At 72.2% G+C, this 94,790-nt stretch carries 86 protein-coding genes and 2 pseudogenes; 51 read left to right on the forward strand and 37 right to left on the reverse strand.

Annotated elements, in window-relative coordinates; genetic code table 11:
• Window positions 1-95 precede the first annotated feature (95 nt).
• From IG90_RS40925 to IG90_RS0133070, 4 genes are all read right to left on the reverse strand, one after another.
• Window positions 96-515, reverse strand: a complete 420-nt coding sequence (locus IG90_RS40925; RefSeq protein WP_051860364.1) for a hypothetical protein — start codon at window positions 513-515, stop codon at window positions 96-98.
• A 165-nt stretch (window positions 516-680) separates the two neighbouring features.
• Entirely contained in the window at window positions 681-1,607 is a 927-nt protein-coding gene (locus tag IG90_RS0133060; RefSeq protein ID WP_030593060.1) for a 1-phosphofructokinase family hexose kinase, read from the reverse strand.
• 158 nt (window positions 1,608-1,765) lie between these two features.
• The gene (gene nagA / locus IG90_RS0133065; protein WP_030593064.1) at window positions 1,766-2,923 is read right to left on the reverse strand and encodes an N-acetylglucosamine-6-phosphate deacetylase; all 1,158 of its coding nucleotides are present in this window, start codon (window positions 2,921-2,923) and stop codon (window positions 1,766-1,768) included.
• Window positions 2,923-3,813, reverse strand: coding sequence for an ROK family protein (locus IG90_RS0133070; RefSeq protein ID WP_233436153.1), 891 nt, complete (start codon window positions 3,811-3,813; stop codon window positions 2,923-2,925). Before IG90_RS0133070 ends, nagA begins: the two co-directional genes overlap by 1 nt.
• A 431-nt stretch (window positions 3,814-4,244) precedes the next feature.
• On the opposite strand from IG90_RS0133070, the gene IG90_RS0133075 reads away from it, so the two are divergent.
• Window positions 4,245-5,522: an ABC transporter substrate-binding protein gene (locus IG90_RS0133075; protein WP_030593069.1), complete on the forward strand. Its 1,278-nt coding sequence runs from the start codon at window positions 4,245-4,247 to the stop codon at window positions 5,520-5,522.
• Window positions 5,523-5,573: 51 nt separating this feature from the next.
• Window positions 5,574-5,894: a DUF3263 domain-containing protein gene (locus IG90_RS0133080; RefSeq protein ID WP_030593072.1), complete on the forward strand. Its 321-nt coding sequence runs from the start codon at window positions 5,574-5,576 to the stop codon at window positions 5,892-5,894.
• 63 nt (window positions 5,895-5,957) lie between these two features.
• Here IG90_RS0133080 and IG90_RS0133085 read toward each other — a convergent pair whose 3' ends face one another.
• Window positions 5,958-6,638 carry a phosphotransferase gene (locus tag IG90_RS0133085; RefSeq protein WP_030593075.1) on the reverse strand — a complete coding sequence of 227 codons (681 nt, stop codon included), beginning with the start codon at window positions 6,636-6,638 and terminating at the stop codon, window positions 5,958-5,960.
• Window positions 6,639-6,823: 185 nt separating this feature from the next.
• Here IG90_RS0133085 and IG90_RS0133090 point away from each other — a divergent pair, with 185 nt between their 5' ends.
• Both IG90_RS0133090 and IG90_RS0133095 read left to right on the forward strand, forming a co-directional pair.
• Window positions 6,824-8,191, forward strand: coding sequence for an alpha-lytic protease prodomain-containing protein (locus IG90_RS0133090; RefSeq protein ID WP_030593078.1), 1,368 nt, complete (start codon window positions 6,824-6,826; stop codon window positions 8,189-8,191).
• A gap of 133 nt (window positions 8,192-8,324) precedes the next feature.
• Window positions 8,325-9,200 (forward strand): carbohydrate-binding protein, encoded by an 876-nt coding sequence (locus IG90_RS0133095; RefSeq protein WP_030593081.1) that lies wholly within the window; start codon window positions 8,325-8,327, stop codon window positions 9,198-9,200.
• Window positions 9,201-9,417: 217 nt separating this feature from the next.
• On the opposite strand, the gene IG90_RS0133100 is transcribed toward IG90_RS0133095, so the two are convergent.
• Complete coding sequence (locus tag IG90_RS0133100) at window positions 9,418-11,094, reverse strand: bifunctional 3'-5' exonuclease/DNA polymerase (protein WP_030593084.1); 1,677 nt, start codon at window positions 11,092-11,094, stop codon at window positions 9,418-9,420.
• 87 nt (window positions 11,095-11,181) lie between these two features.
• On the opposite strand from IG90_RS0133100, the gene IG90_RS0133105 reads away from it, so the two are divergent.
• Genes IG90_RS0133105 through IG90_RS0133115 form a run of 3 tightly spaced genes read left to right on the forward strand, consistent with a single transcriptional unit; the run spans window position 11,182 to window position 15,492 of the window.
• Entirely contained in the window at window positions 11,182-12,093 is a 912-nt protein-coding gene (locus IG90_RS0133105; RefSeq protein ID WP_030593087.1) for an NADP-dependent oxidoreductase, read from the forward strand.
• Window positions 12,094-12,142: 49 nt separating this feature from the next.
• On the forward strand, window positions 12,143-13,315 hold the full coding sequence (locus IG90_RS0133110) for a DUF2786 domain-containing protein (RefSeq protein WP_030593090.1): 1,173 nt from the start codon (window positions 12,143-12,145) through the stop codon (window positions 13,313-13,315).
• Between the two features lie 50 nt (window positions 13,316-13,365).
• Window positions 13,366-15,492, forward strand: coding sequence for an FUSC family protein (locus tag IG90_RS0133115; protein WP_030593093.1), 2,127 nt, complete (start codon window positions 13,366-13,368; stop codon window positions 15,490-15,492).
• A 27-nt stretch (window positions 15,493-15,519) separates the two neighbouring features.
• Here the strand turns inward: IG90_RS0133115 and IG90_RS0133120 are convergent, their stop codons facing one another.
• On the reverse strand, window positions 15,520-16,038 hold the full coding sequence (locus IG90_RS0133120) for a hypothetical protein (RefSeq protein WP_030593096.1): 519 nt from the start codon (window positions 16,036-16,038) through the stop codon (window positions 15,520-15,522).
• A 255-nt stretch (window positions 16,039-16,293) separates the two neighbouring features.
• On the opposite strand from IG90_RS0133120, the gene IG90_RS0133125 reads away from it, so the two are divergent.
• A complete protein-coding gene (locus IG90_RS0133125) occupies window positions 16,294-16,536 on the forward strand; it encodes a DUF397 domain-containing protein (protein ID WP_030593101.1) in 243 nt (80 codons plus the stop codon).
• Between the two features lie 60 nt (window positions 16,537-16,596).
• Here the strand turns inward: IG90_RS0133125 and IG90_RS0133130 are convergent, their stop codons facing one another.
• On the reverse strand, window positions 16,597-17,103 hold the full coding sequence (locus tag IG90_RS0133130) for an ATP-binding protein (protein ID WP_030593104.1): 507 nt from the start codon (window positions 17,101-17,103) through the stop codon (window positions 16,597-16,599).
• 356 nt (window positions 17,104-17,459) lie between these two features.
• On the opposite strand from IG90_RS0133130, the gene IG90_RS0133135 reads away from it, so the two are divergent.
• Window positions 17,460-18,323, forward strand: coding sequence for a helix-turn-helix domain-containing protein (locus IG90_RS0133135; protein WP_030593107.1), 864 nt, complete (start codon window positions 17,460-17,462; stop codon window positions 18,321-18,323).
• Between the two features lie 58 nt (window positions 18,324-18,381).
• The gene (locus IG90_RS0133140; protein WP_030593110.1) at window positions 18,382-19,839 is read left to right on the forward strand and encodes an aldehyde dehydrogenase family protein; all 1,458 of its coding nucleotides are present in this window, start codon (window positions 18,382-18,384) and stop codon (window positions 19,837-19,839) included.
• A gap of 18 nt (window positions 19,840-19,857) precedes the next feature.
• Here the strand turns inward: IG90_RS0133140 and IG90_RS47200 are convergent, their stop codons facing one another.
• On the reverse strand, window positions 19,858-20,106 hold the full coding sequence (locus tag IG90_RS47200; protein WP_157846376.1) for a hypothetical protein: 249 nt from the start codon (window positions 20,104-20,106) through the stop codon (window positions 19,858-19,860).
• 226 nt (window positions 20,107-20,332) lie between these two features.
• Between IG90_RS47200 and IG90_RS0133150 the strand changes: the two genes are divergently transcribed.
• The 3 genes from IG90_RS0133150 to IG90_RS0133160 all read left to right on the forward strand — a co-directional run bounded on the left by IG90_RS0133150 (window position 20,333) and on the right by IG90_RS0133160 (window position 22,892).
• The gene (locus IG90_RS0133150) at window positions 20,333-20,974 is read left to right on the forward strand and encodes a PadR family transcriptional regulator (RefSeq protein WP_030593114.1); all 642 of its coding nucleotides are present in this window, start codon (window positions 20,333-20,335) and stop codon (window positions 20,972-20,974) included.
• An 83-nt stretch (window positions 20,975-21,057) separates the two neighbouring features.
• A complete protein-coding gene (locus IG90_RS0133155; RefSeq protein ID WP_030593115.1) occupies window positions 21,058-22,032 on the forward strand; it encodes a daunorubicin resistance protein DrrA family ABC transporter ATP-binding protein in 975 nt (324 codons plus the stop codon).
• Window positions 22,029-22,892, forward strand: a complete 864-nt coding sequence (locus IG90_RS0133160; protein WP_030593118.1) for an ABC transporter permease — start codon at window positions 22,029-22,031, stop codon at window positions 22,890-22,892. The genes IG90_RS0133155 and IG90_RS0133160 overlap by 4 nt, the downstream gene beginning before the upstream one ends.
• A gap of 97 nt (window positions 22,893-22,989) precedes the next feature.
• Here the strand turns inward: IG90_RS0133160 and gad are convergent, their stop codons facing one another.
• The 3 genes from gad to IG90_RS0133175 form a co-directional block, all read right to left on the reverse strand.
• Window positions 22,990-24,417, reverse strand: coding sequence for a glutamate decarboxylase (gene gad / locus IG90_RS0133165; protein WP_030593121.1), 1,428 nt, complete (start codon window positions 24,415-24,417; stop codon window positions 22,990-22,992).
• Window positions 24,418-24,459: 42 nt separating this feature from the next.
• Window positions 24,460-25,083 carry an NAD(P)H:quinone oxidoreductase gene (gene wrbA, locus IG90_RS0133170; protein WP_030593124.1) on the reverse strand — a complete coding sequence of 208 codons (624 nt, stop codon included), beginning with the start codon at window positions 25,081-25,083 and terminating at the stop codon, window positions 24,460-24,462.
• Window positions 25,084-25,374: 291 nt separating this feature from the next.
• Window positions 25,375-25,740: a YbjQ family protein gene (locus IG90_RS0133175; RefSeq protein ID WP_030593126.1), complete on the reverse strand. Its 366-nt coding sequence runs from the start codon at window positions 25,738-25,740 to the stop codon at window positions 25,375-25,377.
• A 152-nt stretch (window positions 25,741-25,892) separates the two neighbouring features.
• Here IG90_RS0133175 and IG90_RS0133180 point away from each other — a divergent pair, with 152 nt between their 5' ends.
• Entirely contained in the window at window positions 25,893-26,621 is a 729-nt protein-coding gene (locus tag IG90_RS0133180; protein ID WP_030593129.1) for a DedA family protein, read from the forward strand.
• A 95-nt stretch (window positions 26,622-26,716) separates the two neighbouring features.
• Here the strand turns inward: IG90_RS0133180 and IG90_RS0133185 are convergent, their stop codons facing one another.
• Both IG90_RS0133185 and IG90_RS0133190 read right to left on the reverse strand, forming a co-directional pair.
• Window positions 26,717-28,420, reverse strand: coding sequence for a threonine/serine exporter family protein (locus tag IG90_RS0133185; protein ID WP_030593132.1), 1,704 nt, complete (start codon window positions 28,418-28,420; stop codon window positions 26,717-26,719).
• 187 nt (window positions 28,421-28,607) lie between these two features.
• On the reverse strand, window positions 28,608-29,102 hold the full coding sequence (locus IG90_RS0133190; RefSeq protein WP_018959738.1) for an inorganic diphosphatase: 495 nt from the start codon (window positions 29,100-29,102) through the stop codon (window positions 28,608-28,610).
• A 113-nt stretch (window positions 29,103-29,215) separates the two neighbouring features.
• Here IG90_RS0133190 and dacB point away from each other — a divergent pair, with 113 nt between their 5' ends.
• From dacB to folE, 6 genes are all read left to right on the forward strand, one after another.
• A complete protein-coding gene (gene dacB / locus IG90_RS0133195; protein ID WP_033894882.1) occupies window positions 29,216-30,664 on the forward strand; it encodes a D-alanyl-D-alanine carboxypeptidase/D-alanyl-D-alanine endopeptidase in 1,449 nt (482 codons plus the stop codon).
• 68 nt (window positions 30,665-30,732) lie between these two features.
• A complete protein-coding gene (locus tag IG90_RS0133200) occupies window positions 30,733-31,869 on the forward strand; it encodes a zinc-dependent metalloprotease (protein WP_030593139.1) in 1,137 nt (378 codons plus the stop codon).
• 186 nt (window positions 31,870-32,055) lie between these two features.
• Window positions 32,056-33,168, forward strand: a complete 1,113-nt coding sequence (gene tilS, locus IG90_RS0133205; RefSeq protein ID WP_030593141.1) for a tRNA lysidine(34) synthetase TilS — start codon at window positions 32,056-32,058, stop codon at window positions 33,166-33,168.
• A 98-nt stretch (window positions 33,169-33,266) separates the two neighbouring features.
• Entirely contained in the window at window positions 33,267-33,806 is a 540-nt protein-coding gene (gene hpt, locus IG90_RS0133210) for a hypoxanthine phosphoribosyltransferase (RefSeq protein WP_030593143.1), read from the forward strand.
• 182 nt (window positions 33,807-33,988) lie between these two features.
• Window positions 33,989-36,046, forward strand: coding sequence for an ATP-dependent zinc metalloprotease FtsH (gene ftsH, locus IG90_RS0133215; protein WP_030593145.1), 2,058 nt, complete (start codon window positions 33,989-33,991; stop codon window positions 36,044-36,046).
• A 159-nt stretch (window positions 36,047-36,205) separates the two neighbouring features.
• The gene (gene folE, locus IG90_RS0133220) at window positions 36,206-36,811 is read left to right on the forward strand and encodes a GTP cyclohydrolase I FolE (protein WP_030593148.1); all 606 of its coding nucleotides are present in this window, start codon (window positions 36,206-36,208) and stop codon (window positions 36,809-36,811) included.
• A 203-nt stretch (window positions 36,812-37,014) separates the two neighbouring features.
• Here the strand turns inward: folE and IG90_RS0133225 are convergent, their stop codons facing one another.
• From IG90_RS0133225 to IG90_RS0133250, 6 genes and pseudogenes are all read right to left on the reverse strand, one after another.
• On the reverse strand, window positions 37,015-37,503 hold the full coding sequence (locus tag IG90_RS0133225; protein ID WP_030593151.1) for a DUF3180 domain-containing protein: 489 nt from the start codon (window positions 37,501-37,503) through the stop codon (window positions 37,015-37,017).
• 74 nt (window positions 37,504-37,577) lie between these two features.
• Window positions 37,578-38,189, reverse strand: coding sequence for a 2-amino-4-hydroxy-6-hydroxymethyldihydropteridine diphosphokinase (gene folK, locus IG90_RS0133230; protein WP_030593154.1), 612 nt, complete (start codon window positions 38,187-38,189; stop codon window positions 37,578-37,580).
• Window positions 38,186-38,545, reverse strand: a complete 360-nt coding sequence (folB, locus tag IG90_RS0133235) for a dihydroneopterin aldolase (protein WP_003968268.1) — start codon at window positions 38,543-38,545, stop codon at window positions 38,186-38,188. Before folB ends, folK begins: the two co-directional genes overlap by 4 nt.
• 209 nt (window positions 38,546-38,754) lie before the next feature.
• The gene (locus tag IG90_RS0133240) at window positions 38,755-39,228 is read right to left on the reverse strand and encodes a nuclear transport factor 2 family protein (protein WP_030593157.1); all 474 of its coding nucleotides are present in this window, start codon (window positions 39,226-39,228) and stop codon (window positions 38,755-38,757) included.
• Window positions 39,225-40,088 carry a dihydropteroate synthase gene (gene folP, locus IG90_RS0133245; RefSeq protein WP_164493846.1) on the reverse strand — a complete coding sequence of 288 codons (864 nt, stop codon included), beginning with the start codon at window positions 40,086-40,088 and terminating at the stop codon, window positions 39,225-39,227. Before folP ends, IG90_RS0133240 begins: the two co-directional genes overlap by 4 nt.
• A 97-nt stretch (window positions 40,089-40,185) precedes the next feature.
• Window positions 40,186-41,829, reverse strand: a pseudogene (locus IG90_RS0133250) (phosphatidylglycerol lysyltransferase domain-containing protein); the annotation flags it as partial.
• 160 nt (window positions 41,830-41,989) lie between these two features.
• Between IG90_RS0133250 and IG90_RS46380 the strand changes: the two are divergent.
• A pseudogene (locus IG90_RS46380) lies at window positions 41,990-42,328 on the forward strand (esterase); the annotation flags it as partial.
• On the opposite strand, the gene IG90_RS0133255 reads toward IG90_RS46380, so the two are convergent.
• Window positions 42,328-43,539, reverse strand: coding sequence for a betaine/proline/choline family ABC transporter ATP-binding protein (locus IG90_RS0133255; RefSeq protein WP_030593167.1), 1,212 nt, complete (start codon window positions 43,537-43,539; stop codon window positions 42,328-42,330). The pseudogene IG90_RS46380 and the gene IG90_RS0133255 sit on opposite strands and share 1 nt — an antisense overlap.
• 175 nt (window positions 43,540-43,714) lie before the next feature.
• Here IG90_RS0133255 and IG90_RS0133260 point away from each other — a divergent pair, with 175 nt between their 5' ends.
• The 4 genes from IG90_RS0133260 (at window position 43,715) to IG90_RS0133275 (ending at window position 47,392) form a co-directional block, all read left to right on the forward strand.
• Window positions 43,715-44,452, forward strand: a complete 738-nt coding sequence (locus IG90_RS0133260) for an ABC transporter permease (RefSeq protein WP_030593170.1) — start codon at window positions 43,715-43,717, stop codon at window positions 44,450-44,452.
• Window positions 44,453-44,455: 3 nt separating this feature from the next.
• Complete coding sequence (locus IG90_RS0133265) at window positions 44,456-45,130, forward strand: ABC transporter permease (protein WP_030593174.1); 675 nt, start codon at window positions 44,456-44,458, stop codon at window positions 45,128-45,130.
• 82 nt (window positions 45,131-45,212) lie between these two features.
• Window positions 45,213-46,181, forward strand: coding sequence for an ABC transporter substrate-binding protein (locus IG90_RS0133270; protein WP_030593177.1), 969 nt, complete (start codon window positions 45,213-45,215; stop codon window positions 46,179-46,181).
• Window positions 46,182-46,300: 119 nt separating this feature from the next.
• Window positions 46,301-47,392 carry a hypothetical protein gene (locus IG90_RS0133275; RefSeq protein ID WP_164493845.1) on the forward strand — a complete coding sequence of 364 codons (1,092 nt, stop codon included), beginning with the start codon at window positions 46,301-46,303 and terminating at the stop codon, window positions 47,390-47,392.
• Window positions 47,393-47,408: 16 nt separating this feature from the next.
• Here the strand turns inward: IG90_RS0133275 and IG90_RS0133280 are convergent, their stop codons facing one another.
• Together IG90_RS0133280 and IG90_RS0133285 are read right to left on the reverse strand one after the other, a co-directional pair.
• On the reverse strand, window positions 47,409-48,551 hold the full coding sequence (locus IG90_RS0133280) for an NADH-quinone oxidoreductase subunit D (protein WP_030593184.1): 1,143 nt from the start codon (window positions 48,549-48,551) through the stop codon (window positions 47,409-47,411).
• Window positions 48,552-48,658: 107 nt separating this feature from the next.
• Complete coding sequence (locus IG90_RS0133285) at window positions 48,659-49,654, reverse strand: SAM-dependent methyltransferase (protein ID WP_030593187.1); 996 nt, start codon at window positions 49,652-49,654, stop codon at window positions 48,659-48,661.
• 96 nt (window positions 49,655-49,750) lie between these two features.
• On the opposite strand from IG90_RS0133285, the gene IG90_RS0133290 reads away from it, so the two are divergent.
• Window positions 49,751-50,953: a sensor histidine kinase gene (locus IG90_RS0133290; protein WP_030593189.1), complete on the forward strand. Its 1,203-nt coding sequence runs from the start codon at window positions 49,751-49,753 to the stop codon at window positions 50,951-50,953.
• An 85-nt stretch (window positions 50,954-51,038) separates the two neighbouring features.
• The gene (locus IG90_RS0133295) at window positions 51,039-51,713 is read left to right on the forward strand and encodes a response regulator transcription factor (RefSeq protein WP_030593192.1); all 675 of its coding nucleotides are present in this window, start codon (window positions 51,039-51,041) and stop codon (window positions 51,711-51,713) included.
• A gap of 141 nt (window positions 51,714-51,854) precedes the next feature.
• Here the strand turns inward: IG90_RS0133295 and IG90_RS0133300 are convergent, their stop codons facing one another.
• Window positions 51,855-52,967 (reverse strand): DUF5937 family protein, encoded by a 1,113-nt coding sequence (locus IG90_RS0133300; protein WP_030593195.1) that lies wholly within the window; start codon window positions 52,965-52,967, stop codon window positions 51,855-51,857.
• Between the two features lie 104 nt (window positions 52,968-53,071).
• Between IG90_RS0133300 and IG90_RS45030 the strand changes: the two genes are divergently transcribed.
• Window positions 53,072-53,242 (forward strand): hypothetical protein, encoded by a 171-nt coding sequence (locus tag IG90_RS45030; RefSeq protein ID WP_164493844.1) that lies wholly within the window; start codon window positions 53,072-53,074, stop codon window positions 53,240-53,242.
• Between the two features lie 146 nt (window positions 53,243-53,388).
• Here the strand turns inward: IG90_RS45030 and IG90_RS0133310 are convergent, their stop codons facing one another.
• Window positions 53,389-54,543: a threonine aldolase family protein gene (locus IG90_RS0133310; RefSeq protein WP_030593198.1), complete on the reverse strand. Its 1,155-nt coding sequence runs from the start codon at window positions 54,541-54,543 to the stop codon at window positions 53,389-53,391.
• A 191-nt stretch (window positions 54,544-54,734) separates the two neighbouring features.
• Between IG90_RS0133310 and IG90_RS0133315 the strand changes: the two genes are divergently transcribed.
• From IG90_RS0133315 to IG90_RS0133360, 10 genes are all read left to right on the forward strand, one after another.
• Window positions 54,735-55,685, forward strand: coding sequence for a Rossmann-like and DUF2520 domain-containing protein (locus IG90_RS0133315; protein WP_030593200.1), 951 nt, complete (start codon window positions 54,735-54,737; stop codon window positions 55,683-55,685).
• 79 nt (window positions 55,686-55,764) lie between these two features.
• Window positions 55,765-56,838, forward strand: a complete 1,074-nt coding sequence (panC, locus tag IG90_RS0133320; RefSeq protein ID WP_233436151.1) for a pantoate--beta-alanine ligase — start codon at window positions 55,765-55,767, stop codon at window positions 56,836-56,838.
• Window positions 56,835-58,532 carry an L-aspartate oxidase gene (locus IG90_RS0133325; protein ID WP_030593204.1) on the forward strand — a complete coding sequence of 566 codons (1,698 nt, stop codon included), beginning with the start codon at window positions 56,835-56,837 and terminating at the stop codon, window positions 58,530-58,532. The genes panC and IG90_RS0133325 overlap by 4 nt, the downstream gene beginning before the upstream one ends.
• Window positions 58,533-58,645: 113 nt before the next feature.
• Complete coding sequence (gene nadC / locus IG90_RS0133330; protein WP_033894883.1) at window positions 58,646-59,716, forward strand: carboxylating nicotinate-nucleotide diphosphorylase; 1,071 nt, start codon at window positions 58,646-58,648, stop codon at window positions 59,714-59,716.
• Window positions 59,716-60,513, forward strand: a complete 798-nt coding sequence (locus tag IG90_RS0133335) for a type III pantothenate kinase (RefSeq protein WP_030593210.1) — start codon at window positions 59,716-59,718, stop codon at window positions 60,511-60,513. Before nadC ends, IG90_RS0133335 begins: the two co-directional genes overlap by 1 nt.
• A gap of 160 nt (window positions 60,514-60,673) precedes the next feature.
• Complete coding sequence (locus tag IG90_RS0133340) at window positions 60,674-61,258, forward strand: hypothetical protein (protein ID WP_030593212.1); 585 nt, start codon at window positions 60,674-60,676, stop codon at window positions 61,256-61,258.
• 82 nt (window positions 61,259-61,340) lie between these two features.
• Window positions 61,341-61,520 carry a hypothetical protein gene (locus IG90_RS0133345; protein WP_030593215.1) on the forward strand — a complete coding sequence of 60 codons (180 nt, stop codon included), beginning with the start codon at window positions 61,341-61,343 and terminating at the stop codon, window positions 61,518-61,520.
• A gap of 155 nt (window positions 61,521-61,675) precedes the next feature.
• On the forward strand, window positions 61,676-62,122 hold the full coding sequence (locus tag IG90_RS0133350; protein WP_030593218.1) for a BlaI/MecI/CopY family transcriptional regulator: 447 nt from the start codon (window positions 61,676-61,678) through the stop codon (window positions 62,120-62,122).
• 9 nt (window positions 62,123-62,131) lie between these two features.
• Window positions 62,132-62,701, forward strand: a complete 570-nt coding sequence (locus IG90_RS0133355; RefSeq protein WP_063739509.1) for an amino-acid N-acetyltransferase — start codon at window positions 62,132-62,134, stop codon at window positions 62,699-62,701.
• A 144-nt stretch (window positions 62,702-62,845) separates the two neighbouring features.
• On the forward strand, window positions 62,846-63,181 hold the full coding sequence (locus tag IG90_RS0133360) for a histone-like nucleoid-structuring protein Lsr2 (protein WP_006125504.1): 336 nt from the start codon (window positions 62,846-62,848) through the stop codon (window positions 63,179-63,181).
• On the opposite strand, the gene IG90_RS0133365 is transcribed toward IG90_RS0133360, so the two are convergent.
• A complete protein-coding gene (locus tag IG90_RS0133365; RefSeq protein WP_030593225.1) occupies window positions 63,160-63,762 on the reverse strand; it encodes an SCO3374 family protein in 603 nt (200 codons plus the stop codon). The two genes, IG90_RS0133360 and IG90_RS0133365, sit on opposite strands and share 22 nt — an antisense overlap.
• A 450-nt stretch (window positions 63,763-64,212) precedes the next feature.
• Between IG90_RS0133365 and IG90_RS0133370 the strand changes: the two genes are divergently transcribed.
• Window positions 64,213-66,741 carry an ATP-dependent Clp protease ATP-binding subunit gene (locus IG90_RS0133370; protein WP_030593228.1) on the forward strand — a complete coding sequence of 843 codons (2,529 nt, stop codon included), beginning with the start codon at window positions 64,213-64,215 and terminating at the stop codon, window positions 66,739-66,741.
• A 99-nt stretch (window positions 66,742-66,840) separates the two neighbouring features.
• Here the strand turns inward: IG90_RS0133370 and IG90_RS0133375 are convergent, their stop codons facing one another.
• Together IG90_RS0133375 and IG90_RS0133380 are read right to left on the reverse strand one after the other, a co-directional pair.
• Window positions 66,841-70,137 carry a serine protease gene (locus IG90_RS0133375; protein ID WP_233436152.1) on the reverse strand — a complete coding sequence of 1,099 codons (3,297 nt, stop codon included), beginning with the start codon at window positions 70,135-70,137 and terminating at the stop codon, window positions 66,841-66,843.
• Entirely contained in the window at window positions 70,134-70,529 is a 396-nt protein-coding gene (locus tag IG90_RS0133380) for a trypco2 family protein (protein WP_030593233.1), read from the reverse strand. Before IG90_RS0133380 ends, IG90_RS0133375 begins: the two co-directional genes overlap by 4 nt.
• Before the next feature lie 455 nt (window positions 70,530-70,984).
• Between IG90_RS0133380 and IG90_RS0133385 the strand changes: the two genes are divergently transcribed.
• Window positions 70,985-71,701, forward strand: coding sequence for a M23 family metallopeptidase (locus tag IG90_RS0133385; RefSeq protein WP_030593237.1), 717 nt, complete (start codon window positions 70,985-70,987; stop codon window positions 71,699-71,701).
• A 265-nt stretch (window positions 71,702-71,966) separates the two neighbouring features.
• Here the strand turns inward: IG90_RS0133385 and cseC are convergent, their stop codons facing one another.
• From cseC to IG90_RS0133410, 5 genes are all read right to left on the reverse strand, one after another.
• On the reverse strand, window positions 71,967-73,304 hold the full coding sequence (gene cseC, locus IG90_RS0133390; protein WP_030593239.1) for a two-component system sensor histidine kinase CseC: 1,338 nt from the start codon (window positions 73,302-73,304) through the stop codon (window positions 71,967-71,969).
• A 91-nt stretch (window positions 73,305-73,395) separates the two neighbouring features.
• Entirely contained in the window at window positions 73,396-74,109 is a 714-nt protein-coding gene (cseB, locus tag IG90_RS0133395; protein WP_030593242.1) for a two-component system response regulator CseB, read from the reverse strand.
• 64 nt (window positions 74,110-74,173) lie between these two features.
• Window positions 74,174-74,851: a hypothetical protein gene (locus tag IG90_RS0133400; protein WP_030593245.1), complete on the reverse strand. Its 678-nt coding sequence runs from the start codon at window positions 74,849-74,851 to the stop codon at window positions 74,174-74,176.
• 113 nt (window positions 74,852-74,964) lie between these two features.
• Window positions 74,965-75,636 (reverse strand): SigE family RNA polymerase sigma factor, encoded by a 672-nt coding sequence (locus IG90_RS0133405; protein WP_030593248.1) that lies wholly within the window; start codon window positions 75,634-75,636, stop codon window positions 74,965-74,967.
• Between the two features lie 179 nt (window positions 75,637-75,815).
• Window positions 75,816-76,730 carry an HhH-GPD family protein gene (locus IG90_RS0133410; RefSeq protein WP_030593251.1) on the reverse strand — a complete coding sequence of 305 codons (915 nt, stop codon included), beginning with the start codon at window positions 76,728-76,730 and terminating at the stop codon, window positions 75,816-75,818.
• A 303-nt stretch (window positions 76,731-77,033) separates the two neighbouring features.
• On the opposite strand from IG90_RS0133410, the gene IG90_RS0133415 reads away from it, so the two are divergent.
• Window positions 77,034-77,792, forward strand: coding sequence for a hypothetical protein (locus IG90_RS0133415; protein ID WP_030593254.1), 759 nt, complete (start codon window positions 77,034-77,036; stop codon window positions 77,790-77,792).
• 318 nt (window positions 77,793-78,110) lie between these two features.
• Here IG90_RS0133415 and disA read toward each other — a convergent pair whose 3' ends face one another.
• Together disA and radA are read right to left on the reverse strand one after the other, a co-directional pair.
• Window positions 78,111-79,235 carry a DNA integrity scanning diadenylate cyclase DisA gene (disA, locus tag IG90_RS0133420; RefSeq protein ID WP_007456913.1) on the reverse strand — a complete coding sequence of 375 codons (1,125 nt, stop codon included), beginning with the start codon at window positions 79,233-79,235 and terminating at the stop codon, window positions 78,111-78,113.
• Between the two features lie 80 nt (window positions 79,236-79,315).
• Window positions 79,316-80,737, reverse strand: a complete 1,422-nt coding sequence (gene radA / locus IG90_RS0133425; protein WP_030593256.1) for a DNA repair protein RadA — start codon at window positions 80,735-80,737, stop codon at window positions 79,316-79,318.
• Window positions 80,738-80,945: 208 nt separating this feature from the next.
• Here radA and IG90_RS0133430 point away from each other — a divergent pair, with 208 nt between their 5' ends.
• Window positions 80,946-82,811 (forward strand): BACON domain-containing protein, encoded by a 1,866-nt coding sequence (locus tag IG90_RS0133430; RefSeq protein ID WP_167345021.1) that lies wholly within the window; start codon window positions 80,946-80,948, stop codon window positions 82,809-82,811.
• Window positions 82,812-83,014: 203 nt separating this feature from the next.
• Here IG90_RS0133430 and IG90_RS0133435 read toward each other — a convergent pair whose 3' ends face one another.
• Window positions 83,015-83,875, reverse strand: coding sequence for a DUF3109 family protein (locus IG90_RS0133435; RefSeq protein ID WP_030593262.1), 861 nt, complete (start codon window positions 83,873-83,875; stop codon window positions 83,015-83,017).
• Between the two features lie 39 nt (window positions 83,876-83,914).
• On the opposite strand from IG90_RS0133435, the gene IG90_RS0133440 reads away from it, so the two are divergent.
• The 4 genes from IG90_RS0133440 to ilvD all read left to right on the forward strand — a co-directional run bounded on the left by IG90_RS0133440 (window position 83,915) and on the right by ilvD (window position 88,444).
• The gene (locus IG90_RS0133440; RefSeq protein WP_030593265.1) at window positions 83,915-84,865 is read left to right on the forward strand and encodes a Ppx/GppA family phosphatase; all 951 of its coding nucleotides are present in this window, start codon (window positions 83,915-83,917) and stop codon (window positions 84,863-84,865) included.
• Between the two features lie 108 nt (window positions 84,866-84,973).
• Entirely contained in the window at window positions 84,974-85,804 is an 831-nt protein-coding gene (locus tag IG90_RS0133445) for a sugar phosphate isomerase/epimerase family protein (protein ID WP_030593268.1), read from the forward strand.
• Window positions 85,805-85,817: 13 nt separating this feature from the next.
• On the forward strand, window positions 85,818-86,435 hold the full coding sequence (locus tag IG90_RS0133450) for a TetR/AcrR family transcriptional regulator (protein WP_030593272.1): 618 nt from the start codon (window positions 85,818-85,820) through the stop codon (window positions 86,433-86,435).
• A gap of 158 nt (window positions 86,436-86,593) precedes the next feature.
• Entirely contained in the window at window positions 86,594-88,444 is a 1,851-nt protein-coding gene (ilvD, locus tag IG90_RS0133455; RefSeq protein ID WP_030593275.1) for a dihydroxy-acid dehydratase, read from the forward strand.
• Window positions 88,445-88,517: 73 nt separating this feature from the next.
• On the opposite strand, the gene IG90_RS0133460 is transcribed toward ilvD, so the two are convergent.
• Complete coding sequence (locus tag IG90_RS0133460) at window positions 88,518-90,692, reverse strand: protein kinase domain-containing protein (RefSeq protein ID WP_030593277.1); 2,175 nt, start codon at window positions 90,690-90,692, stop codon at window positions 88,518-88,520.
• A gap of 132 nt (window positions 90,693-90,824) precedes the next feature.
• On the opposite strand from IG90_RS0133460, the gene IG90_RS0133465 reads away from it, so the two are divergent.
• The 5 genes from IG90_RS0133465 to proC all read left to right on the forward strand — a co-directional run bounded on the left by IG90_RS0133465 (window position 90,825) and on the right by proC (window position 94,422).
• Window positions 90,825-91,172, forward strand: a complete 348-nt coding sequence (locus tag IG90_RS0133465; RefSeq protein WP_030593280.1) for an SH3 domain-containing protein — start codon at window positions 90,825-90,827, stop codon at window positions 91,170-91,172.
• Between the two features lie 44 nt (window positions 91,173-91,216).
• Entirely contained in the window at window positions 91,217-91,774 is a 558-nt protein-coding gene (locus IG90_RS0133470; RefSeq protein WP_030593284.1) for a hypothetical protein, read from the forward strand.
• Between the two features lie 129 nt (window positions 91,775-91,903).
• Window positions 91,904-92,749 carry an ABC transporter ATP-binding protein gene (locus tag IG90_RS0133475; RefSeq protein ID WP_030593287.1) on the forward strand — a complete coding sequence of 282 codons (846 nt, stop codon included), beginning with the start codon at window positions 91,904-91,906 and terminating at the stop codon, window positions 92,747-92,749.
• Window positions 92,746-93,543: an ABC transporter permease gene (locus tag IG90_RS0133480; RefSeq protein ID WP_030593289.1), complete on the forward strand. Its 798-nt coding sequence runs from the start codon at window positions 92,746-92,748 to the stop codon at window positions 93,541-93,543. Before IG90_RS0133475 ends, IG90_RS0133480 begins: the two co-directional genes overlap by 4 nt.
• A 69-nt stretch (window positions 93,544-93,612) precedes the next feature.
• Window positions 93,613-94,422: a pyrroline-5-carboxylate reductase gene (proC, locus tag IG90_RS0133485; RefSeq protein WP_030593290.1), complete on the forward strand. Its 810-nt coding sequence runs from the start codon at window positions 93,613-93,615 to the stop codon at window positions 94,420-94,422.
• Window positions 94,423-94,790 lie beyond the last annotated feature (368 nt).

The raw sequence follows: 94,790 nt of genomic DNA on the forward strand, positions 1-94,790 counted from the left end.
GCGCCGACGCCACCAAGCAACAGCCCGCCGCAGCCACTACCGACAACGGTCAACTGACCAACTCACCGGATAGATCACGAAACCGCACTGGAGTACTAGGCGCCCCAGGCCGTGCAGGAATTCAGCTTCTTCTCGCCTTCGAATACGGCTGCCTCGACGCCAACGAAGAATATGCCAGATGGGTTGATGGCGTACGACGTGTACTTAATTGTTCCGTTGTTCGCCCCGTTGGTGTCCTTCTGCCACTTCCACCTCTTGATCGTGCCGCTGGCGTCCTTCGTGACGAGGCGCGCCCTTGCGTGGTGGCCGTCAGCCTTGTCGTCGGAGAAGTACATGACGAAGTCGACTCGGTCGTCCGCGCCATCCCGGTTGGTGTTTACCTTGGCGGAGGCGCCAATAGTGGCGCAGGAGGCGCTGAGGGGTACGGCTTGCGCGGAACCTGTCATCTGCAGAGTTACGCCCAGAGTGACCGCGGCGATTCCAGCGGCCTTGAAAGTTTTCTTCCTGATGATCATGGCGAGAGGTTATCACGCGAGAATCGATATTCTACGTGATACTCGACCTTGGCTGATTTGTGGTGCCCGAAACGCTTCGACATTTTCGGCATCTGCTACTGATGATTCCCCGAGGTCGGAGACCTTCGTTTATGAGTGGGCACGATGTTGGTATTGTCTGGGCGGTCAGGGCGTCGGTGTGTGCGGCTCCACCGTGACACGCGGCAGCAGCTCCGCGTAGGCCGCCGCGTCGAACTCGCCGGCCGTCGGGGCCAGCACGGTCGCCGTCGACAGGGCCACCGCGCGGGCGAGGCGCTCCGGCCAGGCGAGGCCCTCGGCCAGGGCGGAGAGCAGTCCGGCCACCGCGGAGTCGCCGGCGCCGGTCGGGTTGCCGCGCACGGGTGCGGGCGGGGCGGCCCGCCAGACGCCGTCCGGGGTGACGGCGAGCACGCCCTCCGGGCCGAGCGACGCGATCACGGCGTGGGCCCCGCGCCGGCGGGCGTCGCCCGCGGCGCGCAGCGGTTCGCGGGAGCCGGTCAGCTGGGCCAGCTCCTCCGCGTTCGGCTTGACCAGGTCGGGGCGGGCGGCGATGCCCCGGCGCAGCGGTTCGCCACTGGTGTCGAGGAGGACGGGCACGGTGGCGGCGCGGGCGATCCGGACCAGCTCCGCGTAGGCCCCGACATGGATGCCGGGCGGCAGGGAGCCGCAGAGCGCGACCGCGTCGGCCCCGGCGACCAGTTCCTCGTACGTCCGCAGGAAGGCGTTCCATTCGGCGGGGCTCACCTGGGGTCCGGGCTCGTTGAGCTGGGTGGTGTCGCCGGTCGAGCGGTCGGTGATCGCCAGGGTGCGGCGGGTGTTCCCGGCCACGGGCACGAGGGCGTCGCGCGGCGGGAGCGGGGCGAGGAGATCGCGCAGGACGCCTCCGGTGGCCCCGCCGACGAAGCCGGTGACCACGCATCCGTGGCCCAGGGCGCCGAGGACGCGGGCGACGTTGAGGCCCTTGCCGCCGGGGCGTTCGGTGACCTCGCCGACCCGGTGGCTGCCGTGCGGGACGAGCGCGTCGACGGTGTACGTCACGTCGAGCGCGGTGTTCAGAGTGACGGTCAGGATCACTTCTGCGGTCCCTCCCTCGGTGTGCGGCCCCAGTGGTGCGCGCGTCCGGGGACGCCACGCGATTTTGATGATCATGTCAAAGCGGTGGCGGTCGGCCCAGTCCCGGGGGCCGGCCGCCATCTCTTCGTTACGTGCGTCGCGCGGCCCGCCGGCCGGCCTCAGGCCGTCTTCGGCTCGATGATCCACTCGCCCCGGCGCATGACGCCCTTGAGGACGAAGTCCTCGTCGAGGACCACCAGGTCGGCGTCCTTGCCCGGCTCGAGCGAGCCGACCCGGTCGTGGACGCCGAGCAGCCGGGCGGGGTTGGCGGAGATGGACCGGACGACGTCCTCGACGGGGATCCCGTCGAGGGTCACGGCCCGGCGGAACGCGGTGTCCAGGGTGAGCGTGGAGCCGGCGATCGAGCCGCCCTCCACCAGCCGTGCCACCCCGTCGGTGACCTCGACCGCGAGCGGGCCGAGCTGGTACTCCCCGTCGCCGAAGCCGGCGGCGTCCATCGCGTCGGTGATCAGCGCGACGCGGCCCGCGCCCTTGTGACGGTAGGCCAGCTCCAGGACGGCCGGGTGCAGATGCGTGCCGTCGTTGATCAGCTCGACGGTGATCCGGTCGTCCTCCAGGAGGGCGGCGATCGGGCCGGGCTCGCGGTGGGCGAGCGGCGGCATCGCGTTGAACAGGTGCGTGGCGACGGTCGCGCCCGCGTCGATCGCCTCGACGGTCTGCTCGTACGTCGCGTCCGTGTGGCCGATCGCGGCGATGACCCCGTGCTCGGCGAGCAGCCGTACGGAGTCGATGCCGCCGGGCAGCTCGGTGGCGAGGGTGAACATCCGGGCGGCGCCGCGCGCCGCGTCCAGCAGCTTGCGGACCTCGGCCGGGTCCGGGTCGCGCAGCAGCTCCTCGCTGTGGGCGCCCTTGCGGCACGGCGAGATGAAGGGGCCCTCGAAGTGGATCCCGGCCAGGTCGCCCTGCTCGACCAGCTCGGACAGGACGCCCGCGCGCCGGGCGAGGAAGTCCATCTCGCCGGTGACCGTGGAGGCGACCATCGTGGTGGTGCCGTGCTCGCGGTGCGTACGGATGCCGGTGAGGACCTCCTCCACGGTGCCGGAGGTGAAGGAGGCCCCGCCGCCGCCGTGGCTGTGCATGTCCACGAAGCCGGGGACCACCCAGTGGCCCGCGAGGTCGATGGTCCGGGCGCCCTCCGGTGCGGAACCGGAGATCCGGGTGCCCTCGACGGTCACCCGGCCGTCCTCGACGGTGCCGGTGGGGAGCACCACCCGGGCGCCGGCGAGAACGGTGCTGTCTGCTGCGCGTCCGGCCATCAGGCGGAAACCTCCGTGGAGAGTAGATCCCAGGCGAGCAGCCCCGCGCCCAGGCATCCGGCGGTGTCCCCGAGGGCCGCCGGGACGATGTGGGGCAGCTTCTGGAACGTGACGCGTTCCTCGACGGCCGCACGCAGTGGTGTGAACAAGGTTTCCCCGGCTTCGGCGAGACCGCCACCGATGATGAGCGTGCCGGGGTCGAGGAGGGTGAGCGCGGTGACGAGGCCGGCGGCGAGCGCGTCGATCGCGTCCTGCCAGACCCGGACCGCCGCCGGGTCGCCCGACTCGACGGCCTTCGCGCAGTCCGCGGCGTCCGCCCCGGGGTCCCCGGAGGCGGCGGCCCAGGCCCGGGTCACCGCGGCGGCGGACGCCAGCGTCTCCAGACAGCCGCGCTGGCCGCAGCTGCAGCCGGGGCCGTCCGGGCGGACCACGATGTGGCCGATCTCGCCCGCGTCCCCGTGGGCGCCCGCCTCGATCGCGCCCGCGATGCCGATGGCCCCGGCGATCCCGGTGCCCAGCGGGACGAACAGGAAGCGGTCCGTGCCGCGCCCGGCCCCGATCCGGCCTTCGGCGAGCCCGCCGGTGCGGACGTCGTGGCCGAGGGCGACGGGGACGCCGAGGCGTGTCCCCAGCAGGGCGCGCAGCGGTACGTCGCGCCAGCCCAGGTTCGCGGCGTACACCGCGATGCCCTTCTCGGCGTCGACGATGCCGGGCACGGCGACCCCGGCGGCGACGGCGCTCTCGCCGAGGTGCTCCTCGCCGTGGGCGCGCAGTTCTGCCGCGAACGCGAGGATCGACTCGACGACCGCGTCGGCGCCGCGCTCCCGGCCGGTGGCCCGCCGCGCCTCGTGGAGGAGGGTGCCGTCGGTCCCGACCAGTGCGGCCTTCATTCCGGTGCCGCCCACATCGAGGGCGATGACATGTCTCACGGGAGACAGTTTCGCCCGCCGACCCCCAATAGGTCTAGTCCACTAGCGCGGTTTGTTGCGCACCCATACAAAATGATGAACGAGTGAAGGCGGGTCTTTATCTGCCGGAAAGTCGCTGATGGGAAGTCCAGATCGGGGGAATCCGGCCCAAAGGTCTGGACCAAGATACGGTTCGAGGCCTCCGACTGCCAGTACCGGCAAGCCAGTTGTGGCCTCCAGGGCCCGTATACGTTGCCGAAGCGATACGCCGGTGGTGTAGACCTTCGCGTCGGCAATGGGGGAAAATCGCAGTTCATCCGGACGGTGTCCAGGACAGGGCGGCACAGCCGCGGCCGAGCAGAGGCCGCCGGCCGACGCCGTGCGCGCCGTCCGTGAGCAGGCGATCGACGAGGATGGGCGAGGCTGTGCAGCGGCGCTTTTTGGGTCTGACCGCGGTGGTGGCCGCGCTGGGAATGACGGCAACGTTGTCCGGTTGCGGAGGTGACACCGGCTCGGGCGAAGTCACGCTCAAGCTGGTGGCCGCCGACTACGGCACCGGCCCGGAGAACAGCTCCGAGAAGTACTGGAGCGGGGTCGCTTCGGGCTTCGAGAAGGAGCACCCCGGCATCAAGGTCGACGTCACCGTCCTCTCCTGGAAGGACGTCGACCGTGAGGTCGCCGCGATGGTCAAGGCCGGCAACGCCCCGGACATCGCCCAGATCGGCGCGTACGCGGACTACGCCAAGCAGGGCAAGCTCTACACCGCCGACGAGACGCTCGCGATCCGCACCGCGGCGAACTTCCTCCCGTCGCTCACCGACGCGGGCAAGGTCAACGGCACCCTGTACGGGCTGCCCTTCGTCGCCAGCACCCGGCTGCTCTTCTACAACCAGAAGCTCTTCGACCAGGCGGGCCTGGACGCCCCCGAGACCTGGGACGACATCCGGAACGACGCCACCGCGCTCAAGGCGAAGGGCGTCGACTACCCCTTCGCCCTGCCGCTCGGCCAGGAGGAGGCCCAGGCCGAGACCATGATGTGGCTGCTCAGCGGTGGCGGCGGCTACACGGACGACGTCGGGGCGTACGACATCGACTCGGCCGAGAACGTCGCCACGTTCCGCTGGCTGCGGGACAACCTCGTCGGCAAGGGCCTCACCGGCCCGGTCGAGCCCGGCAAGCTGGACCGGGCGAAGGCGTTCGAGGCGTTCGCCGCGGGCAAGGTCGGCATGCTCAACGGTCACCCCACCCTGATGGACGAGGCCGAGGCCGAGGGCGTCAAGGTCGGCATGGTGCCGCTGCCCGGCTTCGACGGCCCGACCAAGGGCTCCATGGGCGTCGCCGACTGGATGATGGGATTCAAGGAGAACGGCCACCGTCAGGAGATCGGCAAGTTCTTCGACTACGCCTACACCGACGAGAACGTGCTGGAGTTCGCCGAGGAGTACGCCCTGCTCCCGGTGACCGGCAGCGCGTCCGCCGCGATGGAGACCGACAAGAAGCACAAGAAGCTGCACGAGTTCCTGGCCGCGCTGCCCAACTCGACCCTGCCCCCGTTCGGCAAGACGTCCTGGGCCACGGTCAGCGACGCGATCAAGAAGAACATCGGCAGCGCGGTCGCGCCGGGCAGCAACCCCGAGAGCATCCTCGGAGGGATAGCCGCCGAGGCGACCCAGGCGGAGGCCGCCGAGTAGCTGCCGCGGGCCGCGGATGCGGTGTCGGGGGTGGGCATTAGGTTGGTTGATATGACCGCCCCCGACCCGTCCGCCCCCGACCCGTCCGCCCCCGACCCCGCCGCCCCGGTCGCCGCCGACGAACCCGCCCCGGCCCCCGTGCCGTCCCCCGGGCTGTCCGTGAGGGACCGGGCACTGCTGACCCTGGAGCGGCGGTCCTGGGCGGGGCCCGGAGCGAAGGAACGGGCGATCCGCGAGGAGCTCGGCATCTCGCCGGTCCGCTACTACCAGTTGCTGAACGCGCTGATCGAGGACGAGCGGGCGCTGCGCGAGGACCCGGTCACGGTGAACCGGCTGCGGCGCGTGCGCGACGCGAAGCGCGGCCGGCGCTGAGCGCAGCCTGCCGGGAACCCCGCCCCCGGGCCCCCGCTCCTCGGTCGCCGGAGGGGCTCGAAGCTACCGGGCGCAGCTGATCACCAGGTCCACCGCCCGGTCCAGGCAGCCCCGTTCGTGGTCGGTCAGACGGGGGTTCGCCCGCTGGCGGGTGCGGGCCAGGGCCAGATCGGCGGCCGACACCCCGCCGTCGTCGGAGAGTTCCGTGAGCAGCGCCGCCAGCAGCGGCCGCACGTCCGCCCCGGCCGGGGACGCCGGGTCGAGCGCGATCCGGGCCAGGGCCAGCGCCGACATCGCCCGGTCGAGGCCGGGCGGCCCCTCCGTCGCGGTGGACCAGTCGATCACCACCGCGCCGCCCTGCGTCAGGATCACGTTCTCCGGACGCAGGTCCAGGTGGAGCACGCAGTCCTCCGGGTTCGCCGAGACCCGGGGCGGTATGGCGTGGAGCTCGCGCAGCAGACCGGCGAGGAGCGCGCCCGCCTCGGCCGCCCCCAGCCGCCCCGCGGGCAGGGCCTCGGCCAGGGTCGGGCCGGACAGCCGCTGGAGCACCAGGTCCGTGGGGCGGGCCCCCTCGGCGGGCGGACCGATGCGCGGCACCGGGAACCCGAAGGCGCCGACGTACGACATCACGGCCAGCTCCCGCGTGGTGTCGGCGCGGTCCCGGTAACGGCGAAGGACCCAGGAGCCGTCGAGCGCGTACACGTCGGCGGTGCGTCCCGAGCCCAGAAGTTGCCCTGTGTGCATGAGGGCGAACCTACCCGGGCCCCCCGCCGAAAGGGAGACGGCTTCCGGCTTCGCCCCATAACGCGGAGGGAGGGGGCGAACGGGATCTCCTGCGCGGGGTGTCACCGCCGCTACGGTTTCGGCAATTCCCTGGTCCGGACCAACCCCCGCCGGATCCGGACATCCCCTGAACCAAGGAGAGTTACGTGGAGAGAACCACGCTCCGCAGACGCGCCCTCGTCGCCGGCACCGCCACGGTGGCCGTGGGTGCGCTCGCCCTCGCCGGGCTCACCGGCGTGGCGTCCGCCGGCCCCGCGGGCACCACCGCCCCACCGGTCTCCGCCGACAGCCTGTCACCCGGACTGCTGGCCGCCATGGAGCGCGACCTCGGCCTGGAGGCGGACGACGCCCGCAGCCGGATAGCCAACGAGTACCGTGCCGCCGCCGTCGCCGCCGGGCTGGAGAAGTCCCTCGGCGCCAGCTTCGCCGGAGCCCGGGTCAGCGGTGCGAAGGCGGTCCTGACCGTCGCCACCACCGACGCCTCCCAGACCGCCCGGATCACCGGGGCCGGGGCGAAGGCCGAGGTCGTCGGCCACAGCCTGGACCGGCTCGAAGGGGTCACGGAGGCCCTCGACAAGGCCGCGCTGCGCAGAACGCCGAAGGACGTGCCCGTCTGGTACGTCGACGTCGAGGCCAACCGGGTCGTCGTGAACGCCGCGAGCACCACGGCCGGACAGGCGTTCGTCAAGGCGGCCGGGGTCGACAGCGGGCTCGTCACCGTCGCCCGGTCCGCCGAGCGGCCCCGCGCCCTCGCGGACCTGCGGGGCGGCGACGCGTACTACATGAACGGCTCCGGCCGCTGCTCCATCGGCTTCTCCGTCAAGCGCGGCACCCAGAACGGCTTCGCCACGGCGGGCCACTGCGGACGGGTCGGCACGACGACCACCGGCGTCAACCAGCAGGCCCAGGGCACCTTCCAGGGCTCGACCTTCCCCGGCCGCGACTACGCCTGGGTCGCCACCAACGCCAACTGGACGCCGCGTCCGCTGGTGAACGGCTACGGGCGGGGCGACGTCACCGTCGCCGGCTCCACCTCGGCCGTCGTCGGCGCCTCGGTCTGCCGCTCCGGCTCCACCACGGGCTGGCACTGCGGCACCATCCAGCAGCTCAACACCAGCGTCACCTACCCGGAGGGCACCATCTCCGGCGTGACCCGCACCAGCGTCTGCGCCGAACCGGGCGACTCCGGCGGCTCGTACATCTCCGGCAACCAGGCGCAGGGCGTCACCTCTGGCGGCTCGGGCAACTGCTCGTCCGGCGGTACGACGTACTTCCAGCCGCTCAACCCGCTGCTCCAGGCGTACGGGCTGACCCTGGTCACCAGTGGCGGGCCGACGGACCCGCCCACCGACCCGCCCACCGACCCGCCGGGCGGCACCTGGGCGGCCGGCACGACCTACGCCGCCGGAGCCACGGTGACGTACGGCGGAGCGACCTACCGCTGCCTCCAGGGACACACGGCCCAGGCCGGCTGGACCCCCGCGGCCGTCCCGGCGCTCTGGCAGCGGATCTGACCGCCCCGGCCCGTACGGGTGTCACCACCCGGCACCCGTACGTCCGCCGCGGCCGGCCCGGCGTCACCGAACCTCCTGAACCTCTCCGCCTCCCCGCACCGAGGACTCCGAGGAAACCGTCATGACCCCACACATGGACAACGCGACCCCCCATGACCCGAACGCGTCCGACGAGGCGTCGGGCGACCGGCGGCGGACCAGCCGCGAAGGTCTCAGCCGCAAGAGCCTCCTGAAGGCCGCGTTCGTCGCGGGCGCGGCACCCCTGCTCGCCGGAGGGGGCGTCGCACTCGCGCGGGACGCCGCCTCCACCGGGAGCGGGCCGCTGGCCCCCACCCCGGAGTGCGACGACGGCGACGACACGACGCCCCCGCAGATGGAGGGGCCGTACTTCAAGCCCAACTCGCCGCGCCGCACCAGCCTGGTGACCCCGGGCACCCCCGGCGTACCGCTCACCGTGAGCGGCTACGTCTTCGGCCGGGCCTGCCGGCCGATCTCCGGGGCGCTGCTCGACTTCTGGCAGGCCGACACCAACGGGTCCTACGACATGGCCCGGTTCGCCTTCCGGGGGCACCAGTTCACCGGGACGGACGGGTCGTTCAGCCTCACCACCATCGTGGCGGGCCTCTACCCGGGCCGTACGCGGCACATCCACGTGAAGGCGCAGGCACCCGGCGGCCGCATCCTCACCACCCAGCTGTACTTCCCGAACGAGCCGCGCAACAACACCGACGCCCTGTTCGACCCGGAGCTGCTGATGAACGTCCGCAGCGTCGGGAACGGGCGCCAGGGCACCTTCGACTTCGTCCTGGACGTCGCCCAGACGCCCGGCCCGACCGATCCGCCCACCGACCCACCGACCGAGCCGGGGACCAGCTGGGCCGCCGGCACCTCCTACCGCGCGGGCGACCGCGTGACCTACGGCGGGGTCGCCTACCGCTGTCTGCAGGCGCACCAGGCCATGTCCGGCTGGGAGCCGCCCAACGTCCCCGCGTTGTGGGAACGCGGGTAGACGACAGAGACAGCGAGCGCGCACCACCGCCCGCGCCCCGTTCACGCCGTCCGGCGCGTGAACGGGGCGCTCCTCCGTGCCCGGCCGGGGAAAGCGGGCTGCTGCCCGAGGGCCTTTCCGCGGGCGAGAAGACGGACGGCGGGGACGAGTTCGCCCCGGGTCGTCGTCGACGACGGTGGCCCTCCCGGCCGTGCGCCAGGCCCGCCGGGCCCGCCGGTCACTTCGCGTCCGCATACCGCTCCACCACCGCCGTCGTGAAGGGGAACCGCACCGGCGTCTCCCCGAAGGCGGTCCGCCCGGCCAGCTCGCCGGCCGCGCGGATCGCCTCGACGACGGCGGCACTCTCCCCGGCCGGGCAGTGCACGATCACCTCATCGTGCTGGAAGAACACCAACTGCGCCCGCAGCCCCTGCTCGAAGAGCGTCCGGCGCAGCCCGGCCAGGAGCAGCAGCGCCCAGTCGGCCGCACTGCCCTGCACCACGAAGTTACGGGTGAAGCGCCCCCGGGCCCGCGCCGTACCGCCGTCGGACGCGGCCCCGGGGCCCTCGGGTCCTTCCTGGGGGATGCCCGCCTCCTCGTCCTGGCCCGCCGACGCGACCGGCGGGCTGGTCCGGCCCAGCCAGGTCCGCACCACGCGCCCCTCCTCGCCGGCCCGCGCCGCGTCGTCGACATAGGCGACGGCCAGCGGGAAACGGCGGCGCAGGGCGGCCAGGTTCTTCAGGCCGTCGCCGGACGTCTGGCCGTAGACCGCACCGAGCAGCGCCAGCTTGGCGTGCTCGCGGTCACCCTGGAACGCCCGGTCGGACAGGGCCTTGTAGAGGTCGCCGTCGTGGCCGGCCACCTCCATCAGACCCCGGTCGCGGGAGATCGCCGCCAGCACCCGGGGCTCCATCTGGTCGGCGTCCGCGACGACGAGGCGCCACCCCTCGTCGGCGACGACGGCCTGCCGTATCACCTTGGGGATCTGGAGGGCCCCGCCGCCGTTGGTCGTCCAGCGGCCGCTGACCGTGCCGCCCGGCTGGTACTCCGGGCGGAAACGGCCCTCGCGCACCCAGTCCTGGAGCCAGGACCAGCCGTGCGCCGTCCAGATCCGGTACAGCTTCTTGTACGCGATCAGCGGCTCGACCGCCGGATGGTCCAGCTCCTCCAGCTCCCAACGCCGGGTCGACTTCACCGGGATCCCCGCCTGCGCGAACGCCTTCACCACATCGGCGGGCAGGTCCGGGCGGACCCTTCTGCCGAACGCCGCCGACACCTCGTCCGCCAGCTCCGCGAGCCTGCGGGGCTCGCCGCCGCCCGCGTACCGCTCGCCCAGCAGTCCGGTCAGCAGCTCCCGGTGGACGTCGGCCCGCCAGGGCAGCCCGGCCCGGTGCATCTCGGCGGCCACGAGCATCCCCGCCGACTCCGACGCGGTCAGCAGACGCATCCGGTCCGGGTGCTCCGCCGCGTCGTGGCGGCGCACCTGGTCCGCGTAGACCCGCAGCAGCCCCTCGAAGGGCACCCCGGGGCCCGACGACGGCTCGAAGAGGGAGGACTGCGCGCCCGGTTCGGCGGACCGGGCGGGCGGGTCCGGCGGCACCGGCGCGTTGTCCAGCCGGGCCAGCGCGGCGGCCGCCGACCGGGGCTCGCCGAGCCGCCCGGCGTGCCCGAGCAGCAGCAGTTCGGCGCACTCGATGTCGTAGCACCGCTCGACCCGGACCCCGGCGGCCAGCAGCCGGGGGTAGATCCCGGCGGTCGACCGCCACACCCAGCGCACCACATCGGGCCGGGAGCGGACCGCCTCGACGAGGTCGGGCTCGGCGACGACGGGACCGGTGGGCGTGCCGTCCCGGGCCAGCGGCGCGAGCAGCGCCCCGCCCCCGTCCGCAGCCGCCACCGCCCACCGTTCGGTCATGGGTGCGAGTCTGGCACCCGCCACTGACAGCGCCCCGGAAGCGGGCGCCGACTGGCCGCCCGTCCGCGCAGCCGTGATGATCACCCCATGGAAGCGATCGTGTACGAGGAGTTCGGTGGCCCCGGCGTCCTGCACCTGGCCCGGCTGGACCAGCCGCGCCCCGGCCCCGGCCAGGTCCGGGTCGCCGTGCGGGCGGCCGGGGTCAACCCGATCGACCACAAGATCAGGAACGGCTGGATGGAGGGCGCCTTCCCCACCCCGCTGCCCGCCACGCCCGGCACCGAGTTCGCCGGGGTGGTCCAGGAGACGGGGGCGGGCGTCACCGCGTTCGCCCCCGGCGACGAGGTTCTCGGCTGGAGCGCCACCGGCTCCTACGCCACCGAGGCGCTGGCCGAGGCCGCCTCCCTCGCGCGTAAGCCGGAAGGGCTGTCCTGGGAGGAGGGCGCCGCGCTGCCCGTCGCGACCGACACCGCCTCCCGGGTCCTGGACGAACTCGCGGTGGCCGAGGGCGAGACGCTGCTCCTGCACGGGGCGGGCGGTGGCGTCGGCTCCGTCGCCGTGCAGCTCGCGGCGGCCCGCGGCGCGACCGTCATCGGCACCGCGTCCCCGGCCAACCACGACTTTCTGCGGGTGCTGGGCGCGGTCCCGGCGGCGTACGGGGACGGGCTCGTCGAGCGGGTGCGGGAGCTGGCCCCGGAGGGCGTGGACGCGGTGTTCGACGCGTCGGGGCGCGGCGCGCTGCCCGCCTCCATCGAGCTGCGCGGCGGCACGACCGACCGGATCGTCACCATCGCGGACGGGGACGCCGCCGAGCTGGGCGTCGCCTTCTCCTCCGGCGGCGCCCCCTCGGCCGACCGCCTCGCGGAGAACGCCCGCCTCGCGGAGTCCGGTGAGCTGCGCGTGGAGATCGCCCAGGTCTTCCCGCTGGCCGACGCCGCGAGCGCCCACGCCCTGAGCGAGGGGGGCCACGTCCGGGGCAAGCTGGTGCTGCTGCCGTAGGAAGACGGCGGGGACCGGCCTGTCCGTGCGGCCGCCTACCCTTGGCCGGATGGAATCGGTGATCGACCGGGCGTGCGCGGCGGCCCTCTACGCGGAGGGCGACGCGGCCCTGGACACCGGCGCGTCCCTGCTCGCCGCCGCCCCGGACGCCGACGCGGAGGCGCACCGGCGCGGCGAGGAGTTCGTGCGCCGGGCCTGGGACCGGGGCTGGCACCCCGCCGACCTGATCAGGTTCGTCCGCCGTGAGCTGGACGAGCGGCGGGCGGCGCTGGCCGCGACCCTGATCGCCGCCGAGACCGCCCGGTACGCACAGCTCCCGCCCCGCTGGCGGCAGCAGCTCGCCGAGCTTCCGCCGCCCGTTCCCCGCAACCGTCCCGACCGGTTCAGCTACGCCGCCGACCTGCTGGAGCTGTACCGGCTGCTGCTGCGGCTGCCCGCCATCGAGCCCGTGGGACCGCCGCCCGGCACCGCCGCCGACCACCTGCACCGCGCGCCCGCCGCCGACGAGCCCCGCATGCTCACCCGGATCCGGGCGCTGCTGGCGAAGGCGGAGGCGACCGGCTTCCCGGAGGAGGCCGAGGCGCTGACCACGAAGGCGCAGGAGCTGATGGCCCGGCACAGCATCGACGAAGCCCTCCTCGCCGCCCGGAGCCGGAGCCGCGAGACGCCCGGCGCCTGCCGGATCGGGGTGGAGCCCCCGTACGAGAGCGCCAAGGCGATCCTGCTCGACGCGGTCGCCTCGGCGAACCGCTGCCAGGCCGTGTGGAACGACGACCTCGGCTTCACGACGGTCGTCGGCTTCGAGCCGGACCTGGAGGCCGTCGAGCTGCTGTTCACCTCCCTGCTCGTCCAGGGGACGGCCGCGATGACCCGGGCGGAGGCCGGGCAGCGTGCCGGGGGGCGCAAGCGGACCAAGACCTTCCGGCAGGCGTTCCTGATGGGGTACGCCCAGCGGCTCGGCCGCCGGCTCGCCGACGGCGCCGAGCGGGTCACGGCGGCGGCCGAATCCGATACGGATCAGGGCGCCGGGCTGCTTCCCGTCCTCGCCGCCCGCGACGTCGCGGTCACCGACACCGCCGGGCGGATGTTCCCGAGGACCACGACCACCCGGGTCCGCGGCGTCAGTGACCTGGACGGCTGGACGCACGGCACCGAGGCCGCCGACCGGGCCCGCATGGGCAGCGGCGCACCCCAGGGACCCGACGGCGAAATCATGGCGTAAGGCCGACCGGCGAAGCCCGGCTTGTCCGGATTTGCGGTTAGGCTCGGCCCATGAGCTGGCTCCGGGCGCTGAAGGAGACCGCCCGCTCGGGGCTGGAGATCGAGCGGCAGAGACTGGAACCCCTCATCGCCTTCCGCGGTGCGGCCGGCCTCGCCCTCGTCGTCGGCACCAGCCTGGTGCTGTTCGGGCCGGAGATCGCGGCGAGTTCCGCGTTCGGCGCGTTCTCGGCGGCCATCGCCACCTTCCAGCGCAGTTGGCGGCCCCGCCCGGTCCTCGCCCTGGTCTCCGGCGTGAGCCTCGCCCTCTCGACGTTCGTCGGCTACGTCAGCGGCGCGCACGTCGTGCTCTTCCTCTGCCTGCTCGGGGCGTGGACCTTCCTCGCCGGCCTCGCCTGGGCAGCGGGCCCCACGGGCGGCATCATCGCCTCGTCCAACGTCGCGATCATGCTGGTGACGATCACCCTGCCCACCTCGGTCGTGGACGCCGCCGTCCACGCGGGGATGATCGCCGCCGGCGGCCTGGTGCAGGCGGCGCTCATCGTCCTCCTCCCGGTCCGCAGATGGGGCGCGCAGCGCGACGCCCTCGCCGACGCGCTCGCCGCCGAGGCCGACTACGCCCGGCGGCTGCGGTACGACCCGGTCGCCCCCTTCGACCCGCTGCCCCTGATGACCGCCCGCAGCGCCGCCGCCGTCACCCCGCGGGAGGCCCGCCGCCGCCCCGCCGAACTGCACGGGGCCCGGGGGGTCGCCGAGCGGCTGCGCCCGGTGCTCGCCTCGCTCGCGGACCCGGCGATGGGGGTGCCGGGCGACGGTCTGGAGCGGCTCTGGGTGAACGAGCTGCTCGGCGCGGCCGGATCGGTCCTGGACGCCGCCGCGCGGGCCGTCCGGCACGGCGAGTCCGTCCACCTCTCCGCCACCGACCTGGGCGTCCTGAAGACCCCCGACAACGACGTGATCCTCGTCGGGCCCGCCCGTCGCGCCGCCGACCGGCTCGCGGCCCTGCTCGACGACGTCCTGGAGATCGCGGAGGGCACCGGGACCGACAGCGGGGTCCCCTCCGGCCTCGCCCCGGACACCCGGCACCGGCCCACCCTGCTGAAGCTGATCCCGGTGGTGCTGGCCTCGATGCGCCGCGAGCTGCACCACGGCTCGCCGATCATGCGCCACGCCATCCGGGTCGCGGTGGTCGCCGTCTGCGGCTACTTCGTGGGCGAGGCCGTGCCGCTCGGCCACGGCTACTGGGCGCCGATGACCGCCGTCATGGTGATGCGTCCCGAGTTCTCGCAGACGTACGCCCGCGCCGCGGGCCGCTTCGGCGGCACCCTGGTCGGTGTCGGGCTCGCCACCGCCGTCGTGCAGACCGCGCATCCCGACGCCCGGCTCTCCGCGCTCCTCGCGGTGATCTGCGCCGGGCTGATGTACCTGCTGATGCGCACCGGCTACGCGGTCGGCCAGGTCTGCGTCGCCGCGTACGTCGTCTTCCTGCTCGGCATGGCCGGCGACGACTGGTCCCAGACCGTCACGGAACGCATCGTGCTGACGCTCGTCGGCGGACTCCTCGCGATGATCTCGTACGCCGTCTACCCGGCCTGGGAGACCCCGCGGCTGCGCAACCGGCTGGCCGAGTGGCTGGTGGCGGACGGGCGGTACGCGGCCACGGTCGTCGACCGGTACGCGAACCCCGCCGACCGGGACGCCGAGGACGTCCGGGACGCGCTGATCGCCACCCGGGAGGCCCGTGTGGCGTGGCAGGAGGCGCTGGCGACCGCCCAGCACGAACCCGTACGCCACCGGGGCATCTCCCGGGCCGCCGCCACCGACGCCCAGCACGCGCTGGCCCAGCTGGGCCGGTCCGCGATGGTCCTGGAGGCCCATCTTCCGGCCCGGTCGGCCGATCCGGTGCCCGGCGCGGCCCAGTTGGCCGAGGCGTTGCGCCGGGCCACCGAGAAGGGCGCCAAGGCGGTACGGGAGCGGCGGCTGCCGGACTGGCAGGCGGTGGTGGACGCGGTGGCCCACTGGGACATGCCCACGCCGACGGAGGACGGTACGAGTCCGGTCGGCGACCCGGTCGTGCGCCGGGGCGCGGCGCTGCTCCTGGACGCGCTGGAGGAGTTCACCCGTGCCCTGGACGAGCGCGGCGGCTCCACCCGGGTCAGCAGCACGCTCGCCGACAGCTGAGCGCGCGGCCTCCGGCAGCGACGTTCCCTACGGAGCGGGCACCTCCGGCAGGTCCGGGAGGCCGGGGAGCGAGGGCATGCCGCTCGGCAGCTTGCCCGGGTCGGCCTTGGTGAGGGTGTCCTTGATGCCGCCGTCCCACGAGACGACCAGCTTCGTGCCGTCGACGGATTCGATCGCGCCCATCGCTCGGTCGGTGGAGCCGCCGGTGCACTTCAGCGCGAGCATCGGCTCGCCGCCCATGTCCTTCACATCGCCCTGGCACACGGACTGGTCGGCGACGAGGGCGACCTTGCGGGCGGTGATGGACGCGGTGACGTTCTTTCCGTCCGTCAGCCCCACCCAGGTGCCCTCCAGCGCGGCGGCGTCCGTGCCGCCGCTGCCGGCGGACTCCCCGGAGCCGTTGTCACCGCCGCCACCGGGGTTCGCGCTCGCCGTGGAGTCCGCGCCGGAATCCTTGCCCGCGTCATCGCCGCCGCACGCGGTGAGCGCCAGCGAGGCGGCGAGAGCGGCGGCCATGACGGCGCCGGTGCGTAGAGACCTGGTCACGTGGAGTTCCCCCTTGCGGTTTTCCGGTCGAAAGACCGCGCCACGTTACCAAGGTCCGTACGGATCAACTCTGTTGAGCGGGAGCGAAATAGGCGTGCCGTTCGTCTCTCTTCCGGGAGGCCGAGGCCGGGGCGGATAAGCCTGTAATCAAAGGAACACCCGGCGTGCACGTGCATCTGCTCATGCATTGGCATATGAACAGAGCTATGATCCGAGCTAGTTGACACTTGCACCTTGCAACTCGGGGAGCGTCCTGTGCACCACGTGTACAACGGCATGGCGGCCGCAGAGCTTCGCGGAGTCGTCTGGCAGAAGAGCAGGCACAGTAACTCCCAGGGATCCTGCGTGGAGTTCGCGCGGCTGCCCGGAGGGAATGTGGCGATGCGGAACTCCCGTCACCCCGACGGGCCCGCCCTCGTCTACACGCCCGCGGAGATCGAGGCGCTGCTGCTGGGCGTCAAGGACGGCGAGTTCGACCACCTGGCCGCCGGCGCCTGATTCGCCCAGGCCACCGGCGCACTGACGCCGGCCCGGCCCGTGACGGGCCGGACCGGGGTCCTACGAAAGCGACTTCGCGTTCTCCGGCAGCCGGAAAAGGGCCCAGACCACCTTGCCGTACAGCGGACCCGAAGGCAGTTCCCCGAGCGGTACGGGGGAGGGGTGCCAGCCCCAGCTGTCGCTGACGCATTCCACCAGGAACAGTCCACGGCCGGATTCGGCCGAATCCGCGGCCTGGCCCGCCACCGGGCTCTCCCGGCCGGGATCGCGCACCGCGCACACCAGCCGCGAGGTCCAGCGCATCAGGTGCAGTCGCACCGGCGGGTCCTGGAACTCCCGGGGCGGATCGCCGGGCAGCGCGTGGCGCAGGGCGTTGGTGACGAGTTCGGACACCACCAGTGCGACATCGTCGAAACGGTCGCCCAGCTCCCATCGCTCCAGCGTGGTCCGGGTGAACTTCCGTGCCCCGCCGACCGCTTCGTAGCGTGCGGGCAGAGCGCAGGACGCCGATCCGGCAACCCCTGAGGGGTCGGTGGGGGGAAGCCCCTGCCGTAACGGCTCGAGCATCGTCGATCCATTCGTCCCCATACGAGGCACTCCCGGGATTCGCGGCTGTAGCGGCACTGCCTGTAGCGGTACTGCGGGGGGTACAGCGGCACAACACGAGCACGCAGGTGCGCGAGGACCATGGTTCCGAATGCGCAGGGCAGATGCAAGGGCAGATGCACGTGCACGCGCCGGACCTGCCCGATACCGTGGTGGTTCTGGGGCATTTCTTCCTGAGGTCAGTTTCGGAGCTTTCTGGACGTCTTCCCATTTCCGTAATCGAATGAGTACGGGCTGAAGCGTTTTGGTGGCAGAATCCGGCACTCGGGGTTCCGGGGGGCTCCGGTGCCAGGTAGGCGATGGGGAGGGTCGGACCAGTGTCGGCAGGCGAGTCGAGTGGATCGGTGGTGCGGCGCATCCTCCTGGGCTCTCAGCTCAGGAGACTGCGGGAGTCGCGCGGTATCACCCGTGAGGCGGCCGGCTACTCGATCCGGGCCTCCGAATCGAAGATCAGCCGCATGGAGTTGGGACGGGTGAGCTTCAAGGCCAGGGATGTCGAGGACCTGCTCACGCTCTACGGAGTCGCGGACGAGGCGGAGCGGGACTCACTCCTCGGCCTGGCCCGCGAGGCCAATGTGGCGGGATGGTGGCACAGTTACGGAGACGTGCTGCCCGGCTGGTTCCAGACGTACATCGGTCTGGAGGGCGCGGCCTCCCTTATTCGTATCTACGAAGTCCAGTTCGTGCACGGGCTGTTGCAGACCGAGGCGTACGCCCACGCCGTCGTCTCGCGCGGGATGCGAGGCGCATCGCCCGCCGAGATCGACCGCCGGGTGGCCCTGCGCCTGGAGCGTCAGAAGGCGCTCGTCTCGGAGCGTGCCCCGAAGTTCCACGCCGTTCTCGACGAGGCGGCGCTGCGTCGTCCGTACGGCGAACGCGACGTCATGCGTGCCCAGTTGCGGCATCTGATCGATATGTCGGAGCAGTCGAACATCACGCTTCAGGTCATGCCCTTCAGCCACGGCGGACATGCGGGCGAGAGCGGCTCATTCACGATGCTGCGTTTCCCGGAATCCGACCTGTCGGACATTGTCTATCTGGAGCAGCTGACGAGCGCGCTCTATCTGGACAAGCCCGAGGAAGTCGCGCAGTACGAAAAGGCCATGGCGGGCCTCGCCCAGGACAGCCCCGCGCCGGAAGAGAGCCGGGATCTTCTGCGCGGTCTACTCCAACTGACGTAATTTCTCAGTACGATGACGTCGCATCAGGAGTCTGCGAACGCCTGCAGTAAGGGATTGCATGTCCTTCTTCCATGAACTGGCCCACCAGTACATCGACGGCGAGTGGCTGACCGGCAGCGGCTCGTGGGACATCATCGATTTCAATCCCTACAACGGTGAGAAACTCGCCGCCGTCACCGTGGCCACCGCGCTGGAGGTCGACCGGGCCTACCGGGCCGCCGAGCGGGCGCAGCAGGAGTGGGCCGGTGTCAATCCGTACGAGCGGCGTGCCGTCCTCGAACACGCGCTACGCATCACCGGCGAGCGCGCCGAGGAGATCGTCGAGGCGGTCATCGACGAACTGGGCGGCACCCGGCTGCGCGCGCAGTACGAGGTCCGCGGTGCGACGGAGTTCCTGCGCGAGGCGATCCGCCAGGCGCTGCGGCCCACCGGGCGGCTGCTGCCCGCCGTGGGCGACGGCCGGGAGAACCGGCTCTACCGGCTGCCCGTCGGCGTCGTGGGCGTCATCAGCGCCTTCAACTTCCCTTTCCTGGTGACGATGAAGTCCGTCGCTCCCGCCCTGGCGCTCGGCAACGCGGTCGTCGTGAAACCTCATCAGAACGCGCCCGTCGTGGGCGGCGGACTGATAGCGAAGATATTCGAGGACGCCGGGCTGCCCGCCGGACTGCTCAACGTCGTCATCACCGACAGCGCCGAGATCGGCGACGCGTTCATCGAGCACCCCGTGCCCAAGGTGATCTCGTTCACCGGCTCCGACCGGGTCGGCCGGCACATCGCCGCCACCGCGGCGGGCGCCTTCAAGCGGACCATCCTCGAACTGAGCGGCAACAGCGCCCTGGTGGTCCTGGAGGACGCCGACGTCGACTACGCGGTCCGGGCGGCCGTCTTCAGCCGTTTCCTGCACCAGGGGCAGGTCAGCATGGCGGCCAACCGGATCCTGGTGGACCGGTCGGTGGCGGCGGAGTTCACCGAGCGGTTCACCGCCGAGGTGGCCGCCCTCAAGGCCGGCGACCCGAGGGACCCGGAGACCCGGATCGGGCCCGTCATCAACGCCTTCCAGGCCGACGCGCTGGACGCCCTCGTCGACCGGGCGGTCGCGGACGGCGCGACGGCGCTCGTGCGGGGCCGGACCGTCGGCAACGTCGTCGGTCCGACCGTCCTCACCGGCCTCGCGGACGACTCCCCGCTGCTGACCCAGGAGATCCTCGGCCCGGTGGCCCTGCTGATGACGTTCGACGGCGAGGAGGAGGCCGCGCGGATCGTCAACGAGGGCCCGTACGGACTCAGCGGCGCGGTGCACACCCGGGACGCGGAGCGGGGGGTGAAGTTCGCGCAGCGCATCGTCAGCGGGATGTTCCACGTCAACGACTCCACCGTGCAGGACGATCCGCTGGTCGCGTTCGGCGGGGAGAAGACGTCCGGGGTGGGACGGCTGAACGGCGAGGCCGTGGTGGAGGCGTTCACCACGCAGAAGTGGATGTCGATCCAGCACGGCCGCTCGGTCTTCCCGTTCTGACCGGCGTCCACGTCCGCATCAGCTCCCCGACCCCTGGCGCTCGTGGCGCCGGCGGTCGCCGCCCCGGTGTTCCTGCCGCAGCGCGACCACCCGGCCGACGCGGGCGTGAAGCCGTACGGGGCGACGGAGTTCGTCCCCAGGCCGCCCCGGGACCGCGGCGCGCACGCTGAAGGTGCTCCTGCGGGCGGCGCGCACCGGTCCGGTCCGGCTGCCGTCCGCGCGCTCTCCCTCCTCGCTCTGCCCCTGGTCCTCCCCTCGGGCGGTCACGGCCCCGATGCTCCGGTTCGTTGCGGTCCACGGACTCGTCGAGGTCGCGACCGTGCCGCCCGTCATCGAACTCGCCCGGTGTGCGGGGAGGACGGCCCCGTCGTCGGGTCGTCGCGGCATCGCCGGCCCCCGGCGGTACGTGCCGGAAGCCCGCAGGGCACACCGACCGGCCGGACGCAAGCGGGCGGGCTACCCTAGTCAAAGTTGAATAGGAAAGATGGGTGTCATGTCCGCGATCCGGCTGCTCGTCCTCGGCGCCGTGCGTATGCACGGCCGCGCACACGGCTATCAGGTCCGCAACGACCTGGAGTACTGGGGCGCGCACGAGTGGTCCAACGCCAAGCCCGGGTCGATCTACCACGCCCTGAAGCAGATGGCGAAGCAGGGACTGCTCCTCGCGCACGAGACGGCCCCCTCCACGGCCGGCGGCCCCCCGCGCACCGAGTACGAGGTCACGGACGCGGGGCTCGCGGAGTACCGCACCCTGCTGCGTGACGCCATCCGCTCCTACGACCAGAACATCGACGTCCTCTCGGCGGCGATCGGGTTCATCGTCGACCTGCCCCGCGAGGAGGCGGTCGCGCTGCTCAAGGAGCGGATCGAGGGCATGCGGGAGTGGCGGAACTCGGTCACCGAGTACTACACGCCCGAGGAAGGCCCCGAATCCCTCGGTCACATCGGCGAGATCATGAACCTGTGGGTGCACTCGGCCGACGCCGGCGCGGAGTGGACCCGGGGCCTGATCGCCCGCATCGAGGGCGGCGCGTACGTCTTCGCGGGCGAGGGCGACCCGTTCGTCGGGGTGCTCGCCGACGACGAGGAGAACCCGTACGCCACCGGTGTGCCCGACCCCGGGGACCACGACTAATCAAGTTTGACGAATGCCGGACCAGGGTTTACCTTCGACCTGCTAGTCAAGTTTGACTACGAAGGTGGAAGGTGGCGGGAACCGTGACCGAAGCGATCGTCATGGACGGCGTGCACAAGCGGTACGGGGAGAAGCGCGCCCTGGACGGACTGGACCTGGCCGTCTGCGGCGGCACGGTGCACGGAGTGCTCGGCCCCAACGGGGCGGGCAAGACCACCGCCGTACGGATCATGTCGACGCTGCTGCGCCACGACGCGGGCCGGGTGACCGTGGCGGGCCTCGACGTCCGTGAGCGGGCGGGCGAGGTGCGGCGCAGGATCGGGCTGCTCGGGCAGCACGCGGCGGTGGACGAGCAGCTCGGCGGGCGGCAGAACCTGGAGATGTTCGGGCGGCTGTACCACCTGGGCGCACGCCGGGCGGGCAGCCGGGCGGACGAGTTGCTGGAGCGGTTCGGCCTCGCGGACACCGGGCGCAAGGCCGTCAAGCAGTACAGCGGCGGCATGCGCAGGCGGCTCGACCTGGCGGCGTCGCTGATCACCGATCCGGACGTGCTGTTCCTGGACGAGCCGACGACCGGCCTCGACCCGCGCGGCCGGACCGAGGTGTGGGACGCGGTGAGGTCCCTGGTCGGCGGCGGCACCACGGTGCTGCTGACCACGCAGTACCTGGACGAGGCGGACCAGCTGGCCGACCGGATCTCCCTGATCGACGGCGGCCGGGCAGTCGCCGAGGGCGCCCCCGACGAGCTGAAGGCCCTCGTCGGCGGCGACCGGATCGACATCGTCCTGCGCGACGCGTCCCGGCTGGCGGAGGCGGCCGCCCTGCTCGGCGGCCCGGACCTGGTGGTGGACGCCGACCGGCGGCGGATCGGCGCGCCCGCCCCGGACCGGATGGCCGCCCTGGCCCGGACGGTGCGGGCGCTGGAGGACGCGGGCATCGAGGCGGAGGACATCGCGGTGCGCCGCCCGACCCTGGACGAGGTGTTCCTGTCCCTCACCGGGCAGCCCGCCGGCGAACGGACCGAACAGAAGGCGGACACGGCGGAGGTGGCGGCATGAGCGCGACGACGACGGCGGTACCCGGGCGGAGCGGCGGCGGGCGCGGCGGCCCCGGACCCGACGGGGCGGGGGCCTCATCACGGATCGGCTGGGCGCTGGCCGACTCCTGGACGATGACCCGCCGCGAACTGGCGCACTGGGCCCGGCAGCCCGTCCAGGTGCTCGTCGGCCTGGTCTTCCCGGTGATGTTGCTGCTGATGTTCACGTATCTGGTCGGCGGCGGCCGGGGCGTGGACGGCGACCCCACAGAGTTCCTGGTCCCCGGGATGCTCGCGCTGACCATGGCCTTCGGCCTGGAGAGCACGATGCTCGCGGTCACCCAGGACCTCGGCAAGGGCGTCATCGACCGCTTCCGCTCGATGCCGATGGTCCCGGGGGCCGTCCTGGTCGGCCGCAGCACCGCGGACATGCTCCAGTCGACGGCCGCGCTCGCGGTGATGGCCGGGGTCGGGTACGCGGTCGGCTGGCGCTGGCACAACGGGGCCGCCGCCGCGCTGGGGGCGATGGGGCTGCTGCTCCTGCTGCGGTTCGCGATGCTCTGGGTCGGCATCCTGCTCGCCATGGTGGCGGGGCGGCCGGAGATGGTCTCGGCGGTCCAGATCCTGGTCTGGCCGGTCGGCTTCCTCTCCAACGTGTTCGCCACCCCCGGGTCGATGCCGGGCTGGCTGGGCGCGTCGGTCGAGTGGAACCCCATGTCGGCGACGGCCACCGCCGTACGGGAGTTGTTCGGCAACCCGGGTGGTGCGACCGGCTCCTGGGCCGCCGAACACGCCCAACTCCTCGCGGTGCTCTGGCCGGTGGCCATCATCGCGGTGTTCTTCCCGCTGGCGGTGGGCAAGTTCGCGCGCCTCAGCCGGTAGAGGCCTCACAGGTCGGTACACCTGGGGCGTGTTTCGAAAGTCCCGCCTGCTCGGCGAGCGTGCGTGCCAGGCGTCGTCGAGCAGGCGGGACTTTCGACTAGTGGTGGAACCCGGTCGTGACCGCGCGGTCGTGGCTCAACGGATGCCTCTGCGCCCGAAGTTCGGGCAGCAGCAGTTTCAGGTCCCCGACCAGCAGCTCGGCCAGGTCGGAGGAGAACCCGTTGCGGCACACCACCCGCAGCACCGACAGGTCCTGCCGGTTGGCGGGGAAGGTGTAGGAGGGCACCAGCCAGCCGTGCTCCCGAAGCCGGCGCGACACGTCGAACACGTCGTACGCGTGGACGTCGGAGTCCGTCGTGAAGGCGAAAACCGGCAGCTCGTCGCCCCGGGTGAGCAGCCGGAAGTCGCCCAACTCCTCGACCGCGCGGGCCAGTCCGCGGGCCACGTCCCGGGAGGCCTGCTGGACCGCCCGGTAGCCGTCGTGCCCGAGGCGCAGGAAGGTGTAGTACTGCGCGACCACCTGCGCCCCGGGCCGGGAGAAGTTCAGCGCGAACGTCGGCATGTCGCCGCCCAGGTAGTTGACCCGGAAGACCAGCTCCTCCGGCAGCTCGTCCGCCGTACGCCACAGCGCCCAGCCGACCCCCGGGTAGACGAGGCCGTACTTGTGCCCCGAGGTGTTGATCGACGCCACCCTCGGCAGCCGGAAGTCCCAGACCAGGTCCGGGTCGAGGAAGGGCGCCACCATCGCGCCGGACGCCCCGTCGACATGCACCGGGATGTCGAGGCCGGTGCGCTCCTGGAGGGCGTCCAGGGCCGCGCAGAGCTCCGCGACCGGCTCGTAGGACCCGTCGAAGGTGGAGCCGAGGATACCGACGACCCCGATGGTGTTCTCGTCGCAGAGCTCGACGGCGGCCTGCGGGTCGAGATGGAAGCGCTCGCCCTCCATCGGCACCTGCCGGGCCTCCACCTCCCAGAAGTTGCAGAACTTGTCCCAGCAGACCTGCACGTTGACGCCCATCACCAGATTGGGCCGGGCCGTCGCCGGATAGCGGTCCGCGTTCCGCTTCGCCCAGCGCCGCTTCAGGGCGAGCCCCGCGAGCATGCACGCCTCGCTCGACCCGGTGGTCGAACACCCCACGGCCGCCGCCGGAACCGGCGCGTTCCACAGGTCGGCGAGCATCGCCACACAGCGCCGCTCCAGCTCGGCGGTGCGCGGGTACTCATCCTTGTCGATCATGTTCTTGTCCCGGCACTCGCCCATCAGGACGCCGGCCTGCGGCTCCATCCAGGTGGTGACGAACGTGGCCAGGTTGAGCCGGGAGTTGCCGTCGAGCATCAGCTCGTCGTGGACCAGCCGGTACGCCGTCCGCGGCGGCAGCGGCCCGTCGGGCAGCCGGTGCCGGGGCGGCGCGGTGTTCATCGCGGCCGTCGGGTCCGCCTCGCCGAAGAACGGGTTCAGCGCGAGCCTGCGCCGCTCCTCGGGGGGTTCGTCCCGTTCCGGGCGGGCACCGCGGTGGAGCGGCATGAGGGGAGCCCTTCTCTCGGCCGACGCGGTCGGTGTACGGGGTCAGCTCTCCGCAGCCAGGCCCGCCTTGATCGCCCGGGTGAACTTCACGACCCGCTCGGCCTGCACCCGTGCGGCGGTCAGCGTCTGCTCGCCGACCGGGATGTCGCCCTGCCCGGCGACGTGGGAGGTGCCGTACGGGTTGCCGTCGACGAACTTCGTCGGGTCGGTGTACCCGGGGGCGACGAGGATCCCGCCGAAGTGGTGGATCGTGTTGTAGAGCGCGAGCAGCGTGGACTCCTGGCCGCCGTGGGCGGTGGAGCTGGAGGTGAAGCCGCTGTAGACCTTGTCGGCGAGCTGACCCGCCTGCCACATGCCGCCGAGCGTGTCGATGAACTGCTTCAGCTGGGCGGTGACGTTCCCGTACCGGGTCGGCGAACCGAAGATCACCGCGTCCGCCCACGCCATGTCGTCCGGCGACACCTCGGGGATGTCCGCGGTCTTCGCCACGTTCTGAGCCCACGCCGGGTTGGAGTCGATGGCCGCCTGCGGGGCGAGCTCCGCCGCCCGGCGCAGCCGCACCTGCGCCCCGGCCCGCTCCGCGTCATCGGCGATGGCCTTCGCGATCGTGGCGACGGTGCCGGTGGAGGAGTAGTAGATGACGGCGACGTTGACGGGCGTGGGCATGCGGGGGACCTCCGTCGAAGCAGTTTCGGTGCAGAAGCGTTCCATGGGCGCGGAGCGGTGCGAATATGCGCAAACCAGACAATACGGAGGTTGGGCGGGTCCGGCGCGCCGGACGGGGCCTTCTCGGTGACCGCGTACGCCGCCCGCTCACCGCGGCGACGTGCCGTCCCCGTCCAGTGGCGTCCGGGCCCGCCCGGTGACCAGCAGCCAGGCGGGCAGGGCTGCCGAACACAACAGCGGCAGCGCGGAGGCGGCACCTGATCCGCCTCCTGCGCCCGGCCTGCGCCCGCGTCACACCTTGCTGATCACCGCCGCCGTCCCGTACGCGCAGACCTCCGTCCCGACGTCCGCCGCCTCGGTGACGTCGAAGCGCATCATCAGGACCGCGTTGGCGCCCCGGGCCCGCGCCTGCTCCACGAGCCGCTCCATCGCCTGGTTGCGGGTCTCGACCAGCGTCTTGGTCAGCCCTTTCAGTTCCCCGCCGATCATCGACTTCAGCCCGGCGCCGATCTGACTGCCCAGGTGACGCGACCGGACGGTCAGGCCGAAGACCTCGCCGATGACCTGGGTCACCTGATAGCCGGGTACGTCGTTCGTGGTGACGACCAGCACGTCCGCCTGGGCCGCCTGGCCGCCGCCGAATTCCTCGATGTCCATGTTTGTGGCACCTCCTGTGACCAGCTTCGGGCCGCTTTCCAGGATGTGCATTCCCATGGTGCGCCACTGGAACCTCGTGGGTTCATCGGGCGTTGATAGCTTGGGGTAGCCACAGCGCCGCCATCGCACACATCATCCTGGAGCCCGGACCCTTGAATACGCTTGCGCTCGGACCGAGCTGGCTGGACCCGGACTATCTGCTCAACACGTTCGGACTCCCCGGCCTCCTCCTCATCGTCTTCGCCGAGTCCGGTCTCCTGATCGGGTTCTTCCTGCCCGGTGACTCGCTGCTGTTCACCACCGGGCTGCTGGTGACGACGGGACAGCTGAAGTACCCGCTCTGGCTGGTCTGCACGCTGGTCGCCGTCGCCGCGATCGTCGGCGATCAGGTGGGCTATCTCTTCGGCCGCAAGGTCGGCCCGGCCCTCTTCAAGCGGCCCGACTCCCGCCTCTTCAAGCAGGAGAACGTGGAGAAGGCCCACGCGTTCTTCGAGAAGCACGGCCCGAAGTCCCTGGTCCTGGCGCGCTTCGTGCCCATCGTGCGCACCTTCACGCCGATCATCGCGGGCGTCAGCCGGATGAACTACCGCTCCTTCATCACGTACAACATCGTCGGCGCGATCCTCTGGGGCGTCGGCGTCACCGTGCTCGGCGCGATGCTCGGCAAGATCGACTTCGTGCACGAGCACATCGAGATGATCCTCATCCTGATCGTGCTCATCTCCGTGGTGCCGATCGTGATCGAGGTGCTGCGGGCCCGCAGTCAGAACAAGAAGGCCGCCGCGGCCGAGGCACTGGGCGACGGCGACGGCTCCGGCCGCCCCCCGGCGGGCGGCAACGGCCCCTCCTCCGGCCAGCGCGGCCGCCACGCCAAGCGCTGACCCCGCGTACGTACACACCGAAGCGCCCCTCCCCCGGACCTGCGGGGAGGGGCGCTTCGGTGTCTACGGCGCGACGTACGTGACGCCTCGTCGGCTCAGAACCCCCGGGTCCGCTTCGCCGCCCGGCGGCTCGCCCCGCCGACCGCGCCCGGCACCCCCATGAACAGCCGCGAGATCTCACTCCCCAGGTTCACCCCGATCGCGATGGCCAGCGCCGTGGCGACCGCCGTCGACAGCGAGGTCAGCCCCCGGGTCACGTCGTTCTGGGCCACGCCCAGCAGACCGAAGTACGTCGCCGAACCCGGCAGCAGCGGCCCGATCGCCGCCGTGATGTACGGCAGCGAGGAGGTGAACCGGTAGCGCGAGAACAGCTGGCCGAACAGGCCCACCAGACCGGCCGCCACCGCCGTCGCCGCGACCGGCGAGATGTCCCCGGTCCGGGCCATCGCCCCGAAGATGATCCAGGCCACGCCGCCGTTGAGGGTGACCGCCAGCACCGTGGAGCGCTCCTGCTGGAGCAGCACCGCGAAGGCCAGGCTCAGCGTCATCGACACCAGGATCTGGATCACCGGCCGGTCGTTGGCGATGAACTTGGCCTCGGGATTGAGCTGGGCCCCCAACTGCACGCCCAGGTACAGGATGATCAGCACGCCCGCGACGATCCCGATGAAGAAGTACATGACCTCCAGGAGCCGGGCCGATGCGGTGATGTAGTAACCGGTCAGCCCGTCCTGCACCCCCGCCACCAGCGCCCGCCCCGGCAGCAGCGCGAACAGCCCACCGGTGATCACCGCGGACGGGCGGATGTCCGTCGAATGCGTCAGCGTCAGCGCGACGCCCATCGCGGCGGGCGGCATCGCGGCCACCGTGAACTGGTAGAACTCCGGCAGCCCGCGCCCGGCGCACAGCCACGCGAGACGGTCGCCGAGCATCGCGCCCGCCGCCGCCACGATGAACACCAGCACCCCGCCGCCGACCAGCACCGAGGCCGAACCGGCCAGCAGCCCGGCGGCCGCCGTCAGCACCCAGCCCGGGTACGGGTGGCGATTACGGCGGATCTCCGCGAGCCGCCGGTAGGCCTCTTCCAGCGAGACCTCGGTGTCCGTGCTCGTGATGTCGTCGACCAGCCGGAACACGGCCGCCAGTCGGGTGTAGTCGGTGCCCCGGCGGCGTACCGTACGGCTCGCCGTCACCGGGTCGTCGACCAGCGACGGCTGGTGCGAGATGGACAGCAGTGTGAACGTGACCGTCGGCTCACTGCGGTCGAGACCGTACGAGCGGGTCACCGCGAACATCGCCGCCTCGACGTCCTCGGCGCCCTCACCACCCGCCAGCAGCAGCTCCCCGATACGCAGCGTCAGGTCGAGCACGCGCGGCACCGCGGGGCCCGTCTCGTCGTCGGTGCGCTGGATGGACTCCGCGGCCGGACGCTCGGTCACCGGCATCCGCAGCATCGTGCGCATCCGGTCCTGCCAGGGAGCCTCCTTGGTCAGCCTGACCATCGGAATGCCCTGCGCCGGGGTGAACGCGGGCGGCGACTGCTGCGCCTTGTACGTGCTCGGCGGCGTGAAAGCGGAACTCAGCGTGTCGGAGTTCGTACCGCCTCCGGAACCGCCGCCCGACGCGGCCGGACCGCTCGGTTCCTGGTGCACCCCCGTCGGCAGCGCGAACTCCGACGTCGGATGGTCCTCCTCGGGCGGCGACGCCGGCTGACTCGTCCCCGTGGGCGGAGCGAAAGCGCTCCGCGCCTCGTCGGACTGGGGCTTCTGGTCCTCAGGACCGCCCGATTCCGCCACCACTCGACCTCGTTCCTCCTCGACCGCACATCAACGGGGTGTCTCCCACCGCACGTCTGCCCAGTATGGACACCGGCATGGGCCCCGCACGCGCAGAGGTGCGGACAGCGAAACGGGCGGCACACCCGTGAGGTGCACCGCCCGTTCCGGGACGGCCGTCCGGCTCACAAACGGAACCGGAAGAGGGACGTCAGTGCGCGCCGCCCTGCGCCTCGAGGCGCTTGTACGAGGCCTCGATCTCGGCCTCCGCCTCGGTACGGCCGACCCAGTCGGCGCCCTCGACGGACTTGCCCGGCTCCAGGTCCTTGTAGACCTCGAAGAAGTGCTGGATCTCCAGGCGGTCGAACTCCGAGACGTGGTGGATGTCACGCAGGTGCTCCACCCGCGGGTCGGACGCCGGGACGCAGAGCAGCTTGTCGTCGCCGCCCGCCTCGTCGGTCATCCGGAACATGCCGATGGCACGGCACTTGATGAGGCAACCGGGGAAGGTCGGCTCGTCCAGAATGACCAGGGCGTCCAGCGGGTCGCCGTCCTCGCCGAGGGTGTTCTCGACGAAGCCGTAGTCGGCCGGGTAGCTGGTCGAGGTGAAGAGTCGACGGTCCAGGCGGATCCGACCGGTCTCGTGGTCCACCTCGTACTTGTTCCGCGAACCCTTCGGGATCTCGATGGTGACGTCGAACTCCACGGGTGGCTCCTCCATGATCAACACATACGACTGGTGATTAAGTGTCCCCCACGCAGAAGAGTGCTCGCGAAAGGGGCTGGTCAACGGTGGCCGAGCCGGTGGAAAGACCGTCGATGCGTCCGTCGGACCCAGGGGGCAGGCTGAAGGTCCTGAAGAACAGACACAACGGGTCGTACACCTGGCAGGTCATCGCAGGCTCCGCCACGCTCGGCCTGGTCGTCGCCGCCGGCGCCGTCCTCGCCGCCGGCCCCTGGGACAACGGTCAGCGTAAGGCCGAGCGGGCACTCGCAGTCACCTCGGACCGCACAGGTGGCACACATCACGGCCGCCCGACGCCTGAGGGCCCCCGCCCGGCCCCCAGCGCCCCGTCGGTCCTGCCCGCCCTCGGCACCACCACCCACGACGCCCCCCAGGACCGCGCCGCACTCCGCGACACCCTCGCCCCGCTCATCGGCGTGCCCGCACTCGGCACCGAGGTCGCCGCGTCCGTCATCGACACCGCCACCGGCAAGCAGCTGTACGGACGCGGCGACACCACCCCGATGACACCGGCCTCCACCATCAAGATCGCCACCACCACCGCCGCACTCTCCGTCCTGGGCCCCGACCACCGCATCGCCACCACCGCCGCGCTCTCCCCCGACTCCCGCACCCTCACCCTCGTCGGCGGCGGCGACCCCACGCTCAGCGCGGCGGCCCTGCGCTCGATGGCCGCCGAGGCCGCCGAGGCCCTGCGGGAGGAGGACAGGACGTCCGTACGGCTCGCGTACGACACCTCCCGCTACACCGGCCCCGTGCTCCACCCGATCAGCCCCAACGAGAACATCGCGCCCGTCACCGCGCTGATGGTCGACGAGGGCCGGCTCGACGACACGGACCGCGGCCCCGCCAAGCGCACCGACGACCCCGCGGGCGACGCCGCCCGCGCCTTCGCCGCCCAGCTGAGGAAGGCCGGCGTCAAGGTCACCGGCGAGCCCCGCGAGGCCCGCGCGGGCGAGAAGGCCCGCACCGTCGCCACCCACCGCTCCGCCCCGCTCTCCGCCCTCGTCGAACGCACCCTCACCAACAGCGACAACGACATCGCCGAGGCCCTCGCCCGGCAGACCGCCATCGCCAAGGGCGAGAGCGCCGACTTCGCCGGAGCCCGCCGCGCCGTCACCAACGAACTGAGGAAGCTCGAGATCCCGGTGGCCGGGGCCCACCTCGCCGACGGCAGCGGCCTGGACCGGGAGGACCGGGTCACCCCCGCACTCCTCACCGCACTCCTCGCCCGCGCCGCCGACCCCGACCGCCCCGGACTGCGCACCGTCCTCACCGGCCTCCCGATCGCCGGCTTCAGCGGCACCCTCGACGGCCGCTACGAGGAAGGCTCCGAAGGCACCGGCCTGATCCGCGCCAAGACCGGCACCCTGCGCGGCGTCAACTCCCTGGCCGGAACCGTCGTCGATCCACAGGGCCGCCTGCTCGCCTTCGCCTTCCTCGCCTCCGGCAGCCTCTCCGCGACCGAGGCCGAACCCGCCCTCGACGCCCTGGCCACCGCACTCGCCGGAACCGGCGGCTGAAGGGGCGTGCACCCGAAGAGCGGCCCAACACCCCACCACCGGGCGACGGGCTCACGTACGGTTGACGCATGACGAGCATCGGTGGTGCCGAGATGGTCGACTGGAATCTCGCGGTGGCGACCGCGACCCGGCTCGTACGGCCCGGGCCCGACATCAGCCGCGAGGAGGCCCGCGCCGTCGTCGCGGAGCTCCGGCGGCACGCCAAGGCCTCGGAGGAACACGTCCGGCTCTTCACCCGGATGATCCCCGAGGGGACCGAACCCGAGGACACCCCCGTCCTCGTCGTCGACCGGGCCGGCTGGATCAGGGCCAACGTCGCCGGCTTCCGCGAACTGCTGCGCCCCCTGCTCGCCAAGATGGAGAGCCGTCGCTCCGGCGGACCCGGCGGCGCCGTCCTCGGCGCGGTCGGCGGCAAGGTCACCGGTGTCGAGCTGGGCATGCTGCTCTCGTTCCTCGCCTCCCGGGTGCTCGGCCAGTACGAGACCTTCGCCCCGGCCACCCGCGACCTGCCCGCCTCCGCGAACGGCGGCGGCCGACTGCTCCTCGTCGCCCCGAACATCGTCCACGTCGAACGCGAGCTGGACGTCGACCCGCACGACTTCCGGCTCTGGGTCGCCCTCCACGAGGAGACCCACCGCACCCAGTTCACCGGCGTGCCCTGGCTCCGCGACCACCTCCAGGGCGAGATCCAGACCTTCCTCGAAGAGACCGACGTCGACCCGATGACCTTCCTGGAGCGGCTCCGCGAGGCCGCCCAGTCCCTGTCCGGCGCCGGACGCCCCGAGGGCGAACAGGGCGAGGACGGTGGCCGCGGCCTCGTCGACATCATCCAGACCCCCGCCCAGCGCGAGGTGCTCGGCCGCCTCACCGCCGTCATGTCCCTCCTGGAGGGCCACGCCGACTTCGTGATGGACGGCGTGGGCCCCGAGGTCGTCGGCTCCGTCGCCGAGATCCGGGAGAAGTTCCAGCAGCGCCGGGCCCAGGGCGCCGGCCGCCTCGACCAGGCCCTGCGCAAGCTCCTCGGCCTGGACGCCAAGCTCCGGCAGTACAAGGACGGTGAGAAGTTCGTACGGTCGGTCGTCGAAGAGGTCGGCATGGACGGCTTCAACCGCGTCTGGACCTCACCGAACACCCTCCCGACCAAGGCCGAGATCGCCAAGCCCGCCGACTGGGTCGCGCGGGTGCACCGTAAGGCCGACTCCTGACCGTCAGGCCGGCTGCGGACCCGAATTGGCCCTTCAATCACCCATCCGAGGGACCATAGGGGCATGGGAAGGCGTGCAATGCTCGATGAACAGCTTGCCTCTGTCACCATCGACGCACTCTGAGTGACGGGACTCACGCGTTCCGGCGCTCGACGCTCCTCCCGAACTCCACGAAGGGCACCGGACATGGGTCCCCATCCTGCGGTCGCGGCGATACGCCTGGCGGTCCGCCGCGTACTCCACGACGTACTCACCGAATTCCACCGGCACGCCGACCACGACCGGTCCGCCGAAGCGGCCAGGCGCCCCGCGCACGCCGCCCGCTCCCGCTACGCCGAGGCCGGCGCCGCGGGCAGCCCCCGCACAGCGCTCCCCGAACGGCCCGACACCCCGCTCGTGCTCGTCGCCTGCTCCGGCGGCGCCGACTCCATGGCGCTCGCCTCCGCGCTCGCGTTCGAGGCCCGCAAACTCGCCGTCCGGGCCGGCGGCATCACCGTCGACCACAACCTCCAGCCGGGATCCGCACTCCGCGCCGCCGAGGTCGTCACCCGGCTCACCGCCATGGACCTCGACCCCGTCGAGGCCGTCGCCGTGCACGTCGGACGCGAGGGCGGCCCCGAAGCCGCCGCCCGCGACGCCCGCTACGCCGCGCTGGACGCCGCCGCCGAACGCCACGGCGCCGCCGCCGTCCTGCTCGGCCACACCCGCGACGACCAGGCCGAGACCGTCCTCCTCGGCCTCGCCCGCGGCTCCGGCATCCGCTCGCTCTCCGGCATGGCCGCCGCCTCCGGACCGGCCGGCCGCTACCGCCGCCCCTTCCTCCAGCTCGACCGGCAGACCGCCCGCAAGGCCTGCCTGGTCCAGTCCCTGCCCGTCTGGGACGACCCGCACAACATCGACCCCGCCTACACCCGCTCCCGGCTCCGCCACGAAGGCCTGCCCGCCCTGGAGAAGGCGCTCGGCAAAGGCGTCGTCGAAGCCCTCGCCCGCACCGCCCGGCTCTCCCGCGACGACGCCGACGCCCTGGACACCTGGGCCGCCGAGGCCGAGCTGTCCGTACGCGACGACAGCGGCCGCCTGGAGTGCGCCAAGCTCAACGTCCTGCCGCCCGCGGTACGCCGCCGGGTGCTGCGCCGCGCACTGATCGAGGCCGGGGCCCCCGCCGGCTCCCTCTTCGCCCGGCACCTCGAAGAAGTCGACCGCCTGATCACCGGCTGGCGCGGCCAGCGGGCCATCAACCTGCCCGGCCGCGTCGAGGCGATGCGGCAGGGTGGCAGACTGGTCATTCGGCAGAGCTGACGCGCGAGCGGCTGAAGTGCAGGCGAACAGCCGGCCCGGCCCGGGGCGCTTTCCCGGGCCGGCAGGCAGAGAAAGAGACGTGGGTGAACGAGAAGGACATGGGTACCGACCTTCAGTCGGTGCTCCTCACCAAGGAAGAGATCGACGCGAAGCTCGTCGAGCTGGCCGCGAAGATCGACGCGGAGTACGCGGGCAAGGACCTGCTCCTCGTCGGCGTCCTCAAGGGCGCGGTGATGGTCATGGCGGACCTGGCCCGCGCGCTGTCCACCCCCGTCACGATGGACTGGATGGCCGTCTCCTCATACGGAGCGGGCACCCAGTCCTCCGGCGTCGTGCGGATCCTCAAGGACCTCGACACCGACATCAAGGGCAAGCACGTCCTGATCGTCGAGGACATCATCGACTCCGGGCTGACGCTGTCCTGGCTGCTGTCCAACCTGGGCTCCCGGGAGCCGGCCTCGCTCGAGGTCTGCACCCTGCTGCGCAAGCCGGATGCCGCAAAGGTCGCGATCGACGTCAAATGGATCGGTTTCGACATCCCCAACGAGTTCGTCGTCGGCTACGGGCTGGACTACGCGGAGAAGTACCGCAACCTGCCCTTCGTCGGCACGCTAGCCCCGCACGTCTACGGCGGCTGACCCCGGCCGACCCGCTGGGGAACCCTCACTGCCCTCGGGCCGTTGGAGCTTCGAAAGCAGGTTTCTCCGCCGTACCCCGCAGTCGCGGGTGACGATGCTGGGGTACCGTCCGAAGAACAGTCTTTTCAAACAGCAGCATTTACCTACGGGCAGGAGGGACGGGGCGTCTTCGCTCCGTATGGATGGACGTGAAGCGATACTTCCGTGGGCCGGTCATGTGGATCGTGCTGGCCGTCCTCGCCGTGGTCGTGTTGATGCAGGTCGTCGGCTCGTCGGGCGGCCACAAGACGGTGGACACCGGCAAGGTGATCCAGGCGATCAGCAAGGACCAGGTGGAGCAGGCCAAGCTGACCACCGGTGACGAACAAATCCTCAAGATCGAACTGAAGGACGGCCAGAAGCTCGAAGGCGAGTCCGGCAGCAAGTTCCAGGCGAGCTACATCGGCAACCAGGGCGTCGAGCTCGCCGACACGCTGCAGCAGAAGTTCGAGGCGGGTGACATCGAGAAGGGTTACACCGTCTCGCCGTCGAAGCAGTCCCCGTTCGTCTCGATCCTCCTCTCGCTGCTGCCCTTCGTCCTCATCGTGGTCGTCTTCCTGTTTCTGATGAATCAGATGCAGGGCGGCGGTTCCAAGGTCATGCAGTTCGGCAAGTCCAAGGCCAAGCTGATCACCAAGGACACCCCCAAGACGACCTTCTCCGATGTGGCGGGATCCGACGAGGCGGTCGAGGAGCTCCACGAGATCAAGGAGTTCCTCCAGGAGCCGGCGAAGTTCCAGGCCGTCGGCGCCAAGATCCCCAAGGGCGTCCTGCTCTACGGGCCGCCCGGTACGGGCAAGACGCTGCTCGCACGCGCCGTCGCCGGCGAAGCGGGCGTGCCGTTCTACTCGATCTCCGGTTCCGACTTCGTCGAGATGTTCGTCGGCGTCGGCGCCTCCCGGGTGCGCGACCTCTTCGAGCAGGCCAAGGCGAACGCCCCGGCGATCGTCTTCGTCGACGAGATCGACGCCGTCGGCCGCCACCGCGGCGCCGGCATGGGCGGCGGTCACGACGAGCGCGAGCAGACGCTCAACCAGCTGCTGGTGGAGATGGACGGGTTCGACGTGAAGGGCGGCGTCATTCTGATCGCCGCCACGAACCGCCCGGACATCCTCGACCCGGCGCTGCTGCGCCCGGGACGCTTCGACCGGCAGATCGCGGTCGACCGCCCGGACATGCAGGGCCGGCTGGAGATCCTCAAGGTGCACCAGAAGGGCAAGCCCGTGGCGGAGGGCGTCGACCTCGGCGCCGTCGCCCGACGCACGCCCGGCTTCACCGGTGCCGACCTGTCGAACGTGCTCAACGAGGCCGCGCTCCTGACGGCGCGCAGCAACAAGAAGCTCATCGACAACGAGAGCCTCGACGAGGCCATCGACCGCGTCGTGGCGGGCCCGCAGAAGCGGACCCGGATCATGTCCGAGAAGGAAAAGAAGATCACCGCGTACCACGAGGGCGGACACGCCCTGGTCGCGGCGGCCTCCCCCCAGTCGGACCCGGTCCACAAGATCACGATCCTCTCCCGCGGCCGCGCCCTCGGTTACACGATGGTGCTCCCTGAGGAGGACAAGTACTCCACGACCCGCAACGAGATGCTCGACCAGCTGGCGTACATGCTGGGCGGGCGTGCGGCCGAGGAGCTGGTCTTCCACGACCCGACCACCGGCGCTGCGAACGACATCGAGAAGGCCACGGCAACGGCCCGCGCGATGGTCACGCAGTACGGCATGACGGAGCGGCTCGGCGCGATCAAGTTCGGCGGCGACAACTCGGAGCCCTTCCTGGGCCGCGAGATGGGCCACCAGCGCGATTACTCGGAAGAGGTCGCGGCACTGGTCGACGAGGAGGTCAAGAAGCTCATCGAGACCGCCCACAACGACGCGTGGGAGATCCTCGTCGAGAACCGCGACATCCTCGACGCCCTGGTGCTCGAACTCCTGGAGAAGGAGACGCTGGGCAAGGACGAGATCGCGGAGATCTTCGCCCCCCTCGTCCGGCGCCCCGCTCGCCCGGCATGGACCGGATCCGCCCGACGCACCCCGTCGACGCGGCCCCCGGTGCTCTCTCCCAAGGAGCTGGCCCTCACCAACGGCGCTTCGGTCGCCAACGGTTCGGCCACCCCGCCGGAGATCGCCCCGACGGACCTGACGAAGGACATCGCCCCGTCCACCGAGGCGATCCCCGAGGAGCGTCCCGAGAGCTAGGGCGTGTTCCGATGAGACCCCCGTCACGGGGGCCGACCCGGTCCCGGAATGGATGCCGCGCCCCCCAGGTTTTAGCCTGTGGGGGCGCGGCTTTTCGGTATGCCTGCGAGGTCTGAGCGCGAACCCGCGCACGGGACAGCACAGAGGAACGAGGCACAGATGACCGACCCGGTGACGCTGGACGGCCAGGGTTCGATCGGCGAATTCGACGAGAAGCGGGCCGAGGCGGCCGTACGCGAACTGCTGATCGCCGTCGGGGAGGACCCGGACCGCGAGGGCCTGCGGGAGACGCCCGGGCGGGTGGCACGGGCGTACAAGGAGATATTCGCGGGCCTGTACCAGCAGCCCGAGGACGTCCTGACGACCACGTTCGACCTGGGCCACGACGAGATGGTGCTGGTCAAGGACATTGAGGTGTTCAGTACATGTGAACATCACCTGGTGCCGTTCAGGGGCGTCGCCCACGTCGGCTACATTCCGGCCTCCACCGGCAAGATCACCGGCCTGTCCAAGCTGGCCCGGCTCGTGGACGTCTATGCCCGGCGTCCGCAGGTACAGGAGCGGCTGACGACCCAGATCGCCGAGTCCCTCATGTCGATCCTGGAGCCGCGCGGAGTCGTCGTCGTCGTCGAGTGCGAGCACATGTGCATGTCGATGCGCGGGATCCGCAAGCCGGGCGCGAAGACCCTGACCTCCGCGGTGCGCGGCCAGCTCCGCGACCCCGCCACCCGCGCCGAGGCGATGAGCCTCATCATGGCGCGCTGACGCCCCGAGACGCGCGCTACGGGGGCGGCGACCGCTCTGAGAGCCTGTCGGGTGACCTCTGACCGGGCGGCCACGCCCTGGCACGCACGCTTCCGGGCGTTGCCGAGATGCCCTGGTAGCTCCGCTACGAGGACCTCTCGGCGCCTGGGAACCGTACGCACCGTACCGCGTCCGTTTTCCGGTCGAAGGCCACCCGGCACGCTCTACGCGGCCGCCGCCCCCGTGCCGTCGTGGTCGTTGCCGTCCTCGGGGAGGCGGCAGACGCGCTCCAGGAAGAGGGCGGCCGCGATGACCGCGATGCCGGCGACCACCGCCGCGCCCGCGTAGATGGCCTGGTCGCGGCGGGGCGGGATGTCGAGGTAGCTCAGGAGGAAGACGCCGGTGCCGCCGTACATTCCGGCGACCAGGGCGGCCACCAGGGCGCTCGCCTGGCCGAAGACGACCGCGCGGGCTGCGAACAGGGGCTCCACGCCCTTGGCGCCGGGGCGGCGTTCGCGCTGGGCGCGGAGGCGGGCACGGGTGGAGAGGGCGGTCGCCAGGAGGATCGCCGCGATCGCGGCGAGCACGATCGACGCGGCCAGCGGGACGCTCGGCAGGGTGCCGAGGGAGTCCCAGAGGCGGGCTCCGCCCCAGGAGAGGACGCCGGCGGCGGCGAAGAGGCCCGCCAGTACCCCGAGCCGTAGTTGCTTCACCGAGTGAGCCGCCCTTCGCGCCGCCTGTGCCCGGTCCGGCCGTGTGCCGGACCGCCGTCCGTCGAGCCTAACGATTACTCAGGCAGGCGCAGTTCCAGGTCGGCGCGGGGCAGCACGCTCTCGCGGCCGACCTCGGCGAGGAGCTGGGCCACCGGCCCGGCGCCGGGCAGCTGGGCCTCGGGGTCCACGTCGTGCCAGGGGGCGAGGACGAAGGCCCGCTCGTGGGCGCGCGGGTGGGGGAGCGTGAGCACCGGGTCGTCGGAGATGACGTCGGCGTACGCCACGATGTCGACGTCGATGGTGCGCGGGCCCCAGCGCTCCTCGCGGACCCGGTCGAAGGCCTCCTCGACGGCCTGACCGCGCTCCAGCAGGGAGGCGGGGGGCAGCGTCGTCTTCACGAGGATGACCGCGTTGAAGTACGAGGGCTGGGAGTTCGCCTCGACGCCCCAGGGCTCCGTCTCGTACACCGGGGAGACGGCCTTGACCCGGAGGCCCGGGGTGTCCTCCAGGGCGTCGACGGCCCCCTGGAGGGTCTCCAGGCGGTTGCCCAGGTTGGAGCCGAGGGAGATCACGGCCATCTTGGGGTTGGAGAGCGTGACGTCCGCGGCGTCCACCTGCCGGACGACGGCGGTCGGGACCGGCTGTACCGTCGGGTCGCTCTGCCCTTCGGTGGAAAATGCAGTCATGCTCGGCTCCGGGTGATGGTGATGGTCACGTCGTCGAAGGGAACGGTGATCGGCGCGTCCGGCTTGTGCACCACCACCTCGACCTCCTGGACGCCTTCGTGCTTCAGGCACTGCTGGGCGATGCGCTCGGCGAGCGTCTCGATCAGATCGACCGGTTCACCGGTCACCACGTCGACGACCTCCTCGGCCACCACGCCGTAGTGCACGGTGCGGGCCAGGTCGTCGGTGGCTGCCGCGGGGCGGGTGTCGAGGCCGAGCACCAGGTCGACGATGAAGGTCTGGCCCTCTTCCCGCTCCCGGGGGAAGACACCGTGGTGCCCACGGGCCTTGAGGCCGCGCAGCGCGACACGATCCACGCGAATCACTCCTGCTGTCGTTGGTCGAGAGGCACCCGGCCGCGTGCGGGCGGCGAGGTGCCTTGTTTCGAATCTACCTGCGAGCACCGACAGTGCCCGCCCGTGGGGGCCACGGACAGCGCCTCACCTGGCTGATAGCCGCCCATACCCGGTGGCCGTCGGTTCCAATCCTTGTCGGTCCCGTACCCACTCGGGAGTGTGTTTCCCCCTCAGGAGGGCGTTTCCTCGTCGTCGTCCTCGTCGGATTCCGTCAGGACGGGTGACCCGTGGTGGGACCAGAGCTTCCAGCCGTCGGCGGTGCGCTTGAACACGTTCGTGGCGACGACGAGCTGGCCCACGAGCGGGCCCAGGGCGTTGCCCTCCTCGGCCGGGCCGCCGCTGAGGATGTTCTCGGTGCAGGTGACCAGCGCGGTGTCGCCGGTCATCGAGACGTCGACGTCGGTCAGGAAGAACTGGATGTACTCGGTGTTCGCCATGATCAGGGCGTAACTGCGCAGCACCTCGCCCCGGCCCGTGAGCACCGGCCAGCCGGGGTGGACGCAGGAGACGGTGAGGTCCTCGCCCGGCAGCCAGCTGCCGGAGAGCGCGTCGTGGTCGCCGCGTTCCAGCGCCTCGTAGTAGGCGGTGTTGGCCGCCTCGACCTCGGCGATGTCGGCGGCGGCCTGTGCGTGTTCCTCGTTCACGCGGCTCCCTCGACCGCGCGGGCGACGCGGACCGCGTCGGCGGTGGCCCGTACCTCGTGGACCCGGACCGCCCAGGCGCCGGCCGCCGAGGCCAGCGCGGAGACGGCCGCGGTCGCCGCGTCGCGTTCGCGGGCGGGGGGCGGCGGGGCCGAGCCCGGACCGGCCAGGACGTGTCCGAGGAAGCGTTTGCGGGAGGCGGCCACCAGCAGCGGGCGGCCCAGTGTGTGCAGGTCGGCCAGGTGCGCGACGAGCGACAGGTCGTGGGCGGCGTCCTTCGCGAAGCCGAGGCCGGGGTCGATCACGACGCGCTCCGGGGCGACTCCGCCCGCGATCACCGCGTCCATCCGCTGCCGCAGCTCGTCGAGGACCTCGGCGACCACGTCCTCGTACACCGCGCGGCTGTTCATCGACTCGCTGAAACCGCGCCAGTGCATCACGACGAACGGGACCTCGGCGGCGGCGACGGCCGGGACCATGTCCGGGTCGGCGAGGCCACCGCTGACGTCGTTGACCAGGACGGCCCCGGCGGCGACGGCCTGCTCGGCGACGCGGGCGCGCATGGTGTCCACGGAGACGGTGACGCCCTCGGAGGCCAGCCCCCGCACGACCGGGACGACCCGGCGCAGCTCCTCGGCCTCGTCCACCCGGCTGGCGCCGGGACGGGTCGACTCACCGCCCACGTCCACCAGGTCCGCGCCCTCGGACACCAGGTGCAGACCGTGCTTGACCGCGGCGGTGGTGTCGAACCAGCGGCCGCCGTCGGAGAAGGAGTCGGGCGTGACGTTGACGACCCCCATGACCGCACAGCGGTCCCACTCCGGCAGTCCTCGGACCGTGCCCCGCGTGCGTGACGTACTCATACGACCAGACTAGGGCGTGTTTCGAAAGTAGCGCCGTCCGCCCGGAGGGCGGGCTCGGCGGCGTCTGGTGCGTGCGATCGCAAGGCGGAGGGTCGCCCCGATACTGGACGTTGAACTTGTACAGCGACTCGATCTGGAACCAGCGCGAGAGGAAGATCAGCAGCCCGCGCCAGCAGCGCAGCACCGGTCCCGCGCCGAGCCGCTCGCCGCGGGCCAGCGCGGAGCGGAACATCGCGAAGTTCAGCGAGACCCGGGCGACGCCGAGCTTCCCGGCGGCCTGGAGTGCGGCGACGATCAGCAGCTCGTTCATGCCGGGGTCGGCCGAGCGGTCGCGGCGCATCAGCTCCAGGGACATTCCGTCACGCCCCCAGGGGACGAAGTGGAGGACCGCCTTCAGGTCGCCGTGCGGGGAGCCCTCCGTACCGGAGCCGGGCAGGTGGGCGGTGGCGATCACGCAGTCGCCGTCGGCCGGGTCGCCGATCCGGCCCAGCGCCATGGAGAAGCCGCGTTCGGTGTCGGTGCCGCGCCAGTCGGCAGCGGCCCGGCGGATCCGGTCCAGTTCGGTGTCGCCGATGTCACGTGCCCGCCGGACCCGGGTCTCGTAGCCGCCCCGTTCGATGCGCTTGACCATCTGGCGCACGTTCCGCATGGCGCGCCCGGCGAGGGAGAAATCCGCCACGTCCACCACCGCCTCGTCGCCCAGTTCCAGGGCGGTGAGGCCGGTCTCGCGGGTCCAGACCTGGCCGCCGGTCTCGCTGCAGCCCATCACGGCGGGGGTCCAGGAGTGCGCCTGAGCCTCGTCCATGAAGCGCTCGATCGCGCCCGGCCAGGCTTCCACGTCGCCGATGGGGTCGCCGCCGGCCAGCATCACCCCGGAGACGACCCGGTAGCAGACGGCCGCCTTGCCGCTGGGGGAGAAGACGACGCCCTTGTCGCGGCGGAGCGCGAAGTGGCCGAGCGAGTCCCGGCCGCCGTGCCGCTCCAGCAGGGCCCGCAGCCGGCTCTCGTCGTCCTCGGTGAGCCGGGCGGCCGGGTGCTCGGGGCGGAAGGCGAGGTAGATGGTGGTGACGGCGGTCAGCAGGCCGAGCGCGCCCAGCGAGTAGGCGACCGTCCAGCTGGTCCGCCCGGCGTAGTCGACGGGCCCCTCGACGCCGAACAGGCCGTACAGCACGTGCTGGAGACGGTCGGCGATGGACGGGTAGCCGACGACCCGGCCGGGGTGGACGCTGACGATGATCAGCCCGAGCCCCAGCGAACCGGCCCCGAGCAGGACGAAGTTGGCGAGGGCGCGCCAGCGGCTGTGCGGGTCGGGGAGCGCCCGGAACTGGTCCCGGTGGCGCAGCAGCAGCCAGCAGAGGGTGAGGGAGACGAGCACCCCGACGATCGAGTGGCGGTACGCGAACTGGGCCACGGCCCCCGCGGGCAGCAGGGCCACCGCCGCCCGCCAGGCCCGCCGCTTGCGCCGCTTCAGTCCGTGCGCGAGCAGCAGCAGGAGCATGCCCGCGCTCAGCGAGAGCGCGGCGGCGAACGGACCGAGGGCGCCGGGGAGCACTTCGGCGACGGTGTGCATCCGGCTGTGGCGGAAGCGGGGGAAGACCCCGGCGGCGATGTCGATCAGCCCGACGACGGTGCAGGCGGTACCGACGATCGCCGGTACGGATTCGGGGCGCGGCCCGTGGAACAACCGGCGGACGCTCTGCGGAACCGACACCGATTTATCCCCATCTGGCGTGACAGACATCGCTTCCCGTGGCTTCGCGAGAGATTCGTTGAGTCCGCCGGCCGGAGCCCCACGGACGATGTGCGCCCTCTAGGACGTGGGTTGTGGAGCGAGGGTTCACCCACATTCCGGAAATTTCCTGCTCCCGGCCGTTGTACGGAATCGCAGAGAAAGCTCACTCATAGGTCTCACCAGCACAGCAGTGCTCGCCGTCGTGGCGGTGCTGGCCGTCGCGCTGTTCGCCGCCACGGTCCGGTTCTGGCCGCGCCTGGCCCGGCCCGGCTCCGCCGCGGTGTCGGGCCGGGCCGGGCTGCTGCCGGCGACCCAGCTGACGCTGTTCGCCGCGGTGGGTCCGGCGGCCGACAACGCCTTCCTCTTCTACGGTTCCTGGGCCGACCTCTTCGGCCGGCAGCAGGAACTCGGCGTGGTCACCGACCATGCGGGGAACGGGTCGGGCTCGCGGCACGTGGCGCGGATCGGCACCCAGCACCCGGACGTGCCGGGCGGCCGGGTCCCGGCTCAGCGAGAACTGAACCGGGACCGCGTTTTCGCGGTGGTGGCGACCGTCGCCACCGTCTCCACCGCGACCTCGGCGCGCGGTACGTCCTGGGCGTCCGCGTCGATGGAGCGGCGCAGGGCCTCGTGCAGCCGGGCGGGGGTCAGTACACCGAGGAAACGGCCCTCGCTCTCCTCGTCGATGACCGCGATCCAGCCCGCGTCGTGCTGGAGCATGGTGGCGAAGGCCTGCTTGAGGGGTGCGCCGAGCGGGAGCCAGGCCTCCATCCGGCGGGCGTGTTCGCGGACGGTGCTCCTGGCCGTCGCGTCGCCGGTGGCGTCGGCGGGGATCCAGCCGTGGAGGTTGTCCCGGCCGTCCAGGACGACCGCCCAGCGCGCGCCCTCGGACCTGAGCCGTTCGGTGGCGGTGGCCAGCGGGTCGTCGAGGTGGACGACCGGCGGCTGGTCGAGGTCGCTCTCCTCGATGGGCGTCACCGAGAGCCGCTTGAGCCCGCGGTCCGCGCCGACGAAGTCGGCCACGTACGGGGTCGCGGGGGCTCCGAGCACAGTGGCGGGGGAGTCGAACTGCTCGATGCGGCCCTGTCCGTAGACGGCGATCCGGTCGCCGAGGCGGACGGCCTCCTCGATGTCGTGCGTGACGAACAGCACGGTCTTACGGACCTGGGCCTGGAGTTTCAGGAATTCGTTCTGGAGGCGTTCGCGGACGACCGGGTCGACCGCCCCGAAAGGCTCGTCCATCAGGAGAACGGGCGGATCGGCGGCCAATGCGCGGGCCACACCCACGCGTTGGCGCTGCCCGCCGGAAAGCTGTTCCGGATAGCGGTCGCCATGAACGGAAGGGTCGAGTCCGACGAGGTCGAGGAGTTCCGCGGCGCGCTCGCGTCCCTTTCCGCGCCCCCAGCCCAGCAGATGGGGAACGGTCGCGGTGTTCTCCAGCACGGTCTTGTGCGGGAAGAGTCCCACCTGCTGGATCACATAGCCGATTCGGCGGCGCAGTTGGACGGGATCGATGGTGGATATGTCGTCCCCGCCGAGGAATATCCCGCCCTCGGTCGGTTCGATCAGCCGGTTCACCATCTTCATGGTGGTCGTCTTGCCACAACCCGAAGGCCCGACGAGCGTGACCAGTTCACCCTCGGCGACCTCGAAGGAAAGGTCGTCGACGGCGATGGTGCCGTCGGCGTACCGCTTGGTGACGTGCTCGAAACGGATCATGGTTCCCCATTGTGGAGGGCGTTGCGTGAAGGGCATCTTGCCGGAATGCGACAGCCTCCGCGATTGTCAGTGGTCGGGGATAGGCTCGCCAGTCATCAGTTCGATCCGGGGCGATCCGGGGGAGATCCGGGCGCGTGATCCCGGGCGACGAGGGAGAGCAGGAGGTGAGGGGCGGATGGCCGAGCAGAGCTGCCTGGTGACGAACGACTGGATCTGCGGGGAGTATCTCCGCTCCCGCAGCCAGGAGTTGACCGATGCGACCGTGCAGCACATCGGGATCACGGTGGTCTCGGTGCTGATCGGGCTCGCGGTGGCCCTTCCGCTGGCGCTGCTCGCCCGCAGGGGCCGGCGGTTCGCCGGACCGGTGCTCGGGCTGACGACCGTGCTCTACACCGTGCCCTCGCTGGCGATGTTCTCGCTGCTGCTGCCCCTGTTCGGGCTGTCGGCCGCGCTGGTCGTCACGGGCCTGGTGCTCTATTCGCTGACCATCCTCGTACGCAACATCCTGGCCGGGCTCGAAGCGGTGCCGCAGGAGGCCAGGGAGGCAGCCCGCGGCATGGGATACGGGCCGGCGCGGCTGCTGTGGGAGGTGGAGCTCCCGCTGGCCCTGCCCGCGGTGATGGCGGGGCTGCGGATGGCCACCGTGTCGACGGTCGCGCTGACCACGGTCGGCTCGCTCGTCGGCAAGGGAGGCCTCGGCAATCTCATCGAGGACGCGCTGCCCAGCTTCTTCAAGGCCCAGGTGCTCACCGCCTCGGTGCTGTGCGTGCTGCTCGCGGTGGCGGCCGACCTGTTGCTGCTCGGCGTCCAGCGGCTGCTGACGCCCTGGACCCGGATATCCGGGGCGGGCCGGGCCGCCGTGGCGAAGACGGACGCGGGACCCCCCGCCGTGGCGAAGGTGGAGGCGGGCTGACCCGTGGGAGTCATCGGCGGTGCCTGGACCTGGCTGACCACCGGGGCCAACTGGTCGGGGGACGGCGGGGCCGCGCACCGGCTCGGCGAGCATCTGTACGTGAGCGGGGTCGCCCTCGCGGTGGCCTGCGCGACAGCCCTGCCGCTCGCCCTGTATCTGGGGCACATCGGCAAGGGGGGCACGCTCGCGGTCAACATCTCCAACGTGGGTCGTGCCGTGCCGGTCTTCGCGGTGCTGGCCCTGTTCATGGTCACGCCCCTGCGCAACTCGGGGTACTGGCCCACGATCATCGCGCTGGTGCTGTTCGCGGTGCCGCCGCTGCTGACCAACGCCTACGTCGGGATGCGGGAGGTGGACCGGGCCGTGGTGGAGGCCGCGCGCGGCATGGGGATGTCGGGCGGGCAGCTCTTCGTCCGGGTCGAGCTGCCGCTCGCCCACCCGATGATCATGACCGGGCTGCGGTCCGCCGCCGTCCAGGTCGTGGCCACCGCGTCGATCGCCGCGATGGTCGGCCTCGGCGGTCTCGGCCGGATCATCACCGCCGGGTTCAACACCTACGACACCGCCCAGGTCTTCGCGGGCGCCGTCCTGGTCGCCGGTCTCGCCCTGCTGGTGGAAGGGGTGCTGGTGGGGCTGGACCGGCTGCTGTCACCGCTGCGCCGCCGGCGGCCCGCGTGAGCGCACACCTTTCTTCCGGTCACCCCACTTCTGATCACCTTTCTTCTGGTCACTTTTCCTCTGTTCGGATGGAGAACAACACATGAGCAGGACCTCGCGGATAGCCGGAGCGGTCATCGGCATGGTGGCGCTGGCCGGGTCGCTCGCGGCCTGCGGCGGCGACAGCCTGGAGAAGGAGAAGGGCGGCACCGGTTCCTCGGCCGGCGGCGAGAAGGGCTCCCTGGTCGTCGGCTCGGCCTCGTTCACCGAGTCCAAGGTGCTCGCCGAGCTGTACGCGCAGATCCTGGGCGACGCCGGATACAGCACCTCGATCACCACGGTGAAGAACCGTGAGCTGTACGAGCCGTCGCTGGAGAAGGGCGAGATCGACGTCGTACCGGAGTACGCCGCCACCATCGCCGAATTCCTCAACGCCAAGGTCAACGGGGCCGAGGCGGCCCAGGCGAAGCCGGTGGCCTCCGGGGACGTCGAAGCCACGGTCACCGCCCTGAGGGAGCTCGCCGCCCCGCTGGGTCTCACGGTCCTCCCGGCCGGGAAGGCCGTCGACCAGAACGCCTTCGCGGTCTCGAAGGAATTCGCCGAGAAGAACAGCCTCACCACCCTTTCCGATCTCGGGAAGTCGAAGCTCAAGGTCAAGATCGCGGCGGGTGACGAGTGCGAGGTGCGCCCGTTCTGCGCACCCGGTCTGAAGAAGACGTACGGCATCGACGTCACGGGTATCGACCCCAAGGGCGTCGGCACCCCGCAGTCCAAGCAGGCCGTCCGCGACGGCAAGGTCCAGCTGGTCCTGACGACCACCACGGACGCGGTGCTGGACGGGCTGGTGTTCCTGGAGGACGACAAGAAGCTCCAGAACGCGGACAACGTTCTTCCGGTGCTGAATGCCAAGGACGCGGGCGCGCCGGAGATCGCCGACGCCCTCGGCAAGCTCACGGCAGCGCTCACCACGGAAGATCTCGCCGAGCTGAACCGGAAGGTCGACGCCGAGCGCGCCAAGCCGGCCGACGTGGCCAAGGAGTATCTGCAGTCGAAGAACCTGATCAAGAAGTAGCTCCTGATCGAGAAGTAAAGGACCGGGAGAGGGCCTTCGGGGGGCCGCAAGGTAACCGGCGGGGAACAGATTGCCGGGCGGCCCCCCAAGTGGCGCGCACACACGGTAAATTTCAGGCCATGCCACGTGGACGCCACCGCCATTCGCCGCCCCTCCACAGAATCCTGCCGCCTTCCGTGGTGGCGGGAGTGTCGGTCGCCGGGGCCTCCGGCGCCTGGCTGCTGGCCGAACCCCTGCTCCTGCGCGGCCTGGTGGCCGCCGTGGCGGCCGCCGCCGTCACCGGCGCGTATCTGATGCGCAGCTGGGACCGGGCGGCGGGGCTGCGGGTCGCCGAGCTGACCCGGGCCCGCGCCAGTGACGAATGGCGGGCCGAGGAGCGGATAGCCGAGCTGGAGCAGGATCTGGAGGAGTCGCGCGAGCTGCGCACCCGTCTGGAGACCAAGCTCCGCCGCAAGCGGGTGGAGCTCGCGGGGCTGCGCGGGGAGCACGCCGGACTGCTGCGCCGCTACGCCAACGCCGAGACCGAGCGGGCCAGTGCGCTGGAAGGCCGCAGGCAGCTCGCCATCGAGGCCGCGGGCCCCAAGGAACTGCTGCCCGCGAGGTCCACGCCGACGCCGGAGTCGTACCGCCGCGCGGACGAGGCCCTGATGAACCTCACGCGCAACGCGGCGCTCCAGGAGACCCGCCGGACGGTGGAGGCGGTCCGGCAGCGTCAGTCGGCTGTCGAGGACCGGCACCGGGACGCGGAGGCGGAGGACCCGAAGGGGAAGCACGCGGCGGCCACCGGGGCGGGCGAGCACCTGGACCAGCAGCGCCGCCGCCCCACGACCACTCCGCCCGCCCCGGCCCCCGACACCCGGAACCCGAACACCCCGGCCCTCCCGGGCGTGAAGGCCCCGGCCTCCATCGCGCCGCTGCGGGCGCCGCGCGCGATCCCGGCCGCCTCGGCCGTCGTCCCGTACGCCGCGCGCCGCCAGCCGGCCCCCCAGGGCACCTTCGACTTCTTCGGCGCGCAGAGCGCCCAGAAGGCGAACGCCGCGATCGAGTCCGTGCAGAACGAGGACCTCGCGGACGTCGTCGGCGAGGAGGCGCTCGCCGCCCACCGCACGGGAGCGGTGCCGAACCAGGCCGTCGGCAAGGTCATCGACCTCACCGCGCACGACGAGACCGAACAGATCGACGTGGCCCGACTGCGCGGCGCGGTCTCCTGAGAGACGTTCCCGCCCGCTACTTGTCGATGTCGCCGACGACGAAGAACAGCGAGCCCAGGATCGCCACCATGTCGGCGACCAGGGTGCCCGGCAACAGCTCGGTGAGCGCCTGGATGTTGTTGAACGAGGCGGAGCGCAGCTTCAGCCGGTAGGGCGTCTTCTCGCCCTTGGACACCAGGTAGTAGCCGTTGACGCCGAGCGGGTTCTCCGTCCAGGCGTAGGTGTGGCCCTCCGGGGCCTTGAGCACCTTGGGCAGCCGCTGGTTGACCGGCCCCGGCGCCAGATGGGCCATCCGGTCCAGGCAGGCGTCGGCCAGGTCCAGGGCGCCCAGGGTCTGTTCCAGCAGGCACTCGAAGCGGGCCAGGCAGTCGCCCTCGGTCCGGGTGACGACCTTCAGGGTGTCCTGGAGCTCCCCGTAAGCGAGATACGGCTCGTCGCGCCGCAGGTCGAAGTCGACGCCCGAGGCGCGGGCGATCGGGCCCGACACCCCGTACGCGTGCACCGCCCCGGCGGACAGCACGCCCACGTCGCGGGTACGGCCCCGGAAGATCTCGTTGCCGAGGACGAGGTTCTCGTACACGTCCATGCGGGAGCGGACGGAGGCGACGGCGTCGCGGACCCGGCCGGCCCACCCCGCCGGGACGTCCTCCTTGAGCCCGCCGACCCGGTTGAACATGTAGTGCATCCGCCCGCCGGAGACCTCCTCCATCACCGCCTGGAGCTCCTCGCGCTCCCGGAAGGCGTGGAACACCGGGGTGATGCCGCCGAGTTCGAGGGGGTAGGAGCCGAGGAACATCAGGTGGTTGAGGACCCGGTTCAGCTCGGCGAGCAGCGTCCGCGTCCACACGGCGCGCTCGGGGACCTCCATGCCGAGCATCCGCTCGACGGCCATCACGACGCCCAGCTCGTTCGAGAACGCGGAGAGCCAGTCGTGGCGGTTGGCGAGCATGACGATCTGCCGGTAGTCGCGCGCCTCGAAGAGCTTCTCCGCGCCCCGGTGCATATAGCCGATGACCGGCTCCGCGTGCTGGACGCGCTCGCCGTCCAGCACGATCCGCAGCCGCAGGACGCCGTGTGTGGAGGGGTGCTGGGGACCGATGTTCAGCACCATGTCGGTGCTCTCCGCCGCTCCGCCGATGCCGATCGTCGTCTCCGTCATGCGGGACAGTATTCCCTGCGCCTCCCGCGCCGGGTTTCCCCGCGCCCGTTATTCGCCGCGCCTCCCGGGCGGGGGTCGCCCGCGCCCGTTCACCCGGCGGCGCCTCGTCACCGACCGGGTTCCGGGCCCACCCGGTGCAGCAGCCAGCCGAAGTCGCCGAGCCCGCCGCGGGCGGTCAGCTCCGCCGCCTCGCCGGCCGCCGCCAGCGCCCGTACGTAGCCCGCCGGGTCGGTGGTGGCCAGGCCCAGCGGCGGCCGGCCGCCGCCGACGCCCAGCCGGTGCAGCGCCGCGCGCTGGTCGGTGAGCTCGGTGCTCGCGTGCGCCCCCGACACCGCCGCCGCGCAGGCGTCCAGCGCCACATGCGCGGTCAGGTCGCAGGAGCCGTCCGGCACCGGGCGCACCTCGCGCCCGCCCCGGAAGCCGGTCAGCGTCCCGAAGGGCGGCCTCGCGCCCCGTACATGCGCGTAGTCCACCGCCACCGCGAGACCGGCGGCGAGCGAACCGGCCGCGCCCGCCCACGCCTCGTCCCTGGACAGCCCGATCTCCGCCCGCTCGCCCGGCGCGGACAGCGGCCACCAGCGCTCCAGCCACGCCGCGTCCGCCCCGGTCACCGCATCGCCGAGCCGCTCCGCGCCGTCGGAGGTCCGTACCTGGACGTACCGGGGGACACCGTCCGCGTCCACCTCCGCCACCTCGGCCGGAACGTTGTCGAGCCACTCGTTGGCGAACAGCAGCCCGGTGACCCCTGCGGGCGGCTCCGAGCACCACTCGATCCGGGGGTCCAGGCCTGTGGGCCGGGCGGCGACCTCGACGGCGTACGGAGTCACGTCCAGGCCCTCCGGCAGCGCGGCCAGCACCCCGGTCAACAGCTCGCCCCGCCCCGCCCCGACATCGACCAGCGCGACCGTGCCGGTGTCCAGCTCCCGGGCGATTCCGGTCAGCAGCCGGGCCACCGCCGCCGCGAAAAGGGGCGAGGCGTGGACCGACGTACGGAAGTGGCCCGCCGGTCCCTCCGGGCTCCGCAGCGGGCTGCGATAAAACCCCTCGTACCCGTACAGAGCGGCCTGAGCCGCCTCTCGCCACCCACGCCACTCGTCCGTCATGTAGGCAAGTCTCCACCTTGGGGAGTACGGTCCCAGGACCCGGATCGACCCTCCGGTTGACCCGGGCACCGATCTGCTGTCCCTACGCTGGGTCACGTGCAGCGCCTCTACGATTTCATCCGCAGACACCCGACGGGCGTCGACGTCTTCTGGGCCGTCTTCCTCCTCGGGCTCTCCGGCGTGTCGATGGTCTCGGGCATGTACGACGCCGGGCGCGAGGAGATCGTCGCCGTTCCGGTGGTGCTGGGGCTCTCCACGGTGGTGGCGCTGCGCCGCAAGGCCCCGGAGAAGATGCTGCTGCTCGCCATCCTGGTGGGCGTCGTGCAACTGGTGTTCGACGTCCGGCCGGGCATCGGGAACTTCGCGATGCTCGTGATCACGTACACCGTGGCCACGGTCGGGGAGCGCTGGGCTTCCCGGCTGGCCCTGGTCTGCAGCCTGAGCGCGGCGGCCCTCTCCCAGCTGCGGTGGGAGGCCGAGCCCGGGGGGTCCTGGCCCCAGGTGATCTTCGTGACGGTCATCATGACCGTGCCGTTCGTGCTGGCGTGGGTGCTCGGGGACTCGCTGCGGACCCGGCGCGCCTACTTCGACCAGCTGGAGGAGCGTGCCGCCCGCCTGGAGCGGGAACGCGAGGCGCAGTCCAAGGTCGCGGTCGCCGCCGAGCGGGCCCGGATCGCCCGCGAGCTGCACGACGTCGTCGCGCACAACGTGTCCGTGATGGTCGTCCAGGCCGACGGCGCCGCCTATGTCATGGACGCCGCCCCCGACCAGGCCAAGCAGGCCCTGGAGACCATCTCCAGCACCGGCCGCCAGGCGCTCGCCGAGATGCGCCGGCTGCTCGGCGTGCTGCGCACCGGTGACGCCCCGGAGAGCGGGGAGTATGTCCCCCAGCCCGATGTGGAGCAGATCGAGGACCTGGTCGAGCAGGTGCGGCAGACCGGCCTGGAGGTCGACTTCAAGGTCGAGGGCACCCCCCGCCCGCTGCCCAGCGGCGTGGAGCTGACCGCGTACCGCGTGGTGCAGGAAGCCCTGACGAACACCCGCAAGCACGGCGGACCCGACGCCGGGGCCAGCGTCCGGCTGGTCTACTTCGACGACGGCCTCGGGCTGCTGATCGAGGACGACGGCCGGGGCGCGGCGCACGAGCTGTACGAGGACGGCGGCGCGGACGGCGCCGGGCACGGGATGATCGGGATGCGGGAGCGGGTCGGCATGGTCGGAGGCACCCTGGACGCGGGGCCCCGGCCAGGCGGCGGCTTCCGGATCAGCGCCCTGCTGCCGCTCAAGCCCCCGGGCTGACCCGGCCCGTCCACGACCACCCCGCCCCCCCCGGACCGCTGACGACCCCACGACCGACCTCAGGACTGGACACGTACCCATGACCATGGCCATCCGCGTGATGCTCGTCGACGACCAGGTGCTGCTGCGGACCGGCTTCCGGATGGTGCTCGCCGCCCAGCCCGACATGGAGGTCGTGGCCGAGGCCGGGGACGGGGCGGAGGCGATCGAGATCCTGCGGTCCACCGCCGTCGACGTGGTCCTGATGGACGTCCGCATGCCCCGGCTGGACGGCGTCGAGGCGACCCGCCGCATCTGCGCGCAGCAGGACCCGCCGAAGGTGCTCATCCTGACCACGTTCGACCTCGACGAGTACGCCTTCTCCGGGCTGAAGGCGGGGGCCAGCGGCTTCATGCTCAAGGACGTGCCGCCCGCCGAGCTGCTCGCCGCGATCCGCTCGGTGCACAGCGGCGACGCGGTCGTCGCTCCGTCCACCACCCGCCGGCTGCTCGACCGCTTCTCGCCGATGCTGCCCAGCGGCGACAAGGAGCCGAAGAACAAGCACGTCAGCAAGCTCACCGAACGCGAACGGGAAGTCATGCTCCTGGTCGCCCAGGGCCTCTCGAACGGGGAGATCGCGGCCCGGCTGGTGCTCTCCGAGGCCACCGTCAAGACGCACGTCGGCCGCATCCTCACCAAGCTGAACCTCCGCGACCGGGTCCAGGTCGTCGTCCTCGCCTACGAGACCGGCCTGGTCCGGGCCGGCGGCGGCGCGGGCTGAGCGAAGCGGAGGCCGGTCGTGGGCAGGCTGCTGTGGATCAACGGGCCGTTCGGCGGCGGCAAGAAGCAGACGGCTGCGGCGGACCTGGACCGGTGTGCGGCACATCCGCTTCGACTGAGCACCCATCGGCGGCAGGCCGGCTCAGCGCAGGACGCCCTCCAGGAAGTCGCTGCCGAGCCGGGCCACGACCGTCAGGTCCAACTGGTGCAGGACATAGCGGCCCCGGCGGCGCGTCGTGACCAGGCCCGCCTTCTTGAGCACCGAGAGGTGGCGGGAGACCTCGGGGGAGGTGATGCCGTGGGAGTCGGCCAGCTCGCCGGTGGTGTAAGGGGAGCGGGCCAGGTTGCGGCAGAGCCGCATCCGCATCGGGTGGGCCAGGGCCTCCATCCGGAGCTGGAGCTGTTCCACGGAGGCGGGCGACGGCAGTTCGGGCAGGTGGACCGGGTAGTGGATCACCGGCCGCCAGCCCGGGGCGTGCAGCACCATCAGGTGCGGCCAGCCGAAGCTGGTCGGGACGAAGGTCAGGCCGTGGCCGACCCCCGGGTCGACGGCGGTGGTCCGGCCCTCGGACAGCTTGTCGACGTTGATCCGTCCCGCGTCCTCGTCCAGCGTCACGGCGGAGGACACCGCCCCGACCGCGTCGGCCAGCCCCTTGCGCCGCAGCAGCTCCGTCTTGTGCCGGGCGTCCGCCACCAGCTGCACGGAGACCCGGCGCCAGGTGTCGGCGAAGAACGCCTCGTCGCAGTCCTCGAAGAGCCGCCGGATCCAGCCGCGTACGGAGGCGGGGTCGGCCAGCAGCCGCCGGGTGAACTCCACTTGCTGCGGGCCGCGCGCCGCCGCCAGGTCCAGGGCGCGGCCCCGCATGGCCGCGTCGCTCAGCGGTGACGGTGCCCCGGCCCCGTAGTGGGTGGCGCAGGTGAACTCCAGGGCCGCGGCGACGAACCGCTCGTCGTCCATCTTGTCCAGCAGGTCCAGGTCCTCGGCGAGCGTCGCCCCGGTCCTGCCATCACCGCCCCGGATACCGGAGAACGGCATGAACACATCGGAGAAGGTGTTCCGCCAGAGGAACTCCGCCTCCAGCATCCGGTCCGCGAGGTCGGGCTCCAGAGCCGCCGCGGTGGCGGTGGCCCAGCCGTGCAGCCCCGGGTGGTGGCCGGGCTCGGAGAGCGCATGCAGGGCGAGGCCCAGTTCGGCCAGGGGGGAGGTCGCGAAAACGACGCGGTCGGCGGGCAGGCCCGCGATGTCTATGTGCACGCTCACCCCTCCATAGTGGGGGTACGCGCACGAGCCGTCGTGCCATTTGACGGGGGCAGTCAATCAACGCGGCGGCACCGCCGTGACCCGCGCAGGCTGTCGGCATGAGCGCCCTTCAGCAGCACATGCTCGACACCTGCCGCGCGGCCCGGCTGTCGGAGCCCGCGCCCCCGCCGCCGGGCCGGCACGACCGCTCGGTCCTGCGCGACCTGTACCGGCGGTTCAAGCTCGCCCGGCACACCCAGCCCGACCGGCATGTGGGGACGGAACCCTGACGCGGACGGCACATCCAGCCCTTCCGGCGTTCGAGGACGGAATCCTGACGCCGGGGGGCCGGCACCGGACAAGCCCCTCCGTGCCCGGTGGCCGCCCCTACGGCCAGGCCGCCCCCGCCACCAAGCAGCCCCGCCCCGCCCCGCCCCTACCCGAGATACCCCACGAACCCCGCCACCGCATCGCGCACGTCCTGGGCCGACCACTCGAGGCCCGCCCCCGCCACCGTCACCTCGGTGAACGAGACCCCGGGCGGCAGACCCGCCCCGCCCGCCCCCGCGAACCAGCGCCGGAAGAGGGCCACGCCCGTCTCCTCGGCCTGCCGCACCGACGCCTCGTCCAGCACCTCGGTCCCGTACGGCAGCCAGACCTGGAACTGATGCGTGTGCGGCGGCTCCGGTCGCACCCGGAACCACGGCACCCCCGACGCCGCGAACCCCTCCGCCAGCGCCCCGGCCACCACCTTCGCGTGGGCCACGTACGACGGCAGTCTCGGCAGCTCCCGCTCCAGGCCCAGCAGCGCGGACAGCGCCGCCGGGTACTGCTGGAAGACCTGGCCCCCGTACCGGTGGCGCCACACCCGGGCTTCCTCCACCAGCGTCGAAGGGCCCGCCAGCACCGCGCCCGACAGCCCGTCCAGGGACTTGTAGAACGACACGTACACGCTGTCCGCGAGCGCGGCGATCTCCGACAGCTCCCGCCCGAAGTGCGGACCGCACTCCCACAGCCGCGCCCCGTCGACGTGGACCACCGCGTCCCGCTCGCGGGCCGCCTCCACCACCGCCGTCAGCTCCTCCCAGGACGGCAGCACGAACCCGGCGTCCCGCAGCGGCAGCTCCAGCATCAGCGTGCCGAACGGCTCGGGGAACTCCCGGACCTCCTCCGCGCTCGGCAGCCTCGGCTCGGACGTCGGGTGCACCGTGCGCAGCCCGCTCACCGACCCCAGCGCCCCGCCCTCGTGCAGCTCCGGGTGGGACAGGGGGTGCAGCGCCACCGCCGCGTCGCCCGTACGCCCCGCCCAGCACCGCAGCGCGACCTGCTGGGCCATCGTCCCGGTCGGGAAGAACGCCGCCGCCTCCATCCCCAGCAGCCCGGCCACCCGCCGCTCCAGATCGGCGACGACCCCGCCCCCGTACACATCGGTCCAGTCCTCCGGGTCGTGTACGGAAGCGGCGCCGGCCGCCAGCGCCGCCAGCCGTTCGCCCAGCGTGCCGTCCGCGCCCACCCGGGCCAGCACCCGCCGGGACCCCCGCCACGCGGTCAGCCTGCGCCGCCGCTGCTCCTGCTCATCCATCGCTGCCATGGGACGATCATCACCCGGACCTCTGACAGCGCGCCCGCCTATTCCGACCCGGCCCGAGTCCGGCCCCAGTCCGGCCCGGGAAAGTTATCCACAGGCTGTGGGCGGTGGGGGAGCTCCGCCGAAACGCTGGCGTAGCATGCAGAGAAGTCGTCCGGTACCCCCCGCGGACTGGAACGGAAGGCCATCGCCGCGTGAACGCACCAGTTTCGAAGGAACCCCTCGACGCGAGGGACCGCCCCGCCCGACTCACGGTCGGCGTCGTCGGTGCGGGCCGGGTCGGACCCGCCCTCGCCGCAGCCCTCCAGCTCGCCGGGCACCGGCCGGTCGCCGTGTCCGGCGTCTCCGACGCCTCCCGGCGCCGCGCCGCCGAACTGCTCCCCGACGTGCCCCTGGTGGAGCCCGCCGAGGTGCTGGCCCGCGCCGAGCTGGTGCTGCTGACCGTCCCCGACGACGTGCTGCCCACGCTGGTCGAGGGCCTCGCCGAGACCGGTGCCGTACGCCCGGGGCAGTTGCTCGTCCACACCTCCGGGCGGTACGGGACGCGGGTGCTGGACCCCGCGCTGCGGGCCGGGGCCCTGCCGCTCGCGCTGCACCCCGCGATGACGTTCACCGGCACCGCCGTCGACGTCCAGCGGCTCGCGGGCTGCTCCTTCGGGGTCACCGCCCCCGTGGAGCTGCGGCTCGCAGCGGAGGCCCTGGTCATCGAGATGGGCGGCGAGCCCGAGTGGATCGCCGAGGAGTCCCGCCCGCTGTACCACGCGGCCCTCGCCCTCGGCGCGAACCACCTGGTCACCCTGGTCGCCCAGTCGATGGAGCTGCTGACCAAGGCCGGGGTCGCCGCCCCCGACCGGATGCTCGGCCCGCTGCTCGGCGCCGCCCTGGACAACGCCCTGCGCTCCGGCGACGCCGCACTGACCGGCCCGGTCGCCCGGGGGGACGCGGGCACGGTCGCCGCCCACATCGGCGAACTGCGCGAGCACGCCCCGCAGGCGGTGGCCGGATATCTCGCGATGGCCCGCGCCACGGCCGACCGGGCCCTCGCCCACGGCCTGCTCAGGGCCGAACTGGCCGAGGACCTGCTCGTCGTCCTGGCCGACCAGGAACGCCGTCCCGGCGGCCCCGGACCGGGGGAGTCCCGATGACGACGATCAACAGGTGTACGGGACCGGGAGAGACCTCGATGACGACGATCATCAGCCGTACGGGACCGGGAGAGACCCGATGACCACCACCAGCCGTACGGGAGACGAGGGCCACGCCCCCGCTCCGGCCCGCCGCCGCACCGCCCCGGCCCCCGCCCTCCTGCGCACCGCCGCCGAGCTCGACGCGCTGCCCCGCCCCGCCGGGGCCGAGCGGGCCGTCGTCATGACGATGGGCGCGCTCCACCAGGGCCACGCCGCCCTGATCCGCGCCGCCCGCGAAGCCGCGGGTGCGGACGGCCAGGTCGTCGTCACCGTCTTCGTGAACCCGCTGCAGTTCGGCGAGGCCGCCGACCTGGACCGTTATCCGCGCACCCTGGACGCCGACCTGGAGATCGCCGCGGCGGCGGGGGCCGACGCGGTCTTCGCCCCCGGCGTGGACGAGGTCTACCCCGGCGGTGAGCCCCAGGTCCGGATCACCGCGGGCCCCATGGGCGAGCGTCTCGAAGGCGCGGCCCGCCCCGGGCACTTCGACGGGATGCTCACCGTCGTCGCCAAGCTCCTCCACCTCACCCGCCCCGACGAGGCGTTCTACGGGCAGAAGGACGCCCAGCAGCTCGCCCTGGTCCGCCGCATGGTCCGCGACCTGAATTTCGGCGTCCGCATCACCGGCGTCCCCACCGTCCGGGACGCGGACGGCCTCGCGCTCTCCAGCCGCAACCGTTTCCTCTCCGCCGAGGAGCGGCGCACCGCGCTCGCCCTGCCCCGCGCCCTGTTCGCGGCCCGCGACCGGCTCGCCGCCCAGCAGGCCCTGCACGAGCGGGCCCTGGCCACCGCACCCGGCGGTGACCGGGCCGCCGGGCTCAACCGGCTCGGCGAGGCCCGCGCCGCCGCCGACGCCCAGGCCGTGGCGCTGGCCCGGCCCAACGGGGCGCCCGCGGCCGTCCGCGCCGCCGCCCGGACCGTGCTGGAGGAGGCCGCCGCCCGCGACCGGCTGCCGCTCGCCCTGGACTACCTGGCCCTGGTGGACCCGGCGGACTTCACCGAGATCCCGGACGACCGCGAGAGCGGGGAGGCGATCCTCGCCGTCGCGGCCCGGGTCGGGGACACCCGCCTCATCGACAACATCCCCCTCACCTTCGGAGCCCTGACGTGACCGGAATACGGCTGACCGCCCCCGCCCCCGGCTGGGCCATCGACGCGGACGTCGTGGTGGTCGGCTCCGGCGTGGCCGGGCTCACCACGGCGCTGCGCTGCGCCGCCGCCGGCCTGGACACCGTCGTCGTCACCAAGGCCCGCCTCGACGACGGCTCGACCCGCTGGGCCCAGGGCGGCATCGCCGCCGCGCTCGGCGAGGGCGACACCCCCGAGCAGCACCTCGACGACACCCTCGTCGCGGGCGCCGGTCTCTGCGACGAGGAGGCCGTGCGCACCCTGGTCACCGAGGGCCCCGACGCCGTACGCCGGCTGATCAACACCGGCGCGCACTTCGACACCACGGACAGCGGCGACATCGCGCTGACCCGCGAGGGCGGCCACCACCGCCGCCGCATCGCCCACGCGGGCGGCGACGCGACCGGCGCGGAGATCTCCCGCGCCCTGGTCGGGGCGGTCCGCGAGGCAGCCCTCCACACCATCGAGAACGCCCTGGTCCTGGACCTGCTCACGGACGCCGAAGGCCGTACGGCGGGTGTCTCGCTGCACGTCATGGGCGAGGGCCAGCACGACGGCGTCGGCGCGGTCCGGGCCCCCTCGGTGGTCCTCGCCACCGGCGGCATGGGCCAGGTCTTCTCCGCCACCACCAACCCATCCGTCTCGACCGGCGACGGGGTGGCGCTCGCGCTGCGGGCCGGGGCGGAGGTCTCCGACCTGGAGTTCGTCCAGTTCCACCCGACCGTCCTGTTCCTCGGCGCGGACTCCGAGGGCCAGCAGCCGCTGGTCTCCGAAGCCGTACGGGGCGAGGGGGCGCATCTCGTCGACGGCGACGGCGTCCGCTTCATGGCCGGGCAGCACGAGCTGGCCGAGCTGGCCCCCCGCGACATCGTCGCGAAGGCCATCACCCGCCGGATGCACGAGCACGGCACCGAGCACATGTACCTTGACGCACGGCACTTCGGGGCGCGGATGTGGGAGCAGCGCTTCCCCACCATCCTGGCCGCCTGCCGGGCCCACTCCATCGACCCGGTCACCGAGCCCATCCCGGTCGCCCCGGCCGCGCACTACGCCTCCGGCGGCGTCCGCACCGACCTGCGGGGCCGCACCACCGTCCCCGGCCTGTACGCCTGCGGCGAGGTCGCCTGCACCGGAGTGCACGGGGCCAACCGCCTCGCGTCGAACTCCCTCCTGGAGGGCCTGGTCTTCGCCGAGCGCATCGCCGCCGACATCGCCGAGGTCCGCCCGCCCCGCACCGAGCCGGCGGAGTCTCCCGGGGACGCGGGCGACACGGCCGACGCCCCGGCCCCGCTGCTGGCCCCCGAGGCCCGTACGGCGATCCAGCGCACCATGACCCGGGGCGCCGGAGTCCTGCGCTCCGCCGACAGCCTGGCCGCCGCCGCCGAGGAGCTGGAGGCCCTGCACCGCGACGCCGCCGCCGACGCGGACGGGTCCAAGGCGGTCGTCCCCGGGGTCGACGCCTGGGAGGTCACCAACCTGCTCCTGGTCTCCCGTGTCCTGGTCGCCGCCGCCCGGGAACGCGAGGAGACCCGCGGCTGCCACTGGCGCGAGGACCGGCCCGACCGCGACGACGCCCGCGGCCGCCGCCACCTGGTCGTCCGCATCGGGCCGGACCGCACCCCGCTCGTCCGCCGCACGGAGACCGCCGCGTTCCCGCCCGTACGCCCGTCGGATTGAGCAGACTGCCGGTGAGCAGCCGCACCGCCGGGCACCACAGGGCGGCACCGGCAGCACACGAGAAGCACCAGCCCTACCCGCACCACCCGCCACGCCCCCGAGGAGCCGACACCGTGAGCACGCCCGAAGAGAATCCGCGCCCCACACCCGTGGACGTACCGCTGATCAGCGTCGGCGCGCCCGCACCTTCCGCTCCGGCGGGAGGCGGCTGCGGCGACGCCTGCGGCTGCGGCGGTGACGACGGGTTCGACCCCGACGCCCTGGAGTGCGGCCTCGACCCCGCGCTCGCCCTGCTGCTGGCCCAGGCGGGGCTCGACCCCGTCCAGGTCGAGGACGTCGCCCATGTGGCGATCGAGGAGGACCTCGACGGCGGGGTCGACGTCACGACCGTGGCGACCGTTCCCGAGGACGCCGTGATCACCGGTGACTTCACCGCCCGCGAGGCCGGCGTGGTCGCCGGGCTCCGGGTCGCCGAGGCAGTCCTGTCGATCGTCTGTACGGAGGAGTTCGAGGTCGAGCGGCACGTCGAGGACGGCGACCGGATCGTCCCCGGGCAGAAGCTGCTGACCGTCACCACCCGCACCCGCGACCTGCTGACCGGCGAGCGCAGCGCGCTGAACCTGCTCTGCCGCCTCTCGGGCATCGCGACCGCCACCCGCGCCTGGGCGGACGTGCTGGAGGGCTCCAAGGCCAGGGTCCGCGACACCCGCAAGACGACGGCGGGCCTGCGCGCGCTGGAGAAGTACGCGGTGCGCTGCGGCGGCGGCGTCAACCACCGGATGTCGCTCTCCGACGCCGCCCTGGTCAAGGACAACCACGTGATCGCCGCGGGCGGTGTCGCCGAGGCGTTTCTGCGGGTCCGCGCCGAGTTCCCCGAGCTGCCCATCGAGGTCGAGGTCGACACGTTGGAGCAGGTCCGCGAGGTGCTGGACGCGGGCGTCGACCTGATCCTGCTGGACAACTTCACCCCGGCCGAGACCGCCGAGGCCGTCGCCCTGGTCGACGGCCGGGCGGTCCTGGAGTCCTCCGGCCGCCTCACCCTCGCATCGGCCCGCGCCTACGCCGACGCGGGCGTCGACTATCTCGCGGTCGGGGCGCTCACCCACTCCTCGCCGATCCTCGACATCGGCCTGGACTTCCGCGACGCGGACGCGTCCCCCTCCGCCGACGGGGCCGACGCCTGATGCTGCTCACCATCGACGTCGGCAACACGCACACGGTCCTCGGCCTCTTCGACGGCGAGGAGATCGTCGAGCACTGGCGGATCTCCACCGACGCCCGCCGCACCGCCGACGAGCTGGCCGTCCTGCTCCAGGGCCTGATGGGCATGCACCCGCTGCTCGGCATGGAGCTGGGCGACGGCATCGAGGGCATCGCGATCTGCGCCACCGTCCCCTCGGTCCTGCACGAGCTGCGCGAGGTCACCCGCCGCTACTACGGCGACGTCCCCGCCGTGCTGGTGGAGCCCGGCGTCAAGACGGGCGTGCCGATCCTGATGGACAACCCGAAGGAGGTCGGCGCGGACCGCATCATCAACGCGGCGGCGGCCGTCGAGCTGTACGGGGGCCCGGCGATCGTCGTCGACTTCGGCACCGCCACCACCTTCGACGCGGTCTCCCCGCGCGGCGAGTACGCGGGCGGGGTGATCGCCCCCGGCATCGAGATCTCGGTCGAGGCGCTCGGCGTCAAGGGCGCCCAGCTCCGCAAGATCGAGCTGGCCCGGCCGCGCAGCGTGATCGGCAAGAACACCGTCGAGGCCATGCAGTCCGGCATCATCTACGGCTTCGCGGGCCAGGTCGACGGGGTGGTGGCCCGGATGAAGAAGGAGCTGGCCGCCGACCCGGACGACGTCACGGTCATCGCGACGGGCGGGCTTGCTCCGATGGTGTTGGGGGAGTCCTCGGTCATCGACGAGCACGAGCCGTGGCTGACGCTCATCGGGCTGCGCCTGGTGTACGAGCGGAACGTGTCCCGGTCGTAAGGGTGTCGCGCGGAAGCCCGGCGTACCTGCGGGAACGGCCGGGGGCGGGGCCGGGGCACCGGGTCGGGCACGCCGCGCCACCGACGGCCAGTTAAACGGATTTTGTCCATTTAGCACGTATTGTCGCGTTATGCCCACGCCCTACGGTTCACGAGGCGGCATGGCGTTCAGCGCGGACGAGCTGCGGGTGCTCCGACGTGCCCTCGCCATCGCCCTCCACCCCATGCCCCTGTCCGACGAGGACGTCCAGGACTGCCTGCGGCTCGCCGGCTCCGTGGACGAGGCGGCCGGCGAGGCGGGTCGGCTGCGAGCGTTCCTCCTCGCCGACCTCGCCCGCTACCGCAACGCCCTCCCCGGCTCCGCCACCGGCTACCTGGAGCTGCTTCAGGACGCCCTGGCGGCCGGTTACGACCCCCGTCCGGACGATCTGGCCGCCCTGCGCGCGCTGCGCGGGGGGCGGCTCGCAGCGGCCCTCCTGGAGCGCTGTCAGGTGCTCGCCGAGCGGTCCGTACGGGCCCGGCTCGCCGGCCACTCCGCCGGACCCACGGCCCCGGGCCCCCGCAGCCGGCTGCTCGCCCTGCCCGGCGGCCGCGTCGCCGGCCGGGAACCGGACCGGCCCAGGACCCCGGCCGCGCCGAGCCACCCGCAGAAGCCCGGCGACCGCCCGATGCCCAAGCCCTCCGAGGTCTTCCCGCCGCGCCGCCGGCCCGCACCGCCCCCGTCCGAGGAGCGAGCGGCCGGCTGACCTTCTCCTCGACGTCCGACGCGGCGGCCTCCACCGGGAGGTCGCCGCGTCGGGGCGTTCGGGGCTCGCTACTCTGGACGGCATGGACTATGTATCCGCGCTCGTGCCGCCCGTGGTGATGGCCGTCTTCTTCATCTCTCTGATCGTGATCATCGTCAAGAGTCAGGGTGGTCCGAACAAGGCCAAGGAGGACGGCGCGGTGGACGCGGCGCTCGCCCGCGCGGAGACCGCAAAGCAGACCGCTCGTCCGGAGAACGTCTGACCGCTGGTGCGGTCCGCCCGCACCGCGTCCCTCCCGGAGCGCACGACTCGTCGGAGCCGTGCGCTCTTTTGCTGTGTAAATACCAGAACATTCGGGACATCTAGCACTAAAGTGATCTCGTGCCCCGTCAATTGGGAGACCTCGAAGACGCCGTGATGACACGCGTCTGGCAATGGAACCGACCGGTCACCGTGCGGGAAGTCCTTGAGGACCTTCAGCAGGAACGGTCCATCGCCTACACGACCGTGATGACGGTAATGGACAATCTCCATCAGAAGGGCTGGGTACGCAGGGAAGTCGACGGCCGCGCCTATCGATATACGGCCGTCTCCACCAGGGCCGCCTACTCGGCCGCACTGATGAACGAAGCCTGGTCGCGCAGTGACAACCCCGCCGCCGCGCTTGTCGCCTTCTTCGGCATGATGTCCGCCGAGCAGCGGGAAGCGCTGCAGGATGCCGTTCGTATGGTTTCCCCCAACCCTGCCGAAACCACCCCCGGCAACCCCGCCGAAACCACCCCCGGCAACCCCGCGGAACCGACCGCCGGCACCGCCGGAGATGACGCCCCGGCCGATGACGTGACGCCGGAGAGCGGGCGATAGCGTCGAGGCATGTCCTCAGAGCAGCCGCAAAGCGATCCCGAAACCGAACTCCATACCGACCCGTCGGTAAATAAGCCCGCGATCACCGTCCGGCGGGCCAGGACGAGTGATGTCACGTCGGTACGACGACTCCTCGACGGGTACGTGTCCGGGGGCATCCTGCTCGACAAAGCGACCGTCACCCTTTACGAGGACATCCAGGAGTTCTGGGTCGCGGAACGCGACGAGGACGCGACGGTCATCGGCTGCGGCGCACTTCATGTCATGTGGGAAGACCTGGCGGAAGTGCGGACCCTTGCCGTCGACCCCCGCGTCAAGGGCGCGGGAGTAGGGCATCACGTACTGGACAAGCTCTTGCAGACCGCGCGATGGCTCGGTGTCCGCAGGGTTTTCTGTCTCACCTTCGAAGTGGACTTCTTCGCGAAGCACGGCTTCGTCGAGATCGGGGAGACGCCCGTCGACACCGATGTCTACAGCGAGCTGCTGCGTTCCTACGACGAGGGTGTCGCGGAGTTCCTCGGCCTCGAACGAGTGAAGCCGAACACCTTGGGCAACAGCCGGATGCTTCTGCACCTGTGATCTGCAGAAGGACCTGCAACCCTATGTCCGAATCGCGCACGTTTCCCGTCTTCTCGGGCTGCTGAACCTCTCCCGAGGGTTTGTGTTTTCGAGGGAAAAGCGGTTTCCTTTCCGCGTACTCCATTTTCGATGAAAGGATATCCCGTGGCACAGAAGGTTCAGGTCCTTCTTGTCGATGACCTCGACGGTGTCGAGGCCGACGAGACCGTCACGTTCGCTCTTGACGGCAAGACGTACGAGATCGACCTCACCACGGCCAACGCGGACAAGCTTCGCGGCCTTCTCGAGCCCTACACCAAGGGTGGACGTCGCACCGGTGGCCGTGCCGCCACGGGCCGCGGCAAGGGCCGCGCCGCGGCCGGGGGTAACAAGGACACCGCGGAAATCCGCCGGTGGGCGCGGGAGAACGGCCACAACGTGAATGACCGCGGCCGCGTTCCCGCCGAGATCCGTGAGGCTTACGAGAAGGCCAACGGCTGATCTGCGGACCCCCTTGTCAGCACCCCGGAACGGGCGCGTGACAACCGGACGCGATGGCATTCCGTAGCCGCGGCGTCCACCAGGCGTACGAGATCGGGGGCATCCCCACCGCTGCTCCCGAAGCCCGCGAGGGCCGGCAGCGCCGGCTCGGGCGCACGCCTCGGCTCTGGGGGCCGCAGCCAGACGGCGGCCCCCGGCGAGTCCTCCGGGGCGCCGGGGAGAGGCGGGGCCGTGACGCGGCCCCCCACGCCCATGGCGGTCAGGTCCAGTGGGACCGGACCCCACTCCAGCCAGTCGAGCAGCCCCGGCAGCTCATCGGCGCCGCCCGCGGCGACCAGCAGCCCCATCCGCGCACCGGACAGCAGCACGGGACCGGTGCGCACACCGCGCCGCAGCACGGCGTGACCGGCCTCGGCGGGCAGCTCCAGCACATCGAAGCCCACCCCGGTGAGCAGCCGCAGCGGAGCGCTTCCAGCGGTCGCCCAGCCCAGCTCCCTCGCGTACCGCCGGGCGAGAGCGGCGTCGGCGGAACCCGGAGCGGCATCGGGCGACGATCGGGGCTGCGGGACGGTGGGGGTCATGCCCGATGAACCGCCGAACCACCCCCGGGGTTACGCAGGGTTCGCTACGCATCACGTTGTGTGCTGCCCTTGGGGGCGCGCGAGAGCGTTCAGCAGGGCAAGGTTGTTCGCCCGTAGCGGAGGGAACCGGCGCGCGCCGCATGGACTGTCAGTGATTGCGGGTAAGACTTTCCTAGTGGGAAGGGGCGAAACGCCGGCCGAGGCGTCTCACGTTCGCCATCGGCGTACTGGCGAAAGGGGTATCTGCCTGGCCTGCGGGAACATCGTCTCGCACCATCGGGTTGGAGCAGTTGTCAGCTGTTCGGCAGTAAGAGTCCCCGCCGGTGCGGGGGTGATCCGGACGGATGTCGGCAGTTGGAATGAGCTGTCCCGTCCTGCGGGACTAGCATGCGGAAGGACCGGGAGGGGACCGACCCCTCACTGACCGACCGCTCTGAGGAGCGATTAACGATGTTCGAGAGGTTCACCGACCGCGCGCGGCGGGTTGTCGTCCTGGCTCAGGAAGAAGCCCGGATGCTCAACCACAACTACATCGGCACCGAGCACATCCTCCTGGGCCTGATCCACGAGGGTGAGGGTGTCGCCGCTAAGGCCCTGGAGAGCCTCGGGATTTCGCTCGAGGCGGTCCGCCAGCAGGTGGAGGAGATCATCGGGCAGGGGCAGCAGGCTCCTTCCGGGCACATCCCCTTCACCCCGCGAGCCAAGAAGGTCCTGGAGCTGTCGCTCCGCGAGGCTCTTCAGCTGGGCCACAACTACATCGGCACCGAGCACATCCTGCTCGGCCTGATCCGCGAGGGCGAGGGCGTCGCCGCCCAGGTCCTCGTGAAGCTGGGCGCCGACCTGAACCGGGTCCGGCAGCAGGTCATCCAGCTGCTTTCCGGATACTCGGGCGGCAAGGAGACGGCGGCCGCAGGCGGCCCCGCGGAGGGCACGCCCTCCACGTCCCTGGTGCTCGACCAGTTCGGCCGGAATCTCACCCAGGCCGCTCGTGAGTCCAAGCTCGACCCGGTCATCGGGCGCGAGAAGGAGATCGAGCGGGTCATGCAGGTGCTGTCCCGCCGGACCAAGAACAACCCGGTCCTCATCGGCGAGCCCGGCGTCGGCAAGACGGCGGTCGTCGAGGGCCTGGCTCAGGCGATCGTCAAGGGCGAGGTGCCCGAGACCCTCAAGGACAAGCACCTCTACACCCTGGACCTCGGCGCCCTGGTCGCCGGTTCGCGGTACCGGGGTGACTTCGAGGAGCGCCTGAAGAAGGTCCTCAAGGAGATCCGCACCCGCGGCGACATCATCCTGTTCATCGACGAGCTCCACACGCTCGTCGGTGCGGGTGCCGCGGAAGGCGCCATCGACGCGGCTTCGATCCTGAAGCCCATGCTGGCGCGCGGTGAGCTCCAGACCATCGGTGCCACCACGCTCGACGAGTACCGCAAGCACCTGGAGAAGGACGCCGCTCTCGAGCGCCGCTTCCAGCCCATCCAGGTCGCGGAGCCGTCGCTGCCGCACACCATCGAGATCCTCAAGGGCCTGCGCGACCGTTACGAGGCCCACCACCGGGTCTCCATCACGGACGAGGCCCTCGTCCAGGCCGCGACCCTGGCCGACCGGTACATCTCGGACCGCTTCCTGCCGGACAAGGCGATCGACCTGATCGACGAGGCCGGATCCCGGATGCGCATCCGCCGGATGACCGCGCCGCCGGACCTCCGCGAGTTCGACGAGAAGATCGCGGGTGTCCGCCGCGACAAGGAGTCGGCCATCGACTCCCAGGACTTCGAGAAGGCGGCTTCCCTCCGCGACAAGGAGAAGCAGCTGCTGGCGGCGAAGGCCAAGCGGGAGAAGGAGTGGAAGGCCGGCGACATGGACGTCGTCGCCGAGGTCGACGGCGAGCTCATCGCCGAAGTCCTGGCCACGGCCACCGGAATCCCGGTCTTCAAGCTGACGGAGGAGGAGTCCTCCCGTCTGCTGCGCATGGAGGACGAGCTCCACAAGCGCGTCATCGGGCAGAAGGACGCCATCAAGGCCCTTTCGCAGGCGATCCGCCGTACGCGAGCCGGCCTGAAGGACCCGAAGCGCCCCGGTGGCTCGTTCATCTTCGCCGGCCCGTCCGGTGTCGGTAAGACCGAGCTCTCCAAGACGCTCGCCGAATTCCTCTTCGGCGACGAGGACGCGTTGATCTCCCTCGACATGTCGGAGTTCAGCGAGAAGCACACGGTTTCCCGCCTCTTCGGTTCGCCCCCCGGCTACGTGGGGTACGAGGAGGGCGGCCAGCTCACCGAGAAGGTGCGCCGCAAGCCGTTCTCCGTCGTCCTCTTCGACGAGGTCGAGAAGGCCCACCCCGATATCTTCAATTCCCTGCTCCAGATTCTGGAGGACGGTCGCCTGACCGACTCCCAGGGCCGGGTCGTGGACTTCAAGAACACGGTCATCATCATGACGACCAACCTCGGGACCCGGGACATCTCGAAGGGCTTCAACCTGGGCTTCGCCGCTCAGGGCGACGTCAAGACGAACTACGAGCGGATGAAGACCAAGGTCAACGAAGAGCTCAAGCAGCACTTCCGGCCGGAATTCCTCAACCGTGTCGACGACACGGTGGTCTTCCACCAGCTGACCGAGGAAGACATCATCCAGATCGTCGACCTCATGCTCGCCAAGGTCGACGAGCGGCTCAGGGACCGCGACATGGGCATCGAGCTCAGCTCCGAGGCCAAGTCGCTCCTGGCGAAGAAGGGCTACGACCCCGTGATGGGCGCCCGGCCGCTGCGCCGGACGATCCAGCGGCAGATCGAGGACATCCTCTCCGAGAAGATCCTCTTCGGTGAGCTGCGTCCCGGTCACATCGTGGTCGTGGGCACCGAGGGCGAGGGTGACGACCAGAAGTTCACCTTCCGCGGCGAGGAGAAGTCGGCGCTGCCCGACGTCCCGCCGATCGAGCAGGCGGCAGGCGGCGCCGGCCCGAACCTCACGAAGGACGCGTGACGCTCTCGTAGCGCACAGCTGAGGGGCTGCCCCGGAACCGGCTTTCAACGGCCGGTCCGGGGCAGCCCCTTTTCGGTGCTCAGGGGATCTCCTCGTGGATCAGGAGATGTCGATCTTCAGCCGGTCGCCCAGCTCGGCCGCCCCGACGAGTTTCGGGATATGCGGCCCGGCAACGGTCACCTGGAGGTCGGGCCATGCGTGCAGTGTGGTGAGGTCCAGCACCTCGGTGGTATCGCGCACCAGGAGGACCAGGTGGCCGAGCGCGGGGAAACTGTGCCGGACGGACGCCAGGTTCTCCCCGCGTGGGGGCGACGGCACGGTCAGGTCGGTGACCGACGGTACGTCTACGGGGACCGCCGCCGGGCTGCCCCAGGGAAACGCTGTCAGCTCAAGTCGGGTGATCCTCGGGTGCCCCCGCAGATCCGCCAAGGTGTCGAGGGACGCGCGAGTGCCCGAGAGCTCCAGTGAGGTCAGCGCCGGCCAGGCATGGAGGACGTCCAGCGCCAAGGGGTGCTCGGTCTCCACCGCCAGGCGTGTCACTTGCCGGTGGGCGGGTATGTCGCTGAGCTTCCGTACGTCCGGGCAGATCAGCCACAGTGCGGTCAGCGCGGGAATGTCCGCCAGCGGGCCCAGGAACGCCGGTGGCAGATGAGTGGCGTCGAGCTTCAGTGTCGTGAGGGCGCTCAGCGCCTGAAGCGGGCGAAGGTCCTTGATCTGCGGACACCAGCGGAAGAAGAGGTGCCGGAGGGTCTTCCCGCATCCGTTCAGCACGGAGAGGTCCGAGAACCGGTGGTTCTCGGCGAGGAAGAGGAACTCCAGCGTCCTCCCGCGAAGCGCCTCGCCCAGCTCCGCTTCGGAGATGTCGCCTCCGCAGGAGAGGTAGTCGGCGGACGGCAGATGGCGCAGGGCCTTCAACTGCTGGGAGTCGGTGATCGTGACCGATGCCCCGGCCAGGCAGTAGTGACTCAGCACTTCGACGGCGAAAGCTTCGGGAGGGAAGGCGTCCCAGCAGTCCGCCATCGTCTTGCCCAGGCCCGGATGCGCGCGTGCCCAGTCCCGGGCCACCGGGACCGCCTGCGCCCCGCCGATCAGGCCGAGGAGAAGCACCGCCTGCTCAGCGATCGCGCTGTCGACCGGCACGTCGCCCGGCTGCGGGAGGACGGCCAGCGCGTCCTGCCCGAGCAGTGCCAGGGCGTTCCGCTGATCCGCGCTGTGGGGCGGGAACAGCCTCGCGACGCTCACCCGGACCCGGTCCCGTACCGCCCCGTCCAGCCACGCCGCGTGCTGGGCGCACAGTGCGGCCAGGACGTGGAGGTCGGTCCGCTCGACCGACCCTGGCTCGCACCTCTCGCCCGCGTCCAGCAATCCGGTTACCAGAAGGCCCAGTTCGCGCCGCCCGCAATGCCCCGCAGCCAGGAGGATCACGTCCTGCCAGGGCTCCTCGTCCGCGTGGCGGAGCAGTTCGCCCAGGTGGTCGTCCTCGACGAGTTCCTTCGCGGCCAGGTAGTCCTGGAAGGTGCGGTGGATGAACTGGTAGGTGGCGTCGGCGCGTTCCTGGAGCAGGCCGCTGCGGTTGAGGAGGTGGGTGAGGATCCGCTCGGGTGGGCCCTGCGCGCTCACCCGTTCCATCCCCACCAGCGCACGGTCGAGTTGGCGCAGTGCCTGGTCCCGGGTGAACTCGGACTGGCCCTCGCGGACCAGCCAGACGGCGATCCGCTGGAGGAGCTGGGTGGATTCCTCGACGTCCAGGTCGATGCCCTCGGGGTTCCCGATCCGGCGGCGGTGGTCGCGGTGGCCCAGCAGCATCTCCAGGGCCGAGCGGTACAGCTGCCAGCGGGTCTCCGGCAGGAACCCGTCGCGGCGGCGGTGCAGGGCGCAGATCACCGCGCAGAGCAGCGGCGTACGGGCCAGGTCACGGAGCGTGGAGTTCTGGTCGAACTGGTGGGCCAGGTCGCGTTCCAGCCCGTCCAGCCGCTCGGCGTCGTCCTCCTCCGACAGCCGGGCGGCCCGGTGCCAGGAGGCCACGAATGCCTGGATGTCCTCGTTCCGCATCGGCAGGAGCCGTAACTCCGCGAAGCCTTCCGAGCGCAGCCAGTCCGGCTCGACGGCGAGTGGGCGTACGGTCGCGACGCAGCGGGTGTCCGGGTAGCGGGCCAGGAGCTGCGAGAGCCAGGTGTGCGCCTGCTCGCGCTCCTCCGGCGGCACCTCGTCCAGGCCGTCCACCAGCAACAGCGCCCGGCCGGACTCCAGAACCCGGCCCGCCCAGCCCTCCGGTGCCGTGTCGATCACCAGTCCCGCCGCGCCCGACAGCTCGGCCGGGCCCGGGAACGTCACCCCACGGGCCCGCAGGGTGCGCAGGGGGACGACGAAGGGGACCAGGCCGTTCAGCGGGGCCAGTTCGTCGTCCAGGGTGCGGGCCGAGGCGTGGGCGGCCAGCCACCAGAGCAGCGTCGTCTTGCCCGCGCCGGCCTCGCCGCGCAACAGGACCCGGGGGCGGTCGGTGAGGAGGGCGTCGATGCGCTGGGGGAGGGGCGGGGCGGCCTCCGTGATCCCTCGGTGCTGTGTGGCCCGGTCCTGGGCCTGCGCCTGGGCCTCCAGGCTGAGGTAGGCGGTGTCCAGATCCCACTCGGCGTCGTGCCGGCTCAGCTCGTCCAGGCCGAAGATCTTCGTACGGCGGTACGCCACTCCCAGCGCCTGCGCGTACTCCGCCTCGTACCGCAGGTCGCGCGGGAAGCTGCCGTGGACGCGCTCCTCGCGCGGGTCGACCCCGGTCCGCCGGTAGACGAGGCGGAAGGGCTTCGCCGCCAGGACCGGGGCGAGCGGGACGCACTCGACGCGGCGGCCGTCGCGCTGCTGCGGGACCTGCCGGGCGATGCCCAGCAGCACGTCTCCCATGAAGACCGGGCCGCCGGAGAGCCCGGACAGGGCGGCCGGCTCGTCGTCCGGGTGCGGCGCGGGCGGGCCGTCGAGATCGCAGACCAGAAGGTCGCGGACCCGGCCCGCCATGGGCAGGACCGTCGCCGTGTACTGGTCGGCCTCCAGGCGCTGGTCGCGGCCGTAGCGCTGGACGCGCGGGAAGCCGGTGATCTCGCACGCGGGTATCGCCTGGCGGGTGTCGACCACGCCGAGCCGCACGGGAGGGACCGGCCGCACCGGTTCGACGGCCTCCAGCAGGGCCGCGTCCAGCCGGTAGTCGATCCAGGCGACGGTGGCCCGTACGCGGTCCGGGAGGGCGGGGTGGGCGATCAGGACGGACCCGGACTTGACCACATGGGCGCAGGTCAGGACCAGCCGGTCGGTGAGCAGGACGCCGCTGCCCTGCTGGATCGCGGAGACGACCACCGTACGGTCGGCGGGGTGGACGACGGGCGGGCTCGGCAGGACCGTCGCGCTCACGGGCGTACGAGCCCGTCGCCGGAGCCCGCCGGGCCCTCTCCCCGGCCGTCCCCGTCACCGAACCCCGCCGTCGAGCCGTCGTCCTGGGTCCCGATCTCCCACGCCTCGCCCGTCGCGGCGTTGCGCGGGGTCAGGGTGAAGGCCACCTTGTGCGTGCGGCCCGTGGTGCGGGCGGCGTCCGCGCCCGCCTCGACCACCCAGGCCTTCACCTTGCCGCCCGCCCTGGCCTCACGGCGCAGTTCGAGCGTGAACTCCATCTGGATGTCGCCGACCGCGAAGGAGACGGGGTGGTCCGTGGCCCGGGTCGCCGCGTCGATGAGCTGGTTGCGGATGGACGCGACGGCATCGGCGAGCTCGATGCCGTCCAGTGCGTGGCTGTTCCCTGCCGTCATAAGGTCCCCCGGGGTGCGATGCCGCTTTCCCGCCAGCGTAGTGAAGGAGCAGGCCGAAGGTCCCGAATCGGAAGGACTCAGGTCCCACCGGCGGTGACAAGGCGCACAGCCCGAAACACGCCTACTACCCGGGGTAGGAGAAGCGGCCATGATCGGCCGCGGGACCTTCGGCCCGGCGCCGGCAGGCCCTTTCGGGGCTTTGGGCGATACGGTCGTTTCGCGGCTTCATGTCCGGAAAAGACCCCATGGGGCAGGGGTTAAACGTCTTCCGTGCGAAGGATTTCGTAGCCCGCGCCGACTCCTCGTAAGGGGACAAGAGCGACGTATTCCCCGGCCCTCTCTACGGCTTTTCTTCGTAGATGGGGTGTTTGAGTACCGGCGGGGATGCGGGTTACCAAGGTGGAGCAAGCCCGGACAGCACGCCGGGTCCACTCACCTTCGGAGGACTTCCTCGTATGAAGCGCGCAACGAACCAGCACACCATCCGCCCGTCCGCCTTCCGCGTCCGTGGCGCCGTCCTGGCCGCCGGCCTGGGGGCGTCCGTGGTGCTGGGTGCCGGTACGGCGTTCGCCTCCAGCGGCACCGGCGCCGCTGCGGCTCCGCTCGCCGCGAGCACCACCGCCGAAGCGGTCGCCCAGCAGGCGACCGCGCAGGGCAAGGCCGCCGACGCGGCCAAGAAGGCCTCCGCGAAGAAGGCCTCCGACGCGAAGAAGAAGGCCGAGGACAAGAAGAAGGCCGCGAAGAAGAACGCCGCCTCCTGGAAGTCCCCGGTCAAGAAGTACACGCTGAGCGCCAGCTACGGCACCGGCGGCGCCCGCTGGGCCGCCAAGCACTCCGGCCAGGACTTCGCCGTGCCGGTCGGCACCGACGTCGTGGCCGCCCACAAGGGCACCGTCGTGAAGGCCGGCCCGAACGGCGCCGGCGACGGCCCCGCGTACGGCAACGCCGTCGTGATCAAGCACTCCAACGGCAAGTACTCGCAGTACGCGCACCTGTCGAAGGTCGACGTGAAGATCGGCCAGACCGTGAAGACGGGCCAGAAGATCGCCCTGTCCGGCAACACCGGAAACTCCAGCGGCCCGCACCTGCACTTCGAGATCCGCACCACCCCGAACTACGGCTCGGCGCTGAACCCGGCCGCGTTCCTCCGCTCGGTGCACGTCTCCATCTGATCCGGCCGGCGTAACCGCGCGACCCCTGGCCGGGCGCCACCCGGCACCCGGCGGCCGCGCAGCAACAACCGAAAAGTGTCAGTGGACCCGTTACACCCCGGTACCCGGGGCGTGCGCCCGGGTCACCCGACCGACGGCGACGTCGAGGACAGCCTCACGGCTCACTCCTCGGGGTCGCCGTCGGCGTTCCCCGTTCACCGGGCGTGCGGCTCAGAGCCTGTCGGGTGGCCTTCGGCCGCCCGATCAGAGGTCACCCCACAGGCTCTCAGTCCGACGGCTGCCGCTGGTCCGCCATCCGCAGCACCGGGAAGCTCCCGGTCACCGTCGGCGCGTGCTCCGGCAGCCACAGCACCGCGATCGCCCCGCCCGTGCCCTCCGCCGCACCCGAGGGCGCCGCGTTGCGGAAGGTCAGCCGGGCCCCCAGCACCCTCGCCTGGCCCGCCGCGATCGTCAGGCCGAGCCCGTGCCCGTGCCCGGCCCGGTCCATGCTTCCGGTACGGAACCGGCTCGGCCCGTCCCGCAGCAGCGCCTCGGGGAACCCCGGACCGTGGTCGCGAACCCGTACCACCCGGCCCTCGACCGTGACCTCCACCGGGGTGGAGCCGTGCTTGGCGGCGTTGCCGAGCAGATTGCCGAGGATGCGCTCCAGCCGGCGCGGATCGGTCGAGACCCACGACTCGTGCACCACCTGTACGGTCACCTCGGGGTTCAGCAGCCCGATCCGGCGGCTGACGAACTCGCCGAGCGGCAGCTCCTGGAGCTCCGCCCGCTCCGACGCGCTGTCCAGGCGGGCCACCTCCAGGACGTCCTCGACCAGCGTGCGCATCGCCTGGGCCCGGTCCCGTACCAGCTCGGTGGGGCGGCCCGGCGGCAGCAGCTCGGCCGCCGTGAGCAGCCCGGTCACCGGGGTACGCAGCTCATGCGCGATGTCCGCGGTGACCCGGCGCTCCGCCTCGATCCGCTCGTTCAGCGCGTCGGTCAGCGCGTCGACCGCCCGCGCCAGCTCGTCGGTCTCGTCGCGGACGACCCCGCCGACGGCCTCCCTGACCCGCACGTCCGTCTGGCCCTGGGCGACCCGGCCCGCCGCGGCCGCCGCCTTGCGCAGCCGGCGCGAGAGCTGGCCGCCGATGAGGACGCCGAGCGCGCAGCCGCCGAAGACCACCGAGACCGAGCCGATGATCAGGGCCCGGTCCAGGTCGTCCATGATCGTGGCGGAGCGGTTCGCGAACCGGGTGTGCAGCGACAGCACGTCGCCGTTGGCCAGCGGCACGGCCGCCCAGACTTCGGGGACCCCGTCGGAGCCCTGTGTCACATGGGTGGCCCGGCGGTTCTTGCGGACCTCCTCGCGCAGGCTCGGCGGGATCGTCGGGTCGTTCAGCTTCGCCCCGAACTTCGGCCCGCCCTTCTGCATGCTCGTCGCCTCGTAGAAGCGCTGGGCGCCCAGCAGCCGCTCCAGCTGCACCTCGCGGGCGTTCTCGATCATCGAGACGCGGGCCGCGTTGTGCACCACGAGGCTCAGCGCCACCGCGATGAGCGCGCCGACCGCCGCGATGGCGATGCTGATCTTCCAGCGGACACCGGTCCGCAGGGCCAGCCGCTTCATCCGCGCCTCACCGGCCGCTCGATGCCCGCGTACCGCTGCATACCCGGGTAAGGCTGCATGCCCGCGTACCGCTCCCCGCCCGCCGCACGCCTCATCCGCGCAGCTTGTAGCCGAAGCCGCGGACCGTGTCGATCCGGTCCTGACCGATCTTGGTGCGCAGCCGCTGGACGTGGACGTCCACGACCCGGGTGTCACCGCCCCAGCCGTAGTCCCAGACCCGCTCCAGGAGCTTGTCGCGGGACAGGACGGTGCCCGGCGCGGACGAGAACTCCAGCAGCAGCCGCATCTCGGTGGGCGTCAGCGCCACCTGCTCACCGGCGCGCCGCACCTCCATACCGTCGGTGTCGACCTCCAGATCGCCGAAGACCAGCACCCCGCCGAGCGCCCCGGCGTCCCCCTCCGTACCGCCCTGACCCAGGCCGTCCGGCCCGGCCGCGTGACCGAAGCGGCGCAGCACCGCCCGGATGCGCGCGACCAGGACCGCGCCGTCGAAGGGCTTGGTGACGTAGTCGTCGGCCCCGGCCTCCAGGCCGAGCACCACGTCGATCGAGTCGGCCCGAGCGGAGAGCATGATCACCGGCACGGTCGACTCGTCCCGGATGCGGCGGCACAGACTCACCCCGTCCAGCCCCGGCACCATCACGTCGAGCAGGGCGATGTCCGGCCGGTCGGCGCGGAACGCCTCCAGACCGGAGAGCCCGTCGGGCATCGCGGTGACCGTGAAGCCGACCCGCTCCAGGGCGAGCTGGGTGGCCTCGCGGATGACGTCGTCGTCCTCGACGAAGAGGACATGGGTCTCGGCCATGGGGCTGCTTCTCGCTTTCCGTTCCTGCCCGGTTCCACCGGCACGACTTCGTTCCTGCCCGGGTTCAGTTCCTGCCCGGCTCCACCGGCCCGTCCGACGGGACCGGCTCCACCGGATCCAGCGGCTCGGACTGCACGGGCAGCTCACCGTCCGTGCCCTCGACGGCGCGGCTGAAGTCGTTGTGCACCCGGTCGTGCTCGGTGAAGCGGTCGCTCGCCCAACGGTAGGTGACCACCTCCGAGCCGGACGGGTACGCCAGCGGATCCTTCGACCCGTAGACCTGGGTGGTCACCACCAGGTCGCCCCGGTCGATCGTTCCGTAGACGGCGGGGACCTCGGCGGCGAAGACGTTCTTGTACGAGCCGTCGCCGTCCGCCCGGTACACGTACGTTCCGACGCCCACCGAGTCGGCGCAGCTCATCACGTTGACCACCACGTCGGCGGCCCGGCCGCCGGTCATCGACCCGTACGAGGTGTCGATCGGATAGGCCTTGCCCGCGCAGGGCCTGAGCCCGTCCCTGACCTGCTCGCCCACCTTGGGATCGCCCTTGAGGAGCCGCACGGCGTCGACCCGCCTGACGGGCGGGGTCGTGCCGGAAGGGCCGGCCTGCGGCGTGATCTGGGCGACCGGCTGACTGCCGGCGGGACCCTCGTCCCGGGTGCCGGTGCCGCCCGTGGAGCAGCCGACGCCGAACAGCCCGAAGGCGACGAGTCCGGCCAAGGCCGTGCCACTCGCCGCCATACCGCTCCGGAAGCTCCGGCTCCCGCTCCGGCCCGGTCTCCCCGGGTCGTCGTCGCCGTCCGAGCCGCTCAAGGAGCCGTCCCCGAAGGCGCCCCCGCCGCTGCTCCTGCCGCTCAGGCCGCGCACCGCTCCATCCCCCGCTCGTCGTGACGCCCGTTCCGCTGCGCCGGTGTGTGTGCCCTCGCCCCCGGCACCGCCGTGACCGGCGACCGCTGGGCGGGGACACGGGCGGAGGTGACCGGCGCCGTGCTCCGGTGGTCCCCGGTCTCCCGGGCGACCGCCTCGCGGCTGTCCAGCTCGCGGCTCTCCAGCTCCTGGCGCAGTCGTGCCAGGGCCCGGTGCAGCGTGCTCTTGACCGTACCGGCCGACATGCCGAGCGCCGCGGCCGTCTCCTCCGTGCTCATCTGCTCCCAGTGTCGCAGCACGACGACGCTGCGCTGCTTGGGAGCCAGGATGCCCAGAACGTCCATCAGAAGGGCGCGGTCGGCGCGCTGCTCGCTGCCGTCCTCGACGCTCGCGTCGGGCAGCTGCTCGGTCGGCACCTCTTCGAGCTTGCGCGCCCGCCACCACTCCGTACGGGTGTTGATCATGACGCGGCGCAGATAGGCGTCGGCCAGGGACTTGTCGGCGATGCCGTCCCAGCGGCCGTAGGTGCGCACCAGGGCGGTCTGCAGCAGGTCCTGGGCATCGACGGGGTCGGGAACCAGACGGCGCGCGCTGCGCAGCAGCGCCTCCTGCCGTGTGCGTACGTAGTCCTCGAACGCGAGCACCTCGCCCTGCGCCATGACAACCGCCTCCGTCCCCGGACATCCCCGTGTACCGCCGGGCCGCGGGGTGTTCCGCGGTCCGGCCGTCCTGCTGTCGAAGACGCTACGGAGGCGTTGTCACGGCGATGTGCGGAGCAGCCGTAGGCCGGTGCACGGCTGCCCATCGGTTGTGTAACAGCGGGACGAGGGTGGGGGTGTCAGGTCAGGGGAAGGCGGTACCGGCCATCGGCCAACGGCTCGACCAGCCCGTCCGCCACCAGCCCGTCCAGTGCGCGGGCGCGCTGCACCGGCTCCTCCCAGACCGCGTCCAGCGCGGCCTGCGGTACGGGATGCAACGCGTCCCGCAACACCGCCAGCAGCCGTCCGCGCACCTGGCGGTCGGTACCGGCGTACGTCTGGCCCTTGCGCGGCGGCCCCTGGTACGCGGGCTTACCGGCCAGCCGCCAGGCACACCGCGAGGCGATAGGGCACCGGTCGCAGTCCTCGTTGCGCGCGGTGCACACGAGCGCGCCCAGCTCCATCGTGGCCGCCGCCCAGCGCGCCGCCCGCTCGTCCTCCTCGGGCAGCAGCGCCCGCGCGAGCTTGCGCTCGGCGGCCGTGGTCGCGTTCGGCGGGTACTGGACCCCGGACGCGGCGCGGGCGAACACCCGGCGGACGTTCGTGTCGAGCACCGCGTGCCGTTGCCCGTACGCGAAGGAGGCCACGGCCGCCGCCGTGTACTCCCCGATCCCGGGCAGCGCCAGCAGTTGGGCGTGCTCGCTCGGCACGTCGCCGCCGTGCCGTTCCGTTATCGCCTGCGCGGCCCCGTGCAGCCGCAGCGCACGGCGCGGGTAGCCGAGCCGCCCCCAGGCGCGGACCGCCTCACCGGGCGCCTCGGCGGCCAGGTCGGCTGGGCGGGGCCAGCGGGCGAGCCACTGTTCGTACACCGGGAGGACCCGGCTCACCGGGGTCTGCTGCAGCATGAACTCGCTGACCATCACGGACCAGGCGCCCGCTTCGGGGCGGCGCCAGGGCAGATCGCGGGCATGCTGCTCGAACCACCCGATCACGGGGGTGTGGAGGGAGGCGGCGGCGGGGGGCGTCTGGGCTGAAGTCGAAGTCAAGGCAGTCATGGCACTGACGATCCTGGCACGGAAGAGGGGGCGGCGGTCCCGGGCGCGGGGGTGTCGGCCCACGCGGCGGCCCAGGAGGCGGCAACGCCACCCGTTCTGTCCCCTGTGACCGGCTCGTGACACCTTTCCCGTGATGATGATCGGCAAAACTTGTGAGGGGAGCGGCGGGTGGGGCCGGAGTCGGCCCGGATCTCTCGTAGAGTTCGGGCCGTGGGATCTATGCGCAATCCGGTCGGTCCGCTTCCCTCCAGCATCTACTGGCGACGAAGGGCGGTAGCGGGACTTCTGGTTGCGCTGCTCGCCGTGCTGATCGCCTGGGCGGTGACGTCCGGAGGCGGCGGCGGGACCCGTGACGACGGCAAGTCCGGCGGCTCCGGCCCGGCCAGGTCGATCGACCCCGGGCCGTCGAGCTCCGGCCCCGCGATCAGCCAACAGCCGGGCGGCCGCGACGAGTCGGGCGAGGACGGCGGCTCCGGAGGCTCCGACGGCGGCACGGGCGCGTCCTCCGGCGGCGCGAACGACGGCACCTCGTCCGATGGCGCGTCCTCGGGCGGCGCCGCGTCCGACGGGGCGTCAACAGACGGTGCGGACACGGCCGGTTCGGGTGCGGGCGGCGGCGGCACGGCGGGCCGACAGGTCCCGGCCGGCTCCCCGCTGCCCGAGTGCAAGCCCGCCGCGGTGCAGTTGAGCCTGCGGACGAAGGTCAGTTACGGCCCCGACGACAAGCCGAAGTTCGAACTGGTCGCGAAGAACACCTCGTCGACCACGTGCAAGGCCGACTTCGGGCCGAGGAGCGCGGTCCTCACGGTCACCGAGGCCGGTGGCGACGACGACGATCCGATCTGGTCCTCGAAGGACTGCCCCGCCGCGGCCGGACCGCTGTTCCTGCGGGTCCCGGCGGGCGCGACGGTGATCCACACGGTGGACTGGAACCGCACCCTGTCCGCCCCCGGCTGCGCCACCCCGCCGGCAGGCAAGGCCGGCCCGGGAACGTACCTCCTGGAGGCGAAGGCCCCGGGCGAACCGGTCCAGCGAGCATCCTTCGTCCTCGCCAAGGACTGACCGGCGCCCACTGACGCCCGTCCGGGACCACTCACGCCCGTCCGGCGTTCGAGGACGGATCCGTCCGCGAGCAGGAGCGACGCACTCCCGGGGGCGGGCAAGCCCGGCAGACGGCGTTCGAGGACGGACCCGTCGGCGTGGGCGGGCGACGCGGCCACGGGTTCGGGCAAGCCCGTAGGGCACCGCCCACCCCAGCTCGGGGTTCCGTCCTCGGACGCCGGACGGGCCGGGTTGCGAACGGGCAAGCCCGGCAGACCCAGCCCGCGCGGCACGCAAGGAGGGCGTCCACCAGGACGCCCTCCCGGCCCGCGCCCAGCCTCAGACGTACCGCTCCAGGATCGACGACTCCGCCAACCGCGAAAGCCCCTCCCGCACGCTCCGCGCCCGCGCCTCGCCGACGCCGTCCACCGTCTGGAGGTCGTCCACGCTCGCAGCCAGCAGCTTCTGCAGACCACCGAAGTGCTCCACCAGCCGCTCGATGATCGCCCCCGGCAGCCTCGGCACCTTGGCCAGCAGCCGGAAGCCCCGCGGGGAGACCGCCGAGTCCAGCGTCTCGGGCGAGCCGCTGTAGCCCAGCGCCCGCGCCACCACCGCCAGCTCCAGCAGCTCCGTGTGGCTCAGCGCGTCCAGCTCCGTCAGCGCCTCCGCCACCGTGCGCGACCGCTTCGCCGTCGGCTCGGGCACATAGTCCCGGACGACGAGCTCCCGCTCCGGCTCCACCCCGGCGATCAGCTCGTCCAGCTGGAGCGAGAGGAGCCGTCCGTCGGTGCCGAGCTCGACCACGTACTCCGCGATCTCCGTCGCGATCCGCCGCACCATCTCCAGCCGCTGCGCCACCGCCGTCACGTCCCGGACGGTGACCAGGTCCTCGATCTCCAGCGCGGACAGTGTGCCCGCGACCTCGTCGAGGCGGAGCTTGTACCGTTCCAGCGTGGCGAGCGCCTGGTTGGCCCGGGACAGGATCGCCGAGGACTCCTCCAGGACCCGCCGTTCCCCGTCCACGTACAGCGCGATCAGCCGCATCGACTGGGAGACCGAGACGACGGGGAAGCCGCACGCCTTGGAGACCCGGTCCGCCGTACGGTGGCGGGTGCCCGTCTCCTCCGTGTGGATCGAGGCGTCCGGCACCAGCTGCACACCGGCCCGCAGGATCTTGGTCATGTCCTTGTCGAGGATCAGCGCCCCGTCGAGCTTGCACAGCTCGCGCAGGCGCGTCGCCGTGAACTCCACGTCCAGCACGAATCCGCCGGTGCACATCGACTCGACGGTCTTGTCCATGCCCAGCACGATCAGCCCACCGGTATTGCCGCGGAGAATGCGCTCCAGGCCGTCCCGCAGGGCCATTCCGGGCGCGACCGCGCTCAACGAGGCGCGCATCAGCGCCTCGTTACCGGTGCCTTGGCCGGACTTTCCGGGCGTCGTCGCCCGGTCGTTGGCTGCCACTGCACTCCTCCGGTCACAGGTTTGCGGTGCCCTTGCGTCCCCCATGCCGTGTCCACGGGCGGGCGAGACCAGGGCAAAGTCTACCGGCGCGCGTTGTCTTCCTGACGAGGCTGCGGCGCCTCTTGACGAGACCGGCGCGGGAGGACCCGCAGAGCATCGCCCATGTCGGCGACTTCCGTGACCTTCATACCGGCCGGGACCCTTCCCGGGTCGGTCGGAACGAGCGCGTGGGTGAAGCCGAGACGGTGGGCCTCGGCCAGTCTCCGCTGCACCCCGGTGACCCTCCTGACCTCGCCCGCGAGCCCCACCTCACCGATCGCGACCAGGTTCTTCGGGAGCGGGGTGTCGCTGGCCGCGCTGGCCAGCGCGAGCGCGATCGCGAGGTCGGCGGCGGGCTCGGTGAGCTTCACGCCGCCCACCGTCGCGCTGTAGATGTCCCGCTTGCCGAGCGCGGTGATCCGGCCGCGCTGCTCCAGCACGGCGAGCATCATCGAGACCCGGGAGGTCTCCAGACCGGAGGTCGTGCGCCGGGGTGAAGGGATCTGCGAGTCGACGGTCAGTGCCTGCACCTCGGCGACCAGGGGCCGCTTGCCCTCCAGCGTCACCGTCAGACAGGTGCCCGGCACCGCCACGTCGCGGCGGGTCAGGAAGAGGCCCGAGGGGTCGGCGAGACCGGTGATGCCCTCGTCGTGCAACTCGAAGCAGCCGACCTCGTCGGTCGCCCCGTAACGGTTCTTGACGCCGCGTACCAGACGCAGCCGGGCATGGCGGTCGCCCTCGAAGGACAGCACGACGTCGACCAGGTGCTCCAGCAGCCGGGGCCCGGCGATCGCGCCGTCCTTCGTGACGTGGCCGACGAGCAGCGTGGCCATCCCGCGCTCCTTGGACGCCCGGATCAGCGCCCCGGCGACCTCCCGGACCTGGGCCATCCCGCCGGGCGCGCCGTCGATCTCGGGTGAGGCGACCGTCTGCACCGAGTCGAGGACGAGCAGCGAGGGCTTCACCGCGTCCAGATGGCCGAGCACCGCGGAGAGGTCGGTCTCCGCCGCGAGGTAGAGGTGGTCGTTGATCGCCCGGATCCGGTCGGCCCGCATCCGGACCTGGCTCGCGGACTCCTCGGCGGTCACATAGAGCGTGCGGTGGTCGTCGCTCGCCGCCTTGGCCGCCACGTCCAGCAGCAGCGTCGACTTGCCGACCCCCGGCTCGCCCGCCAGCAGCACGACCGCGCCCGGCACGAGCCCGCCGCCGAGCACCCGGTCCAGCTCGCCGACGCCGGTCGAACGGGCGGTGGCCTGCCGGCTGTCGACCTGGCCGATCGGCACGGCGGCGGTGGAGACCCGGCCGGCCGCGGTGGTGCGCACGGCGGGGGCGCCGCCGAACTCCTCGACCGTCCCCCACGCCTGGCACTCCGGGCAACGGCCGAGCCACTTGGCGGTGGTCCAGCCGCATTCGGTGCAGCGGTAGGACGGCCGGTCCTTCGCGGATTTCGTACGGGCAGCCATGGCGTCACCGTATAGGTGGGGTACGACAACGCCGCCCGCACGGTCGGCGGGCGCGGCCCGTCCGCGCGCAGGGCGCACGGGGGCACTTCCGGGCGCTCCCGCCCGAATCCATGATCTCTGTCCTCTTTCGAGGGATACGTTCACCCGTAAGGGTTAAATGTGCTCAAGGGGCACTTGGGGTATGCGCTCCTTTGCCTACGGTCGCCGGGTGACGAGCAGCAGACTGGAGACCCCCGCGCACACCACCGGCGCACACCGGGCGCACCGCCGAGCACCCCACGCCCCGGCACAGCGACCGCCCGCACGTTACGAGCCGTATCTCGACGGACTCTTCACCTACTGCCTCTCCGTGCTCTGCGATCACGACGCGGCCACCGAGGCGCTCGGTGCCGTCCTGTCGATCGCGGACCGGCAGGACGCCCGGGGCCCCACGGCCGAGGAGGAACGTAAATCCTGGCTGTACGCGCTGGCCCGGTGGACCTGTCTGCGCACCCTCACCGAGCGCAAGCACGGCCGCCAGGCCCACCGCCGCCCCTCCGGGACGGCCGAGACACCCCGAACGGCCGGAGCCTCCGATACCGGAAAGGGCTCCAAGGCCTCAGCCGTGCCCCGGCCCCAGGGGGCGCACACCGCCCGGCGCACGCCGGAGCACACCGCGCCCGCCACCCCCGAGGACGCCACCGCGCCCGCCCTCGCCGAGTCGCCGGCCGCCGAAGCCCGCCGCCGGGAGCTCGCCACGCTCGCCTGGCCCGAGGCCGCGGGCACCACCCCGGAGCAGCGCGAAGCCCTCGAACTGGCCGTACGCCACCGGCTCACCCCGCGCGCCGTCGCGGCCGTGCTCGGGCTGGAGCCGGCCACCGCCCGGGAGCTGCTGGCCGGCGCGGCCTGCGAGGTGGAGCGCACCCGCGCGGCCCTCGCGGTCGTCGAGGCCGGCGACTGCCCCACCGTCGCGCGGCTCACCGGCGACCACCAGGTGCTGCTCTCCGCCGCCCTGCGCCGCGAACTCGTCCGGCACGTCGACGACTGCCCCCGCTGCCGCCGCGCAGCCGAGCGGGCGGATGCCGCCGGACCCTGGCCCGGAGCGGCCCTGACCCCGGTCGCCGCCCTGCCCGTCGTCGAGGCCCCCCGCCCCTCCGTGTACGTCGCGACGGCCCAGGCCCAGCGCTCCCGCGCCGCAGGCCCGCGCTTCGACCGTTCCGGGTACCCGCTCGACCCCAAGGACCAGGCCGCCCGCCGGGACCGGCTGCGCGCCCGGGTCGTGACGACAACGGTCCTCGCGACGGTGGTCGCCGCCCCCGTGATCGCCCTGTGGGCCGCATACCGGGGAGCGCCGCAGACCGGCGAGGGCCACGACGGCACCCCGGTCACCGCCACGGAGGTGGAGGACGCCGGCGACATGAGCGGCGACCCGTACGTCCCCTACGAGAACACCGGCCACGGCCGGCCCGGCGACCGCTTCGGGGCCCGCGTCCCGGACGTCACCGCCGAGGTCGTCAGCACCGGCGGCGCGCAGCAGGGCGACGCCCGGGTGACGGTGACCGCCCGGACCTCCGGGGCCGTCACGACGCTCACGCTGACCGCCTCCGCCCGGGGGCCGGTCAGCTGGTCGGCGGCGACGGACGCCCCGTGGCTGCGCCTCAGCCGTACGTCCGGCACGCTCGCGGCCGGGCAGAGCACCACGATCGCGGTCTCGGTGATCCGGGACGCGCAGCCGGGCGGGCCGTGGCGGGCCCGGATCTCGCTGACCCCCTCGGGTTCCGCCGTGATCATCGACGGCCACGGGGTGACGTCCCCGACGACGGGCGGCCCGCGCCCCACGCGCCCGGGCACGGACCCGCCCCGCCCCACGGACCCGGGCACCACGGACCCCGGACCGGCCGATCCGGACCCCGACCCCACGGATCCCGGGCCCACCGACCCCGGCCCGACCGATCCCACCGACCCGCCGGACCCGACAGGACCGCCCGACCCCACGGACCCGCCCGACCCGACACCGGACCCCACCGACCCGACGGACCCCGGCCCCACGGACCCGGCCGACCCGGGCCCCTCCGGCCCGGACCCGACGGGCTGAGGGCCGCCCTTACGCCTCAGAGCCTGTCGGGTGGCCTCTGATCGGGCGGCCACGCCCTGGCACGCACGCTTCCGGCGTTGCCGAGATGCCCTGGCAGCTCCGCTACGAGGACCTCTCGGCGCCTTGGAACCGTGCGCCGGAGCGCGTCTGCTTTCCGGTCGAAGGCCACCCGACAGGCTCTCAGCCGCCCCGCTCCGTACGCCTCAGTGCTTCTTCTTCGGCGCGGGGAGCGGGTCCGCGGGGTGCGGGGCCATCGGCAGCAGCGAGGACAGCCGCTCCTCGCACAGCTCGACCAGCCGGTCGTACCCCTCCTTGCCCATCAGCTCGATCAGCTCAGGGCGGTAGGACACGTACACCGGGTCACCGGCCCCGTGTGCCGAGGTGGCCGAGGTGCACCACCAGTGCAGGTCGTGCCCGCCCGGACCCCAGCCCCGGCGGTCGTACTCCCCGATCGTCACCTGGAGGACCCGGGTGTCGTCGGGCCGGTCGATCCAGTCGTACGTCCGGCGCACCGGCAGCTGCCAGCACACGTCCGGCTTGGTCTCCAGGGGCTCCTTGCCCTCCCGAAGTGCCAGGATGTGCAGCGAGCAGCCTGCCCCGGCGGCGAACCCCGGGCGGTTCTGGAAGATGCAGGAGCCCTCCCAGCGGCGCGTCTGGCGCTCGCCGTCCTCGTCGACGCCGACCCAGCCCGTCTCCGTACCGACGTCGTGGAACTGCCACAGCTCCGGGGTGAGCCGCGCCACGTTCTCGGCGACCCGCTTCTCGTCGTCCTCGTCGGAGAAGTGCGCGCCCAGCGTGCAGCAGCCGTCGTCCGCGCGGCCCGCCTGGATGCCCTGGCAGCCGCTGCCGAAGACGCAGGTCCAACGGGAGGTCAGCCAGGTCAGATCGCACCGGAAGACCTGCTCGTCGTCGTCCGGGTCGGGGAACTCCACCCAGGCCCGCGCGAAGTCGATGCCCTTCTCGTCGGAGGGGTCCGGTCCGTTCGCCTCCGCCTGTGATGTCTGCTTGTTCGACTTCTGCTTCTTCGTGGCTTTGTCCGGCTTAGCCTTTTTCGTCTTTGGCACGCGCCCAGCGTAAGTCCGATGGAGCAGTAGCGTTCCCCTATGAGACTCGGAGTCCTCGACGTGGGATCGAACACGGTTCATCTGCTGGTGGTCGACGCCCACCCCAGCGCCCGCCCGCTGCCCGCGCACTCGCACAAGGCGGAGCTCAGGCTGGCCGAACTGCTCGACGAGGGCGGTGCGATCGGCCCGCTCGGCGTGGACCGGCTCGTGGCGACGATCGCCGGTGCGGCCCAGGCCGCCGAGGACAAGGGGTGCGAGGACGTGCTCGCCTTCGCGACCTCCGCGGTGCGCGAGGCGACCAACGCGGACCTGGTCCTGGAGCGCGTACGGGTCGAGACCGGTGTCGACCTCGCGGTCCTCAGCGGCGAGGACGAGGCCCGGCTGACCTTCCTGGCCGCCCGGCGCTGGTTCGGCTGGTCGGCGGGCAAGCTCCTCGTCCTGGACATCGGCGGCGGCTCCCTGGAGATCGCCTTCGGCATCGACGAGGAACCCGACACCGCCGTCTCCCTGCCGCTCGGCGCGGGCCGTCTCACCGGCGCCTGGCTCCCGGACGACCCGGCCGACCCGGAGCAGGTCAGGGCGCTGCGCCGGCACGTACGGGCCAGCATCGCGCGGACCGTGGGCGAGTTCAGCCGGGCCGGCCGCCCCGACCACGTCGTCGCCACCTCCAAGACCTTCAAGCAGCTCGCCCGGATCGCCGGCGCCGCCCGCTCCACCGAGGGCCTGTACATCCAGCGCTCGCTCAGCCGCAAGGCGCTGGAGGACTGGGTGCCCAAGCTGGCGGCGATGACGATCGAGGAGCGCGGCAGGCTCCCCGGAGTCTCGGAGGGCCGGGCCGCCCAACTGCTCGCCGGGGCGCTGGTGGCCGAGGGCGCGATGGACCTGTTCGGCATCGAGGAGCTGGAGATATGTCCGTGGGCCCTGCGCGAGGGCGTCATCCTGCGCCGCCTGGACCACCTCCCGGTGGAGCGGGCCGCGCTGCCGGGATGACGACAGGGCCGTAGGCACGCCAGGTACGCCCATGGTCCTGATCACTTTCCGCCACGGTCCCTCGGCGCGGCGCGCCACTGCCCGTACCCTGTCCAGGTGGCAGAACCAGTGGTGCGCATCCCCGATGCGAAGGTCGCCCTGTCAACGGCCTCGGTCTACCCCGAGTCCACCGCGACGGCCTTCGAGATCGCCGCGCGCCTGGGGTACGACGGCGTCGAGGTCATGGTCTGGACCGACCCCGTCAGCCAGGACATCGAGGCCCTGCGCCGGCTCTCCGACTACCACCGGGTGCCGATCCTCGCGGTGCACGCCCCCTGCCTCCTGATCACCCAGCGGGTCTGGTCCACCGACCCGTGGGTCAAGCTCCAGCGGGCCAGGGCCGCCGCCGAGAAGCTCGGGGCGTCCACCGTCGTGGTGCACCCGCCGTTCCGGTGGCAGCGCAACTACGCCAAGGACTTCGTGGCCGGGATCTGGCGGATGGCGGAGGAGACGGACGTCCGGTTCGCCGTCGAGAACATGTACCCCTGGCGCTACCGGGACCGCGAGATGCTCGCGTACGCCCCCGACTGGGACGTCACCAACGACGACTACCGGCACTTCACGGTCGACCTCTCGCACACCGCGACCGCCCGCACCGAGACGCTCGCCATGGTGGACCGGATGGGCGACCGGCTGGCCCACGTCCACCTCGCCGACGGCAAGGGCTCGGCCAAGGACGAGCACCTGGTGCCCGGCCGGGGTGACCAGCCGTGCGCGGAGCTGCTGGAGCGCCTGGCCCGTACGGGCTTCGACGGCCATGTCGTCATCGAGGTCAACACCCGCCGCGCGATGTCCTCCGCCGAACGTGAGGCCGACCTCGCGGAGGCGCTGGCCTTCACCCGTCTCCACCTGGCCACCGCGTCCGCCGCCGACCCGGCCTCCGAGATCCGCCGCCCGTGACCCCGGACCGCCCGTGACCGAGGACGCTCCCGCACCGCGCCGCCGGGGCCGGCCCCCCCGCCAGGACGCCGCCGACGGCCCCGACGCCCGTACGCGCATCCTCCGGGCGGCCCGTACGGAGTTCGCCGACCGCGGCTACGACAACACGTCGATCCGGGGCATCGCCAAGGCCGCCGGGGTCGACGCGGCCCTCGTCCACCACTACTTCGGTACGAAGGACGAGGTCTTCGCGGCCGCGGTCGAGCTCTCCTTCGAACCGGCCCTCGTCATCCCCACCATCCTCGGCGGCCCCCCGGAGGGCCTGGGGGAGCGGCTGGCCCGCTACTTCCTCTCCGTATGGGAGAACCCGGCCACCCGCGCCCCGCTCCTGGCGATCCTGCGCTCGGCGCTCACCCACGAGGCGGCGGCGAAGGTGCTGCGCGGCTTCGTCCTGCGGCGGCTGCTGGAGCGGATCGCGGCCGACCTCCACGTACCGGACGCGACGTTCCGCGCGGAGCTCGCCGCCTCGCACATGATCGGCATCGCGATGCTGCGGTACGTGATCCGCGCGGAGCCGCTCGCGTCGGCGGACCCGGAGGACATCGTCGCGATGGTCGCGCCGACGCTCCAGAGATACTTGACGGAGAGCTGAGCGCACCCGCCGAGGCTCCGACCGGGCTGCCCACCCAGCGGCCATCACGTCCCGCATTCCGGACAGCCTGTCCAGATCTTGGATCCGGGGCGTACGCTCGAAGACAGTCTTTTCTTTATCTGTCGGAGGCAGTCCCCCTGCCGAAGGAGCGAGCGACGATGCCGCAGCTGAGGTCCCGCACGGTCACCCACGGACGCAACATGGCGGGCGCGCGCGCCCTTATGCGCGCCTCGGGCGTAGCGAGCGCGGACATCGGCAAGCCGATCATCGCGGTCGCCAACTCGTTCACCGAGTTCGTCCCCGGCCACACCCACCTCGCCCCGGTCGGCCGGATCGTCTCCGAGGCGATCCTGGCGGCGGGCGCGGTCCCGCGCGAGTTCAACACCATCGCCGTGGACGACGGCATCGCGATGGGCCACGGCGGCATGCTCTACAGCCTGCCCTCCCGCGACCTGATCGCCGACTCCGTGGAGTACATGGTCGAGGCGCACTGCGCGGACGCGCTGATCTGCATCTCCAACTGCGACAAGATCACCCCGGGCATGCTGATGGCCGCGATGCGCCTCAACATCCCGACCGTCTTCGTCTCCGGCGGCCCGATGGAGGCCGGGAAGGCCACCCTCGTCGACGGCACGGTCCGCAAGCTCGACCTGGTCAACGCGATCAGCGACGCGGTCGACGAGTCCGTCTCCGACGAGGACATCCTCCGTATCGAGGAGAACGCCTGCCCCACCTGCGGCAGCTGTTCCGGCATGTTCACCGCCAACTCGATGAACTGCCTGACCGAGGTCCTCGGCCTCTCCCTCCCCGGCAACGGCTCGGTCCTCGCCACCCACACCGCCCGCAAGGCGCTGTACGAGGACGCCGGCCGCACGGTCGTCGAGATCACCAAGCGCTACTACGAGCAGGACGACGAGACGGTCCTGCCGCGCGCCATCGGCACCCGCGCCGCGTTCGACAACGCGATGGCGCTGGACATCGCCATGGGCGGCTCGACCAACACGATCCTGCACCTGCTGGCCGCCGCCGAGGAAGCGGAGCTGGCGTACGACCTGGACGACATCAACGAGGTCTCGCGCCGCGTCCCGTGCCTGTCCAAGGTCGCCCCGAACGTCGCCCCCGGCGGTACGTACTACATGGAGGACGTCCACCGCGCCGGCGGCATCCCCGCCCTCCTCGGCGAGCTCCACCGCGGCGGTCTGCTCAACGAGGACGTCCGCTCGGTGCACTCCGACACCCTCGCCGAGTGGCTGAAGAACTGGGACGTGCGCGGCGGCTCGCCTTCCCCCGAGGCCATCGAGCTGTGGCACGCCGCCCCCGGCTGCGTCCGCTCCGCCACCGCCTTCTCGCAGTCCGAGCGGTGGGACACCCTCGACCTGGACGCGGCGGGCGGCTGCATCCGCGACGTCGAGCACGCCTACTCCAAGGACGGCGGCCTCGCCGTCCTCAAGGGGAACCTCGCCGTGGACGGCTGTGTCGTGAAGACGGCAGGCGTCGACGAGTCGATCTGGACCTTCGAGGGCCCGGCCGTCGTCTGCGAGTCGCAGGACGAGGCCGTCGACAAGATCCTCCGCAAGGAGATCCGGCCGGGCGACGTCGTCGTCATCCGTTACGAGGGCCCGCGCGGCGGCCCCGGCATGCAGGAGATGCTCTACCCCACGTCCTTCCTCAAGGGCCGGGGCCTCGGCAAGGTCTGCGCGCTGGTCACCGACGGCCGCTTCTCCGGCGGTACGTCGGGCCTCTCCATCGGCCACGCCTCGCCCGAGGCGGCCTCCGGCGGCACCATCGCGCTCGTCGAGGACGGCGACCGGATCCGGATCGACATCCCGAACCGCTCCATCGAGCTGCTCGTCGACGACGCCGAACTGGCCACCCGCCGCGAGGCGCTGAACGGCGTGTACGCGCCGAAGAACCGCGACCGCAAGGTGTCGGCCGCACTGCGCGCCTACGCGGCGATGGCGACGAGCGCGGACCGCGGCGCGGTCAGGGACGTCTCGAAGCTGGGCTGACATTTCGGCTTTCCAGCCCGTCCGGCGTTCGAGGAGCGGGGGGGCGGGGCGGAGCCCCGGGGCAACCCCGCCCTCACCAGGCCCCCGGGTCCGCCCCGTCCACCGCGAAGACCGACCCGTCCGGAGCCGTTCCCACCACCGTCCGCCCCGCCGTCACAGGGGCGGGCAGGTCGGACGCATACGTCAGCTTCCCGCCGCTCAGCCGCGCCCGGGTCTGCCCCACGAGCGCCCCCCGAGCCGTGTCGACGGCCAGCAGCCGCCCGTCCGCGGCGGAGAAGTACAGGTGCCCGCCCTCCCCGAGCACCGGAGCGGAAGCCCGCCCGACCCCCGTCTCCAGCCGCCACAGGTCCGCCTTCGCCCCGTCCGCCGAGGTGTCGACGGCGAGCAGCGACCCGCCCCGCGCCAGCAGGTACGCGACGTCCCCGGCCATCACCACCTGCGGCCCGTCCAGCGTGAAGGGCAGCGGGACCCGGGCGGTCGCGCCGGTTCCGGGGGCGTACCGGACGAGCTCGGCGATGTCCGAGTTCTCGTCCATCGCCGTCAGCACCAGCTCTCCTGCGCCGACGGTGCCGACCGGGGTGAGTACCCCGTCCAGCCACCGCTGCCAGGAGGCCCGGCCGCTCACGGCGTCCACCGCGGTGACGAGGGTCGACCCGCCGGAGGGCGCGTGCTCGAAGGCGTAGGCGAGCCCTGACGCGCCGTCGTACAGGGCGAAGTCCGGCCGCGTGTGCCGCGCCAGCGGGCCCTTCCAGCGGGGCGTCCCGCTCGCGCCGTCCAGGGCCGTCACCGTGCCGTCGTCCGCGACGGCCAGCAGGGCGTCGCCCGCGGGGAACGCGCCACCGGGGCTCGCGGACAGCGCGGTGTCCCGGACGGCGGTGCCCTTCACCGGGTCGAACGCGCGCAGCTTCCCGTCCGGTCCGGTGGACAGCACGACCCCGCCCGAGACGATCGGAGCGTGGGCGGTCCGCGTCGAGGACGACCGGGCCGACCACACCACGCGCCCGTCCGCCGGATCGATCCTGGCCGTGCCGGTCCCGGCCACCGAGCAGTACAGCGCGCCCCCCGGTCCGGCGGTGGAACACACGGGCGTGGCACCGCCGGACGTCCGCAGCTCGGTACGCCACGGGGTGACGGCGTCGTCGCCCTCCACACCCCCGGCGCCCGCGCGTTCCGGCTCCGGGCGGCTCACGTCCGTACCACCGCCGCCCCACACGGCGTACGCCCCGGCGCCCGCCCCCGCCACCAGCAGGAGCAGCGCCGCCGCCACGAGTCGCCGGGCGCGCGGCAGCCGCCGACGCCGGACCGGGGGCGCGGCACGCACATGCGTGTCCTCCTCCGAACCGTCCCGTTCCTCCGCCGGCGGCACCGCCGCCGCGACCACGGCCCGGCGCCGCTGCGCCGGTATGAACGCGTCGGCCTCGTACGACGGGGGCAGCAGCGCCCCCATCACCTCGCCCGGCGTGGGCCTGTCGGCCGGGTCCTTCGCCAGGCAGCGGGCGACCAGCGGCACGAGATCCTCCGGCACCCCGCCGAGGTCCGGCTGGTCGTGCACCACCTGGTACGCCACGATGTACGGGCTGTCCGAGTCGAAGGGCCCCCGGCCCGTCGCGGCGTGGACGATCACGGCCCCCAGCGCGAACACGTCGGCCGGCGGCCCGACCTCGCGCGGCCGCTGGAACTGCTCGGGAGCCATGTAGGGCGGCGAGCCGATCAGCTTGCCCGTCTCGGTGCGCAGATCACTGTCGTACGGCCGGGAGATCCCGAAGTCGATGACCTTGGGGCCACCGTCGGTCAGCAGTACGTTGCCCGGCTTCAGATCGCGGTGGACCACACCCGCCCGATGGATGTCCCGCAGTGCCTCGGCCAGCCCGGCGGTCAGCCTGCGCAGCTCGGCGGGGGCCATCGGGCCGCTCCGCTTCACCTGCTCGGCGAGCGTGGGCCCGGGAACGTAGAGGGTGGCCATCCAGGGCCGCCCGGCCTCCGGATCGGCGTCGACGACGGGCGCGGTGAACGCCCCGCTGACCCGCCGCGCGGCCGCCACCTCCTGCCGGAACCGCGCCCTGAACTCTGGATCCGCCGCGTACGGCGCGTGCACCACCTTCACCGCGAGCTGCATCCCCGAGGCCGAGCGCGCCAGATGCACGACCCCCATGCCGCCCGAGCCGAGACGGGCCTCCAGGCGGTAGGCGCCGGCGTACTGCGGAAACTCCGCTTCCGGGGACGCTCCGGTTCCTCGCAGCGGCGGCATCGCCCACCCCCGTGTGTTCGTGCGCATGCGACGCACGGAGCCTAGTCGATGGTGCGTACGAGAGGCACGGAGCTTGCTAGCCTGCGCGGCGTACGCGTCCGGCGTACGCGTTTCTCAACGGGGGAGGCCCACATGGGCGTTGAAGAGCACACCGCAGAGCCCACCGGGAACGAGGTGGACGGCGCGACGGCCACGGCGGAGGCCGAGGTGACGGTGGAGACCACCGCGACCGGCACCCGCTACCCCATCGCCCCGGGCTACCGGGTCAACGTCCGCACCGGACCGGGGACCAGCTACCGCATCGTCAGGACCCTGCCCTACGGACAGAGCATCCCGATCTACTGCCAGAAGCCGGGAGAGCGGGTCACCGGCCCGTACGGCACGTCGAACCTCTGGGACAACATCGCCAACGGTCAGTTCGTCGCGGACGCCTACGTCTACACGGGACGTGACGGCTACATCGCACCGCGCTGCGACTGACGGCTCCGCCCGCCCAGCCGGGGGCAACGGGGATAATCGGCCCCGTGAGCGAGAACAGCGCAGCCCCCGGCACCCCGCCCGCCGGAGGGACACCCTCCGGCGGCGCCCCCACGGCCCCGGGCCCGCAGCCCGAGCCCATCCGCTTCTTCGGCACGACGTGGGTCGGCCACGACGGCGGCTACGGTCTCCGCCGCGCCGGCGTCGCCGTCGGCTCGCTGGCCGCAGCCGTGGCCGCCTGCTTCGTCCTGCGCTTCGCCTACGAGGGGCTGGAGATCGCCGAGGTCGGGAGCCTCGTCGGGATGCTGGTGATCGCGATGTTCTCCATCTGCAGCGCCATCGCGTTCCGCAAGACCTGGGAGGGCTTCGGCGCCCGCCCGAAGGACCCGGCCCGCGAGGACAACCTGCGCGGACTGAAGTCGATCGGCTTCATCGGCTCGCTCCTCGCCTACTTCGTCCGCTCGCTCACCGAGGCCCCGGGCGAGAAGCTGCGCCGCACCGAGTACGAGCAGGCCCGCGTCCGGTTCGAGAAGCGCCGCTCGACCCGCACCGGCAACCCGGCGGCCCGCAGGTCATCCGGCCGCAAGCGCCCCAGGCGCACCTGAGGCCCCGCCCGCCCCACGGACGATCCGCCCCACGGAGAACTCAGCCCGCCGACCGTGTCGGCGGGCTGATTCGTGCGTCCGCCTTCTGGCCCCTTGACGGACGGCGGCATCGGGCGAAGAATTCATCACATGATGAATTATGAACCCGGGCCGCCGTCGGCCGGCCCCACAGGCCCCCCGGACGCATCCCCGCCACCGGCCCCGCCATCGCCCCCGGCGATCGAAGCCCGCGACCTCACCGTCGTACGAGGCACCCGCACCGTCCTGCGCGCCCTCGACTTCACCGTCCGCCCCGGCAGCATCACCGGCCTCCTCGGCCCCTCGGGCTGCGGCAAGACCACCTTGATGCGCGCCGTGGTGGGCACCCAGGCCAAAGTCACCGGCACCCTCGATGTCCTGGGCCACCCTGCGGGAGACCCGGCCCTGCGCCACCGCATCGGGTACGTCACCCAGGCGCCCTCCGTCTACACCGACCTCACCGTCCGGCAGAACCTCGACTACTTCGCCGCCGTCCTGCACCCCGGCCGCGCACACAGGGCCGCCCGCCGCGACGCCGTCACCCGCGCCATCGGGGACGTCGACCTCACCAGCCACGCCGACGCCCTCGCCGGAGCGCTCTCCGGCGGCCAGCGCAGCCGCGTCCTGCTGGCCGTCGCCCTCCTCGGCACCCCGGCTCTCCTGGTCCTGGACGAACCGACCGTCGGGCTCGACCCCGTACTCCGCCGGGACCTCTGGGACCTCTTCCACCGCCTGGCCGCCGACCGCGGCACCACCCTCCTCATCTCCTCCCACGTCATGGACGAGGCCGAACGCTGCCACCGCCTCCTCCTGATGCGGGACGGCCGGATCCTCGCCGATGACACCCCCGACGCACTGCGCCGCCGCACCGGCACGGAGACCGTCGAGGACGCGTTCCTCCAGCTGGTCGAGGCCACGTCACCCACCCCGCCCCCCGACCAGGAGGCCTCCCGATGACGGCGACCGCTCCCACACCGACCCGCCCCGCGAACGAGGCTGCCCCGGCCCGCCCGCTGACCCCGTCCCGTACGACCGCCACAGCGGGCCGCGTCCTGCGCCAGCTGACCCACGACCCCCGCACGATCGCGCTCCTGTTGATCGTCCCGGTCCTGCTGATCACGCTGCTCCGTTACGTCTTCGACGGCAGCCCCGAGACCTTCGACTCCACCGGAGCCAGCCTCCTCGGCATCTTCCCGCTGATCACGATGTTCCTGGTGACCTCGATCGCCACCCTGCGCGAACGCACCTCGGGCACCCTCGAACGCCTCCTCGCCCTCCCGCTCGGCAAGGGCGACCTGATCGCGGGCTACGCCCTCGCGTTCGGCGCGGTCGCGGTCGTCCAGGCGGCGCTCGCGACGGCCGTCTCCATCTGGCTGCTGGGCCTGGACGTCATCGGCTCGCCCTGGCTGCTGCTCCTGGTCGCCCTGCTCGACGCTCTGCTCGGCACCGCACTCGGCCTGTTCGTCTCCGCGTTCGCCGCCTCCGAGTTCCAGGCGGTCCAGTTCATGCCGGCGGTGATCTTCCCCCAGCTCCTGCTCTGCGGCCTGTTCACGCCGCGCGAGGCGATGCACCCCGTCCTGGAGGCGATCTCGAACGTCCTGCCCATGTCGTACGCCGTCGACGGCATGGACCAGGTCCTCCACCACCCCGACATCACCGGCGACTTCGTCCGCGACGTGGCCGTGGTCGCGGGGAGCGCGCTCCTGGTCCTCTGCCTCGGCGCGATCACCCTCCGCCGCCGTACGCCGTGAAACCCCGATGCGAGGATGGCGGGGAGACGGTCACAACGTGGACCTGAGCACCGCCCGGAGGGTGAACGCATGACCCAGACAGTCGCAGTCCTCGGCACCGGCAAGATCGGCGAGGCCCTGCTCAGCGGCATGATCCGGGCGGGCTGGCGACCGGCCGACCTCCTGGTGACCACCCGACGCGGCGACCGGGCCCGGGAACTGCACACGCGGTACGGGGTCGAGTCCGTCAGCAACGCGGAGGCGGCCAGGAACGCCGACATCCTCATCCTCGCGGTCAAGCCGCAGGACATGGGCAAGCTCCTGGACGAACTCGCACCGCACGTCACCGCCGACCGTCTGGTCATCAGCGCCGCGGCCGGCATCACCACCGCGTTCATCGAGGACCGGCTCACCCCGGACACCCCGGTCGTCCGGGTCATGCCCAACACCCCGGTCCTCGTCGACGAGGGCATGTCCGTCATCTCGGCCGGCAGCCACGCCACCGGCGCGCACCTCGCCACCGCCGAGGAGATCTTCGGCGGCGTCGGCAAGACCCTGCGCGTCCCGGAGTCCCAGCAGGACGCGGCGACCGCCCTCTCGGGCTCCGGCCCCGCCTACTTCTACTTCCTGGTCGAGGCCATGACCGACGCGGGCATCCTGCTCGGCCTGCCCCGAGCCCAGGCCCACGACCTCATCGTCCAGGCCGCGATCGGCGCCGCCGTCATGCTGCGGGACAGCGGCGAGCACCCGGTCAAGCTCCGCGAGGCCGTCACCAGCCCGGCCGGCACGACCATCAGCGCGATCCGCGAACTGGAGAACCACGGAGTGCGCGCGGCCCTCATCGCCGCACTGGAGGCAGCCCGCGACCGCAGCCGCGAACTGGCCTCCGGCAACGGCTGACACCCAGCCCGGCCCCCATCCGCCCCCGGCCACCGGCACCACCGGCCGGGGGTTGACACACCCCGGACACATCCGTAGTGTGCTCCGAGTTGTCCGACGTGAGCGCCGACCCCGGTCGGTCCCCGGACAGCCATTCCGCAGTAACCACGACAGGACACGCGACCTCGTGTCGCATGCCTTTTCGTGTGCCTGCGCGAAATGAGGAATCCGCGTTCGAAGGAACGCACCCCGATTAGCGTCGGGGGGCAGGATTCCGCTAAAGTCTCACTCGTCGGAACGGCCCAACAGCCGGGAAGACAAGCCCCGCTGACTGGGAATCGGGTCCGAAAGGATCTGATAGAGTCGGACTCGCCGGAAAGGGAAAACGC

Source organism: Streptomyces anulatus (assembly GCF_000721175.1).
GTDB lineage: Bacteria > Actinomycetota > Actinomycetes > Streptomycetales > Streptomycetaceae > Streptomyces > Streptomyces anulatus_C.

What these genes read in the sequence shown, in the direction of transcription:
- IG90_RS0133350 (WP_030593218.1), top strand. Translation starts at nt 61,676, where the DNA reads ATGACACGCGTCTGGCAATGGAACCGACCGGTCACCGTGCGGGAAGTC.
- IG90_RS0133110 (WP_030593090.1), top strand. Translation starts at nt 12,143, where the DNA reads ATGGAATCGGTGATCGACCGGGCGTGCGCGGCGGCCCTCTACGCGGAG.
- folP (WP_164493846.1), bottom strand. Translation starts at nt 40,088, where the DNA reads ATGAGTACGTCACGCACGCGGGGCACGGTCCGAGGACTGCCGGAGTGG.
- IG90_RS0133345 (WP_030593215.1), top strand. Translation starts at nt 61,341, where the DNA reads ATGGACTATGTATCCGCGCTCGTGCCGCCCGTGGTGATGGCCGTCTTC.
- IG90_RS0133280 (WP_030593184.1), bottom strand. Translation starts at nt 48,551, where the DNA reads ATGACGGAGACGACGATCGGCATCGGCGGAGCGGCGGAGAGCACCGAC.
- IG90_RS0133200 (WP_030593139.1), top strand. Translation starts at nt 30,733, where the DNA reads ATGACGAGCATCGGTGGTGCCGAGATGGTCGACTGGAATCTCGCGGTG.
- IG90_RS0133255 (WP_030593167.1), bottom strand. Translation starts at nt 43,539, where the DNA reads ATGATCCGTTTCGAGCACGTCACCAAGCGGTACGCCGACGGCACCATC.
- nagA (WP_030593064.1), bottom strand. Translation starts at nt 2,923, where the DNA reads ATGGCCGGACGCGCAGCAGACAGCACCGTTCTCGCCGGCGCCCGGGTG.
- IG90_RS0133150 (WP_030593114.1), top strand. Translation starts at nt 20,333, where the DNA reads ATGTCCGCGATCCGGCTGCTCGTCCTCGGCGCCGTGCGTATGCACGGC.
- radA (WP_030593256.1), bottom strand. Translation starts at nt 80,737, where the DNA reads ATGGCTGCCCGTACGAAATCCGCGAAGGACCGGCCGTCCTACCGCTGC.
- IG90_RS0133440 (WP_030593265.1), top strand. Translation starts at nt 83,915, where the DNA reads ATGAGACTCGGAGTCCTCGACGTGGGATCGAACACGGTTCATCTGCTG.
- cseB (WP_030593242.1), bottom strand. Translation starts at nt 74,109, where the DNA reads ATGGCCGAGACCCATGTCCTCTTCGTCGAGGACGACGACGTCATCCGC.
- panC (WP_233436151.1), top strand. Translation starts at nt 55,765, where the DNA reads ATGACCACCACCAGCCGTACGGGAGACGAGGGCCACGCCCCCGCTCCG.
- tilS (WP_030593141.1), top strand. Translation starts at nt 32,056, where the DNA reads ATGGGTCCCCATCCTGCGGTCGCGGCGATACGCCTGGCGGTCCGCCGC.
- IG90_RS0133475 (WP_030593287.1), top strand. Translation starts at nt 91,904, where the DNA reads ATGATGAATTATGAACCCGGGCCGCCGTCGGCCGGCCCCACAGGCCCC.
- IG90_RS0133460 (WP_030593277.1), bottom strand. Translation starts at nt 90,692, where the DNA reads ATGCCGCCGCTGCGAGGAACCGGAGCGTCCCCGGAAGCGGAGTTTCCG.
- IG90_RS0133380 (WP_030593233.1), bottom strand. Translation starts at nt 70,529, where the DNA reads ATGACGGCAGGGAACAGCCACGCACTGGACGGCATCGAGCTCGCCGAT.
- IG90_RS0133085 (WP_030593075.1), bottom strand. Translation starts at nt 6,638, where the DNA reads ATGCACACAGGGCAACTTCTGGGCTCGGGACGCACCGCCGACGTGTAC.
- IG90_RS0133410 (WP_030593251.1), bottom strand. Translation starts at nt 76,730, where the DNA reads ATGACTGCCTTGACTTCGACTTCAGCCCAGACGCCCCCCGCCGCCGCC.
- IG90_RS0133480 (WP_030593289.1), top strand. Translation starts at nt 92,746, where the DNA reads ATGACGGCGACCGCTCCCACACCGACCCGCCCCGCGAACGAGGCTGCC.
- IG90_RS0133175 (WP_030593126.1), bottom strand. Translation starts at nt 25,740, where the DNA reads ATGGACATCGAGGAATTCGGCGGCGGCCAGGCGGCCCAGGCGGACGTG.
- IG90_RS0133100 (WP_030593084.1), bottom strand. Translation starts at nt 11,094, where the DNA reads ATGACCGAACGGTGGGCGGTGGCGGCTGCGGACGGGGGCGGGGCGCTG.
- IG90_RS0133405 (WP_030593248.1), bottom strand. Translation starts at nt 75,636, where the DNA reads ATGGCGCAGGGCGAGGTGCTCGCGTTCGAGGACTACGTACGCACACGG.
- wrbA (WP_030593124.1), bottom strand. Translation starts at nt 25,083, where the DNA reads ATGCCCACGCCCGTCAACGTCGCCGTCATCTACTACTCCTCCACCGGC.
- IG90_RS0133070 (WP_233436153.1), bottom strand. Translation starts at nt 3,813, where the DNA reads ATGAAGGCCGCACTGGTCGGGACCGACGGCACCCTCCTCCACGAGGCG.
- IG90_RS0133365 (WP_030593225.1), bottom strand. Translation starts at nt 63,762, where the DNA reads ATGACCCCCACCGTCCCGCAGCCCCGATCGTCGCCCGATGCCGCTCCG.
- folE (WP_030593148.1), top strand. Translation starts at nt 36,206, where the DNA reads ATGACCGACCCGGTGACGCTGGACGGCCAGGGTTCGATCGGCGAATTC.
- IG90_RS0133335 (WP_030593210.1), top strand. Translation starts at nt 59,716, where the DNA reads ATGCTGCTCACCATCGACGTCGGCAACACGCACACGGTCCTCGGCCTC.
- folK (WP_030593154.1), bottom strand. Translation starts at nt 38,189, where the DNA reads ATGACTGCATTTTCCACCGAAGGGCAGAGCGACCCGACGGTACAGCCG.
- IG90_RS0133130 (WP_030593104.1), bottom strand. Translation starts at nt 17,103, where the DNA reads ATGCTCGAGCCGTTACGGCAGGGGCTTCCCCCCACCGACCCCTCAGGG.
- IG90_RS0133310 (WP_030593198.1), bottom strand. Translation starts at nt 54,543, where the DNA reads ATGGCAGCGATGGATGAGCAGGAGCAGCGGCGGCGCAGGCTGACCGCG.
- dacB (WP_033894882.1), top strand. Translation starts at nt 29,216, where the DNA reads ATGCGTCCGTCGGACCCAGGGGGCAGGCTGAAGGTCCTGAAGAACAGA.
- cseC (WP_030593239.1), bottom strand. Translation starts at nt 73,304, where the DNA reads ATGAAGCGGCTGGCCCTGCGGACCGGTGTCCGCTGGAAGATCAGCATC.
- IG90_RS0133160 (WP_030593118.1), top strand. Translation starts at nt 22,029, where the DNA reads ATGAGCGCGACGACGACGGCGGTACCCGGGCGGAGCGGCGGCGGGCGC.
- IG90_RS0133080 (WP_030593072.1), top strand. Translation starts at nt 5,574, where the DNA reads ATGACCGCCCCCGACCCGTCCGCCCCCGACCCGTCCGCCCCCGACCCC.
- IG90_RS0133385 (WP_030593237.1), top strand. Translation starts at nt 70,985, where the DNA reads ATGAAGCGCGCAACGAACCAGCACACCATCCGCCCGTCCGCCTTCCGC.
- IG90_RS0133140 (WP_030593110.1), top strand. Translation starts at nt 18,382, where the DNA reads ATGTCCTTCTTCCATGAACTGGCCCACCAGTACATCGACGGCGAGTGG.
- gad (WP_030593121.1), bottom strand. Translation starts at nt 24,417, where the DNA reads ATGCCGCTCCACCGCGGTGCCCGCCCGGAACGGGACGAACCCCCCGAG.
- IG90_RS0133095 (WP_030593081.1), top strand. Translation starts at nt 8,325, where the DNA reads ATGGACAACGCGACCCCCCATGACCCGAACGCGTCCGACGAGGCGTCG.
- ftsH (WP_030593145.1), top strand. Translation starts at nt 33,989, where the DNA reads ATGGACGTGAAGCGATACTTCCGTGGGCCGGTCATGTGGATCGTGCTG.
- IG90_RS40925 (WP_051860364.1), bottom strand. Translation starts at nt 515, where the DNA reads ATGATCATCAGGAAGAAAACTTTCAAGGCCGCTGGAATCGCCGCGGTC.
- IG90_RS0133285 (WP_030593187.1), bottom strand. Translation starts at nt 49,654, where the DNA reads ATGACGGACGAGTGGCGTGGGTGGCGAGAGGCGGCTCAGGCCGCTCTG.
- IG90_RS45030 (WP_164493844.1), top strand. Translation starts at nt 53,072, where the DNA reads ATGAGCGCCCTTCAGCAGCACATGCTCGACACCTGCCGCGCGGCCCGG.
- IG90_RS0133465 (WP_030593280.1), top strand. Translation starts at nt 90,825, where the DNA reads ATGGGCGTTGAAGAGCACACCGCAGAGCCCACCGGGAACGAGGTGGAC.
- IG90_RS0133370 (WP_030593228.1), top strand. Translation starts at nt 64,213, where the DNA reads ATGTTCGAGAGGTTCACCGACCGCGCGCGGCGGGTTGTCGTCCTGGCT.
- ilvD (WP_030593275.1), top strand. Translation starts at nt 86,594, where the DNA reads ATGCCGCAGCTGAGGTCCCGCACGGTCACCCACGGACGCAACATGGCG.
- IG90_RS0133260 (WP_030593170.1), top strand. Translation starts at nt 43,715, where the DNA reads ATGGCCGAGCAGAGCTGCCTGGTGACGAACGACTGGATCTGCGGGGAG.
- IG90_RS0133295 (WP_030593192.1), top strand. Translation starts at nt 51,039, where the DNA reads ATGGCCATCCGCGTGATGCTCGTCGACGACCAGGTGCTGCTGCGGACC.
- IG90_RS0133075 (WP_030593069.1), top strand. Translation starts at nt 4,245, where the DNA reads ATGGGCGAGGCTGTGCAGCGGCGCTTTTTGGGTCTGACCGCGGTGGTG.
- IG90_RS0133355 (WP_063739509.1), top strand. Translation starts at nt 62,132, where the DNA reads ATGTCCTCAGAGCAGCCGCAAAGCGATCCCGAAACCGAACTCCATACC.
- hpt (WP_030593143.1), top strand. Translation starts at nt 33,267, where the DNA reads ATGGGTACCGACCTTCAGTCGGTGCTCCTCACCAAGGAAGAGATCGAC.
- proC (WP_030593290.1), top strand. Translation starts at nt 93,613, where the DNA reads ATGACCCAGACAGTCGCAGTCCTCGGCACCGGCAAGATCGGCGAGGCC.
- IG90_RS0133115 (WP_030593093.1), top strand. Translation starts at nt 13,366, where the DNA reads ATGAGCTGGCTCCGGGCGCTGAAGGAGACCGCCCGCTCGGGGCTGGAG.
- IG90_RS0133105 (WP_030593087.1), top strand. Translation starts at nt 11,182, where the DNA reads ATGGAAGCGATCGTGTACGAGGAGTTCGGTGGCCCCGGCGTCCTGCAC.
- IG90_RS0133275 (WP_164493845.1), top strand. Translation starts at nt 46,301, where the DNA reads ATGCCACGTGGACGCCACCGCCATTCGCCGCCCCTCCACAGAATCCTG.
- IG90_RS0133400 (WP_030593245.1), bottom strand. Translation starts at nt 74,851, where the DNA reads ATGGCGGCGAGTGGCACGGCCTTGGCCGGACTCGTCGCCTTCGGGCTG.
- IG90_RS0133340 (WP_030593212.1), top strand. Translation starts at nt 60,674, where the DNA reads ATGGCGTTCAGCGCGGACGAGCTGCGGGTGCTCCGACGTGCCCTCGCC.
- IG90_RS0133270 (WP_030593177.1), top strand. Translation starts at nt 45,213, where the DNA reads ATGAGCAGGACCTCGCGGATAGCCGGAGCGGTCATCGGCATGGTGGCG.